General features: G+C 59.7%; 107 protein-coding genes and 3 pseudogenes (2 of these 110 only partly in view). 56 read left to right on the forward strand and 54 right to left on the reverse strand.

Going from position 1 to position 115,343, the window contains the following annotated elements; all coding sequences use genetic code 11:
- The 6 genes in view from pepN to J3D54_RS24930 are tightly spaced (at most 31 nt apart) and all read right to left on the reverse strand, a layout consistent with a single transcriptional unit that may run on beyond the window.
- On the reverse strand, positions 1-914 hold the 5' portion of the coding sequence (pepN, locus tag J3D54_RS24905) for an aminopeptidase N (protein WP_253424007.1). Its footprint begins 1,744 nt before the window's first position; the window shows 914 of its 2,658 coding nt (coding positions 1-914); it begins with the start codon at positions 912-914; the stop codon falls past the left edge of the window.
- Between the two features lie 10 nt (positions 915-924).
- Entirely contained in the window at positions 925-1,755 is an 831-nt protein-coding gene (locus J3D54_RS24910) for a DUF2797 domain-containing protein (RefSeq protein WP_253424010.1), read from the reverse strand.
- The gene (locus J3D54_RS24915; RefSeq protein ID WP_253424013.1) at positions 1,752-2,012 is read right to left on the reverse strand and encodes a YeaC family protein; all 261 of its coding nucleotides are present in this window, start codon (positions 2,010-2,012) and stop codon (positions 1,752-1,754) included. The genes J3D54_RS24910 and J3D54_RS24915 overlap by 4 nt, the downstream gene beginning before the upstream one ends.
- 31 nt (positions 2,013-2,043) lie before the next feature.
- Complete coding sequence (locus J3D54_RS24920) at positions 2,044-2,913, reverse strand: rhomboid family intramembrane serine protease (RefSeq protein WP_253424014.1); 870 nt, start codon at positions 2,911-2,913, stop codon at positions 2,044-2,046.
- The gene (locus tag J3D54_RS24925; protein ID WP_253426753.1) at positions 2,910-3,884 is read right to left on the reverse strand and encodes a metallophosphoesterase; all 975 of its coding nucleotides are present in this window, start codon (positions 3,882-3,884) and stop codon (positions 2,910-2,912) included. The genes J3D54_RS24920 and J3D54_RS24925 overlap by 4 nt, the downstream gene beginning before the upstream one ends.
- Entirely contained in the window at positions 3,881-4,771 is an 891-nt protein-coding gene (locus tag J3D54_RS24930) for an NAD(+) kinase (protein ID WP_007988608.1), read from the reverse strand. The genes J3D54_RS24925 and J3D54_RS24930 overlap by 4 nt, the downstream gene beginning before the upstream one ends.
- Positions 4,772-4,872: 101 nt before the next feature.
- Here J3D54_RS24930 and J3D54_RS24935 point away from each other — a divergent pair, with 101 nt between their 5' ends.
- Positions 4,873-5,823, forward strand: coding sequence for a DUF1853 family protein (locus J3D54_RS24935; protein WP_253424017.1), 951 nt, complete (start codon positions 4,873-4,875; stop codon positions 5,821-5,823).
- Between the two features lie 103 nt (positions 5,824-5,926).
- Here J3D54_RS24935 and J3D54_RS24940 read toward each other — a convergent pair whose 3' ends face one another.
- Together J3D54_RS24940 and J3D54_RS24945 are read right to left on the reverse strand one after the other, a co-directional pair.
- Positions 5,927-7,210: an arsenic transporter gene (locus J3D54_RS24940; protein ID WP_253424019.1), complete on the reverse strand. Its 1,284-nt coding sequence runs from the start codon at positions 7,208-7,210 to the stop codon at positions 5,927-5,929.
- A gap of 249 nt (positions 7,211-7,459) precedes the next feature.
- Positions 7,460-8,020 carry an NADPH-dependent FMN reductase gene (locus J3D54_RS24945; RefSeq protein WP_253424022.1) on the reverse strand — a complete coding sequence of 187 codons (561 nt, stop codon included), beginning with the start codon at positions 8,018-8,020 and terminating at the stop codon, positions 7,460-7,462.
- A gap of 184 nt (positions 8,021-8,204) precedes the next feature.
- On the opposite strand from J3D54_RS24945, the gene J3D54_RS24950 reads away from it, so the two are divergent.
- Together J3D54_RS24950 and J3D54_RS24955 are read left to right on the forward strand one after the other, a co-directional pair.
- Positions 8,205-8,441 carry a hypothetical protein gene (locus J3D54_RS24950; RefSeq protein WP_018929617.1) on the forward strand — a complete coding sequence of 79 codons (237 nt, stop codon included), beginning with the start codon at positions 8,205-8,207 and terminating at the stop codon, positions 8,439-8,441.
- Positions 8,442-8,529: 88 nt separating this feature from the next.
- Positions 8,530-9,423, forward strand: a complete 894-nt coding sequence (locus tag J3D54_RS24955) for a LysR substrate-binding domain-containing protein (protein ID WP_253424025.1) — start codon at positions 8,530-8,532, stop codon at positions 9,421-9,423.
- Here the strand turns inward: J3D54_RS24955 and J3D54_RS24960 are convergent.
- From J3D54_RS24960 to J3D54_RS24980, 5 genes are all read right to left on the reverse strand, one after another.
- Complete coding sequence (locus tag J3D54_RS24960) at positions 9,389-10,003, reverse strand: GNAT family N-acetyltransferase (protein WP_253424027.1); 615 nt, start codon at positions 10,001-10,003, stop codon at positions 9,389-9,391. The genes J3D54_RS24955 and J3D54_RS24960 overlap by 35 nt on opposite strands.
- A gap of 14 nt (positions 10,004-10,017) precedes the next feature.
- Positions 10,018-12,273, reverse strand: coding sequence for an Orn/Lys/Arg decarboxylase N-terminal domain-containing protein (locus tag J3D54_RS24965; protein ID WP_253424030.1), 2,256 nt, complete (start codon positions 12,271-12,273; stop codon positions 10,018-10,020).
- A gap of 338 nt (positions 12,274-12,611) precedes the next feature.
- A complete protein-coding gene (gene dnaQ / locus J3D54_RS24970; protein WP_253424033.1) occupies positions 12,612-13,370 on the reverse strand; it encodes a DNA polymerase III subunit epsilon in 759 nt (252 codons plus the stop codon).
- A 209-nt stretch (positions 13,371-13,579) separates the two neighbouring features.
- Complete coding sequence (gene rnhA, locus J3D54_RS24975; RefSeq protein ID WP_003180633.1) at positions 13,580-14,032, reverse strand: ribonuclease HI; 453 nt, start codon at positions 14,030-14,032, stop codon at positions 13,580-13,582.
- A gap of 76 nt (positions 14,033-14,108) precedes the next feature.
- Positions 14,109-14,867 carry a methyltransferase domain-containing protein gene (locus J3D54_RS24980; protein ID WP_253424036.1) on the reverse strand — a complete coding sequence of 253 codons (759 nt, stop codon included), beginning with the start codon at positions 14,865-14,867 and terminating at the stop codon, positions 14,109-14,111.
- A gap of 65 nt (positions 14,868-14,932) precedes the next feature.
- On the opposite strand from J3D54_RS24980, the gene gloB reads away from it, so the two are divergent.
- From gloB to fabI, 8 genes are all read left to right on the forward strand, one after another.
- On the forward strand, positions 14,933-15,700 hold the full coding sequence (gloB, locus tag J3D54_RS24985; RefSeq protein ID WP_253424039.1) for a hydroxyacylglutathione hydrolase: 768 nt from the start codon (positions 14,933-14,935) through the stop codon (positions 15,698-15,700).
- Between the two features lie 99 nt (positions 15,701-15,799).
- Positions 15,800-17,254 (forward strand): transglycosylase SLT domain-containing protein, encoded by a 1,455-nt coding sequence (locus tag J3D54_RS24990; RefSeq protein ID WP_253424042.1) that lies wholly within the window; start codon positions 15,800-15,802, stop codon positions 17,252-17,254.
- A 320-nt stretch (positions 17,255-17,574) separates the two neighbouring features.
- Positions 17,575-19,407 carry an extracellular solute-binding protein gene (locus J3D54_RS24995; protein WP_253424045.1) on the forward strand — a complete coding sequence of 611 codons (1,833 nt, stop codon included), beginning with the start codon at positions 17,575-17,577 and terminating at the stop codon, positions 19,405-19,407.
- The gene (locus J3D54_RS25000; protein WP_253424048.1) at positions 19,404-21,245 is read left to right on the forward strand and encodes an extracellular solute-binding protein; all 1,842 of its coding nucleotides are present in this window, start codon (positions 19,404-19,406) and stop codon (positions 21,243-21,245) included. Before J3D54_RS24995 ends, J3D54_RS25000 begins: the two co-directional genes overlap by 4 nt.
- A gap of 4 nt (positions 21,246-21,249) precedes the next feature.
- The gene (locus J3D54_RS25005; protein WP_253424050.1) at positions 21,250-22,323 is read left to right on the forward strand and encodes a microcin C ABC transporter permease YejB; all 1,074 of its coding nucleotides are present in this window, start codon (positions 21,250-21,252) and stop codon (positions 22,321-22,323) included.
- 1 nt (position 22,324) lies between these two features.
- Complete coding sequence (locus J3D54_RS25010; RefSeq protein ID WP_007906755.1) at positions 22,325-23,344, forward strand: ABC transporter permease; 1,020 nt, start codon at positions 22,325-22,327, stop codon at positions 23,342-23,344.
- A 1-nt stretch (position 23,345) separates the two neighbouring features.
- Positions 23,346-24,956 (forward strand): ABC transporter ATP-binding protein, encoded by a 1,611-nt coding sequence (locus J3D54_RS25015; RefSeq protein WP_253424053.1) that lies wholly within the window; start codon positions 23,346-23,348, stop codon positions 24,954-24,956.
- Positions 24,957-24,978: 22 nt separating this feature from the next.
- The gene (gene fabI / locus J3D54_RS25020) at positions 24,979-25,773 is read left to right on the forward strand and encodes an enoyl-ACP reductase FabI (protein ID WP_253424056.1); all 795 of its coding nucleotides are present in this window, start codon (positions 24,979-24,981) and stop codon (positions 25,771-25,773) included.
- 180 nt (positions 25,774-25,953) lie between these two features.
- Here the strand turns inward: fabI and J3D54_RS25025 are convergent, their stop codons facing one another.
- Complete coding sequence (locus J3D54_RS25025; protein ID WP_253424059.1) at positions 25,954-26,820, reverse strand: LysR family transcriptional regulator; 867 nt, start codon at positions 26,818-26,820, stop codon at positions 25,954-25,956.
- A 113-nt stretch (positions 26,821-26,933) separates the two neighbouring features.
- On the opposite strand from J3D54_RS25025, the gene J3D54_RS25030 reads away from it, so the two are divergent.
- On the forward strand, positions 26,934-27,359 hold the full coding sequence (locus J3D54_RS25030; protein WP_253424062.1) for a VOC family protein: 426 nt from the start codon (positions 26,934-26,936) through the stop codon (positions 27,357-27,359).
- 17 nt (positions 27,360-27,376) lie between these two features.
- On the opposite strand, the gene J3D54_RS25035 is transcribed toward J3D54_RS25030, so the two are convergent.
- The 4 genes from J3D54_RS25035 to J3D54_RS25050 all read right to left on the reverse strand — a co-directional run bounded on the left by J3D54_RS25035 (position 27,377) and on the right by J3D54_RS25050 (position 31,289).
- On the reverse strand, positions 27,377-27,985 hold the full coding sequence (locus J3D54_RS25035; protein ID WP_253424065.1) for a GGDEF domain-containing protein: 609 nt from the start codon (positions 27,983-27,985) through the stop codon (positions 27,377-27,379).
- 74 nt (positions 27,986-28,059) lie between these two features.
- Positions 28,060-28,638, reverse strand: coding sequence for a hypothetical protein (locus tag J3D54_RS25040; protein ID WP_253424068.1), 579 nt, complete (start codon positions 28,636-28,638; stop codon positions 28,060-28,062).
- 1 nt (position 28,639) lies between these two features.
- A complete protein-coding gene (locus tag J3D54_RS25045) occupies positions 28,640-30,808 on the reverse strand; it encodes a xanthine dehydrogenase family protein molybdopterin-binding subunit (protein ID WP_253424071.1) in 2,169 nt (722 codons plus the stop codon).
- 25 nt (positions 30,809-30,833) lie between these two features.
- Positions 30,834-31,289 carry a (2Fe-2S)-binding protein gene (locus tag J3D54_RS25050; RefSeq protein ID WP_007937751.1) on the reverse strand — a complete coding sequence of 152 codons (456 nt, stop codon included), beginning with the start codon at positions 31,287-31,289 and terminating at the stop codon, positions 30,834-30,836.
- 331 nt (positions 31,290-31,620) lie between these two features.
- On the opposite strand from J3D54_RS25050, the gene J3D54_RS25055 reads away from it, so the two are divergent.
- The 3 genes from J3D54_RS25055 (at position 31,621) to J3D54_RS25065 (ending at position 36,866) form a co-directional block, all read left to right on the forward strand.
- Entirely contained in the window at positions 31,621-32,124 is a 504-nt protein-coding gene (locus J3D54_RS25055) for a VOC family protein (protein WP_253424075.1), read from the forward strand.
- A 34-nt stretch (positions 32,125-32,158) separates the two neighbouring features.
- Positions 32,159-32,992, forward strand: a complete 834-nt coding sequence (locus tag J3D54_RS25060; protein WP_253424077.1) for an AraC family transcriptional regulator — start codon at positions 32,159-32,161, stop codon at positions 32,990-32,992.
- A gap of 190 nt (positions 32,993-33,182) precedes the next feature.
- Entirely contained in the window at positions 33,183-36,866 is a 3,684-nt protein-coding gene (locus tag J3D54_RS25065; protein WP_253424080.1) for a hypothetical protein, read from the forward strand.
- A gap of 46 nt (positions 36,867-36,912) precedes the next feature.
- Here J3D54_RS25065 and J3D54_RS25070 read toward each other — a convergent pair whose 3' ends face one another.
- Positions 36,913-37,500 (reverse strand): LysE family translocator, encoded by a 588-nt coding sequence (locus J3D54_RS25070; protein ID WP_253424083.1) that lies wholly within the window; start codon positions 37,498-37,500, stop codon positions 36,913-36,915.
- A 259-nt stretch (positions 37,501-37,759) separates the two neighbouring features.
- On the opposite strand from J3D54_RS25070, the gene J3D54_RS25075 reads away from it, so the two are divergent.
- Positions 37,760-37,972, forward strand: coding sequence for a DUF1059 domain-containing protein (locus J3D54_RS25075; RefSeq protein WP_253424086.1), 213 nt, complete (start codon positions 37,760-37,762; stop codon positions 37,970-37,972).
- Between the two features lie 211 nt (positions 37,973-38,183).
- Positions 38,184-38,474, forward strand: a complete 291-nt coding sequence (locus tag J3D54_RS25080; protein ID WP_253424089.1) for a hypothetical protein — start codon at positions 38,184-38,186, stop codon at positions 38,472-38,474.
- A gap of 229 nt (positions 38,475-38,703) precedes the next feature.
- Here the strand turns inward: J3D54_RS25080 and J3D54_RS25085 are convergent, their stop codons facing one another.
- Entirely contained in the window at positions 38,704-39,102 is a 399-nt protein-coding gene (locus tag J3D54_RS25085; RefSeq protein WP_253426756.1) for a type VI secretion system amidase immunity protein Tai4, read from the reverse strand.
- A gap of 29 nt (positions 39,103-39,131) precedes the next feature.
- Entirely contained in the window at positions 39,132-39,632 is a 501-nt protein-coding gene (locus J3D54_RS25090) for a type VI secretion system amidase effector protein Tae4 (RefSeq protein WP_253424092.1), read from the reverse strand.
- A gap of 486 nt (positions 39,633-40,118) precedes the next feature.
- Between J3D54_RS25090 and J3D54_RS25095 the strand changes: the two genes are divergently transcribed.
- From J3D54_RS25095 to J3D54_RS25115, 5 genes are all read left to right on the forward strand, one after another.
- Complete coding sequence (locus J3D54_RS25095) at positions 40,119-41,201, forward strand: bifunctional transcriptional activator/DNA repair enzyme AdaA (protein WP_253424095.1); 1,083 nt, start codon at positions 40,119-40,121, stop codon at positions 41,199-41,201.
- A gap of 60 nt (positions 41,202-41,261) precedes the next feature.
- On the forward strand, positions 41,262-42,074 hold the full coding sequence (locus J3D54_RS25100; RefSeq protein ID WP_253424097.1) for an isocitrate lyase/phosphoenolpyruvate mutase family protein: 813 nt from the start codon (positions 41,262-41,264) through the stop codon (positions 42,072-42,074).
- 74 nt (positions 42,075-42,148) lie between these two features.
- The gene (locus J3D54_RS25105) at positions 42,149-42,766 is read left to right on the forward strand and encodes a DNA-3-methyladenine glycosylase (protein WP_253424100.1); all 618 of its coding nucleotides are present in this window, start codon (positions 42,149-42,151) and stop codon (positions 42,764-42,766) included.
- Between the two features lie 211 nt (positions 42,767-42,977).
- Entirely contained in the window at positions 42,978-43,466 is a 489-nt protein-coding gene (locus tag J3D54_RS25110) for a GFA family protein (RefSeq protein WP_253424104.1), read from the forward strand.
- 101 nt (positions 43,467-43,567) lie between these two features.
- Complete coding sequence (locus J3D54_RS25115; RefSeq protein WP_253424107.1) at positions 43,568-44,356, forward strand: MipA/OmpV family protein; 789 nt, start codon at positions 43,568-43,570, stop codon at positions 44,354-44,356.
- Positions 44,357-44,479: 123 nt separating this feature from the next.
- Here the strand turns inward: J3D54_RS25115 and J3D54_RS25120 are convergent, their stop codons facing one another.
- The 3 genes from J3D54_RS25120 to J3D54_RS25130 form a co-directional block, all read right to left on the reverse strand.
- Entirely contained in the window at positions 44,480-45,766 is a 1,287-nt protein-coding gene (locus J3D54_RS25120; protein ID WP_253424110.1) for an ATP-binding protein, read from the reverse strand.
- Entirely contained in the window at positions 45,767-46,474 is a 708-nt protein-coding gene (locus tag J3D54_RS25125; RefSeq protein WP_253426760.1) for a winged helix-turn-helix domain-containing protein, read from the reverse strand.
- A 234-nt stretch (positions 46,475-46,708) separates the two neighbouring features.
- Positions 46,709-47,317 (reverse strand): tRNA-(ms[2]io[6]A)-hydroxylase, encoded by a 609-nt coding sequence (locus J3D54_RS25130; protein ID WP_105345386.1) that lies wholly within the window; start codon positions 47,315-47,317, stop codon positions 46,709-46,711.
- 159 nt (positions 47,318-47,476) lie between these two features.
- On the opposite strand from J3D54_RS25130, the gene J3D54_RS25135 reads away from it, so the two are divergent.
- Positions 47,477-48,340, forward strand: a complete 864-nt coding sequence (locus J3D54_RS25135) for a universal stress protein (protein ID WP_253424113.1) — start codon at positions 47,477-47,479, stop codon at positions 48,338-48,340.
- A 104-nt stretch (positions 48,341-48,444) separates the two neighbouring features.
- Here the strand turns inward: J3D54_RS25135 and J3D54_RS25140 are convergent, their stop codons facing one another.
- A complete protein-coding gene (locus J3D54_RS25140; RefSeq protein WP_253424116.1) occupies positions 48,445-48,915 on the reverse strand; it encodes a DUF1289 domain-containing protein in 471 nt (156 codons plus the stop codon).
- 409 nt (positions 48,916-49,324) lie between these two features.
- Between J3D54_RS25140 and acnB the strand changes: the two genes are divergently transcribed.
- Both acnB and J3D54_RS25150 read left to right on the forward strand, forming a co-directional pair.
- Complete coding sequence (acnB, locus tag J3D54_RS25145) at positions 49,325-51,925, forward strand: bifunctional aconitate hydratase 2/2-methylisocitrate dehydratase (protein WP_253426763.1); 2,601 nt, start codon at positions 49,325-49,327, stop codon at positions 51,923-51,925.
- A gap of 148 nt (positions 51,926-52,073) precedes the next feature.
- Positions 52,074-52,754, forward strand: coding sequence for a glycosyltransferase (locus tag J3D54_RS25150; protein ID WP_253424120.1), 681 nt, complete (start codon positions 52,074-52,076; stop codon positions 52,752-52,754).
- Positions 52,755-52,766: 12 nt separating this feature from the next.
- Here J3D54_RS25150 and J3D54_RS25155 read toward each other — a convergent pair whose 3' ends face one another.
- Positions 52,767-54,047 carry a serine/threonine transporter gene (locus tag J3D54_RS25155; protein ID WP_253424123.1) on the reverse strand — a complete coding sequence of 427 codons (1,281 nt, stop codon included), beginning with the start codon at positions 54,045-54,047 and terminating at the stop codon, positions 52,767-52,769.
- 364 nt (positions 54,048-54,411) lie between these two features.
- Between J3D54_RS25155 and J3D54_RS25160 the strand changes: the two genes are divergently transcribed.
- The gene (locus J3D54_RS25160) at positions 54,412-55,383 is read left to right on the forward strand and encodes a 2-hydroxyacid dehydrogenase (RefSeq protein WP_253424125.1); all 972 of its coding nucleotides are present in this window, start codon (positions 54,412-54,414) and stop codon (positions 55,381-55,383) included.
- On the opposite strand, the gene tssA is transcribed toward J3D54_RS25160, so the two are convergent.
- The 5 genes from tssA to J3D54_RS25185 all read right to left on the reverse strand — a co-directional run bounded on the left by tssA (position 55,380) and on the right by J3D54_RS25185 (position 63,063).
- The gene (gene tssA / locus J3D54_RS25165) at positions 55,380-56,471 is read right to left on the reverse strand and encodes a type VI secretion system protein TssA (protein ID WP_253424128.1); all 1,092 of its coding nucleotides are present in this window, start codon (positions 56,469-56,471) and stop codon (positions 55,380-55,382) included. The genes J3D54_RS25160 and tssA overlap by 4 nt on opposite strands.
- On the reverse strand, positions 56,468-60,286 hold the full coding sequence (locus J3D54_RS25170; RefSeq protein ID WP_253424131.1) for a type VI secretion protein IcmF/TssM N-terminal domain-containing protein: 3,819 nt from the start codon (positions 60,284-60,286) through the stop codon (positions 56,468-56,470). Before J3D54_RS25170 ends, tssA begins: the two co-directional genes overlap by 4 nt.
- A complete protein-coding gene (locus J3D54_RS25175; RefSeq protein ID WP_253424134.1) occupies positions 60,283-61,050 on the reverse strand; it encodes a DotU family type IV/VI secretion system protein in 768 nt (255 codons plus the stop codon). The genes J3D54_RS25170 and J3D54_RS25175 overlap by 4 nt, the downstream gene beginning before the upstream one ends.
- An 18-nt stretch (positions 61,051-61,068) precedes the next feature.
- Complete coding sequence (gene tssK / locus J3D54_RS25180) at positions 61,069-62,400, reverse strand: type VI secretion system baseplate subunit TssK (RefSeq protein WP_253424137.1); 1,332 nt, start codon at positions 62,398-62,400, stop codon at positions 61,069-61,071.
- Between the two features lie 213 nt (positions 62,401-62,613).
- The gene (locus J3D54_RS25185; RefSeq protein WP_253424139.1) at positions 62,614-63,063 is read right to left on the reverse strand and encodes a type VI secretion protein; all 450 of its coding nucleotides are present in this window, start codon (positions 63,061-63,063) and stop codon (positions 62,614-62,616) included.
- Positions 63,064-63,291: 228 nt separating this feature from the next.
- On the opposite strand from J3D54_RS25185, the gene tssB reads away from it, so the two are divergent.
- From tssB to J3D54_RS25245, 12 genes are all read left to right on the forward strand, one after another.
- On the forward strand, positions 63,292-63,840 hold the full coding sequence (tssB, locus tag J3D54_RS25190) for a type VI secretion system contractile sheath small subunit (RefSeq protein ID WP_007937708.1): 549 nt from the start codon (positions 63,292-63,294) through the stop codon (positions 63,838-63,840).
- 28 nt (positions 63,841-63,868) lie between these two features.
- Positions 63,869-65,356, forward strand: coding sequence for a type VI secretion system contractile sheath large subunit (gene tssC / locus J3D54_RS25195; protein ID WP_253424142.1), 1,488 nt, complete (start codon positions 63,869-63,871; stop codon positions 65,354-65,356).
- 156 nt (positions 65,357-65,512) lie between these two features.
- Positions 65,513-66,016, forward strand: a complete 504-nt coding sequence (locus J3D54_RS25200; protein WP_253424145.1) for an Hcp family type VI secretion system effector — start codon at positions 65,513-65,515, stop codon at positions 66,014-66,016.
- A gap of 15 nt (positions 66,017-66,031) precedes the next feature.
- Entirely contained in the window at positions 66,032-66,475 is a 444-nt protein-coding gene (gene tssE, locus J3D54_RS25205) for a type VI secretion system baseplate subunit TssE (protein WP_253424148.1), read from the forward strand.
- Positions 66,459-68,252: a type VI secretion system baseplate subunit TssF gene (tssF, locus tag J3D54_RS25210; RefSeq protein WP_253424151.1), complete on the forward strand. Its 1,794-nt coding sequence runs from the start codon at positions 66,459-66,461 to the stop codon at positions 68,250-68,252. The genes tssE and tssF overlap by 17 nt, the downstream gene beginning before the upstream one ends.
- The gene (gene tssG, locus J3D54_RS25215; protein WP_253424155.1) at positions 68,216-69,241 is read left to right on the forward strand and encodes a type VI secretion system baseplate subunit TssG; all 1,026 of its coding nucleotides are present in this window, start codon (positions 68,216-68,218) and stop codon (positions 69,239-69,241) included. Before tssF ends, tssG begins: the two co-directional genes overlap by 37 nt.
- A 2-nt stretch (positions 69,242-69,243) precedes the next feature.
- Positions 69,244-71,787 carry a type VI secretion system ATPase TssH gene (gene tssH / locus J3D54_RS25220; protein ID WP_253424157.1) on the forward strand — a complete coding sequence of 848 codons (2,544 nt, stop codon included), beginning with the start codon at positions 69,244-69,246 and terminating at the stop codon, positions 71,785-71,787.
- 150 nt (positions 71,788-71,937) lie between these two features.
- Positions 71,938-72,687, forward strand: coding sequence for a hypothetical protein (locus J3D54_RS25225; RefSeq protein ID WP_253424161.1), 750 nt, complete (start codon positions 71,938-71,940; stop codon positions 72,685-72,687).
- Between the two features lie 62 nt (positions 72,688-72,749).
- Positions 72,750-73,775, forward strand: coding sequence for a hypothetical protein (locus J3D54_RS25230; RefSeq protein ID WP_253424164.1), 1,026 nt, complete (start codon positions 72,750-72,752; stop codon positions 73,773-73,775).
- A gap of 73 nt (positions 73,776-73,848) precedes the next feature.
- Positions 73,849-74,517, forward strand: a complete 669-nt coding sequence (locus J3D54_RS25235) for an endonuclease/exonuclease/phosphatase family protein (RefSeq protein ID WP_253424167.1) — start codon at positions 73,849-73,851, stop codon at positions 74,515-74,517.
- Between the two features lie 43 nt (positions 74,518-74,560).
- Complete coding sequence (tssI, locus tag J3D54_RS25240) at positions 74,561-76,570, forward strand: type VI secretion system tip protein VgrG (protein ID WP_253424170.1); 2,010 nt, start codon at positions 74,561-74,563, stop codon at positions 76,568-76,570.
- A 12-nt stretch (positions 76,571-76,582) separates the two neighbouring features.
- Positions 76,583-77,125 (forward strand): toxin-antitoxin system YwqK family antitoxin, encoded by a 543-nt coding sequence (locus J3D54_RS25245; RefSeq protein ID WP_253424174.1) that lies wholly within the window; start codon positions 76,583-76,585, stop codon positions 77,123-77,125.
- Positions 77,126-77,325: 200 nt separating this feature from the next.
- Here the strand turns inward: J3D54_RS25245 and J3D54_RS25250 are convergent, their stop codons facing one another.
- Positions 77,326-77,721: a DUF4280 domain-containing protein gene (locus J3D54_RS25250; RefSeq protein WP_253424178.1), complete on the reverse strand. Its 396-nt coding sequence runs from the start codon at positions 77,719-77,721 to the stop codon at positions 77,326-77,328.
- A 188-nt stretch (positions 77,722-77,909) separates the two neighbouring features.
- Here J3D54_RS25250 and J3D54_RS25255 point away from each other — a divergent pair, with 188 nt between their 5' ends.
- Both J3D54_RS25255 and J3D54_RS25260 read left to right on the forward strand, forming a co-directional pair.
- Positions 77,910-78,977 carry a phosphotransferase family protein gene (locus J3D54_RS25255; RefSeq protein WP_253424181.1) on the forward strand — a complete coding sequence of 356 codons (1,068 nt, stop codon included), beginning with the start codon at positions 77,910-77,912 and terminating at the stop codon, positions 78,975-78,977.
- A 25-nt stretch (positions 78,978-79,002) separates the two neighbouring features.
- Positions 79,003-79,770 (forward strand): SDR family oxidoreductase, encoded by a 768-nt coding sequence (locus tag J3D54_RS25260; RefSeq protein WP_253424183.1) that lies wholly within the window; start codon positions 79,003-79,005, stop codon positions 79,768-79,770.
- Between the two features lie 195 nt (positions 79,771-79,965).
- Here the strand turns inward: J3D54_RS25260 and J3D54_RS25265 are convergent, their stop codons facing one another.
- From J3D54_RS25265 to J3D54_RS25280, 4 genes are all read right to left on the reverse strand, one after another.
- Complete coding sequence (locus J3D54_RS25265) at positions 79,966-80,373, reverse strand: DUF3224 domain-containing protein (RefSeq protein ID WP_253424187.1); 408 nt, start codon at positions 80,371-80,373, stop codon at positions 79,966-79,968.
- Between the two features lie 113 nt (positions 80,374-80,486).
- Positions 80,487-81,143, reverse strand: a complete 657-nt coding sequence (locus J3D54_RS25270) for a VOC family protein (RefSeq protein ID WP_253424190.1) — start codon at positions 81,141-81,143, stop codon at positions 80,487-80,489.
- 146 nt (positions 81,144-81,289) lie between these two features.
- Positions 81,290-81,505 (reverse strand): DUF6434 domain-containing protein, encoded by a 216-nt coding sequence (locus J3D54_RS25275; RefSeq protein WP_253424193.1) that lies wholly within the window; start codon positions 81,503-81,505, stop codon positions 81,290-81,292.
- A gap of 30 nt (positions 81,506-81,535) precedes the next feature.
- Positions 81,536-82,393 (reverse strand): AraC family transcriptional regulator, encoded by an 858-nt coding sequence (locus tag J3D54_RS25280; RefSeq protein WP_253424196.1) that lies wholly within the window; start codon positions 82,391-82,393, stop codon positions 81,536-81,538.
- 297 nt (positions 82,394-82,690) lie between these two features.
- Between J3D54_RS25280 and J3D54_RS25285 the strand changes: the two are divergent.
- Together J3D54_RS25285 and J3D54_RS25290 are read left to right on the forward strand one after the other, a co-directional pair.
- A pseudogene (locus J3D54_RS25285) lies at positions 82,691-82,905 on the forward strand (transposase domain-containing protein); the annotation flags it as partial.
- 57 nt (positions 82,906-82,962) lie between these two features.
- Positions 82,963-83,400 (forward strand): GNAT family N-acetyltransferase, encoded by a 438-nt coding sequence (locus tag J3D54_RS25290; RefSeq protein WP_253424199.1) that lies wholly within the window; start codon positions 82,963-82,965, stop codon positions 83,398-83,400.
- 803 nt (positions 83,401-84,203) lie between these two features.
- Here the strand turns inward: J3D54_RS25290 and J3D54_RS25295 are convergent.
- Positions 84,204-84,977, reverse strand: coding sequence for an alpha/beta fold hydrolase (locus tag J3D54_RS25295; RefSeq protein ID WP_253424201.1), 774 nt, complete (start codon positions 84,975-84,977; stop codon positions 84,204-84,206).
- A 174-nt stretch (positions 84,978-85,151) separates the two neighbouring features.
- Between J3D54_RS25295 and J3D54_RS25300 the strand changes: the two are divergent.
- A pseudogene (locus J3D54_RS25300) lies at positions 85,152-85,337 on the forward strand (transposase domain-containing protein); the annotation flags it as partial.
- Here J3D54_RS25300 and J3D54_RS25305 read toward each other — a convergent pair.
- Positions 85,292-85,789, reverse strand: a complete 498-nt coding sequence (locus tag J3D54_RS25305; RefSeq protein ID WP_253424205.1) for a GNAT family N-acetyltransferase — start codon at positions 85,787-85,789, stop codon at positions 85,292-85,294. The pseudogene J3D54_RS25300 and the gene J3D54_RS25305 sit on opposite strands and share 46 nt — an antisense overlap.
- Before the next feature lie 155 nt (positions 85,790-85,944).
- Here J3D54_RS25305 and tnpB point away from each other — a divergent pair, with 155 nt between their 5' ends.
- From tnpB to J3D54_RS25325, 4 genes are all read left to right on the forward strand, one after another.
- Positions 85,945-86,256, forward strand: coding sequence for an IS66 family insertion sequence element accessory protein TnpB (gene tnpB / locus J3D54_RS25310; protein WP_253424208.1), 312 nt, complete (start codon positions 85,945-85,947; stop codon positions 86,254-86,256).
- Between the two features lie 95 nt (positions 86,257-86,351).
- Positions 86,352-86,606, forward strand: coding sequence for a helix-hairpin-helix domain-containing protein (locus J3D54_RS25315; RefSeq protein WP_253424213.1), 255 nt, complete (start codon positions 86,352-86,354; stop codon positions 86,604-86,606).
- Positions 86,599-87,312 carry a YafY family protein gene (locus J3D54_RS25320; RefSeq protein ID WP_253424216.1) on the forward strand — a complete coding sequence of 238 codons (714 nt, stop codon included), beginning with the start codon at positions 86,599-86,601 and terminating at the stop codon, positions 87,310-87,312. Before J3D54_RS25315 ends, J3D54_RS25320 begins: the two co-directional genes overlap by 8 nt.
- A 44-nt stretch (positions 87,313-87,356) precedes the next feature.
- A complete protein-coding gene (locus tag J3D54_RS25325; protein WP_019579374.1) occupies positions 87,357-87,665 on the forward strand; it encodes a hypothetical protein in 309 nt (102 codons plus the stop codon).
- 282 nt (positions 87,666-87,947) lie between these two features.
- Here J3D54_RS25325 and J3D54_RS25330 read toward each other — a convergent pair whose 3' ends face one another.
- The gene (locus J3D54_RS25330) at positions 87,948-88,709 is read right to left on the reverse strand and encodes an SDR family NAD(P)-dependent oxidoreductase (RefSeq protein WP_253424219.1); all 762 of its coding nucleotides are present in this window, start codon (positions 88,707-88,709) and stop codon (positions 87,948-87,950) included.
- Between the two features lie 272 nt (positions 88,710-88,981).
- Between J3D54_RS25330 and J3D54_RS25335 the strand changes: the two genes are divergently transcribed.
- Positions 88,982-90,097, forward strand: coding sequence for a Gfo/Idh/MocA family protein (locus tag J3D54_RS25335; protein ID WP_253424222.1), 1,116 nt, complete (start codon positions 88,982-88,984; stop codon positions 90,095-90,097).
- Between the two features lie 124 nt (positions 90,098-90,221).
- On the opposite strand, the gene J3D54_RS25340 is transcribed toward J3D54_RS25335, so the two are convergent.
- The 3 genes from J3D54_RS25340 to J3D54_RS25350 all read right to left on the reverse strand — a co-directional run bounded on the left by J3D54_RS25340 (position 90,222) and on the right by J3D54_RS25350 (position 92,571).
- Positions 90,222-90,587, reverse strand: a complete 366-nt coding sequence (locus J3D54_RS25340) for a hypothetical protein (RefSeq protein ID WP_253424225.1) — start codon at positions 90,585-90,587, stop codon at positions 90,222-90,224.
- 45 nt (positions 90,588-90,632) lie between these two features.
- Positions 90,633-90,881 (reverse strand): DUF1652 domain-containing protein, encoded by a 249-nt coding sequence (locus J3D54_RS25345; RefSeq protein ID WP_253424228.1) that lies wholly within the window; start codon positions 90,879-90,881, stop codon positions 90,633-90,635.
- Between the two features lie 193 nt (positions 90,882-91,074).
- Positions 91,075-92,571, reverse strand: coding sequence for a helix-turn-helix transcriptional regulator (locus J3D54_RS25350; protein WP_253424231.1), 1,497 nt, complete (start codon positions 92,569-92,571; stop codon positions 91,075-91,077).
- A gap of 169 nt (positions 92,572-92,740) precedes the next feature.
- Between J3D54_RS25350 and J3D54_RS25355 the strand changes: the two genes are divergently transcribed.
- Both J3D54_RS25355 and J3D54_RS25360 read left to right on the forward strand, forming a co-directional pair.
- Positions 92,741-93,175 carry a YeeE/YedE family protein gene (locus J3D54_RS25355; RefSeq protein WP_253424235.1) on the forward strand — a complete coding sequence of 145 codons (435 nt, stop codon included), beginning with the start codon at positions 92,741-92,743 and terminating at the stop codon, positions 93,173-93,175.
- A gap of 2 nt (positions 93,176-93,177) precedes the next feature.
- Positions 93,178-93,591 carry a DUF6691 family protein gene (locus J3D54_RS25360; protein ID WP_253424238.1) on the forward strand — a complete coding sequence of 138 codons (414 nt, stop codon included), beginning with the start codon at positions 93,178-93,180 and terminating at the stop codon, positions 93,589-93,591.
- Positions 93,592-93,638: 47 nt separating this feature from the next.
- On the opposite strand, the gene J3D54_RS25365 is transcribed toward J3D54_RS25360, so the two are convergent.
- Together J3D54_RS25365 and J3D54_RS25370 are read right to left on the reverse strand one after the other, a co-directional pair.
- Positions 93,639-94,922, reverse strand: a complete 1,284-nt coding sequence (locus tag J3D54_RS25365) for a Zn-dependent hydrolase (RefSeq protein ID WP_253424242.1) — start codon at positions 94,920-94,922, stop codon at positions 93,639-93,641.
- A 150-nt stretch (positions 94,923-95,072) separates the two neighbouring features.
- Positions 95,073-96,557, reverse strand: coding sequence for an NCS1 family nucleobase:cation symporter-1 (locus J3D54_RS25370; RefSeq protein WP_253424245.1), 1,485 nt, complete (start codon positions 96,555-96,557; stop codon positions 95,073-95,075).
- Positions 96,558-97,178: 621 nt separating this feature from the next.
- Between J3D54_RS25370 and hydA the strand changes: the two genes are divergently transcribed.
- The 3 genes from hydA to preA all read left to right on the forward strand — a co-directional run bounded on the left by hydA (position 97,179) and on the right by preA (position 101,438).
- On the forward strand, positions 97,179-98,618 hold the full coding sequence (gene hydA / locus J3D54_RS25375) for a dihydropyrimidinase (RefSeq protein WP_253424248.1): 1,440 nt from the start codon (positions 97,179-97,181) through the stop codon (positions 98,616-98,618).
- Positions 98,619-98,795: 177 nt separating this feature from the next.
- On the forward strand, positions 98,796-100,163 hold the full coding sequence (locus tag J3D54_RS25380) for an NAD(P)-dependent oxidoreductase (protein WP_253424252.1): 1,368 nt from the start codon (positions 98,796-98,798) through the stop codon (positions 100,161-100,163).
- Positions 100,164-101,438, forward strand: a complete 1,275-nt coding sequence (gene preA / locus J3D54_RS25385; RefSeq protein WP_253424255.1) for an NAD-dependent dihydropyrimidine dehydrogenase subunit PreA — start codon at positions 100,164-100,166, stop codon at positions 101,436-101,438. It begins immediately after the preceding gene.
- A 121-nt stretch (positions 101,439-101,559) separates the two neighbouring features.
- Here preA and J3D54_RS25390 read toward each other — a convergent pair whose 3' ends face one another.
- Positions 101,560-102,180 carry a TetR/AcrR family transcriptional regulator gene (locus tag J3D54_RS25390; protein WP_007937670.1) on the reverse strand — a complete coding sequence of 207 codons (621 nt, stop codon included), beginning with the start codon at positions 102,178-102,180 and terminating at the stop codon, positions 101,560-101,562.
- A gap of 139 nt (positions 102,181-102,319) precedes the next feature.
- Here J3D54_RS25390 and copC point away from each other — a divergent pair, with 139 nt between their 5' ends.
- Entirely contained in the window at positions 102,320-102,685 is a 366-nt protein-coding gene (gene copC, locus J3D54_RS25395; protein ID WP_253424258.1) for a copper homeostasis periplasmic binding protein CopC, read from the forward strand.
- A gap of 3 nt (positions 102,686-102,688) precedes the next feature.
- The gene (gene copD, locus J3D54_RS25400; RefSeq protein ID WP_253424261.1) at positions 102,689-103,549 is read left to right on the forward strand and encodes a copper homeostasis membrane protein CopD; all 861 of its coding nucleotides are present in this window, start codon (positions 102,689-102,691) and stop codon (positions 103,547-103,549) included.
- 130 nt (positions 103,550-103,679) lie between these two features.
- Here copD and J3D54_RS25405 read toward each other — a convergent pair whose 3' ends face one another.
- Together J3D54_RS25405 and J3D54_RS25410 are read right to left on the reverse strand one after the other, a co-directional pair.
- Positions 103,680-104,810, reverse strand: coding sequence for an HlyD family secretion protein (locus J3D54_RS25405; protein WP_253424264.1), 1,131 nt, complete (start codon positions 104,808-104,810; stop codon positions 103,680-103,682).
- On the reverse strand, positions 104,807-106,471 hold the full coding sequence (locus tag J3D54_RS25410; RefSeq protein ID WP_253424267.1) for an MFS transporter: 1,665 nt from the start codon (positions 106,469-106,471) through the stop codon (positions 104,807-104,809). Before J3D54_RS25410 ends, J3D54_RS25405 begins: the two co-directional genes overlap by 4 nt.
- A gap of 334 nt (positions 106,472-106,805) precedes the next feature.
- On the opposite strand from J3D54_RS25410, the pseudogene J3D54_RS25415 reads away from it, so the two are divergent.
- Positions 106,806-107,757 (forward strand): annotated as a pseudogene (locus J3D54_RS25415) (polysaccharide deacetylase family protein).
- 61 nt (positions 107,758-107,818) lie between these two features.
- Here J3D54_RS25415 and J3D54_RS25420 read toward each other — a convergent pair.
- From J3D54_RS25420 to J3D54_RS25450, 7 genes are all read right to left on the reverse strand, one after another.
- Positions 107,819-109,546, reverse strand: a complete 1,728-nt coding sequence (locus J3D54_RS25420) for a NahK/ErcS family hybrid sensor histidine kinase/response regulator (RefSeq protein WP_253424273.1) — start codon at positions 109,544-109,546, stop codon at positions 107,819-107,821.
- Positions 109,530-110,693 carry an alcohol dehydrogenase-like regulatory protein ErcA gene (gene ercA / locus J3D54_RS25425; RefSeq protein WP_253424277.1) on the reverse strand — a complete coding sequence of 388 codons (1,164 nt, stop codon included), beginning with the start codon at positions 110,691-110,693 and terminating at the stop codon, positions 109,530-109,532. The genes J3D54_RS25420 and ercA overlap by 17 nt, the downstream gene beginning before the upstream one ends.
- A 274-nt stretch (positions 110,694-110,967) precedes the next feature.
- Positions 110,968-112,101, reverse strand: coding sequence for a pyrroloquinoline quinone biosynthesis protein PqqE (gene pqqE / locus J3D54_RS25430; protein WP_253424280.1), 1,134 nt, complete (start codon positions 112,099-112,101; stop codon positions 110,968-110,970).
- Positions 112,098-112,850 carry a pyrroloquinoline-quinone synthase PqqC gene (gene pqqC / locus J3D54_RS25435; RefSeq protein ID WP_253424283.1) on the reverse strand — a complete coding sequence of 251 codons (753 nt, stop codon included), beginning with the start codon at positions 112,848-112,850 and terminating at the stop codon, positions 112,098-112,100. The genes pqqE and pqqC overlap by 4 nt, the downstream gene beginning before the upstream one ends.
- A 113-nt stretch (positions 112,851-112,963) precedes the next feature.
- Positions 112,964-113,878: a pyrroloquinoline quinone biosynthesis protein PqqB gene (gene pqqB / locus J3D54_RS25440; protein WP_253424286.1), complete on the reverse strand. Its 915-nt coding sequence runs from the start codon at positions 113,876-113,878 to the stop codon at positions 112,964-112,966.
- A gap of 54 nt (positions 113,879-113,932) precedes the next feature.
- Positions 113,933-114,004, reverse strand: a complete 72-nt coding sequence (pqqA, locus tag J3D54_RS25445) for a pyrroloquinoline quinone precursor peptide PqqA (protein WP_081499480.1) — start codon at positions 114,002-114,004, stop codon at positions 113,933-113,935.
- A gap of 321 nt (positions 114,005-114,325) precedes the next feature.
- Positions 114,326-115,343: the 3' portion of an aldehyde dehydrogenase family protein gene (locus J3D54_RS25450; RefSeq protein ID WP_019579394.1), read on the reverse strand. The gene runs 503 nt beyond the window's last position; only the last 1,018 of its 1,521 coding nucleotides appear in the window; its start codon lies beyond the right edge, outside the window; its stop codon occupies positions 114,326-114,328.

Consider the following 115,343-nt stretch of genomic DNA (forward strand, 5'->3'; position numbering starts at 1 on the left):
TATTCGTGAGCAACGATCGCCTCGACCCGCTGGTGCGCGGCGTCGGTAGCGGTTTCGGCGCGGGCCAGTACGGCGCTGGAGTTGAAGATGTTGAGGCCCTTGTTCTCCATGGCGCCCATGTTGAAGTCGTTGACCGCGACGATCATGAAGATGTCCAGGTCGTACTCGCGACCGTAGACCTCTTCGTCCCAGCGCATCGACTTCTTCAGGCTGTTCATGGCGTGCTGGCACTTGTCGATGTTTTCCGGCTCGACGTAAATGCGCAGCGCCACAGAGCGCTCGGTCATGGTGGTGAACGTGTCTTCGACACACCACAGGTCACCGGCCACCAGCGCGAACAGGTAAGCCGGTTTCTTGAATGGGTCTTCCCAGGTCGCCCAGTGGCGGCCGTCTTCGCCGGGACCGGAGGCAAGCGGGTTGCCGTTGGACAGCAGCACCGGATAACTGTGCTGCTCGGCGACCACCGTGGTGGTGAACGTGCTCATCACGTCCGGGCGGTCGAGGTAATAGGTGATCTTGCGGAAACCTTCGGCCTCGCACTGGGTGCAGAACATGGTGCCGGATTTGTATAGGCCTTCCAGGGCGGTGTTGGTTTCCGGGTGGATCCGGACGCTGGTGTCGACCGTAAAGCTCGTTTCGGTCGGGTGCAGGGTCAGATGATTCTCGGTCAGCTGGTAGTCGGCAGCGCTCAGCTCGCGGTCGGCCAGTGTCACCGACAGCAGCTCGAGTTGCTGGCCGTCAAGCACCAGCGGCGGCAGGCCCGGGCCACGTTCAGGGTTGCGGCGCATCACCAGTTGCGCATGGACCAGGCTGTGGTCCTCGAACAACTCGAAGGTCAGGTGCGTCTCGTCGATCAGGTACTCGGGCGCCTGATAGTCCTTCAGGTAGATCATCTTCGGTTGTTCGGTGCGCATGCTGGAGTCCTTACTGATGCACGGCGAGCTGGTAGGCCGTGTATTTACGAATATTGATCACGCCGGTGTCGAAAATCAGGTACTGGCCCTTGATCCCCAACAGCGTGCCTTCGGCAATCGGGTTCTTGTCCAGGTTGAAGCTGACGATTTTGGCCGGATATTGCTCGACCGGATAGCGGATCTCGAGCGGTTCGACGTCGGTAATCGTCTGGATTGCTTGTAGGCCGAATCGTTCCTGCAAACTTTGCAAACCTTCGGCGCAGCTTTCAAACAGCTGATCGCGAACCTGCGCCAAGTCCACCGACGCCGCATCGCCCTTGAGTAAAGCACGCCAGTTGGTCTTGTCGGCAACCTGGCTGCGGAACAGGTCTTCAACGAAGCCCGACTGCTGGCGGGTCGAGACGCGCACGATCGGCAAGGCCTGGCTGGCGCCCTGATCGAGCCAGCGGGTCGGCAGCTGGGTGGCGCGGGTAATACCGACCTTGATCCCCGATGAATTGGCCAGGTAAACCACGTGGTCAGTCATGCAGAACTTCTCGCCCCACTCAGGCTCCCGGCAGGTGCCGGCGTCGTAGTGGCAGCGTTCCGGGCTCATGATGCAGATGTCGCACTGCGCCAGTTTGGTCATGCACGGGTAGCAGTAACCCTGGCTGAAACTGGTTTTGGTCTTGCGTCCGCAATGGGTGCAGTGGATCGCCCCCAGGTATTCCAGACGCACCGTGGTGCCGATCAATGGATTGACCGGTACCTCGGCGTCGCCCAGACGAAAAGCGTACTGCACGTTCGGCCCGTCAAGGCGCGCCGACATTTTGCTGATTGCACCGCGGCCAATCTCGATCAATGGATGGCATCCGATTTGAACAGAATATTCGGCACTTCGATCGACTTCGACGCACACTCCTGCGGGCCCATGTAACCGGTACGCTGTTCCTCGGGCAGGTTCTGGGTTTCCCAGGCGATCATCGCTTGCAGGGACAGTTCGCGCTGCTCGGCGGTGAGTTTGCCACCGTCGGACCATTTACCGATTTCCACCGCCAGTTTCAGGCTCTGGTAGATATCCGGGGTGATGTTTTTGATCATTTCGTTAAAAGAGGACATCAAGGGCTCCGCGCTCTTCATTCATAACTGTTTAGACGGCCAGTTTACGGCGGTTGTACAAACCGCCCAACAAACCGGTGAAGCATCCGATGAGTAACCCGCCAACGTGGGCCGCGTTGGCAATCTCGCCGAAGCCGATCATCGAGACCAGCCCCGACAGGCACAACAGCAGCCACACCAGCATCATCACCAACACCCCACGAGGCAGGCGATAAGCCGGGTTCGGCGACAACAGCTGGAAGATCCAGCAATGCCCGAGCAGGCCGTACAGCACCCCGGACAACCCGCCAAACAGGGTCGGGCCGCTGAAAAGAAACTGGGCGTAGTTGGACACCAGGCTGAACAGCAACGTCAGGCCGATCAGGTTGATGCTGCCCTGTCGCGATTCGATGCGCCGCCCCAGCTCCCAGTACCACATGCCGTTCATGGCCAGGTGCAGGATGCCGAAGTGGATCAGCATCGGCGTCACCAGACGCCACCACTGCCCCGCCGCCAAGCTGTCGGCCAATGGCGTGAAATGGATGTAGTCGCCAACCACACGGAAATCGAGGAAGGTCAGCCAGCGCATGGTCTCGAGGTTTTCACCCAGCAGCGTCACCACGCCAACGATCAGGCTCAACAACAGCACGAACGCCGTCGCCTTGCTGTGGCGCAACTGCTCGACAAACCCCGGACGTTGCACAGTCGGCGCCACCGGGATATCCAGTTGATGATCGGGGTCGCCGGCCGGAAAGCGTTCGTACAACGAGCGCACGTCTTCGCTGATGCTGGCAGGCACCCACAGCACCTGCTCGCCCGCCTCTTCGCTGACCCGATGGGGCACTTGCATGCGCTGCAGCAGTTTGACGAACCCGCTCAAATCCACCGCCAACGGCAGACGCAATACCGCCACCGCCGTCATTGCAACACCTCCGGCCGCTCGACATCGACCCAGACAAATTTATGCGGATCGAGACGGGTTTCCTGATCCAGACGATAAGCGACCAGTTTGCCGTAGAGCACCGCGCTGTAATCCAGGCACGCGAGGTTCGGGCGGATCGGCGCCGGTTTGCCGCTGCGCCAGTAGTGGCCGACGAACAGCATCGGCTCATCGATGCCGTAGCGCAGCAGGTTATCTTTTTCAATGGACGACAATGGCGTGCGGGCCACCGGCTCAGGCAAGGCGTCGGGCTGGAACACGATGTCTCCATAGGTTTGCGGGTCGTCTTCCCAGAATTTGGTGCGGAAGAAGGAACGGGTCAGGCCGTCGCCGCTGGTCATGGTCAAGCCGTGGGGCAAACGCATGTCGGTGCCGCGCAACAGGCGATCGAACACGGTGCAGGCGAAACTGCCCGGCACCGCGGAGGCCTGTAGGAAGTGTTCGTCGATGCAACCGTCGGGAAACAACCCGCGCAACGGTTCGATCAGGCCGGCGTCCCAGCAGGCATGCACCACGCGGAAGCGCCCGGCATCGACGAATAATGGCAGTTCATAGAACCATTGCAGGAAGTCATGCCAATCCTGGGAGTGATCTTCGAACTGGGTCAGGGTTTCCTGAAGCAGGCGGGCGTGGCGCGGCGTGTGTTCGCGCACGAACTGCTGGCCGCTGCCCGGCAGCGCCGGCGTGCTCCAGCCGAGGGCGTTGAACTCATGGTTACCCATGATGCACAGCGCCTGGCCGGCCTCGACCATGTCGTGGACGATGTGCAGCGCCTCGCGAATCCGTGGGCCGCGGTCGATGATGTCGCCGAGGAACACCGCCATGCGCGACGGATGCCGCCAGACACCACTGTGTTTTTGATAACCGAGCCGGTCGAGCAAGTGCTCAAGGGTCAGAGCGCAACCGTGCACGTCACCGATCAGGTCGTAGCTACGCGCGGGATCGAGCATCAGTCGCCTCCACCACCCAACTTGCTGCCCCAGCCGAGCTTGGTCCGGCAAACTTCATAATAGTTGTGGTCGAGCGGGTGAATCAGCCGCAGCTTCTGCGCTTTCTTGCTGACGGTGATGGTGTCACCGGGCGCACAGGTGAAGTGGTTCTGCCCGTCACAGGAGACCTGCGGGTAAATCTGCATATCTTTGGACACGACGATTTTCAGCTCACTGTTGCCATCGACCACAATCGGCCTACCCGACAAGGTATGGGGGTACATCGGCACAATCACAATAGCGTCGAGCTTGGGATGCATGATCGGGCCACCCGCCGACAGCGCGTAGGCGGTCGAACCGGTCGGTGTGGCGACGATCAGGCCGTCGGCCTTCTGGCTGCAGACGAACTGGCCGTCGATGTACAGCTCGAACTCGATCATTCGCGTCGATTTACCGGGGTGCAGCACCACGTCGTTCAGCGCATCGCCCTGACCGATGGCCTCGGCGTGGCGCCGGACTTCGGCTTGCAGCAGGAAGCGGTTTTCCACCAGATAGTGGCCGTCGAGCACTTCGGCGACTTTGACTTCCAGCTCATCGGGGCGAATATCGGTGAGGAATCCCAGGCTGCCACGATTGATACCGAGCACCGGAATGTTGTGCCGGGCCAGTGCCCTGGCGGCGCCCAGCAGGCTGCCGTCACCACCGACCACAATCACCATGTCACACACTTCACCGAGCATCTTGCGCGACGAGGTTTGCAGGCCATGGCCCGGCAGGACTTCGGCGATGGTGTCTTCGAGGATCACGTGCAGGTGACGATCGAGCAGAAACCGTTTCAGTCGGCGGACGGTATCCAGCACCTGAGAACTGCCCAGGCGACCGATGATGCCGATATTACGAAATTGCTCCATGAGGCCCCTAACGCGTGTGGCGGCGAAAAACACGATTATGGGCGAAAGCGCGGCGTAGACAAAACCCTTTCAGCCACGAGTTATGAGGCTATGCTCGCAAGATGATCCTATTTCCAGACTTACTCCAGTTACCTCACCAGTTGCGCCACCCTGAAGTGCGCGACCTGGCCTGGGTCATCCTCGCGCCGCCGATGCTTGACGTCACGCCGTGGCCACAGCGTCATCCACTGGCCGGCAGCGATTGGGTGCAGGCGCCGGAACGCCTGGAACACTGGCTCAGGCAGCTGGATCGTGACAGTTACGATTTGCTGCACTGGCTGGCCCAGGCCAGGACCCGGCGCCTGGGTTTGTACTACGAAAGGCTGTGGCAATACGCCGTGCGGCACGCGCCGGGGATCGAGCTGATTGCCGCCAACATGCCGATCCGTCGTGAGGGCCACACCCTGGGCGAGCTGGACATGCTGCTGCGCGATCGCGAGGGTGTGCATCATCTGGAACTGGCGATCAAGCTCTACCTCGGCCCGCAGAGCGGTGACGGCCATGACACCGCGCAGTGGCTCGGACCGGGTTGTCATGATCGGCTGGACCGCAAACTGGAACACCTGAGCCGGCATCAATTGCCGATTTCCGCGCGGGCAGAGAGCCGTGAAGTGCTGGCGTCGCTGGATATCCAGCAGTTCAGTGCGCACCTGTGGCTGGGCGGTTATCTGCTCTATCCGTGGCCGGGGCAGGCCGAACCACCGAGCGGCGCGCACCCTCAGCATTTACGCGGCAGCTGGCTGCACCAGAAGGACTGGGTGAATTTTATCGTGCAGCGTCCATTCGGTCGCTGGCAACCCCTGCCCCGCCATGCCTGGCTGGCACCGGCGCACTATCCCAAGGAACAGACCTGGGGCGCTGAAGAGCTGGGTACGTGGCTGAGCGATCTGGATCCGCTGGCACCGGCGCAATTGATGGTGCGGCTGACAGAGAATGCCATAGGGGATTGGGAAGAGGCCGAGCGGCTGTTTCTGGTGTCCGATCTTTGGCCGAATGTGCCGGGCAGTGGTTGAGTATTGTGGTGAATCGACCGGCCCTATCGCGGGCAAGCCCGCTCCCACAGGGTTTAGTGTGATCCTGTGGGAGCGGGCTTGCCCGCGATAGGGCCAACACGGTCTAAATGGATAACCGCAACGCCAAGGCCGCCAACGTCACCAATAACACCGGCACTGTCAGCACAACCCCGACCTTGAAGTAATACCCCCAGCCAATCCGGATATTCTTGCGCTGCAACACATGCAGCCACAGCAAAGTCGCCAAACTGCCAATCGGGGTGATTTTTGGCCCCAGGTCGCTGCCGATGACGTTGGCGTAAATCATCGCCTCTTTCGCCACGCCGGTCGCCTGACTGGCATCGATCGAGAGCAAGCCGATCAGCACGGTCGGCAGATTGTTCATCACCGACGACAGCAACGCCGTCAGCACCCCGGTGCCCATGGCTGCACCCCATACGCCGTAACCGGCGAAGCCATCCAGCCAACCGGCCAGATACCCGGTGAGCCCGGCGTTGCGCAGGCCATACACCACCAGGTACATACCCAGGGAAAAGATCACGATCTGCCACGGCGCTTCTTTCATCACCTTGCGCGTGGAAATCTTGTGACCACGGGCGGCAATGGCCAGCAGCAGCGCGGCGCACACCGCGGAAATCGCGCTGATCGGAATGCCCAGCGGCTCAAGGGCAAAGCAGCCGAGCAGCAGAATCACCAGCACTACCCAACCGGCATAAAACGTCGCGGTGTCGTGGATTGCGCTGGCAGGGTCTGCCAGTTGCTCGGGATCGTAATCACGGGGGATGTCGCGACGGAAGAACACCATCAACATCGCCAGGGTCGCGGCCACGCTCACCAGATTGACCGGGATCATCACCGCGGCGTAGCGGTTGAAACTGATCTTGAAGAAGTCTGCGGAAACAATGTTCACCAGGTTCGACACCACCAGCGGCAGGCTTGCGGTGTCGGCGATGAAACCGGCGCCCATCACGAACGCCAGGGTCGCCGCCGGGGAAAAACGCAGCGCCAGCAGCATGGAAATCACGATCGGCGTGAGAATCAGCGCCGCCCCGTCATTGGCGAACAACGCCGACACCAGCGCGCCGAGCAGCACCATATAAGCGAAGAGCTTGCGCCCGCTGCCCCGCCCCCAACGGGCTACATGCAACGCGGCCCAGGCAAAGAACCCCGCCTCATCCAGCAGCAGACTGATGATAATCAGCGCAACAAAGGTGCCGGTGGCATTCCAGATAATCTGCCACACCAGCGGAATATCGCTCAGGTGCACCACCCCGGACAATAGCGCCAGCACCGCGCCGAATACCGCACTCCAGCCGACGCCCAGGCCTTTGGGTTGCCAGATCACCAGAGTGATGGTCAACAAGAAAATCAGTGATGCAATAAGCATATAGACGCGGATCCAGCCCGACAAAAAACGAAGCGCGGAATATAGGGAGGTTTGATTAGACCGTAAAGTGAAGGTTCTATGGTGGGTTCAAGACGCAGAACCTGTGGCAGCGTGCGGTGCGGCGATCCGACTTGCCCGCGAAGAACGATGACGCGCAGTACCTGAAAAACCGCGGTGCATTCTTCGCGGGCAAGCCCGCTCCCACAGGGATTGTGGTTTGCCACAGGGGTTAGTCAAAACCTCACAGGATCATGGTTTTTTATGCTGCTCGACCCACTGCGCATACGCATCGATGAATTTCTGCAGGAACGGTTTGAGCGATTCCGACAATTTGCCCGCCTCATCGAACGCTGAGCCGGCTCCGCCCAGGTAGGCTTCCGGCTGCTGCATGCACGGCACATTGAGAAACACCATGGACTGGCGCACATTGTGGTTGGCGCCAAATCCGCCGACGGCGCCCGGCGAAGCACTGATCACCGCACCCGGCTTGCCGTCCCAGACACTCTGGCCATAAGGACGCGAACCGACGTCAATCGCATTTTTCAACGGCGCCGGTACCGAGCGGTTGTATTCCGGGGTCACAAACAGCACCGCGTCGGATGAACGCACCTGTTGTCGGAAAGTGCTGTAGGCTGCCGGCGGTGAATCGCCATCGATGTCTTCGTTGTACAGGGGCAAATCGCCGATTTCGACGATTGTCAGCTTCAGATTGGCAGGTGCCAGCTCGGCCAGCGCCAGCGCGACCTTGCGGTTGATCGATGCTTTTCTCAGGCTGCCGACCAGAACGGCGATCTCATAGACGTTGCTCATGGAAGATACTCGACTGTTCGATGGAAAGAGCTTCTAGTTATAGATGATCAAATGACGATTCAACCAGCGGGCGACGGAAAATCGCCGCCCCTGACTATTTTTTTCCTGTAGGAAAACTTACTTCGCCCAACCACGGTCTACAGAACCGCAAATTGAGTGATTTATCTCCAGAGGTTCTAAGCAGATGGCAGCAGTACTCGTCGGTCAGTTCCATGCAAGAGACGCGGAAGGCCGTGTTTATTCCGTGCATGAGTTCCAGGAATCCACCCTGTCGCACGACGGCCTCGCCGGCTCTGCGCCTGTCACCACCTATAAACTGGCCATTGGCGACCGGGTCAACAAACTCGACGATAACGCGTTTGTGCTGGTGCAAACCGGCGTCACCCTTATTCGCGAACCAGAAACGAACGTCGCTTCATAACCCGCTGTTATGAGCAGAAGTCATATGCGCGCACTTGAGTTAGGATTCAGTCACTGACTCCCTCACCTGCTGAACATGGACTTCACGCATGCGTTTACGTCATATCGAAGTAATCCAGGCGCTCCTGCAGACCGGTCACCTGGGCACCGCCGCCGAATGGTTGCAGTTGCCCGTGACCGAGGTTGAGCGCACGCTGCGCGATGCCGAGGATCAGTTGGGTTTCATGCTGTTTGCCAGCGTGCGTGGCCGTCTGCAAGCCACGCGCGAGGCGCGGGAATTGCAGGTCGAGATCGCCCGCGTCTACGAAGCCCTTGAGCCGGTCCAGCGATTGGCCAGCAGCCTCAAGCAATATCTGGCCCCGCCCCTGCGAATCATCTGCACCCCGCCATTGGCGCAACAGCTGTTGCCGCACAGCATCGCGGCTCTGCGCCGACGCCTCCCTGATGCACCTTGCACCCTCCTGAGCCAACCGACCCGCGAGATTGTCAGAAGCCTGCTGCTGCGCGAAAGCGATCTGGGCCTGAGCCTGCACGACCCGGACCACGCCGATATCGATTGCCAGGTCATCGCCCAGGGCAAGCTCCAGCTATTGGCACCCCATGGCTGGCTGCAACCGAAACAAAAGTACATCTCGCTGCAAGACCTGGCCGGCCAGTCGATGGTCGGCCTGGAAGGTCACGACCCGCTCAGCCCGGCGCTGGACAACAAGCTGCATGCGCTGCGCCCAGCCCCAGTCATCCAGACCCGGGTGCAGACACACCAAATGATGCGCAGCATGGTCGAGGCCGGTGAAGGCCTGGCGATTGTCGACCCGTTTACCGCCCTCGGCGCCAAATCGGCTGGGCTTGATGCCTGCCCGCTGGCGCCTGCGGTACCGATCAGCGTCTATGCCTTGCGCCTGAAAAACGCCGAACCCTGTTCGGCGATTCAGACGCTGCTGGACATCATCACGGAACAAGCTTTGGCGATGCTGGCGAGCTGATCGGATTTTCCAGCGGGTTATCGAACAATCGATACCAGAACAATGCGACTTCGGCAGTGTTCGGGTCGATCCCGCGATAACGCAGATGATCGATCCCGCCAACCACGTAGCCACAACGTTCATACAGCCGGCAGGCCCCCAGATTATTGTTCTGGGTTTCCAGCATGATGCCCGGCAGCTTTTTCTTGCGACTCCAGAACTGTGCTACATCCAGCAACGCCTTGGCCACGCCATGGCGACGCGCCGGCGCGTGCACCGCCAACTCATCGATATGGGCGAAGCCGTTCCAGTTGGTGCTGACCACCAGGTGGCCCACCGGCTCGTCGTCCAGATAAGCCATGAAAATCTCACTGTCGGCGGCGTTGCGAAAACTGCTGAATTCCTCGGGATCGATACCGTAGCACTTGCGATACGGGGTGATTGGCGTCACCGGCCACTGTGCCACCGGCTTACCGATTTGCGCGGCACCATAGGCGGCAACTTCAAAGCTGAAATCACTGCCCCAGATATAAGCCGCAAACCCCTCATCGGCGACACGCACCGCGAGGCCTGGGTATTTGGGATTCATGACGGGTTGCATACTCGCAAAGGTCCTCATTCCTTGATGCAATCGACGGTGTAGTGCCGTCCATTGCCCTCGTCTTCATGTTGCAAGCCATGCACATCGGCGACAAACCCGGGGAAGCTGCTGTCGAACGCCCGGGCGAACTTCAGGTAATCGATGATCGAGCGGGTCGATTCGGTGAAACGTTCGCCGGGCATGATCAACGGGATCCCCGGCGGGTATGGCACCAGCATCACGGCCGCGATCCGCCCGTCCAGAGCATCGATCGAAACAGCCTCCACTTCCCCGCGCACCAAATGATCATAGGCGTCGGCCGGCTTCATCGCGACTTCCGGCAGCACGGTGTACATGCGTTTGAGGTGTTTGGCCGTGGCGTTGCTGCGATAACAGGCGTGCAATTGATCGCACAGATCGCGCAACCCCATGCCTTGATAACGGGCAATGTTCTGTTGCGCCACGCACGGCAGGCAGCTGGCCAGGCTGACGTTGGCATCGTAACTGCGTTTGAACTCCAGCAACTCGGTCAGCAGCGTGCTCCATTTGCCCTTGGTAATGCCCATTGAGAACAGCACCAGGAACGAATACAGTCCGGTCTTTTCCACGACCAGTCCGCGCTCCCAGAGGAACTTGCTCACCACCGCCGCCGGAATCCCCCGTGCACTCAGCGCGCCGCCCGCCGTCAGCCCCGGCATCACCAGCGTGACCTTGATCGGATCGAGCAGCACGTAGTCGTCGGTCACGCCGCCAAAGCCGTGCCAATCGGCGTCGGGTTGCAGCAACCAGTCTTCGCTGACCACCTGCTCGATCGCTTCCGCCAAGGGCGGCTGCCAGATGGAAAACCACCAGTCATCGGCGGCGATATGCTGGCGCAGATTGGCCAGCGCCCGGCGAAAGCTCAGGGCCTCGTCGAACATTTCCTGTAACAGCGAACGACCGGTCGGCCCTTCCATCATTGCCGAGGCCACGTCCAGCGAGGCGATGATGCTGTACTGCGGCGACGTCGAGATGTGCATCATGAACGCTTCGTTGAAACGGTCGCGATCCAGCTGCCGCGCACCGCCGTCCTGCACATGAATCATCGACGCCTGGCTGAACGCCGCCAGCAGTTTGTGCGTGGAGTGGGTAGTGAACACCAAGGGGCTGTCTTCGCTGCGGGACGTGCCCATGCCATAACGGCCGGCGAAGAACTCGTGGAATGCCGCGTAAGCGAACCAGGCCTCGTCGAAATGCAGCACCTCGACGCTGTTACCCAGGCTCTGTTTGATCAGTTCGGCGTTGTAACAGAGGCCGTCGTAAGTCGAGTTGGTCACCACCGCCAACTTGACCTTGGGTTCGCGGCCCTGGGTCAGCGGGCTCGCGTCGATCTTGGCCTGGATCGATTCGCGGCTGAACTCACTCAACGGAATCGGGCCGATGATCCCCAGCTCATTACGCTCCGGGCACAAGTACAGCGGGATCGCGCCAGTCATGATGATCGCGTGCAACACCGACTTGTGGCAGTTGCGATCCACCAACACCAGATCATCGCGGGCCACCATGGAATGCCAGACAATCTTGTTGGCGGTCGAGGTGCCATTGATCACGAAAAAGGTGTGATCGGCGCCGAAGTTGCGTGCCGCTCGCGCTTCCGCCTCGGCCAAGGGCCCCGTGTGATCGAGCAGCGAACCGAGCTCCGGCACCGACACCGACAAATCCGAACGCAGGGTGTTTTCCCCGAAAAACTGATGAAACGCCTGCCCCACCGGGCTTTTGTGATACGCCACGCCGCCGCCATGCCCGGGCGTGTGCCAGGAATAATTGGAGTCGGCGGTGTGCTGCACCAGCGCCTTGAAGAACGGTGGCAACAGGCCGTCCAGGTACTTGCGCGCCGCACGGGCAACCTGACGGGCAAGGAATGGCACGGTGTCTTCGAACAAATAGAGAATGCCGCGCAGCTGATTGAGCTCGGCCATGGCGTCGGCCGGGGCGTTTTCCAGGGTGACTTGCTCGCCCAGGGCGAAGATCGGCAGGTCCGGCGCCCGAACCCGTGCCAGGCGAATCAGCTCGGCCATGTTATGTAGAAGATGCGCGTGGGCGCTGGCGTCTTCGGCGGCAATCAACATGCAGGCAAGACCGTGATGGGTCGAGGCGACCAGACGCCCTTCGGTGTAATCGACTGCCGAAACGATACTGAAGCCTTCCTGCTCCAGTTCCCGGGCAATGCCACGCACACGATCACCGGCAACGGTGTCGGCCTTGATGTCGCGGTGGACGATCAGGACCGGGAATTTCAAATCTTTATACATGAGGCTCGGCGTCCTGAGGCGGCAGACCGTAGCCTGCCAATAACCTCAGGGTAGAGGGTTGGAGCGCATGTGGCGAGGGGGATGCCCCGTGGCGGGTCGGCTGACGCACCAATATGTGGCCTGACAGCCTAGATGAGGAATGGGCTACGGGTAGAGGGAATTTCTGTGATTGAGATTTTTACAGGCAGTTGTGGCGAGGGGGCTTGTCGGAACGCCGCATCGCCCCGTTCGGCTGCGCAGCAGTCGTAAATCCTGTAGATGCGGTGTTCTGAAAAACTGCCAGGGCCGCTTCGCGACCCAACGGGGGCAAGCCCCCTCGCCACAAAAGCCCATCAAGATCAGGCCTGAGCCTTGGCCTCGGCCAGTTGCTGCCACAGCGACGGCGCGCCGGCGGATTTGGCGATGGCTTCAAGGCGCGCAACGTGCTGGGCCAGATCCTCTTCACTGGCGCGGATGATCCGGGTCGGCTGACGATCGGCCGGCAGACGCCGGATTTCCGTGGCGGAATTATCCGCGCCTTCGCCCGAACCGTTGCCATCGGACGCGTTACCGGCCAGCGACAGGCTGGTCTGGCCGCCGGTCATGGTCAGGTAAACGTCGGCGAGAATCTCGGAGTCGAGCAAGGCGCCGTGCAGTTCACGGCCGGAGTTGTCGACGCCATAGCGTTTGCACAAGGCGTCGAGGCTGTTGCGCTGCCCCGGGTGACGTTCCCGGGCCATGATCAGCGTGTCGAGGATCGTGCAGTGTTGCGTGATGTCCGCGCGATCGTGCTGACCCATCAGGGCAAATTCGTTGTTGATGAAGCCAACGTCGAACGCCGCGTTATGGATGATCAGCTGCGCGCCCTTGATGAAGTCGAAAAATTCATCGGCCACTTCAGTGAAACGCGGCTTGCCCACCAGGAATTCATTAGTGATGCCGTGGACGCCGATGGCGCCTTCATCACTCTCGCGATCCGGTTGCAGGTAAACGTGGAAATGCCGGCCGGTCAGGCGTCGACCGAGCAACTCGACACAACCGATTTCGATAATCCGGTGGCCGTCGGTCACCGGCATGCCGGTGGTTTCGGTATCGAGTACAACGGATCTGGTGGCCATCAGTGCTCAGCTCTCAACGGGTCAATCGTGCAAAAGCGGCGATGTTAACACGCTCGCGGGGCTCTTTCAGATACACCGTGCGGTGCCAATCGCGAGCAGGCTCACTCCCACATGGAATCGGGAAGCGCACACTGAGTTTGTGTTCAATGGAGATCAAACGTGGGAGCGAGCCTGCTCGCGATTAGCCGCGTCACGGCGCCATGCCGGAATCAGGCCTGTTTGTACCCGCGCACTTCATCCACGCCACGGTTGGCCAGTTGGTCGGCACGCTCGTTGCCATGATGGCCGATGTGCCCGCGCACCCATTTCCAGGTGACGTTGTGGCGGTTGACCTGCTCGTCGAGCAGTTTCCACAGGTCGGCGTTTTTCACCGGCTCTTTCGCTGCGGTTTTCCAGCCGCGTTTCTTCCAGTTGGCCATCCACTCGTTGATGCCTTTCATCACGTACTGGGAGTCGGTCACCAGCAATACGTCGCAGGAACGCTTGAGTTCTTCCAGGCCGCGGATTGCGCCCATCAATTCCATACGGTTGTTGGTGGTGTTGGCTTCGCCGCCCCAGAGTTCTTTTTCAACGCCCTTGCATACCAGCAACGCGCCCCAGCCGCCTGGGCCAGGATTGCCCTTGCAGGCGCCATCGGTGAAGAGTTCTACGCTATCGCTCATGCCAATCTATCCAGAAAATGCGCTGGCTCGCCGATCGGTGACCGACGATACCCGGCCGGGAATATAAAAAAGTGTATTACGGTTCGATGTGACGACGGTTGACCTTGGCCATCGGCAACGGAATCAGCTTGCCCATCGGTTCGCGCCGTACTTGACGCACTGGCCGCAGCCCCACCACGATCTTGCGCGCGACCAATAAATAGAAGCCGCCACCCGACAATTGCCAGTCACCGGCCTTGCGCTCCCAACCGGCCAGACGGGCCTGCCAGGCAGGTGACGCAAGCGGCGGACGATAGCACCCGAAGCGGCGTTTCTCCAGCGCAAAGCCCAGCAGGTTCAGCCAGTCGCTGACCCGCGACGGCGAAATGCAGCGCGCCCTGCGCAAGGCGTCATGGGCGAACACATGACGCAGGCCCCAACTGCTCCAGGGGTTAATCCCGATAATCAGCAGATGCCCGCCGGGGCGCACGCTGCTCGCGGCTTCGCGCAGCAGGCCGTGGGGCGACAAGCAGAAATCCAGCCCATGCTGCAACACCACCACATCGGCAGCATGCTCGCTCAAGGGCCAGGCCTGCTCTTCACAGACGATCTCGACCCCCGGCAACGGCGCACCGAGTCGCACATTTCGCTGCACCTGCGGCGCCGACGGTGGCGTCTGCGCCGAAGGGCCGTAATGCACCAGATAGCCACCGAAGAAGCGCCCCAACTCGTCTTCGAGCATGCGTCGTTCTTCGTCCAGCAAAAATTGCCCGATGGGGCCGGACAGCCAATCACGGGCCGCGCTGATCAATGCCAGCCAGTCAGGATCAGCCTGAGCGAACGCTTTATCGGTCATTGCATTCTCCAACGCGCCAGGAAGCTCTAAGATGCGCCAATGTTTTCCGCTTGGCGAATCCGACGATGATACAGATCAGTGCCCTGCCCGCCTTCACCGACAACTACATCTGGTTGTTACAAGATCACAGCACCCGGCGCTGCGCCGTGGTCGATCCGGGCGATGCCGCGCCAGTACAGGCATGGCTCGCGGCGCACCCGGGTTGGGTGTTAAGCGATATTCTGATCACTCATCACCATCATGACCATGTCGGCGGCGTCGAGCGGCTGAAAAAAGCGACAGACGCGACCGTCTACGGCCCGGCCAGCGAGACCATCCCGGCACGGGACGTGGCCCTCAAGGACAACGACCGTATCAACGTGCTGGGCTGGGACTTCGATGTCATCAAAGTACCGGGCCATACCCTCGGGCACATTGCCTACTATCACCACGGTCATTTATTTTGCGGCGACACCCTGTTCGCCGCCGGTTGCGGACGCTTGTTCGAAGGTACACCCGAGCAAATGCATCACTCGCTGAGCCGCCTCGCGGCGCTTCCCGAAGACACGCTGGTCTACTGCACCCACGAATACACCCTGAGCAATCTGAAGTTTGCCGTGGCGGTCGAACCGGGCAACCCCGACACCCTTGAACGTCTGGCCAAAGTGACCCGTCAACGGGAAGCCGGAATCATGACGCTACCTTCGACCCTGGCGCTGGAAAAACTCACCAATCCGTTTTTGCGTACCGGCGAAACATCCGTTAAAGAAAAAGTGGACGAACGGAATGGAACCGAAAACCGGGCGCCGAGTGCGGTCTTTGCTGCATTGCGAGCTTGGAAAGATACGTTCTAAGCAGCCTGCGCGGTGGTACAAAAATTCTGAATGGTTGACCGCAGAGGGTGTGCTTTCTAGAATCGCCCGACATTTTCGCCCGGAACTTACTTCCAGCCAATGTCGTCACCTATTCGTAAAGCCATCAATTCAGACGCATTGACCCGCTTGGCTCAAGCCATCGCGGTGGCTGTGTCCGCGACTTTGGCGGGCTGTTCAAGCCATGTGCCACAGACTGACGCGACACACACACCGAATATCGCCGCGCGAGCCAAGCAAAAACCGATCTGGCTCAGCGAAAAACCAACACCGCAAGTTCCCCAGGACGTCTGGGAGCGCATGCGCCAGGGCTTCCAGTTGCAGGACAACCTGGGTGTCAACCCGCGCATCGAGCAACAACGCCTGTGGTTCGCCAGTAACCCGTCCTTCCTCGAAAACGCCGGCGAACGCGGCAGCCTCTATATTCACTACATCGTCGAACGCCTTGAAGAGCGCAACATGCCGCTGGAACTGGCGCTGTTGCCGGTGATTGAAAGCGCCTACAACCCGATGGCCTATTCCCGGGCCGATGCGGTGGGTCTTTGGCAATTCATTCCTTCCACCGGGCGTTACTTCAACCTGCGTCAAACCCGTTTCTATGATGGCCGTCGCGATATCACCGCCTCAACCACCGCGGCCATGGATTACCTGACCCGCCTGCACGACATGTTCAACGGTGACTGGCTGCTGGCCCTGGCGGCCTACAACGCCGGCGAAGGCACAGTCAGCCGGGCGATCGAGCGCAATGAGAAGCTCGGTCTTCCAACCGACTACTGGAACCTGCCGCTGCCAGCGGAAACCCAGGCCTACGTGCCGAAGCTGCTGGCCTTGTCGCAAGTGGTTCTGGCGCCTGAAGCCTATGGCGTGAACCTCAAGACGATCGCCAACGAACCGTACTTCCAGGTCGTCGAAATCAACCAGCGCATGGACCTGTCCAAGGTTGCCGCGGTGGCCAATATCGACGAAGACGAGCTGTTCCAGCTCAACCCGGCCTTCAAGCAACGCACCACCATCGACGGCCCCCAGCATCTGCTGGTGCCGACGTCCAAGGCGCAACTGCTGACCGCCAGCCTGTCGACCATGCGTCCTGAGGAGCTGATCAGCCAGCGGCCACTCAAGCCCGTGTTCGAAGGTGCCGACGACAGCGAAATCGCCAGCATCAAGCGCGCTTACCGGGTCAAACGCGGCGAAAATCTCGCCTCCATTGCCAAGGCCAACAAGGTCGACGTCAAGGACCTGCAACGCTGGAACAAGCTGAACGGCAAGAACCTCAAGGTCGGCCAGACCCTGGTGATGCAAGTCGCCACCAAGCGCAGTTCCGGGCGCGTCAACACCGTGGTGGCGGCGAACAGCAAAACCGGCAGCAAGGCAGACAAACATAAGCCGCAAACCCAGTACAAGGTCCAGCAAGGCGACTCGTTGTACATGGTTGCCAAGCGCTTCAATGTCGAAATGCAACACCTCAAGCGCTGGAACCCTCGGGTTGGCCAGGCGCTGAAGCCGGGGCAGATGCTGACGGTTGCTTCGCCACATTAAACAGCACGCCCCGTCGAGGGGCTTTTGTGGGGAGGGAGCTTGCTGTGGCGAGGGGCTTGCTGTGGCGAGGGGGCTTGCCCCCGTTGGGGCGCGAAGCGGCCCCGGCATTTTCTACCGCATCGGCAGGATTTACGACTGCTACGCAGCCGAACGGGGGGCAAGCCCCCTCGCCACAGCAAGCTCCCTCTCCACAGATTCTGCGATCCGCCAGACCATCACCTCACAATTAACAACGCATTAAGCCCCCGTCTTTTTCCTGTCGATACAAGCTGTTACTGTACGGCCCACAAAGCCCAAGCCGCCTGGATCGGATCTCTGACTTGAAGCGTCCCCTCCTCCTGCTCCTGATCAGCCTGGCCTTGAGCTCCCCAGCAAGCGCGACGATCAGCGAAAGCCACGGTTATGCGCAGTTCGGCACGCTCAAGTACCCGGCCAGATTTACCCACTTTGACTGGGTCAACCCGCAAGCGCCCAAGGGCGGTACGTTGCGGGTGATGGCGTTTGGCACCTTCGATACGCTCAATCCTTACACCCTCAAAGGTTCGAGTCCGGTTTCCACGGCGAATTTCCTGCAATACGGCATCAACGAACTCAACGAACCGCTGATGGTCGGCACCGGCCAATACGCGCCGTCCGGCGATGAGCCGACGTCCAGTTATGGCCTGATCGCCCAATCGGTGGAATACAGCGAGGACCGCAGCTGGGTGGTGTTCAACCTGCGCCCCGAAGCGCGTTTCCACGATGGCACGCCAATCACCGCCTACGATGTCGCGTTTTCTTATCGTCTGCTGCTCAAGGAAGGTCATCCGCAATACCGCACCAACCTTCAGGAGGTGTCGCGGGTCGACATCCTCAACCCGCAGCGCATTCGTTTCGTCTTCAAACGCTCCGGTAATCCGTTGCTGATCCTGCGCCTGGGCGAGTTGCCGGTGTTGCCCCAGCATTACTGGAAAGATCGCGACTTCAAGGCCACCACCTTCGAGCCGCCATTGGGCAGCGGGCCGTATCGCATCACCTCGGTAACCCCCGGGCGGCAGATCGTCTTCGAACGGGTCAAGGATTACTGGGGCAAGGATTTGCCGGTCAATCGCGGCAAGTACAACGTCGATCGTATGGAAGTCGAGTTCTACCGTGACAGCGACGTGGCCTTCGAAGCGTTCAAGGCCGGCGAGTTCGACATCTACATCGAGCATCAGGCGAAGAACTGGGACAATGGCTACGACTTCCCGGCCGTGCGCCGTGGCGAGGTGATCAAGGCGCAGATCCCGCACCAGATCCCGACCCAGAGTCAGGGCCTGTTCATGAACACTCGGCGGCCGACCTTCGCCGAGATCAAGGTCCGTGAAGCGCTGGGGCTGATGTTCGATTTCGAGTGGACCAACCGCGCGCTGTTCAGCGGCGCCTACACACGCGCCATGAGTTATTACCCCAACAGCGAGTTCTCTGCCACCGGACTGCCGGTCGGTCGCGAGTGGCTGTTGCTCAAGCCCTATCGCGATCAGTTGCCCGCCAAGCTGCTCACCGAGCCGTTCAGCCTGCCGCAGACCGAAGGCCGCGGCATTCCCCGGGAAACCCTGCGCAAGGCCTTGAGCCTGCTCGCCGAAGCCGGCTGGAAGCTCAATGGCCAGCGGCTACAGAACAGCATCGGCCAACCGTTACGCTTCGAGATCCTGCTGGTCAACCCGAACCTGGAACGGATCCTTCAGCCTTACGTCGAGAACCTCGCCAGCATCGGCATCGACGCACGGCTGCGCACGGTCGATCGCGCCCAGTACAAACAGCGCCTCGATCAATTCGATTTCGACATGATCCTGATGACCCTCAACCAGACCCTCAGTCCGGGCCTGGAGCAATGGCAGTACTTCCACTCCAGCCAGGTCGGGATCAAGGGCAGCAAAAACTACGCAGGCATCGCCGACCCCGTGGTCGACCATTTGCTCGAACAACTGCTCGGCGCCAAGACCCGGGATGAACAAGTCGCCGCTGGCAGGGCGCTGGACCGGGTGCTGCTATGGCAGCACTACATCATTCCCAACTGGTACCTCAATTATCACCGTTTGGCCTACCGCAACCGGTTCGCCTTCGTCACCACGCCGCCCTACACCCTGGGCCTGAGCGCGTGGTGGCTGAAATCTTCGGAGAAAGATCAATGAACCTCGTACGCGCCCTGCTCTTGCAGGCCAGCGGTCTGTTGTTCGCCGGGCTGGCCTGCGCCGCCCCACAACATGCCCTGACCCTGTACAACGAGCCGCCGAAATACCCGGCCGACTTCAAACACTTCGATTACGTAAACCCCGACGCGCCCAAGGGCGGGATCTTTCGTCAGGCCGGGTTCGGTGGCTTCGACAGCCTTAATCCATTCATCAGCAAAGGCGTGCCGGCCGACGACATCGGCATGATCTACGACACCCTGACCAAACAGGGTCTCGATGAGCCGTTCACTCAATATGGCTTGATCGCCGGCAAAATCGAAAAAGCCCCGGACAACACCTGGGTGCGTTTCTACCTGCGCCCCGAAGCACGCTTCCACGATGGCCACCCCGTGCGTGCCGAAGACGTGGTGTTCAGCTTCCAGACCCTGATCAAGGACGGTGCCCCGCTCTACCGCGGCTATTACAGCGACGTGGAAGAAGCGATCGCCGAAAACCCGCTCACCGTGCTGTTCAAGTTCAAGCACAACAATAACCGCGAACTGCCGCTGATTCTCGGCCAGCTGCCGGTACTGCCCAAGCATTGGTGGGCCAGCCGCGACTTCAACAAGGGCAACCTCGAGCTGCCGCTGGGCAGCGGCCCGTACAAAGTCACCGAAGTGAAGGCCGGGCGCTCCGTGCGATATGAACGGGTCAAGGACTATTGGGGCAAGGACCTGCCGGTCAATCGCGGGTTCTACAACTTCGACGTGATGACCACTGACTATTACCGCGACAACACCGTCGCACTGGAGGCGCTCAAGGCCGGTCAGTTCGACTACTGGCTGGAAATGGCCGCGAAAAACTGGGCCAAGGCCTATAACATCCCGGCGGTGACCGAAGGTCGACTGATCAAGGAAGAGATCCCCAACGGCAACCCCACCGGCATGCAAGGCTTCGTGTTCAACCTGCGCCGTCCGGTGTTCCAGGATGTGCGCGTGCGGCAGGCGCTGACCCTGTTGCTGGACTTCGAATGGACCAACAAGCAACTGTTCAACGGCGCCTACGTGCGCACCCGCAGTTACTTCGAAAACTCGGAAATGGCCGCCACCGGTTTGCCGGACGCCGATCAACTGGCGATCCTCGACCCGTTCCGCGGCAAGATTCCCGAGCAAGTATTCAGCGAGGCGTTCCAGAACCCGCTGACCGACGCCAGTGGCATGATCCGCACCCAGCAACGCAAAGCCTATCAACTGCTGCAAGAGGCCGGCTGGCGGATCGTCGACGACAAAATGGTCGACGCCAACGGCAAACCGGTGACCCTCGAATTCCTGCTGGCCCAGACCGAGTTCGAACGGGTACTGCTGCCGTTCAAGCGCAACCTCAGCGATCTGGGCATCGACCTGGTGATCCGTCGAGTCGACGTCTCGCAATACATCAACCGCGTACGCTCCCGGGACTTCGACATGATCGTCGGCAGCTTCCCGCAATCCAACTCGCCGGGTAACGAACAGCGTGAGTTCTGGATGACCGCCGCCGCCGACAAACCCGGCAGTCGCAACTCCATGGGCCTGAAAGACCCGGTGGTGGACCAACTGGTCGAGCAACTGATCAACGCCGATTCGCGCAAAAGCCTGGTGGCCCACGCCCGAGCGCTGGACCGGGTGCTGCAATGGGGCTATTACGTGATCCCCAACTGGCACATCAAGACCTGGCGCGTGGCGTACTGGAACCACATCGGTCACCCGAAGGTTTCGCCCAAGTATGACATCGGCATCAACACCTGGTGGGTCAAGCCCGACGCGACACCTGCGATAGAAGTCGAAACCAAACTGCAAGCTGACCCTGCGGGCACGGAGTAATCAGATGCTGGCGTATATTTTTCGGCGACTGCTGCTGATCATCCCGACCCTGCTCGGCATTCTGCTGATCAACTTTTTGATCATCCAGGCTGCCCCCGGTGGGCCAGTGGAACAGATGATCGCCAAGCTCGAAGGCTTCGAAGGCGCCACCAGCCGCATTGCCGGCGGCGGAGCCGAAGTGTCGGTGGCCGGCTCGGCCTATCGTGGGGCGCAAGGCCTGGACCCGGCGCTGGTCAAGGAAATCGAGCACATGTACGGCTTCGACAAATCGGCGCCGGAACGCTTGTGGATCATGATCAAGAACTACGCCACCCTGGATTTCGGCGACAGCTTCTTCCGCGACGCCAAGGTCATCGACCTGATCAAGGAAAAGATGCCGGTGTCGATCTCCCTCGGGCTGTGGAGCACGCTGATCATGTACCTGGTGTCGATCCCGCTGGGGATCGCCAAGGCGACGCGACACGGTAGCCACTTCGATGTGTGGACCAGTTCGGCGATCATTGTCGGCTACGCGATCCCGGCGTTCCTGTTCGCCATCCTGCTGATTGTGGTGTTCGCCGGCGGCAGCTATTTCGACTGGTTCCCGCTACGGGGCCTGACCTCGAACAACTTTGATGAGCTCAGCATCGGCGGCAAGATCCTCGATTATTTCTGGCACCTGGCACTGCCGGTCACCGCCCTGGTGATCGGCCACTTCGCGACCATGACGCTGCTGACCAAAAACAGCTTCCTCGACGAAATCAACAAGCAATACGTGGTCACCGCCAAAGCCAAGGGCCTGACCCGTCACCGTGTGCTCTACGGCCATGTGTTTCGCAACGCCATGCTGTTGGTGATCGCCGGTTTCCCTTCAGCGCTCATCGGCATCTTCTTCACCGGCTCGTTGCTGGTGGAAGTGATCTTCTCCCTCGACGGCCTCGGCCTGATGAGCTTCGAAGCGGCGATCAACCGTGATTACCCGATCGTCTTCGGCACGCTGTTCATCTTCACTCTGCTGGGGTTGGTGGTGAAGCTGATCGGCGACCTCACGTACACCCTTGTCGATCCGCGCATCGACTTCGAAAGCCGGGAGCATTGAGATGAACCTGTCCCCTCTCAATCGCCGACGTTTCGAACTGTTCAAGGCCAACAAACGTGGCTGGTGGTCGTTGTGGCTGTTTCTGATTCTGTTCGGCGCAAGCCTCGGTGCCGAACTGATCGCCAACGACAAACCGTTGGTGGTGCATTACGACAACGCCTGGTATTTCCCGGCGCTCAAGCGCTATCCGGAAACCGCGTTCGGCGGCGAATTCCCGCTGGAAGCGAACTACAAGAGCCCGTACATCCGCGAATTGCTCAAGGCCAAGGACGCCTGGGTCGTATGGGCGCCGATCCCCTACAGCTACCAGAGCATCAACTACGACCTGAAAGTCCCGGCTCCCGCACCACCGTCCGCCGACAACCTGCTGGGCACCGACGACCAGGGCCGTGATGTGCTGGCCCGGGTGATTTACGGTTTCCGGATTTCGGTGCTGTTCGCTCTGACGCTGACCATCCTCAGCTCGATCATCGGTGTGATCGCCGGCGCCTTGCAGGGTTTCTATGGCGGCTGGGTCGACCTGGCCGGGCAGCGTTTCCTGGAGATCTGGTCCGGGCTGCCGGTGCTGTATCTGTTGATCATCCTCGCCAGTTTCGTGCAGCCGAACTTCTGGTGGCTGCTGGGGATCATGTTGCTGTTCTCGTGGATGAGCCTGGTGGATGTGGTGCGCGCCGAGTTCCTGCGCGGGCGAAATCTGGAATACGTGCGCGCGGCCCGGGCGCTCGGCATGCAGAATGGTGCGATCATGTTCCGCCACATTTTGCCCAACGCCATGGTCTCGACCATGACCTTCATGCCGTTCATCCTGACCGGCGCCATCGGCACGTTGACCGCTCTCGACTTCCTGGGCTTCGGTTTGCCGCCAGGCGCGCCGTCCCTGGGTGAACTGGTGGCGCAGGGCAAATCCAACCTGCAAGCACCGTGGCTCGGCATGAGCGCGTTTGCGGTGCTGGCATTGATGTTGAGTTTGCTGGTGTTCATCGGCGAGTCCGCTCGCGATGCCTTCGACCCGAGGAAGTGAAATGAATCAGGACAATCTGATCGAAGTGCGCGACCTGGCCGTCGAATTTGTCGTTGGCGAGCACGTTCAACGGGTGGTCGAAGGCGTCAGCTTCGACATCAAGCGTGGCGAAACCCTGGCGCTGGTGGGTGAAAGCGGCTCCGGCAAATCGGTGACCGCCCACTCGATCCTGCGGCTGCTGCCCTACCCGCTGGCCCGGCATCCGTCCGGCACCATCACCTATTCCGACCGGAACCTGCTGGAGCTGAAAGAGAAAACCATTCGCCACATCCGCGGCAACCGGATTGCGATGATTTTTCAAGAGCCGATGACCTCGCTCAATCCGCTGCACTCGATCGAGAAGCAGATCAACGAGGTATTGGGCATCCACAAGGGCCTGATCGGCAAAGTCGCGACCAAGCGCACGCTGGAACTGCTGGAGATGGTCGGCATCCCGGAACCCGAGAAGCGCCTCAAGGCCCTGCCCCACGAATTGTCCGGTGGCCAGCGCCAGCGGGTGATGATCGCCATGGCCCTGGCCAACGAACCGGAACTGCTGATCGCCGACGAACCGACCACCGCGCTGGACGTGACCGTTCAGCTGAAAATCCTCGAATTGCTCAAGGAATTACAGGCCCGCCTGGGCATGGCGTTGTTACTGATCAGTCACGATTTGAACCTCGTTCGAAGAATTGCGCATCGCGTATGTGTCATGCAGCGCGGTTGCATCGTCGAACAGGCATCGTGCGAAGAATTGTTCCGCGCGCCGCAGCATCCGTATACCCGGGAACTGCTGGCAGCGGAGCCCAGCGGCAAGCCGGCGACCAATCGGATTGGCCCGCCATTGCTGCAGGTCGAGGACCTGAAAGTCTGGTTCCCGATCAAGAAAGGCTTTCTGAAAAAGACCGTCGACCACATCAAAGCGGTGGACGGCATCAATTTCAGCCTGCCCCAGGGTCAGACCCTGGGGATTGTAGGAGAAAGCGGTTCCGGCAAGTCGACGCTCGGTTTGGCGATTTTGCGGCTGATCGGCAGCAAAGGTACGATCCGTTTTGAAGGCAAGCAGCTAGACTGCCTGACGCAACAACAGGTTCGGCCGCTGCGGCGGGAAATGCAGGTGGTGTTTCAGGACCCCTTCGGCAGCCTGAGCCCACGGATGTGTGTGAGCCAGATCGTCGGCGAAGGCCTGCGGATCCACAAGATGGGCACCGAGGCCGAGCAGGAACAAGCGATTATTGCGGCACTCAAGGAGGTAGGTCTGGACCCGGAAACCCGGCACCGCTACCCCCATGAATTTTCCGGTGGGCAGCGGCAGAGAATCGCCATTGCCCGGGCTTTAGTGCTAAAACCGGCGTTGATTCTGCTGGACGAGCCGACTTCGGCCCTCGACCGCACCGTGCAACGCCAAGTGGTGGAGCTGCTACGTTCACTGCAAACCAAGTACAACCTGACGTATCTGTTTATCAGCCATGACCTGGCTGTCGTCAAAGCGCTCAGCCACCAGCTGATGGTGGTCAAGCATGGCCAAGTGGTCGAACAGGGAGACGCGCAAAGTATCTTTGCCGCCCCCCAACATCCGTATACACAGCAGTTGCTGGAAGCCGCTTTTCTGGCTCCAGCCACTGCGCAATAAACCTGAAAGAGAGGAGCAACACATGGGTTTTCTCGCCGGTAAGCGCGTACTGATCGTCGGTGTCGCCAGCAAGCTGTCCATCGCATCCGGCATCGCTGCCGCCATGCATCGCGAGGGCGCTGAGCTTGCCTTCACTTATCAGAACGACAAACTCAAGGGTCGTGTCGAAGAGTTCGCACAAGGCTGGGGTTCGAGCCCTGAGCTGTGCTTCCCGTGCGACGTGGCCAGCGATGCCGAAATCGCCAAGGTCTTCGAAGAGCTGAGCAAGAAGTGGGACGGCCTGGACTGCATCGTGCACTCCGTCGGCTTCGCTCCGGGCGACCAACTGGACGGCGACTTCACCGAAGCCACCACCCGTGAAGGTTTCCGCATCGCTCACGACATCAGCGCCTACAGCTTCGTAGCCCTGGCCAAGGCTGGTCGCGAAATGATGAAAGGCCGCAATGGCAGCCTGCTGACCCTGTCGTACCTGGGCGCCGAGCGCACCATGCCGAACTACAACGTAATGGGCATGGCCAAGGCTTCCCTGGAAGCTGGCGTACGTTACCTGGCCGGCTCCCTGGGCCCGGACGGTACTCGCGTCAACTGCGTATCGGCCGGCCCGATCCGCACCCTCGCCGCTTCCGGCATCAAGAACTTCCGTAAAATGCTGGCCGTCAACGAAGCGCAAACTCCACTGCGTCGTAACGTCACCATCGAGGAAGTCGGCAACGCCGGCGCCTTCCTGTGCTCGGACCTGGCGTCCGGCATCAGCGGTGAAATCATGTATGTCGACGGTGGTTTCAACACCACCGCCATGGGCAATATCGAAGAGTGATCTTCGGTTAGCCGTTAAAAAACCCGCCTCTTCAGGCGGGTTTTTTTATGCTCGGAATTCAAGGCCAGACCTAATCCCCTGTGGGAGCGGGCTTGCCCGCGATGACGGATTAACTTTCAAAATGGAGGTTGACTGATACACCGCTATCGCGGGCAAGCCCGCTCCCACAGGGGTTAGCGTTTAGCCGTCAATTTGTGTCAAACACCGGGCAAACAACTGCTGGATTGGCTGTGTACGCTGGCTATAACGCTGCAACAGTACGATCTCCCGGTAGAACGTCAACTCGCCCAACGGGATAATCCTGACCTTCGCCCCATGCTCCAGCCACAACCCTGCCTCGGGCAGCAGTGAAACGCCGAGTCCGCACTCAACCATCTTCACGATCGCTTCCAGTTCGTCGAGCTCCAGTGCTACTTGCACATCAATCTGCTGTTCACGCAAAAACCGCGTCACCAAGCGTCCACCAAACGAGTTGCGGTCGTAGCGCACATGCGGGTGGCTCGCGAGGATCTGCAACGGGTCATCGCCTTCAACGTCCATCGGCACGATCAACACAAACGGTTCCCGGCGAATAACCTGTGCCGATAGCTCCTTGGGCAGCTCGAACGGCGGCTTGATCAGGATCGCCAGGTCCACCTCTGCGGTATCGACCTGACTCAGCAGATTCAACGACACACCCGGCACCAGTTTCGGCTCCAGTAACGGCGCCTGCTGCCTCAACCGCAACAATGCCTGAGGCAGCAGCCCGGTCTGGACCGTGGCCACCGCGCCGATTTTCAATTCACCACGAAACTCGCTGATGTCATCACTGACGGCCATGCGGCTGAAGATCTCGAGCATTTCCTGAGCCATAGGCAACGCTCGCTGCCCCGCCACATTGAGGAGCGCCTGACGTCCAGTGCGATCGAACAGACGTATGCCCAACGCCTGCTCCAGATTGCGGATCTGCGCGCTGACCGCCGACTGAGTCAGGCCGATGTGCATGCCCGCCGCAGCGAACGTGCCATGGCGCGTCACGGCAATGAAAGTTTTCAATTCCCGCAGCATACAGCCTCCAATTGATCGAAATAATTTGAGCTCGCTGCAAAAATTATCGTCTTTCAATCAAAAAGCACAGGACTAAACTCAGCCTCAACGCTCAACCCGTCGAGGCACATCCGATGCAACTGTCCCCTTTTCATTTGGCCATCCCGGTTTACGATCTGCCCGCTAGCCGGCGTTTCTATGGCGAGGTGTTCGGCCTGGAAGAAGGTCGTTCCAGCGATCACTGGGTCGATTTCAACTTTTTCGGCCATCAACTGGTGATTCATCTGGCTCCAAAAAACGCTTCCCAGGAAGCCGCCCATACCAACGCCGTGGATGGCCACGACGTACCGGTGCCGCATTTCGGCGTGGTATTGGGGATGGAACAATGGGAGGCGCTGGCCGAACGCTTGAAAGGCCTGGGTACACGCTTCGTGATCGAGCCGGGTATCCGCTTTCAGGGATTGGTGGGCGAACAGGCCACGATGTTTCTCTTCGATCCCTGCGGCAATGCCTTGGAGTTCAAGGCGTTCAAAAATATCGATCAGCTGTTCGCCCGATGATCAGCCAACGGCGCCCTTCAAGAATGACGAGCCTCGAACTGTCGGGCGCGCAACGCCTTATCGGCCAGAGCCAGCAGGTCTTGCGCCGTTTGGGGTAGCTGAACATCAACCTCGATCTGCCCGACACTGAAGCGAATGTCATAGCCACGATGCACCGTGGCATTGCGCTCATCGAGTATTTCTTCGAGCCGCGCCCTGATCGCGGCAATCTCCACCGCGTTGGCGCCGGTCAACAAAGCGGCAAACTCATCGCTGCCCAACCGACCGATCACATCGCTTTCACGGAAAGCGATGCGCAGCACATCGGCGAAGGTTTTCAGGGCGTTGTCGCCCTCGGCACGCCCATACAACCGGTTGATGCGCTTGAAGTCATCAAGATCGAAAAACAGCAGGGTCGCAGGTTGGCCCAACTGCCGACAGGCCTCCAGCGCCAATTGGGCCAGAGCCTCGAAGCCATGACGATTGGACAGCAGCGTCAACTCATCCATGCTCGCCATCTGTACGCCCATCAGTGCTTGCTCGGCCTTGCGCGCCAGGTCACGCAGTACATCGCGATCCTGCACGGCGCTGTCGAGGACGTTCGGCGTGCCAGCGCCGGGTTTGGGCGGTTTGTCTGGGGTTAGCATTACTCACTCCCTTGATGGATATGAACGTTAGAGTCGTTCTTACCCGGTTTGACTCCCTATAAATGTGCCGCTGGTCAACTACCCGCCACCGGACACGGCCCTCCAGCGTCCGCCCAGAGTTTGAACTGGGTGACGAAGATATCGTGGGGCACCGGCACCGGCGCCCGCCCCTCACCCGGATGCCAGCCCCAAAGCACCAGTTTGTCCTCGCTGACATGTTTGATCAGTGCCGCAAAATCACGATCGCCATTGCTGGAACGGTCCTTGATCATCGCGCACAACCTGTCGGGCGGTAGACCGATCCAGGCCATTTTGTGCGCGGCCGGCGGCAGGCTCCAATGCGGCGCTCCGGGCGGTGCGTGAGGCCCATAACTGGCGGGCGGATTGCTTTCGGCATGGCAACTGGCACACGGCAGACCGGCCGCCCCTTTGCCGTCCATCCCGCGAACCACGCTCATCGCATGAGGAATGCCGGCATCGAACTGCAATGGCGAATCGCCGGGGATATGGCAGTTCTGACAACGAGGGCTCTGGAATACCTTCTGCACCGTGTCGAACGCCTTCAACGCCGCTTTATCGTCAGCGAACAGGTCCGAGGCATAGCCAGTCAGCCCGATCAGCACCACCGCGCCAAGAAACACATGTCGTCTCATCTCACACCCCCGACAGTTGCAGCGGCAGTTCCCGCAGGCGCTGCCCGGTCAACGCAAACACCGCGTTCGCCACGGCCGGTGCCACGGGCGGTACACCAACCTCGCCGATGCCGCCGGGTTTGTCGGTGCTGGGGACGATGTGCACTTCGACCACGGGCATTTCGTTCAGGCGCAGCACCTGATAGTCATGAAAATTGGATTGCTGCACCTGGCCGTTCTTGAACGTCAGTTTGCTGTGCAAGGTAAATCCGAGGCCGAAGGTGATGCCTGACTCCATCTGCGCGGCGATGCTCTGCGGGTTGACCGCAATGCCGCAATCCACCGCACACACCACCCGGTGTACGCGAATCGCCAGGTTGTCCTGCGACACCTCCGCCACATGGGCGACGTAGCTGCCGAAAGACTCATGCACCGCCACGCCCAATGCGTGGCCGTCCGGCAACGGGGCTTTCCAGTCGGCTTTCTCCACCGCCAGATTCAGCACCCCCAGATGCCGTGGATGCGCCTTGAGCAAGGTGCGTCGGTATTCCACCGGATCCTTGCCGGCCGCCTCTGCCAGTTCATCGATCAACGATTCCATGACGAATGCAGTGTGGGTATGCCCCACCGACCGCAGCCACAGTACGCTGATGCCGGTTTGCGGTGAATGCAGGTCGACCAGGTGATTGGCCAGTCCCTCGAGATAAGGACTGTCGGCCACACCTTCGACGGAGGTTTTGTCGACGCCATCCTTGACCATGGTCGCCTCGAACGAGGTGCCGGCCATGATCGACTGCCCGACCAGCACATGCTTCCAGGCGACCGGCATGCCGTCGGCGTCCAGCCCGATGCGCGCCTGATGCAGGAAAGCCGAGCGATAGTAACCGCCGCGAATGTCATCCTCTCGCGACCAGACGGTTTTCACCGGTTCGCCCGCCGCTTTGGCGACGTACACCGCCTCACTGACAAAATCCGAAGTCGGGTTGGCCCGACGCCCGAAGCCGCCACCGAGGAACTGGGTGTGGATCTCGACCTGTTCGGGTTTGAGCCCGGTGATCTTCCCCGCGATCATCTGATCCAGGGTCTGGAACTGCGTGCCGGTCCAGATTTCGCATTTTTCCTGGGTGATTTTCACCGTGCAATTGAGCGGTTCCATCGGCGCGTGGGCCAGGTACGGCACGCTGTATTCGGCCTCGATAGTCTTCGCCGCTCTGCCCAACATCACCGTCGCGTCCCCGGCCTGGCTGACCGAGGTGCCGGGGGTGGCGGCGAGTTTACGGAAGCTTTCCAGCAGTTGCTGGCTGTCGAGCCCGGCGTTCGGCCCCGGTTCCCATACGACCTTCAACGCATCGCGCCCCAGCTTCGCCGCCCAATAATGATCGGCAATCACCGCGACCCCCGTGGGCACCTGCACCACTTTGTGCACGCCAGGCACCGCCAGCGCTTCGGCGCCCTCGAAGGATTTGACGCTGCCACCGAACACTGGCGGCCGAGCGACCACCGCAGTCATGAGCCCGTCGAATTGCACGTCCATGCCGAACTTGGCCTGCCCGGTGATTTTCTCCGGGGTGTCGAGACGCTTGGTGGGTTTGCCGATAACCTTCCAGTCCTTGGCCTCCTTGAACTTGATCGAGGCCGGATCCGGCACCCGCAACTTGCCGGCGTCATCCGCCAACTCGCCGTAAGTAGCGCGCTTGTCGCCGGCAATGACCACGCCCGATTCGGTGCGAATCTGCGAAGGCGCCATGTCGAATCGCTTGGCCGCCGCCTCGATCAGCATCAAGCGCGCCACCGCTCCGGCCTGGCGATAGCGATCGAACTCCATCCAGGTCGAGGTCGAACCGCCGGTGATTTGCATCCCGCCAAACGCCGGCAGGCCATACTCGGCGGCCGAGGCTGGGGCGTGTTCGACGCGGATTTTTGACCAGTCGGCGTCGAGTTCTTCGGCGATCAGCATGGTCAGGCCGGTCCAGATGCCCTGGCCCATTTCCGAATGGCCGAGCAGCACAGTGACGCTGTTGTCGTTGCCGATGCGCAAAAAGGCATTGGGCGCGAAGACGTCTCCTTGATTCTCGGCACCGAAGGCAAAGCGATGGCCGCCAGGAATGACAAACGCCACCACCAGACCGCCACCCAACACCGCACCGCCCTTGAGAAAACCGCGCCGCGAGACAGGATTGATGCTGTTCATTGCTCAGACTCCCTTCAACGTGGCCTCACCCGATCTCGGCGGCGCGTTTGACCGCGGCGCGGATTCTTGGGTAGGTGCCGCAGCGGCAGATGTTGCCGGACAACGCCTGGTCGATGTCGCTGTCGGTAGGCTTGGGGATCTTCGCCAACAACGCGGCCGCCGACATGATCTGCCCGGATTGGCAATAACCGCACTGGACCACGTCGAGCTCGGCCCAGGCCTGTTGCACCGGGTGCGAGCCATCGCTGGACAGACCTTCGATGGTGAGAATTTTCTGCCCGTGGGCCACCGCCGTAGCGGGCGTGATGCAGGAGCGCAGCGGCGCGCCGTCGACGTGTACGGTGCAGGCGCCACACTGGGCCATGCCGCAACCGAATTTAGTGCCCGTCAGGTGCGCGACATCGCGCAGAACCCAGAGCAACGGCATGTCTGCGGGGACATCCAGTTCCTGGTCCTTGCCATTTATGTTCAGGGTCAGCATGGCGGATTTCCTCAGACTCACAGTGTTCTGAAGGGGCGTCGCTACCGCGACGCCATTATTTTTCTGTAGGAGCGAGCGGTGCGGCGATCCGACTTGCCCGCCAAAAACTATGACGCGGCGTGACAGAAATGACGCCTTCGCGAGCAAGCTTCGCTCCTACAAGGTCGGCGGCGTGACGCGCGCCTTGGGTTATCCCTACAGCTAAGCGCAATTTGACCCGCAAGCCATATTCATCGACCACCGGTCACCGCCGCCCCGTAACAGCTCGGCAGCTGCTACGGACTGGCTACGCTGATAATCCAGTGTGTTTAACCTGCCGAGGACAACCGCCATGCAACGCTTTCCAAAACTCACACCCTGCCTGTGGTTCGACGATCAGGCCGAAGCGGCGGCGAAGTTTTATTGCTCGATCTTCGATCACTCGAAAATCACCGCCATCACCCATTACGGCAGGGCCGGTCAGGAAATTCACGGCCGGCCGGAAGGCTCGGTGATGACGGTCAGCTTCGAGCTTGATGGCCAGTCCTTCACCGGCCTCAATGGCGGGCCAGTGTTCACCTTCAACGAAGCGGTGTCGTTCCAGGTCAATTGCCAGAACCAGGAGGAAGTCGACCACTTTTGGGGCAATTTGTCCGCCGGCGGGCCCGTGCAGGCGCAGCAATGCGGCTGGCTCAAGGATAAATTCGGTGTGTCATGGCAGATCGTACCGATAGCGCTGATGCACATGATGCAAGACCCCGATACGCACAAATCCCAGCGCGCGATGCAAGCAATGCTGCAAATGAAAAAGCTCGACATCGCCGAACTGGAACGAGCCTTTGCCGGCCAGAGCTAATACACTCAGACACTGGCCCGCCAAGGACATTGAGATGAAGCCCACCGTCGCCAAAGATGCAGACAAAGCCCCGCGCTTCTGGCGCGACGACGCCCTGCCCTTCATCGAAGCCCGCTCCATCGCCGACGGCCGCGAGGTCTGCTACGCCCGGCATTCCCACGAACACTTTTCCATCGGTGCAATCACCGCCGGGCGCAGCACCTACGTCTATGAGCAATCGGAGTTTCAGGTCAATGCCGGCACCGTAGTGTTGATGAACCCCGGCGATGTGCATGCCTGCAATCCGATCGATGACCAGCCCTGGTCGTACCTGATGCTGTACGTCGAGACGCCCTGGCTGACAGACTTGCAGCATCAACTCGGGTTCAGCCAGGACTTGGCGTTTCGCCGGTTTTCCATCACCCACCATCGCGACCTTGAGCTGTTCACCGGCCTGAAGAACTTGTACGAGGTATTGGTCGATCAGCAGCAAGACGTACTGCGCAAGCACAGTGCGGCGGTGGAGTTTTTCACTGATGTTCAACAGCGGCTCAACCCGGTTGATCAACCGCTGCGCGAACCCAACTTCAAGCTGGAACGGGCCGCCGACTACATCCGCGACAACTGCACACAGATGCTTAAGCTGGAGGACATTTGCGAGGCGGCCCAATTGTCGCCGTCGTACCTGATTCGCGCCTTCAAGCAGCATTACGGCATGACACCCCATGCGTTTCTGGTGAATCGCCGCATTCAGTTCGCCCGTGATCGCTTGCGCAACGGCCAATTAATCGCGGACGTGGCGTTGCAAGCCGGGTTTGCCGATCAGGCGCACTTTCAGCGGGCATTTAAACAGCATTTGGCGGCAACACCGGGGCAATATCGCGGCTGAACAGTCGACAATAAAAACATCAACTCTTTTATTTCCCCATTTAACCGCGCATCTAACGGACACATCAGGACAATAGATAACCATTGTAACTGAGCAATGGTGTTCGCTAACCTTTTCAACGCCACCAACACAGCGCCTGAACAAAGCGTTCACTTTATCAATATATTAGCCCGCAAAGGATTGCCCATTCATGAGTGACCAATCCGTCATTTATAATGCCGCCAACTTCGACGACACTATCTCCAACCCGGAAAACAGCGAAAAAAGCCAGACAATTAAAGCCCTGGACATCTCAACCAATCAGCTCGACTTTTTCAAGCAGGGCGGCCTTGATAACTTTTACATTCATATCGTCGAGGACTCGCAGTTTTTTAAAGCACTCAGGCCGGGCAAACTATTCCTGACCAGTCTTGTAAAACACCCCGCATTTGTTGATATCCGCGCAAAACTATCATTACCGGAAGACACTATTTTTCACGCCGACACTAACGGTCGAATCCAGGCATTAAACCAAGTTCACAAACACATCTGGGACTCTGCGCTGGGTGTCCGTCTGCGCACTGTTTTCGAACGACACGACATCACGAACGAGATCGACCAAGTTGAAGAGCTTGAAAAAGAGCTCCATACGCTGAAAACACAAGCACGAATAACCTGGGGAATCAGCTCGACTTCTCTGGTCAGCGTAGGGCAATGGCTGCGTTTTCACGAAGTCGACGTTCCGCAAACGGCTGATCAGGCCGCAAATCTGTTGGAGTTTTTCAACACCGAGAAAGCCATCGGACGCAGCAATTTTTGTGAGGTGCTCGCAAGCCCCGCACACTCCAGATATGAACTGACGGCCGAACATCGTTCAACCCTGTGGAAAGTAACCGATCAATTGCTTGATGGTAATGAACTGCTCATCAACCATTTGATGAACGAAATTCCCTGGATCGGCATCAAGCCTTCAACGATCGCAATCCAGCCAGGCACCTACGACGACTTGCTGTGGATGTTAAGTCAGCCGGAAGTCCGCGCCATCGCCCGACAATATACTGAGGCACTGGGCTGGCATGACGCCGAGGCGGACATCGTGAAGAGCATTGTATTGGACCGGCAGGTATTGCTGGCGGCCATCATGCTCAATCTCAGGATTCGCCTTGAAGACGAGTCCACTGAAATCAATATTGCAGGGTACAAGCTGTACTCCACCGCCAACGTTGAAAAGAACTGGCTGGAGGTGCGCACGGAGCTTGAAAGTCACTTCATAAATAAAGTAAGCAGCAACGGAAAACACATCGATCCCTTCGCTGTACCGATGATTGTATACGCCCTGTTGACTGAATTGGCCCCAGCGTTCCTGGTAGAAGATGCGCCTGCTTCTCTCCAGGTAGGTTCTACTGCATGGGTGATGTTGAATCGGGCTGTGATGCTGGCGGAGTTCAATGTGCCTGGTTCATCTCAATTGTTGACGTATGCGCAACTACTGAAGCGAGCGATGATCGCCCCCATCAGTCATCGGCAGAAGTTATTGCATAACGCATCCACTGTACGGCCTGTCTTGTATTGGGCACTGATCAACGAATCCATCCCGCGAGACTCCGACAGTCACTTCAAGCAGGAAAATATTAACGCCGCGACCACACAATACAATAACTACCTAAAAGAACTGAGTGATGCCGCGAACACGTTATCCACACCGTTTCCAAGTCGAAAAAAACTGGCACTTGAAACACTGAAATCCCACGTACCTGATTGCGATTTCCTGGAAACCAAAGTTCTAAGAAACCGTACCCCTTTCGGTGAACACGCTCTGACTTTATCCATCCTTGACGCCTACCTCTCCAATAATCTGTTGAACAAAGATTGGTGGAAGGAAGGCGAGGATATTTACACGTCATTCCCGAATTTGTTGACGCTGCCATCCATAAAGGACATTTTCCATGAAGCTGTCGACGCTCATCTTGTGCACCTGAAAGAGGCGACAAGCACAGTTATTCGCCACGCCCTTTCGGCCCTCCCCCAGGAAGATCGTGGCCGCTTGGGCGTTGGCGAGACAGGCGTATTTTCGCTGCGTCGATATATGCCGCGAGACCCTTTCGATAGCGCCCCCCTACAGCCCACGGACCGCGCCCGATTTGGAGTACTCATCACCGCAACACTGGGCAACGAACTCCATTGTTACGAACTTCACACGCTCACCGGCGAATGCAAAAAAAACCAATCCCTGGTTGAAGCGTTCAGACGCTCCGGGCTCGTTGACGACAACGACGATTTGATCCCCAAAGCGCTGGTTCCGGATGACCGTGGCAAGCTGATGATTGACGCAACCATCGATCTGGACGCTTATTTCAAGGGCAAGCCATCGGAGAAAGTGGGCCATGAGTTCTTCAATGTCGATTTGCTGTCTATCTTGCCCAGACGAACAGGGCGCGCCTCTGATTACCGGTCTCCGCTGCTGGCGTTCCGTTCTGTGGCGTTCAAGGAGATCGCTCGTTTCATCGCTTCCGAGGCGCTGTATGTGACGAAAGACTCACTGATAGCCGCAGGTTTCGACAAAACAGAGATTGAACAGCGTTTAGAAGCCGACGTGAAATGGGCAGGCTCCATTATTGACATCATCGTTCCGTTCAAAAGCTGCATTGAAGACCTTGCGTCCGGGGACAAGGACCGCAGGACCAGCGGAATCTGGGGATGCCTATTGGATGGTGCCGCCGTGTTACTGCCCTTTATCGGTTTTGCTGGCACCGCAGCCAACCTGCTCTTCAAGGCAGGTAGCCTGGGTTCGAAAATTTCGTCGGTTACTCGGCTGAGTCTGAAGTTTTCGCTGTCGCTGTTTAACCCCGTGGATGGCATTCCCACCTTGTTGGGTAAAGGCGCCGTGCGCATTGGTCGGTTGGGCAGCAGCGGGTTCGAACTGGCGACCAGTCAACTGCGCAAGTTGACTGGAGGCGCGGACGCTTACGATTTTGTCCGGGCCTCGCGACTCAACGCAGCGGCGGAAGCCCGTTTGGGGCTTTCCACACTGGAACACGGCAAATTTGTCTTCAAGGATCCTGATTTGCTCGATGCGCAGGATGTCCTGCAACGCTTGGCGAAAGGTAACGAGAGCACACTGGCGAACGAATTTTCCAATATTGAAATCCAGCATTTGCTGGAGAATTCGCTGAGCGACATTGTGCTGAGGTCCGAAGGCGGGGAAAAACTAAAAAGCCTTCTGTCGGCGGACGCTGCCGACACCCTCGTCAAACATGAGGCGCAGAAATGGAGCCTGTCCAGCCTTTATCCCTACAAAGACAATCCTTTGGAACTACCCAACAGGATAGAGGGCCTTTTGGAGCTGGAGGTCAAGAACATCAACTTCATGAACGCACATCAGGATGCCCTGCTGAAACTCGATCTCGGTAAGCCCCCTTACAATGGTGTGCTCGAAGAAAGCGCCTTCAACCCCCGCGGCCTCACCGATAATGTGGATCGTGCAGCGGCCTGGATCGCCAAATCTTCCAACTCGAAAAATGACGTGGAAGGCCTCAAGACCTTACTTGGTGAATATGCCGCCAGCAGGCAATCGCTCAGTGATCTTGCTGTAGTGAAGGAGATACACAAAAAAGTGCTCCCTACCCCTTCAGCAACTTATCGAGGCCCGGTTTTACATGCCCCTTATCCCGGAACCGTTTCCGGTACTCACCTGCTCGAAAAACACTTGGAAAAACTGGATCCGAGTTCCGAACACTTCAATAAGCAACTGTTTGCTGCTCTGGTGGGCTATCACAGCTTTGCCGATGGCAATGGAAGGACAGCCAGACTGGCCTACGCCATCTCAGAGCTGAGGAAGGGACGTTTCAATGCGCTCGCCAAAACAACGGAAGATGCATTAAGCGGCCTGTCCTGACGCTTTGTTGATCCATACCCCATTTGGCGGGGTATGGATCACTGACTCAGGGCCACATCAGGTACGCGGCACTTGCCGTCAACAGGCAGGCCATTGTCCGATTGAACAGGCGTATGCCTGCCGGGTTGCCCAGATAGCCACGCAAAAACGTTCCGGCATACGCCCAACAGCCGACAGACACATAGCAAATCACCAGATACACCGCCGCAAACTGCCAGACCAGCCGCGCCTCGCCGTCCGCAACGAACGCGCCCATGCCCGCGACACAGGCCAGCCAGGCTTTCGGGTTGAGCCATTGCATCACAGCACCGTACAACATCGACGGTGCCCGGCGCGACTCTTTTGCATCGATGCAACCATCGTCCGCCGCCAATTTCCAGGCCATGAACAACAGAAACGCTGCACCCGCCAGTCGCACCACCTGCGTCAGTGCCGGCCACAGCCGCAATACCTCATGCAACCCCAGCCCCATCAACACCAGCAATAAGACGAAACCCAGCGTTGCCCCGGCGACATGCCGCTGACTGGCACGAAAACCAAACTGCGCCCCTGAACTCAACGCCACAATATTCACCGGTCCCGGTGTAATGGAAGCGGCCAGGGCAAACGCCGCCATGGAAAGAATCAGACTCATTGCATACCTTCTTCAATTCAGTTGAACCAGGACTCAAGGTAAAGAGCCAGGGGAACGCTGTATTGAAGAAAACACCCCTTGCCTGTTCCGCGATATGTGGCTCTCCCTGTAGCCACGCTGTCACGCCCCCCTTATGGCGGGCCTATACTTCAAGAATCGGCACACTCGATGCGCCAGGCAATCATGCTGGATGTAGTGGCGCGTCGAGTGATCGTTCACGCAGGCCACGGCCTGCCTTCATCGTAGGGAGGAGAAGATCATGGCGCGTAAATACATCGACTGCCGCGAGTTCCCAAGCGATTCCAAATGCTCGGTCGCGCTGTCCGCAGACTCTGAAAACGAACTGCTCGAGGCCGCTGCACAGCATGCGGTCAGTGTTCACAAGCACACTGATTCACCGGAACTGCGTGCTCAACTGAAGACGATGTTTCATGACGGCACCCCGCCTGTTGAAGCACCGCGTCAGGCTTAGGGCTACCGAAGGCTGCGGTCTTTTGATTTTGTTCTTCAGCGGTATTGGTGAAGATCAAGATCAAAGGATCGCAGCCTTCGGTCGTTGCATTTCGCTTGTCGCCAGGCGTTTGGCTAAGCTGAATAAATCGGGGGTGAATTGAAACCTGAATGATAACGGCCATCAGCGGATCTGGCTTGTCATCAAGACGGTACTCCCAAAGGAGACGACTATGTATGCGGTGATAAGAACCTATCTGGGTGCCGGCGCAAAGCAGCTTTTCGATCTTCTGGAAGAACGCCATACCGACGTCGAAGCGGCGCTGCGGACAGTGCCTGGCCTCGTAAGCTACACACTGCTCAATACGGGTGATGGCGGTACATCGGTGACTGTTTGCACGGACAAGGCCGGCAGTGATGCAAGCATGAAAGTGGCACGCGACTGGATTCAGAAAAATGCTTCGCATATCCAAGCAAAACCGCCGATCGTGACGGAAGGTCCGGTCATTGTGCAGATCAAATAGCACGCCCTTGCGATTGACCTCATGACACTACCGCTGTTCGGCCCCTGTCCTTAATAACCAGAGGCCTGCTTTTGAATGTGGCGACATGAAGCCACCTGAATGACTTAAAGCGACTGCTCGTTGCCTCCCCCTCGCCGGATCGTCACGCCTGCATTACTGTATGTACAACCAGCATTTGTACAGCGAACCGTTTCCATGAGTTTCGACCAGGCTAAAGGGGATTAACGTTTCACTTGTCCTGCCTGTAAATCCGATTTGGGTGGATAACCAGACGCTTGACCTGTGCATCCAGCTCGTTGCTGTGATACAGGTCCAGGCATTTCAGCAAATCGAAACGCACGCCCTGGACTTCCGACTCGACCAGCGGGTTGTGATAGTCACGCGTCAAGTAACGATCCACCAGGGTCTTGATCGCGTCGGGGGCCTTTTCCAGGTCGTATTCGGTCCAGTCGCGCAATGCGCTGACGCTGCTTCCTGCGTCAATGGCTGCTGACTTGTCCTCCTTGTAGGCGTTCGCAATGCAGGTCGCGAGCACCATGTCTTTGTAATTCTGCCCGTAGGTACGTGCACCGGCCTCCGGGGACATCCCCCCCGTGTCTTTCGCATAACCAACGCAAGCCAGTAGCATGAGTGGCAGGATGCCCAATAGAGCCTTCTTCACAGCAAGCTCCAGAAGTTCGCACGGTCGGTGCGATAGTTCGTACCGGGTTCGTTGAAATAGCAGTGGTCGTAGCAAGTACTGCCGTTGAACAGCGTGGCGTGCCCCTGGGCATCCCACCAACCCTGCACTTCAAACAGGATCACCCCCTTCTTGCCTCTCAGGGTTCCGCCACCCGAGGGGGGATACTGCACGACTTCAGCCTTGCCCCAGCGTTGTTCCAGAAAGGCAATAAGGTTTTTGACGCGGAAGAAGTATTGGGACTTGTCGGCACCGGACACGGTTTGCCCGGGCATACTTGGAATTTTCAGGCCCGCCTGGTTCAGGATATAGCTCATCCGTACCGCGCAGGTGTTGCTCCAGCGCTGTGCCGGGTCAGGGTTGTTGATGTTCTTTTCAACAAATCCCCCAATGACTTCGGCGACCTTGGCTCCCGAGTTGGAGGGATCATAAATTTGCTGCGAAGCCGTCCAGGCAGCAATGAAGGGAATTCTTTTCATCGGTACGTCCTTGTTTTGAATATTCAGCAAATCGTCGTGAGGCCCTACCCATGATTGCTAAGGCCCTAGCAGTCCGACGCAGGGGCACGGATAAAGCCTAGGTCATCGTGCTGATGATGGAAGGAGCCAAATGACTGCCCTATTGACCCGCTTTCAGTCAGGAAAGTCCATTAAAAGGTGGATTTCTCTTCTTGTCGAGGTCACTTGACCACTGCCCAGCGCGTGCCTCAAGAGGCCACTCACTGGAGCCTTCGTTTGATGGTCAAGTACGCGCGGGGCAGCGCCTGGCAGGCTCAATGGGTAATCTCCGCGCTCTGCACCGTCACCCAGTCGGTCAGCCGCGATCATTCATTAGCTGCCAGGGTACGATCTGGCACGACACGCGCCTGAAACTTGCGCACGCGGTCGGCGCAAGTCGATTTGCAGTCAGAATTCTCTGTCGATTTTCCGGTGGAGGCGCCGGCTGACGCGGCTTATGCTCAGGCCATGAACCTACAAAACGCTGTGCTGCCACCCCGTGCCGAGATGGTTCGCGCCATGCTCGAACGCGACACCGCCTACGAGGGGGTGTTCTTTACCGCGGTCAAAACCACCGGGATCTTCTGCCGCCCCAGTTGCACGGCGCGCAAACCGAAGCCGGAAAACGTCGAGTTCTTCGCCCATGCCGATGAGGCAATGTCGGCGGGTTATCGGGCCTGTCTGCGGTGCAAACCGCTGGATGCCGCGGCCATTGCCCCGGACTGGGTGCAGCAACTGCTGAAATCCGTCGACGCCGACCCCGACCTGCGCTGGACCGATGCCCAATTGCTCGCCGAAGGCATCGAGCCGCTGAAACTGCGGCGTTGGTTCAAGCAGCATTTCGGCATGACCTTTCATGCCTGGCTGCGCAGCCGACGCCTGGGCATCGCCCTCGGTGGCATCAAACAGGGCGAATCCATCGACAACGCGGCGTTCGATTCCGGCTACGAATCCTTGAGCGGTTTTCGCGATGCGTTTCAAAAGTCGTTCCACATCACGCCCGGCCGCGCCGCTCACAGCGAGCCCCTGCTGTTCACCCGATTGACCACGCCGCTGGGGCCAATGATCGCCATGGCCGAACGGCGTGGGCTGGTGCTGCTGGAGTTTCTCGATCGACCGGCATTGACCAAGGAAATCGAAGAACTGCAGAACCGTTATGGCTATGCCGTGGCCCCCGGTCACAACGGCCATTTGCAGCAGACCGAAGAAGAGCTGGCGCAATATTTCGCTGGCAAACGGAGCGAATTCAACGTGCCGCTGCACCTGCCCGGCAGCGTTTTCGCCAGGCAGGTGTGGACTGAATTGACCAAGATCCCCTACGGCCAGACCAACACCTATGGCGCGATTGCCGCGCAACTGGGCAAGCCCGGCGCCAGTCGCGCCGTGGGCATGGCCAACGGGCAAAACCGTCTGGCGATTGTGCTGCCCTGCCATCGGGTGATCGGCGCAGACGGCTCGTTGACCGGCTATGGTGGTGGACAACCGCGAAAAGCGTTTCTGCTCAGGCTGGAAAGCGCCGCGGTGCAAATCACCCAACAACTGGCATTCTGATCACTCCACGGTTTTCCAATAAAATGTTTTCCAATAAAAAGTCATAAGAAAGGACATTCCATGGACACACTCGACACTCAATTCCACCAACTGCACCAGAGCGGGCTGCTGATTCTGACCAACGTCGCCGATGCCACCGGGGCGCGACTGGTGGAACAGTTGGGCAGTAAAGCCGTGGCCACCAGCAGCGCGGCGGTGGCCTGGGTGCATGGCTATCCGGATGGCAACACCTTGCCGCTGGAACGGCTGGTTTCCACGATCGAATCCATCGCCCGGGTCATCAGCGTGCCGTTGAGCGTGGACATTGAGGCGGGTTATTCCGATGACCTGGGGCGAGTTGCGCAAGTGGTCGACGCGGTGATCACCGCTGGCGCCGTGGGGATCAACATCGAGGACGGTGCTTCGCCCCCCGACCTGCTGGCCCGCAAGATCGAAATCGCGCGCCAGGTCGCCAATCGCCGGGATGTGAAGCTGTTCATCAATGCCCGCACCGACGTGTACCTCAGGAGCCTGGTGCCGGCCGAAGATCGCGTCGCCGAGACGCTCAAACGCGCCGCGTTGTATCAGGCGGCCGGTGCCGACGGGCTGTTCGCCGCTGGCGTCACGGCGGCGTACGAGATCGACGCCCTGTGCCACGGCACGACGCTGCCGCTGAACGTGCTCGGCTTCCCCGGCCTGCCTTCGCCTGAAGAACTGCAAGCCCTTGGCGTGCGCCGTTTGAGCGCAGGCTCAAGCATCGCCGAATTCCTTTATGGCGCCATGGCCGGCCTGGCCAAAAGCTTTCTGCAAACCGGCACGCTCGACAGCAGCCACCTCAAGGCCTTTACCTATGGCCAAGTGAACGCCCTGCTGGCCCCGACCGGGAAAGTTTGACCGCAAGCAATGGGGTGCGGCGCTGCGGGGGGACGACTAGTCTTCCCGCAATCGCCCGCCCCTCAGGATGCTCCATGCCCGACACCTATCAACTGGCCAGCGAATTTCTTGCGGCCCTCGATGCCGACTGGCAGCGTCACATCAGCGCCATCGGCCCTTGCCTGCATCAACCCCATGCGGCTCGCGATCCTTATGAGTCGCTGGTGCGGGCGATTGCCTATCAGCAACTGCACGCAAAGGCCGGGGACGCGATCGTCGGCCGGTTGTTGGCATTGTTTCCGGCGAGCACCTTCCCCAGCCCCGAACAGATCCTGGCGACCGACTTCGAGCAGATGCGCGCTTGCGGCTTTTCCGCCAGCAAGATCGCGACCATTCAGGGCATCGCTCAGGCGGCCCTGGACGGCGTGGTGCCGGACTACGACACGGCGCTGGCGATGGACGATGAAGCGTTGATCGAGCGCTTGATCACCTTGCGCGGAGTGGGCCGCTGGACCGTGGAAATGCTGCTGATCTACAGCCTGGAGCGGCCAGACGTTTTGCCGGTCGATGACTTCGGGGTGCGTGAGGGTTATCGGCGGCTGAAGGGGCTGGCCCAACAGCCGAGCCGCAAGCAGATGTTGGACATCGGGCTGGCGTGGAGCCCTTATCGGACGGTGGCGGCGTGGTACTTGTGGCGGGTGCCCAACCGGTAGACCTTGTAATCGTTCATCGCGAGCAGGCTCGCTCCCACAGGGGACTTTCTGTGAACACATTATTTGTGAACACTGCAGACCCAATGTGGGAGCGACGGTGCGACGATTCGACCTGCTCGCGATAACGCCGGTACATCCAGCATAAATTCAAGCCCGGAAACGCTGACGGTCTAGGCTGTCTTGAGTCATCCCAACCCCGTCGGAGGCTCCCATGCAGCTCGAAGGCTCCTGCCATTGCGGCGCGGTGTCGTTCAGCCTGACCAGCGCCCACCCCTACCCTTATCAACGTTGCTACTGCTCGATCTGTCGCAAGACCCAAGGCGGTGGCGGTTATGCGATCAACCTGGCGGGCGATGCCCAGAGCCTCAAGGTGCGCGGGCGCAAGCACATCTCGATTTACCATGCACGGCTCAAGGACGAAGGCGACAAGCGCGCCCGACGCAGCACCGCCGAACGGCATTTCTGTTCCCTGTGCGGCTCGGGACTATGGCTATTCAGCCCTGAATGGCCGGAGCTGGTTCACCCGTTTGCCTCGGCCATCGACACGCCCTTGCCGGTGCCGCGGGAACACACGCATCTGATGCTCGGCTCCAAGGCGCCATGGGTGGAAGTCGAGGCCCATCCGCGGGACCAGCAATTCGATGTCTACCCCGTAGAGTCCATTGCCCAGTGGCATGAGCGCCTGGGTTTGTGCCGCTAGGCCCGTTCACAGTCTTTGACAGTTTTCCGACAAAGCTGTCAAAGATTGCTCGTCGGCACCCACCTAGCATGGCCGCATCCAACCTCCCTTCGGGTGCTCCCATGTTCCGTTCGTTATCGCTGTCGTTGACTTCATGCTGCCTGCTCTTCCCCGCCGCCTCCTTGCACGCCGACGACTGGCGTTACAGCCTGCGGGCCGGCGCCGCCAGCGTGCCGCGTTACAGCGGCAGTGACGAACGCGCAGTGGCACCGCTGTTGGGGGCAAAAATCACCAGCCCTTATGGGTTGTTTCTCGACACCGACAAGCAGCTGGGCTGGGCGTTTGACGAAGACGACTTCGGTTTGAGCGTGTACATCGGCGCCAGTGATGTGCGCAAGGATCGCAAGACCGGTTTCAAAGGCTCGGATGAGCTCAATGGCATGGGCTCGATCAAGTCGCGGCCGGTACTGGGGCTGGACGGGACCTACCAGATGGGGCCGATCGTTCTCGGCGCCACTTTCGAACATGCACTGGAAAAGGATGATGACGATCACGACACCGGCTCGGCCTGGAACCGACTGAAGCTGAGCATCAGCGCACCGCTTTATGAGGGTGACTATGGCAAGCTCGTGGGCAGCCTCAACAGTCAGTTCGGCGACAGCAACTACGTGCGCACCTGGTATGGCGTCAGCGCAGCGCAGGCATCGCGCAGTCAGTTTCGGGCCTATGACACACACGGTGGGCTGGTGAGTCGCGGGGCGGATTTGACCTGGTCGCTGCCGATCAATAATCAATGGAGTGTTTCAACGGTGCTCGCCGTTCAGTACCTGGCCAATGATGCCGCGGACAGCCCGATTGTGGAGCGGCGGATGCAGACGTCGTTGGTTGGGCAGGTGGTGTACAGCTTTTGATGATGCGGTGTTGCTGATGGTCTCATCGCGAGCAGGCTCGCTCCCACAGGGGTTTTGTGAACGACACAGACCCAATGTGGGAGCGAGCCTGCTCGCGATGGCGTCAGTAAGAGCAACCCCGAGCTAATCCAGGTGCGCCCAGGTCATGCGAAACGACGCCCCGCCCCACGGCGAATCCGCCACTTGCACTTGCCCGCCATGGGATTGCGACACCCGGCGCACTAACGCCAGGCCGAGGCCAAAGCCACCGGTGCGGCGGTCGCGGCTGGCATCGAGGCGCGAGAACGGTTCGAAGATTTTCTCCCGCCCGTCCAGCGGCACGCCCGGCCCATCATCGTTGACCTGCACTTCGTAATGATCACCGGTACGCACCAACGACACTTCCACCCGCTCATTGGCATAACGAATGGCATTGCGCAGCAAATTGATCACCGCTCGGGCCATGAAGCGCGGTTCGATACGAACTTCATCAACCTGACATTCGACAATCAACAGCTGCACCCCTGCGGCTTCAGCCTCCAGCGACACGCTGCCCACCACACTGTCGAGCCAATGGCTGGCTTGAATGTTCTCTCGGGTAATCACCGTGGCACCGCGCTCAAGGCTGGCGTACGTCAGTAACTCGGAAACCATTTCTTCCAGCTCGCCGAGGTCGGCGTACATGTCGGCAATCAACTCGCGGTTCTGGGTTGGGTCGGGCTGTTGCTTGAGTTGATCGAGCTCGAACGACAGCCGTGCGATTGGCGTGCGCAGCTCATGGGACACAGCGTTGGTCAGCTCGCGCTGATTGGCGATCAGCCCCTCGATGCGCGCGGCCATCAGGTTAAAGTGCTCGGCCAGATCACGAATGTTCGAGCGTTTGGACAACTGGATGCGCGCCGAAAGATCATTGTCGCCAAAGCGTTCGGCGGCCAGGCGCAGTGTCTCCAGATCGCGCCAGTGCGGGCGCACCCAAAAAAACAACACGAAACCGATCATCACCGCGATCATCAGATAGGCCGCGGCAATGTAGAACGGCATCAGGCTCGGCTCGGCCGGCAGCTTGATACTGAGCAGCTGCGAACCGTCGTCAATGCGCGAGATGAACTGCGTGTACTTGTCGCGAATCACCAGCAGGCCCTGGGCCAACTCGGCTGCTTCCTGATCAGTCAGGGACAGTTGATCAGTCTCGACCAGGGCCAGGCCCAAGCCGTAGTGAGGACGTACGGCTTGCAGTTGTCGCTCCCGGGCCGGGCCGTCCAGACCGCGCAACTGCTCGACCAGCGACCAGGCCTGACCACGCACCGCCTCTTGGTTATAGCTCTGCATCTGACCGTCGAGAAGCGCGTCGAACGTGCGCTCGACGGTTTGCAGCGCCAATACCAGGCCCGCCGTCATCACCAGAAACAGCCCGAGAAATAACCGCAGCATTTACAGCTCCCACGCAAACGGATTGAACAGGTAACCCTTGCCCCACACAGTCTTGATGCACACCGGCTCGCGCGGGTTGTCCTTGAGCTTGCCGCGCAATTTACTGATGTACACGTCGACGCTGCGGTTGAGGCCGTCGAAGGCGATACCACGCATACGGTTGAGGATGTCGTCGCGGGACAAAATCTTGCCCGCGGCGCTGGCCAGCAACCACAGCAATTCGAATTCCATGGTGGTGAGGTCGATGCCCTCGCCCGCCAAGCGCACTTCGCGGCAACTGCGATCAATGCTCAGATGGCCGAATTCCAGTGAGCTGCACACGCTGTTGTCCGGCATCTGACGGCGTTGCAAGGCGCGCAGACGGGCGAGCAGCACGGGGGGCTTGATGGGTTTGATCACGTAGTCGTCGGCACCGGATTCCAGGCCCAGGATGTGATCGAGGTCGTCTTCCTTGGCGGTGAGGATGACGATGGGTGTGTCGGATACGCTGCGGATCTCGCGGCACACGTGCAGGCCGCTCTGCCCCGGCAGCATCAGATCGAGCACGACGACTTTCGGTTTGAACTCAAGGAAAGCGGCCATCGCAAGGTCGCCACGGTGCACCTCGCGGACCTCAAAGCCGTGTTGGGCCAGGAAGTGCGCAATCAGCCCGGCGAGTTTCTCGTCGTCTTCCACCAGCAATACTTTGCCAAAACCCAGGTTATCCATAACGACCGTCTGCCAACCCTTGAATGAAGTGGGCAGCATTATGGCGCCAATCGGTGACGGGACGCTTATCGCAGGCAGCAAAAACCGGCCACGGGGGCCGGTTTTTGAAGATGTTTCATTCTTTTAAGAGTTTTTAACAATTCAGACGCAGAAGATCGGCATTTGTAGGAGCGAGGCTTGCCCGCGAAGGCATCCTTGAAATCGCCTTCGCGGGCAAACCTCGCTCCTGCAGGGTTATGCGGCGGCTGGGACACCGCTGTGAAAGCGGAACTCCACGTCCGGCGATTCGATCAGTTCCTGCTCGGCAGCACGAACCCGGTCAATGACCTGCGCAATGTCCTTGGCATCCCCGTACTGGTAGGCCAGCTTCAGATAACCCTGGAAATGCCGCGCTTCGCTTTTCAGCAGGCCGAAATAGAACTTGCCCAGTTCCTCATCCAGATGCGGCACCAACGCCTCGAAACGCTCGCAACTGCGAGCTTCGATAAAGGCGCCGACCACCAGCGTATCCACCAGTTTCACCGGCTCGTGGCTGCGCACCACTTTGCGCAGCCCCGAGGCGTAACGCCCGGCGGACAACTGCCGCAGCTCGATCTTGCGTTTTTTCATCAAGCGCATGACCTGCTCGTGGTGCACCAGCTCTTCCCGGGCCAGACGCGACATCAGGTTGATCAGATCGACGTGCGAGTGATACTTGGCAATCAGGCTCAACGCCGTGCTGGCCGCCTTGAATTCGCAGTTTTTGTGGTCGATCAGCAGCGTTTCCTGATCGGCCAGCGCGGCCTGGACCCAACCGTCGGGCGTGCGGCAGCCGAGGAACTCGTGAATTTCGGGAAGGATCATGGGGCTCACGGATAAAAGGTTCAAAACGAAGGGCGCCGATTATACCGGCCTGCCGACAGACCACCAGTCGCCACCGTTGATATGCATCAAGTCGCGAATGCCCGACCACCAACTATAGTTGTCCAACGCAGTGTTTTTACCTTCCTGGAGAACCCGATCATGCAAGCCATTCGCAGCATTCTGGTGGTCATTGAACCCGAGCACTCGGAAAGCCTGGCGCTCAAACGGGCCAAATTGATCGCGGGTGTGACCCAGGCTCATCTGCACCTGCTGGTCTGCGATAAAAAGCATGATCACAGCGCGATGCTTGGCGTGCTCAAGGCGGCCCTGCTGGCGGACGGTTACAACGTCACCACCGAGCAAGCCTGGAACGAAAGCCTGCACGATACCATTATCGACGTGCAGCAGGCCGAAGGCTGCGGGCTAGTGGTCAAACAGCATTATCCCGACAGCCCGCTGAAAAAGGCCCTGCTGACCCCGGCGGACTGGAAACTGCTGCGCTACTGCCCGACGCCCGTGTTGCTGGTGAAAACCGCCAAACCCTGGGCCGGTGGCGTGATCCTGGCGGCCATTGATGTCGGCAACATGGATGGCGAACACCGCACCTTGCACGCCAGCATCATCGATCATGGCTACGACATTGCCAGCCTGGCCAAAGCCCATTTGCATGTCATCAGCGCCCATCCATCGCCGATGCTGTCGGCGGCCGATCCGACGATGCAGCTCAAGGAAACCATCGAGGCTCGTTACCGCGAGCAGTGCCAGGCGTTCCAGGCCGAGTTCGACATCGACGACGATCACCTGCACATCGAGGAAGGCCCGGCGGATGTGTTGATTCCGTTTATGGCCCATAAGCTGGCGGCCTCCGTGACGGTGATCGGCACGGTGGCGCGGACCGGGTTGTCCGGGGCGTTGATCGGGAATACGGCGGAAGTGGTGCTTGATGCGCTGGAGAGCGACGTGCTGGTGCTCAAGCCGGACGAGATCATGGATCATCTGGAAGAGATCGTGACCCAGCATTGAGATTTGTAGTGACTGGCCGGACGCCATCGCGAGCAGGCTCGCTCCCACATTGGATCTGTGTCGTTCACAAATCCCCTGTGGGAGCGAGCCTGCTCGCGATGCTCTTAACCGCCGAAGGCGTCTTTTAGAAATCCCGGCGCGATGTAGCGCTGGTAATGCGCCTCCGAGAGCAGGAAAAATTCCCGATCAATGGCATCGCGCAATTCCGGCAGGTTCCAGTCGCGAAACTCCGGCAGCAACACCATCCCGTAGGCTTCCAGGTTGTTGATGACCCGTGCGCCCCGGGCGATCAGCTGATAAGCCCAGCAATACTCCGACTGATGCGGCACAAAGCGGATCTTGCGCTGTTCCAGCTGCATTCTTAGAAGTGCAGGATCGAAAATTTCTACCTTGGCGGCCATCACCTGGGACAACAGCTGCTCAAGACGCAACCACACCGCGCGTTTTTCTTCCTCGTCGTAACCGTTCCAGTGGATCACTTCGTGGTGGAAACGCTTGCAGCCACGGCACACCAAATCACCGTAAACAGTGGAGCAGAGGCCGACGCAGGGGGTCTTGATGGTCTGATTGGGCATAGGTAGGCAAAACACGGGAAAGCAGAACAGGTCGGCATGTTAGCCCTTTGTCTAACATTCATCACCCCTCAAAATTCGGGGGCTAACTTACCTTTAAATTTTTTTTGCCGTAGAATCAGCCAGCCTTTTAAGGCGCCAATGTCCGTTAAGAAGCTGTTTTCAAAGCGTCACGAGCACAGTCGTTCCTTCAGAGCGGTGTTGGCGAAGGGTTTTTCCAGCGGGGAAAAGCCCAACGCCAACCCTCATCAGCTCCCCGTTCTGCAGGCGTAAAACTTTGAAAGCAGCTTCTGTAAGGAATTGCCGGTAATTCTGGCTAAGCGGCCCACAACGCCACACAGCGCATGAGTACGGCAATTTCGGGATGAGCGTCCCGGACACCCATTTGGGACCACTGATGAGGGTAATAACTGTGCTTGAAGCCTACCGCAAACATATCGAAGAGCGTGCAGCACTGGGTATCGTTCCCCAGCCACTTAACGCCGAACAAACTGCAGGCCTGGTCGAGCTGCTGAAGAATCCCCCGGCTGGCGAAGAAGCTTTCCTCGTTGACCTGATCACCAATCGCGTTCCGCCAGGAGTGGACGAAGCCGCCTATGTAAAGGCCGGTTTCCTGTCTGCCCTCGCCAAGGGCGAAGCCAAATCCCCTCTGATCGACAAGAAACGCGCTGTTGAACTGCTCGGCACCATGCAGGGCGGCTACAACATCGTGACCCTGGTAAACCTGCTGGACGACGCCGAACTGGCACCCGTAGCTGCCGAAGAACTCAAGCACACCCTGCTGATGTTCGACGCCTTCCACGACGTGGCTGAAAAAGCCAAGAACGGCAACGTTCACGCCAAAGGCGTTCTGCAATCCTGGGCCGACGGCGAGTGGTTCAAGAACCGCCCTGTGCTGGCCGACAAGATCAGTCTGCGCGTGTTCAAGGTGACTGGCGAAACCAACACCGACGACCTGTCCCCTGCCCCGGATGCCTGGTCCCGCCCGGATATCCCGCTGCACGCCCTGGCCATGCTGAAAATGGCTCGCGACGGCATCGTGCCGGACGTCCAAGGCTCCATCGGTCCGATGAAGCAGATCGAAGAAATGCGCAACGCCGGCTTCCCGATCGCCTACGTCGGCGACGTGGTCGGTACCGGTTCTTCGCGTAAATCGGCCACCAACTCGGTGCTGTGGTTCTTCGGCGACGACGTTCCTTACGTGCCGAACAAGCGTGCTGGCGGTTTCTGCTTCGGCAGCAAGATCGCTCCGATCTTCTACAACACCATGGAAGATGCCGGCGCACTGCCAATCGAATTCGATGTGACCAACATCAACATGGGCGACGTGATCGACCTGTACCCGCACGCAGGTAAAGTCTGCAAGCACGGTACCGACGAAGTCATCACCACCTTCGAAATGAAGACCCCAGTGCTGTTGGACGAAGTCCGTGCCGGCGGTCGTATTCCGCTGATCATCGGCCGTGGCCTGACCGAGAAGGCTCGCGCCGAACTGGGTCTGCCACCTTCGAACCTGTTCAAACTGCCGGAAGCCCCGGCTGAAAGCACCAAGGGTTACACCCTGGCGCAGAAAATGGTCGGCAAGGCATGCGGCGTGACTGGCGTTCGTCCAGGCACCTACTGCGAACCGAAAATGACCACCGTCGGCTCCCAGGACACCACTGGCCCGATGACCCGTGACGAACTCAAAGACCTGGCGTGCCTGGGCTTCTCGACCGATCTGGTGATGCAGTCCTTCTGCCACACCGCGGCCTATCCAAAGCCGATCGACGTGACCACCCACCACACCCTGCCTGACTTCATCATGACCCGCGGCGGCGTGTCCCTGCGTCCGGGCGACGGCATCATCCACAGCTGGCTGAACCGCATGCTGCTGCCGGACACCGTCGGTACCGGTGGTGACTCGCACACCCGTTTCCCGATCGGTATCTCGTTCCCGGCCGGTTCCGGTCTGGTCGCGTTCGCCGCAGCCACCGGCGTTATGCCGCTGGACATGCCGGAATCGATCCTGGTTCGCTTCAAGGGCAAACTGCAACCGGGCGTCACCCTGCGTGACCTGGTTCATGCCATCCCTTACTACGCGATCCAGAAAGGCCTGCTGACCGTCGAGAAGAAAGGCAAGAAGAACGCCTTCTCCGGCCGCATCCTGGAGATCGAAGGTCTGGAAACCCTGACCGTCGAGCAAGCCTTCGAACTGTCCGACGCCTCGGCCGAACGTTCGGCTGCCGGTTGCACCATCAAGCTGTCCAAAGAGTCGATCGCCGAGTACCTGCAATCGAACATCACCCTGCTGCGCTGGATGATCGGCGAAGGCTACGGCGATGCCCGTACTCTGGAACGTCGCGCTCAAGCGATGGAAGCCTGGTTGGCCAACCCTGAGCTGCTGGAAGCTGACAAAGACGCCGAATACGCCGAAATCATCGAGATCGACCTGGCCGACGTCAAAGAGCCTGTGCTCTGCGCGCCGAACGACCCGGACGACGCTCGTCTGCTCTCCAGCGTCGCTGGCGAGAAGATCGACGAAGTGTTCATCGGTTCTTGCATGACCAACATCGGTCACTTCCGCGCTGCCGGCAAGTTGCTGGAACAGGTCAAAGGTCAGCTGCCAACCCGTCTGTGGCTGTCGCCGCCGACCAAAATGGACGCTCACCAGCTGACCGAAGAAGGCTACTACGGCATCTACGGCAAGGCCGGCGCACGCATGGAAATGCCAGGCTGCTCGCTGTGCATGGGTAACCAGGCACGTGTAGAGCCGAACTCCACCGTGGTGTCGACGTCGACCCGTAACTTCCCGAACCGTCTGGGGGACGGCGCGAACGTCTACCTGGCTTCGGCCGAGCTGGCGTCCGTTGCGTCCATCCTGGGTCGCCTGCCGACCGTCGAGGAGTACATGGAATACGCTGGCAAGATCGACAGCATGGCGGCCGATGTTTACCGCTACCTGTCCTTCGACCAGATCGCCGAGTTCCGTGAAGCTGCTGCGAACGCCAACATCCCGGTCGTTCAAGCCTAACGTTACAACGCCATGAAAAACGCCGCCCATCGTGAGATGAGCGGCGTTTTTTTATGCCTGACGTCGATTGCCCAGCTACGCTTTGCCTGATGTCGGCACCAGGACAGCGTGCCACGAGGCCTGGCAGGCCTCAACTCACGGAGGAGTCATGCGAGTCATCTTGATCGCCATCGGTTCGGCCGATGACATTTTTCCCTTCATTGGCCTGGCCAATGCGCTGAACCTGCGCGGTCATCGCGCGACTCTGTGCAGCCTGCCGGCGTTCAAGGCCACCCTCGAGCAGTACGGGCTGGAATTCGAACCGTTATGCCAGGAAGGCACCGACGAGCCACCCCGCCTCCACGGCTCGAAAACCGCCTTGGCTATGCAGTGGAACGCCGCCTCACACCTGCTCGAACCGACCTATGACTACCTCGCGGCGCGGCGTCACGAGGACATCGTGGTGGTGGGTTCGTTTTGGGCGCTGGGCGCACGCGTGGCCCAGGAGAGGTTTTGCATTGCGTACCTTTCGGTACAAATTTCACCGTTCTTGCGCGAGACCCATCGGCTGATGCTGGACCGACTCTGTGCGCCACAACTCAACGCGTTTCGAGCCAGAAAGGGCTTGGGCGGGACGGTCCAGCACGTTGTCAGCCAATGGATGCATTCGCCGGACGGCGTGATCAGCCTCTGCCCCGAGTGGTTCGCACCGCAGCAAGCCGCTGCGCCGGCCACCCTGTGCAAGGCCTGCGAAAAAGCCGTTGCGGCCATCGAGCATTGTCACCAGCGAACCAAAGGTCGTCTGACCGGGCATTCGAAGGGGGCGATCAACCGGGACAGCCCGGATTGATCGCCCGCTGTTTCAGGCGCTGAGTGAGTAGATCAACGCCGAAATCGCCACCAGGCCCACCAGCGTCACGAAGACGTTGGAGGCTTGGCCACGGTAACGCGCCATGGCCGGCACCTTGCGGATCGCGTACATCGGCATCAGGAACAGGATCGCCGCGATGACCGGGCCACCGAGGGTTTCGATCATGCCGAGAATGCTCGGGTTCAGGGTCGCGACAATCCAGCAGACCACCAGCATGAATGCCGCGGTCATGCGGTCCAGGGTTTTCGGCGCCGGGCGTTTACCGCTCTTGACGATCAGGCCCTTCAAGCCTTCGCTGGCGCCGATGTAGTGGCCCAGGAACGACTTGGAAATGGCCACGAAGGCAATCAACGGCGCCGCGAAGGCGATGGTCGGGTTGCTGAAGTGGTTGGCCAGGTACGACAGGATCGACAGGTTCTGCGCCTTGGCTTCCGCCAGTTGCGCCGGCGACAGAGTCAGCACGCAACTGAAGACGAAGAACAGCACCATCACCACCATCAAGAGGTGGGCGCGGGACAGGATCTGCGAGCTGCGCTCTTGGGCATGAGTGCCGTAGCGACGTTTCTGGTCCACCGCGAACGCCGAAATGATCGGCGAGTGGTTGAACGAGAACACCATCACCGGAATCGCCAGCCACAGGGTGTGCAGCAGCGCCGACGACTCAGGCAGCGTGGACGCGGTGCTGAGGATGCCACCGCTCCAGTGAGGAATCAGGAACACCGCCAGGAACAGCAGCGCGACGATGAACGGATACACCATCAGGCTCATGGCCTTGACGATCACCTGTTCACCGCAACGCACCACCGCCAGCAGGCCGAGAATCAGCACGAACGACAGCACGGCGCGCGGTGGCGGCATGATATGCAGTTGATGTTCGAGGAAACTGCCCACGGTGTTGGTCAGGGCCACGCTGTAGATCAGCAGGATCGGGAAGATCGCGAAGAAATACAGCAAGGTGATCAACGCGCCGGCCTTGATGCCGAAATGTTCTTCCACCACTTCGGTGATGTCCGCGCCTTCGCGGCCGGACAACACAAAGCGGGTCAGGCCACGGTGCGCGTAAAACGTCATGGGGAACGCCAGCAACGCCAGGATCAGCAGCGGCCAAAAGCCGCCCAGCCCCGCGTTGATCGGCAAAAACAGGGTACCGGCCCCGATTGCCGTGCCAAACAGGCCCAGCATCCAGGTGGTGTCATGGCGATTCCAGCTTTCGAGGCTCGCTGGTGTCGCCGCTACATAGCGTTCGTCGACGCTATTGGCCTGATCATTCATCCGGTCGGATCTCCGCTTTCCGGTCACTTGCCACCCGACCAGGACGAGTCGGAAAAACCCGACAGGCAGCGCCCTGGCCGAAACAGGGGCGCGATTGTCCGGGATTCGTCAGCAGAAGCAAAGACTTAGCTGAGCAACGGTTATGCGTATCAGATTCTCTCGTAGGAGCGAGCGGACAAACTCCCACCACCTGCCGCGCTCTGATCTAGTGTTGTATCTAAGAAGCTCGCCGGTATCGCCAACGCCTGTACGGGTGCTTGCCAACCAATAGCCTATGATCGCAGACCATTGCCAATCTGCTCTGGAGTCAGCAATCTGACGCGACGTTCGAGCCCCGACACTCCGCTACCCACAGGAGCCCAGCATGACCGCAACCGTTCTGGTACTGGTTGAAACCATCAATGAATACCTGCCGATTCTCGAACATCAGGGGTTTCATTTGATCCTGGCCCCAACCCCGGCCGAGCGCGCCGCCGCCATTGCCCGACAGGGCAACCAGATCGATGCGGTGCTGACGCGTGGCCCATTGGGCCTGTATGCCAATGAAATCGCCGCCCTGCCCAACCTCAAGATCATCTGCGTGATCGGCGCCGGTTACGAACACGTCGACCTGCAGGCCGCCGTCAACCGGGGGATCACCGTGACCAACGGCGCCGGCGTCAATGCCTCCTCCGTTGCCGATCACGCCATGGCGTTGCTGCTGGCCCTGGTTCGTGACATCCCTCGGGCCGATGCTGCCGTCCGTCGGGGCGAGTGGCCGAAAATCATGCGTCCTTCGCTGTCTGGCAAACACATAGGCATCCTCGGCCTCGGTGCCGTTGGCCTCGCTATCGCCAAACGTGCCGCCAACGGCTTCGACATGAGGGTGAGTTACCACAACCGCCAACATCGCAGCGACGTGCCCTACAGCTATTGCTCGACGCCGACCGAGCTGGCACGCCATTCGGACTTTCTGATAGTTGCCACCCCAGGCGGGATCGGCACCCAGCACCTGATCAACCGGCAGGTGCTTGATGCCCTGGGGCCCAACGGCTTCCTCGTCAACATTGCCCGAGCCAGTGTGGTCGTCACGGCAGACCTGATCACCGCGCTCGAACAACGGCGAATCGCCGGTGCCGCACTGGATGTCTTCGACAACGAACCCCAGGTGCCGGACGCCCTCAAGGGGTTGGCCAATGTGATTCTGACCCCGCATGTCGCCGGCTTGTCGCCGGAGGCCACCCAAGGCACTGTCGAACTGGCCGGCAAAAACATGACGGCGTTTTTTTCCGGTCAACCGGTACTGACCCCTATTGCGTTACCGCCGCCGTCGGCAGCCACCCGGCTCAATCACTAAAGAACGCCCAACAGCGTCCAGAGTCGCCGGGATTCGGCATCGGCGCTGATCAGTTCGCCCAGCAGCTCGCTCAGGGGCTTGTTGCCCCACTCCACGCCCCGTTTGATCAGATAGGGCACCGGGCTGTGGGGTTCGGTGCGCGCCAGGTACTCGGCGATCAGCAGCAACTGCCGGTACGCCTCTTCACGATTCGCCGGTTCGCTGAACACCTGGGGCGTCGGGATAACCTCCGGCACAGCGACCGGGCTCGATGCTGCAACCACAGGCGTTTCGACGGGCGGTGCCGGGGTCGGTTTTCGTGGATGCATGGCGATGAACTCCTGAACCAGCGTCAACAACGCGTCGATTACGTCCTGCAACGCCTTGAAGCCTGGGGCCTGGTTTCCGAGAAAAGCGTCGCTCCACACCTCCAGGCGCTGCAAGTGCTGCTGGCTGAGCAACAGACTGCCCTGGCTGCGCAACCAGAATGACAACGGTGTGGCGCGAATCTGTTCAGTGAGTTTTTTCTGTTCGTTGCGCGCGTTCTCGGCCAACGTCTTGGCCGCTTTACTGTCGCTGCCCTGCACCTGTTGCACCTGCAACCGACGCCAGGCATCCAGGCAGAAGCCATCGAATTCGTGGTTGTGCGGTTCGAACAGCGGCACTCGGGTCAGCAACACTTCAGCGTAGCGTCGAGCCAGCCATTCCAGCGGTATCACCCGCCATGACTGGTCGCCGTCCTCAGCCTGTGGGTGCAGGTGTTCGGGATAGCGCTCGCATAACCCGGCCACCAGCGCCAGGCTCCCTGGCAATCCATCGAGCCCGTCCTGATGCAGCCAGGCCTCCCCCAGCCAGGCGCTGAGCATCAAATCCTTGCTGCGTTCGAGCAGCAGGCTTGTAGTCAGTTTCTCCAGTTCCGGCCACTGAGCGCGCTTGATCGACGACTGCCACACCCCCGTCGGCAAACTGGTGTCGTCCTCTCGGCGCAGTTCGCGCAACCGGTCGAACTCGGGTTCATAACGCAAATCCTGACCACAAGGGGCGTCATCGCTGATCGGCTCGAGCAGTTGCGCGATCAGTTCCGGCAACGGTGTTGAAGGTTGATTCACAGGCCCTCCTCCTCATGGGATTCAATGGCCGCGGTCGACCGCGTCACCATGAACGGTGAACGCGGGGCCCGGGTTGGCAAGGGCTGAATGGATAATGGCAATTTCGAGCCCTGGGTCATCAACGACAAGCGCACGAACATCAGGGTTTGCTCCGCAACGCTGGCCTGCGTGGTCACGGGCAGGCGCAAGGTCAACGGAAAATCCGTGTAGTCCATGTTCGGCTGGCGCTGCATCGACGCATGCGAACGCATCAAGCGCAACAGCGACCACGGACCGCTGTACTCCCAGCCCGCTTCCAGATCCCGCACCACCAGGCTCGGCTGTAACGGGTCGTTGGCCGGGCGCTGATAGCCATTTCTGGCCCAGCGCAAGGTCAGCCGGATCGGTTGGCCGACCATCCAGCGCAGGTTCTGCTGAGCCTCGCCGGGGTAGTTGATCTGTTGATTACCGGCGTTCAAGCCCCAGGCAATTACCTGATCGGCACCACGTTCTTCCTCCCGATCGGTGCGCCAGCGCACGTCCATCTCCACTCCCAGCACGCCGCTCTTGTCACGCACGAACATCGGCCCCAGCCAGGTGCTGGCTTGCTTCAGACGATTGAGAAAGTCTTCGGCGGCCAAGCGTTCCGGGGTCTGGCTCAGCACCAATCCGGCCTGCGCCACCGGCAAACGCTTGTCGATCAGTTCCAGCAAATGCTGGACCCGGGCCGGGTCGGCATCGCTGGCCTGCAGGCCATTGGCAAATGGAAAGCGCTCCGCCAGGTACTGGTTGAAATAGTTGGCCAGCTCATTCCACGCAGCCGCCGCCTGCTGCTGTTGCAGGAACTGGCAGCGTTGCATGGCGGTTTGTTGCAGATCCACGGCGCGCAATGCCAACGTTCCGCGCCCGCCGGACAGGTTGGCGGTTTGCAGGATCTGGCCACAGGACGCGACGTCCATTTCAATGAAGTCGCGGCTCACCAATTGCTCGATCTGCGCTGGCGAACTGGCGGGGTTCTGTTCTTTGTATTTGAGCAGTTCATCGTTGAGCGCACTGAACTGCGTCACACGCTCATAATCCAGCGCCGAGAGATTCTGTTGCTGGACTTTCAGCCACTCCAGTGCCGAGGTGCGGCGCTCGGTGATGCCGAGCATGGTGTTGAACTGCTGCTTGAGGCTCAGTTTCAGATCCTGCACGTCATTGGCGCCGTACAGTTGCAGGCCGAGGTTTTTCGAGCCGTCCCACTGACTGATTTCGGTGCGCCCGCTGAACAGTGGCTGGGCGACGATTTCATCGAGGCCGCCGACGATGTCCGCCAAGGCACGACGGTTCAAGGCGGTTTGCAAACGCGTGGCCAGATCGCTGCGGCGTACCTCGACAAAGGCTTTTTGCAAGGCAATCGCCTGCGAGGCCTGCACATTGAAGACACCGCTGTGGACCTGCGCACTTTGCTCGCGCAGGCTCGACAGCATGGCTTTGACCACCGCGCCTTCGGCCGCTTGCAGCAACGCGCCACGATATGCCGGGGGGATGCGCGGCAACTCTTCGGCGGCATAGCTCTTGTAGCTGGCGAAGTAGTTCAGCGCACTGTCGAGGTCGTCGCCATCAACACCGCGCCCCTGTCCATCCGGGACGTCGGACTGATCCGCCTGTAAGGCGATGGCGACAAAATCGCGCTTGAACAGCGCCTGTACCGCGTTGTTCAACTGCACCACATGCTCCTGCAAGACCAACTGCCCGCTGCCTTGCTGAATCAGCAAATTATCCCGGGCTCCGGCCTGGGTGATCCACTGGTCACGAAAGCTCTGTTGCAACTTCGACGCTTGCTGATCCAGCTGCTGTTCGACTTGTGGCCCCAGCAACGTGCTTTGGCGCACCTTGTCCATCATCGCCCGGTAACCGGGCACCAGATCCTGCCCCTTGCCCCGGCTCCACGCTGAGTTGGTCAGGCCGATCAGCGCTTGCAGGTCGTCGATCAGCGCTCGCAGGTCTTCCAGCTCGGTGAGGGAATTGCCACTGCCGACCTCCAGCCGCTCCAAGTGCAATCGCAGATAACCGGCCTGACGGACAAAGTTGTCAGCGAGAAAATACTGGTCCAGCCAGCGCTCCATGAGCCCGAGGAAATTTTCCTCGATCTGCGCGCGCTCAACAGTCAGGTCCAGCGCTTTCAACTCGCTGTTGTCGGCACCCAGCAGTGCCCGGTTGTAAAAACCGGCGCGGTGCAGAGTGCCGGCGTTGAGGTTCAGCGACAGGGCGTTGTTGCTCAGCAACACCAGGTCTTCGAGCGGCGCCTTGGTATTGTTCAGCGCCTGATTGAACCACTGGTTCTGCTGCTCCAGACTCACCGCACGCTCCACCAGCTCCGTGGCCTTGACGTAGTTTTGCCATTGGGCCGGATCTTCGCTTTCGACGTTGCCCCGTCGTTCGGTGTTGCGAATGGTCTTGAGTTGCGCCAGATCCGCGCTCAACAAATCGCGCAGCGGCAGCAACAAATGGCTGTGGGCGGTCAGGCGCAATTCGTTCTCCAACTGCGCATCCAGCGAGGAGAACCAGGAGGTCGGAAATACCACCGAGGTGAAGCGCCAGCGCGGCGCCTTCTCCAGCACCCGCCAGAAACTCTGGACGTTACGCCGGGTCGCCTCCAGCCGATGAGATTCATCCGTGACCGCCGCGTAATTTTTCTGTGCCCCTTGCATCAGGCGTGACAACTCGTGGGCATCCTTTTCCGAGTCCTGCCACACCCACAGCATGCCAGCGCCCCAGAGCAGCGCGACCACCAGCGCCACCCCACCGGTCACGCGCTGCCAGCGCTGACGCAGGCGTAACAGACGCGGCACCACCTGGGCCAGACCTCGCTCGGCGACCACCCGCCGCTGCCACAACTGCCGGGCGAAAGCGCTCTGCTGCAAGCCGGTGTCGTAGGCCGAAAACCCATCGGCGCTGTCGTCCGAGGGCTGGTTGGCGGTGAAATAAACCCCGCGAAAACGCGGCGCCTCGCCTTGCGCATTGCCCTGGAAAACCGGTTCCAGCAAGGATTGCAGATGACGCCGCAAGGCTTCGAAACGCTCCGGCAAGCCATACAGATCGACGCTCAACTGCCCGGACAAGGCGCCGATTTCGATGATCGATTCCGCCAGGGCCCGGTTGACCTGATCCAGCGCCTGATCGCTCCATTGCGCTTGCCAGACCGCATCGGGCCCGTGGGGCGAGGACCAGCCCAGTGAGCGTTCGCGAGCCTCGACCGGCAGCGCGCTGATCAACTCCTGGAAACCCGGCAACTCTTCCATGCCGGTAACGACCACGTACACCGGCAAGCTCAAACCAAAGCGTTGCAACAGATCGATGAAACGTCGACGCGCCGCCAGGCCGAGGGCCGCCGCCTGCTCGGCATTGCCCAGCCGACTGATCGGCACCGTCCAGATCACGCCGTCCAGCGGACGTTGACTGCGCAAACGCAGGATCAACCCCAGCAAGCGCCACCAGCCGCCCCGTTGCAGGTGCATGCCTTCATCCGGCAAAAACAGCGCCTGGGGCACCACCAAGACCGCCCCTTCGGGGTCCGACCACCAGCGACCGAACCAGCCCGGTTTGTCGGTGGGCTGCAAACGCCACTGGGTGCATAACTGGGTGCCCTGGGTTTCGTTGCCGAGCATCAGCAGCCATGGAATCTGGTAACGATCCTGGGTGCCCTGCTCCTGCTCCATCTGCCGCACCGCCAGGTAAAAACTGCGGATCGCCGCACCGCTTTGCGTGCGCAACCACCAGACCGCCACAGCGACAATCGCCAGCACCAACAGCACGGCGATGATGAGGCCGATAATCCCCAGCGTGCTCATGAGTCTTGCTCCGAGGTGGCCACCGAATCGGTCAATTGCAGGACCGGTTCGAGCTCCTGACGAATGTCACGCCAGAACAACTGCCCCAACCCGGTCAGCAGCAGGACCACAGCGAGAATCCCCAGGCCCAGGCGAAAACCGTCGGGCAACGAAAGCCGTACCGGCAATTGCAGCGGTGTCACCACCGAAGGCTGTTCGAGCCGGGCACTGACGTCGGCATAATCCGCCTCGTGCTGCCAGGCAAAGGTGAACAGCGCCAGGCGCCATTTTTCATGCTGAGCCTGATTCTGTTCGCCCCGCAAACGCCCCTGAAAGCCCAGCACCAGGCACTGCAAATAGACATTGGCCAGATCGCGCGTGGTGGGAATTTGCTCGTCCAGCAGTTCCTTGATCGCCAACGGTATCCGCTCACCAGCCTGACGGCTGGCGTACATCCGCGATTCCAGGGGTTTATCCTGCCAGGCCGACTGACCCGGCCATGACGTGAACAGCAAGGTTTCATCGACCAGCGCGACAAAGGCATAGACCAGCGCTTTGACGTGTTCGGTGGCGGCGTCACCGACTTTGGCAAAGGCCGTTCGCCAGAGTCGCTGGGAGATTTGCGTGGAGAGTTCGACCACCGCCTCCACCAGCGCTTCGTCTTCGCTGTCCTTGGGCAACTGGCTCCAGTCCTGGGACCATTGCTGCCAGGCCTGGCGAAAAGCACTGCTCAGCGGCGCTTCGTTCAGGCCTCGTGTACCTGTCCCGGTAGTTCCCTCAGACATATGACGTTCCTTCCTTGATCAAGCACTCTCACTCGCCTGGGCCACAAACAACACCACTTGCCATGGACTGCTGGCCAGCCTGGAAGCCGGTGCGGCAATCAACAACGGCAACTGCCCGTTGAACCATTGGCCCTCGGCCGTCACCACGAACAACCGCGTATCGTCGCCGACGCCGTAAGCCACTTGTTCATTGCGACTCATGGCCTCATGGGACAAACCGCTCATACGCTGACGGCTGAGCAACGGGATGTGCGGCTGCGATGCGATGATCGCCCCGCGTAGCCATTCGCTGGCGGCCTGCTCACTGGCACCGTTGGGCATGCGCAACCCGATGACCAGCCGTTGGCTGGGTTGGTCGTCGGGCAATTGAATCGAGAAGGACTGTTCGTTGCGTTCGAACGCCAGGCTGCGATAACCGGCGCGGATCAGTTCGAGGGTCTTTTCCAGCCAATCGAGCACCGTTTCATAGCCGCGCTGCAGCTCCAGAAAATCCAGCGGAGCGAACGCCGGAACCCCGGCCAACGGATCGAGCGCCGACCAGGCGCCGGCCAGCCCGAGCAGTAAGCCATACAGCGCCTGCGGCGTGGCCACGCGACTGTTCAGCAGGCCTTCGACTTCCGGCAGCCGCGCCCACAGCGCCGTCAACTGGCGCCGAATTTCCATCGCGTCGTCCTGATTGCCGGCCTGCTGCGCCTGGCGCAAACGACCGGCGAGGAACATGCATTTCTCCCGCGCCCTGGCGCACAGCCCCGCCACGCGCCGGCCCACCAACGATTCGGGCAACAGGCATGGCGTCGGCGGTGTGTAAGGCAACGCAAGAAAACCGCCGCCCTCCTTGCGAATTCTCAGCAGCGGCAGGCAGACGGAATCCGCCTTGTTCAGTTGCGTGCACAAACGCGGATTCGGACGCCAGACCGTGATCGACTCGGGGTACTCGCCGCTGGTGAGATCCGGCAATGCGTCGCCGACCACCGACTGCAATCGCCCCTTGAGCGGCAGCAACTGACCGGCGCGCCACAGCGGGCTGACCGCCAGGTACACGGTGACGGTGGCGTTGTCCGTGGCGTCGATCGCTTCACTGACGTCGAGCTCCAGCATCGGCCCGACACCGGCCTGCAGATTGACCGGCAAACCGTCCGGCAACGTCGCCTGCAAATTGAGCAGGCGCACCAGCCCGGCGCTCAGTGCCGAGGGATCGAATTCGACGCGGGTCACGCCCCAGAACCACGGATTACACGCCTGGGCGAAATGCGCCACCAACGCCTCGGCCCGCAGCCCTTGCAACTGAAAATGTTGGGGCAGCAACTGCATGCCCTCATGCCAGCAAACCGCGTCAGGTAGCAGACTCATACGATTCCCTTCGACCTCTTGTGGTGCCTGACTTGAACATCAGCCCTTGTGGGAGCAATCCTGTGGCGAGGGGGCTTGCCCCCGTTGGGTTGCGAAGCAGCCCCAAAATCGCTGATGCACCAACAATCTTGTGAGTGCTACGCACTCAAACGGGGCGGTGCGGCGTTCCGACAAGCCCCCTCGCCACAGAGCCCCCTCGCCACAATCCTGTGTTCAGTTCGGGTGATCGCTGACCAGCGTCATCTCGCGACTGTCGAACTTGAGCCAGGCGTTGCTTTGATCGTCCAGCCGCAACCGGTGTGCTCCGGGAGTGGTATAGCTGGCGAAGACTAAAAGTCCAGCCGCCCGCTTGCCCCCCAACGGAAAGGGTTGTTTGTCGATGAATTGACCGGGCACCAGCTCCAGTCCCCAGACCGTCATCAGCTGTCGGTAGTCGCGCTGATACTGCTCGCGTTCGGCGAACCACTGACGGGCGGTGATGCCCGACAACTGCTTGAGCAGGTCCGCGTCGTTCACCGCAATGAAGTCCACCGCAATCGGCGTGTCATCGTTGGCGCGGGGCGCGACGTCCAGCGTCAGGTTATCGAGATCGACGCGAGGCCCGAACAACGAACATCCGGCGAGTGACAGGAGCACAAGCAAAGAAAAAAGACGTGCGTACAAAATGAATTTTCCTTTTCTCGACACGGTCCAAAAACGTTTTTTGTTTGCTTTTTTATAGACCTGTTCTAGCGTCTTGGGTAGTTCGGTCGGCACGACGAATGTGGAAGGTTCGTCAAAGGAATGACAGGTCCTCTGCCCTCCCTTTCTAACCTACGGTCCAGTAAGGGAATGCGATGAAACGGGCCTCCCGATGCATTGCACCCGCCTCATGCATCGGAGTCAGCCACCATGGCAGAAAGTACTCAGCACAAGCTAGACAGGGTTCGCCCACCCCGGGTGCAAATCACCTACGACGTCGAAATCGGCAACGCGATCGAGAAGAAAGAACTGCCGCTGGTTGTCGGTATTCTTGCCGACCTCTCCGGCAAGCCTCTCGAACCACTCCCGAAATTGAATGAACGGCGTTTCACCGAAATCGACCGCGACAACTTCAATGAAGTCCTCGCCTCGATCGGCCCACGCGCCACCTTGCAGGTCAACAACACCCTCAGCGGCGACGGCAGCAAACTCAACATCGAACTCAACTTCAAACACATCGACGACTTCGATCCGGTCAAGGTGGTCGAGCAGGTCACTCCGCTGCGGCGCCTGTTCGAAGCGCGCCAGCGTCTGCGCGATCTGCTGACCAAGCTCGATGGCAACGATGATCTGGACAAGCTGCTGCGTGACGTCATTGCCAACACCGAGGGACTGCAAGAGATCAAGTCGGCTCGTCCGGACACCGCCGCCCCCGCTCCTGCTGGCGACAGCGAAGCACCGGCTGAACCGCAAGCCTGATCGCTCATCCACCCAGGGAGAATTTGCCATGCCCGCCTCATCCGCCGCCCAGACCCAAGCCAGTGACAGTACGACCGAGACCTTGTCCCTGCTCGACCAAATAATCGCCAAAGGCCGCATGGCCCATGACGACAGCCAGCAGGATTACGCCCGCGACATGCTCGCGGAATTCGCCACCCAGGTCCTCGACGAAGGCATGGCCATCGACAAGGACACCGTGGCGATGATCAACGACCGCATCAGCCAGATCGACGAGCTGATCAGCGCTCAACTGAACGAAGTGTTGCACCACCCGGATCTGCAGAAACTCGAAGCCTCCTGGCGCGGCCTGCACCTGCTGGTGAAGAACACCGAGACCAGCTCCCGGCTGAAGCTGCGCCTGCTCAACGTGGCTCAAAAAGAGCTGCAGAACGACCTGGAAAAAGCCGTCGAGTTCGACCAGAGCGCGCTGTTCAAGAAGATCTACGAAGAGGAATACGGCACCTTCGGCGGCCACCCCTTCAGCCTGCTGGTGGGTGACTACACCTTCGGCCGGCACCCGCAAGACATTGGCCTGCTGGAGAAACTGTCGAACGTCGCGGCGGCCGCTCATGCGCCGTTCATTGCCGCAGCCAGCCCACGGCTGTTCGACATGAACAGCTTCACCGAACTGGCGGTGCCACGGGATCTGTCGAAAGTGTTTGAGAGCCAGGAGCTGATCAAGTGGCGCTCGTTCCGTGAAAGTGAAGATTCGCGCTACGTATCGCTGGTGCTGCCGCACTTCTTGCTGCGCCTGCCCTACGGCCCTGACACATCGCCGGTGGAAGGCATCAACTACGTCGAAGACGTCAACGGCAGTGACCACGGCAAATACCTGTGGGGCAATGCCGCGTGGGCCTTGTCGCAACGGATCACCGAAGCCTTCGCCAAATACGGCTGGTGCGCGGCGATTCGCGGTGCCGAAGGCGGTGGTGCGGTGGAAGGCCTGCCGGCCCATACCTTCCGCACAACTTCCGGCGACCTGTCGCTCAAATGCCCGACCGAAGTGGCGATCACCGACCGTCGCGAGAAAGAACTCAACGACCTCGGCTTCATCGCCCTGTGCCACAAGAAAAACAGCGACGTGGCAGTGTTCTTCGGCGGCCAGACCACCAACAAGTCCAAGGTCTACAACACCAACGAGGCGAACGCCAACGCGCGGATTTCGGCGATGCTGCCGTACGTGCTCGCGGCCTCGCGTTTCGCGCATTACCTGAAGGTGATCATGCGCGACAAAGTCGGCAGCTTCATGACCCGCGACAACGTGCAGACCTACCTCAACAACTGGATCGCCGACTACGTGCTGATCAACGACAACGCGCCGCAAGAAATCAAGGCGCAGTACCCGTTGCGCGAAGCCCGGGTGGATGTGACCGAAGTCGCCGGCAAGCCGGGTGCCTACAAGGCCACGGTGTTCCTGCGGCCGCACTTTCAGCTTGAGGAGCTGACCGCGTCGATCCGCCTGGTCGCGACCCTGCCGCCACCGGCAGCCGCCTGACTCTGTGGCGAGGGGGCTTGCCCCCGTTGGACTGTGCAGCAGTCCCCTTCAAGGGCCGCTACGCGCCCCAACGGGGGCAAGCCCCCTCGCCACAGGTCCACTGTTCGACTCGATAGCCCATTTGCCTAATGTGAGTTTATTCAGGAGTTTCATGCGATGGATGCAATCATTCTCGACCTCGGCGGCGACATCAAAGGCGATAGCCTGCTTGAGGGTTACAAGGACAAGATCGAAATCATGTCCTACAGCCACAACGTGGCGATGCAGGTGACCAACGACGTCAGCAACTCGGAGCGCACCTCCGGCAAGCCGCACATCGGCGAGTTCACCCTGACCAAATTCGTCGACAGCTCGACGCCCTCCCTCAACGAATATTGCTGCGCCGGCAAACCGATCCCCGAAGCCAAGATCACCATCGGCCGTAACGCCGCCGAAGGCAGCGGTCAGCTGATGCCGTTCATCATCTACACCCTGACCAACGTGGTGCTGTCCAACGTCAGCGTCAGTGGTGGTACGGGTGGCAAACCGGTGGAAACCATTTCCCTGAACTTCACCAAGATCAAGTGGGAGCTCACCGCCCAGAAAGACGACGGCACCAAGGAAGGCACGGCCGCCTCGACCTGGGACATGGCCGCCAACAAACTCATCAAAGCCAAGTAAGCGGACGCGTCGGTCATGGCAGGCACCGGCATGCTCCCACCGTTATTCGAGCGCCTCGCCGCAAGCGAGGTCGACACCGTGCAGGTGTTCGATCGCCAGGGGCTGCTCGACTCGGTGCACACGGAGTTGCTGCGCCTGTTCAATACCCGACGCGGCTCACGTCCACTGACCTCCCCGCCGAGCATTCTCGACTACGGCATCGCTGACTGGACCGCCTTGCAACAGCAGCGCAGCGATGACCGTCGTCAGTTGGCGCGGGAAGTCCGCGAGGCGATCACCCATTTCGAACCGCGCCTGCAACTGGGCGAAGTTCAGGTCAATCCGGTCCCCGACCATCCGCAGCAACTGAGCATTCGGCTAGTGGGCGAGTTGCGCAGCGGCCAGCAGCACTGGCCCGTGGCATTTGTCATCGAGAAGGCCAGCCATGGTCTTGAGGTGCGTCATGAGCGACTCGATTGACCCGCAACTGCTCGACTACTACCAACGCGAACTGACCTGGCTACGGCACGCCGGGAGTATTTTTGCCGAGCGTTATCCCAAGGTCGCCAGACGCCTGGAACTGTCCCCCGGTGAATGCCCCGACCCGCATGTCGAACGCCTGCTCGAAGGTTTCGCCTTGCTCGCCGCGCGCTTGCAACGGCGGCTCGATGACGACTACGCCGAATTCAGCGACGCCTTGCTCGAACAGCTTTACCCGTTGGCCATGCGGCCGCTGCCGTCCTGCGCGATCGTGCAGTTCGAGCCGGACCCGAGCAAGGGCAACCTGAACGATGGTTATCCGTTGCCACGGGACACACCGCTCTTCGTCACCACTGCCAAAGGTGAAAGCATCCACTTTCGCACCAGCGCCGCGGTTCGATTGTGGCCGGTGGAAATCAACGAAGCGTTGCTGCTGGGTAGCGACGAAGCCCAGGCCCTGACCGGTGTGGCGCAAGCGCGCTCGGCCCTGCGCCTGAGCCTGCGTTGCCTGGGTGAAAGCCAGTGGTCGACGCTGGCCATCAAACAATTGCGCGTGCACCTGGCCGCCTCGCCGGTGATCAACGCCTGCCTGTATGACCTGCTCGGTGCCCACGCCGTGAAGGTGCTGGCCGGACCGGCCGGCAGTGTGCCGGTCGCGCTGACCGGGTTGCCGCAGATCGTCGGCTTTGCCAGCGACGAAGTGCTGTTGCCGGACGAGGACGGCGTGCATCCCGGGATGCGCCTGCTCGCCGAGTACTTTGCCTTCCCGGACAAATTCAACTTCTTCGACATTCCATTGGCCGGCGCCGCCAGCGACAGCCAGACGCTGTACCTGTACATCGTCTTCGACCGCGCCCCGGCCAGCCGCCTGCACCTTCAGGCCAGCGACATCGCCCTGGGCTGCGCGCCGGTGATCAACCTGTTTCCGCGAACCTCGGAGCCACTGCGCCCGGACGGCACCCGCAGCGAGTATCGTCTGGTCGCCGATAGCCACCGGGAAAACAGCGTCGAGATCCACAGTATCCGCGCCATGCGCGCCAGCTCAAGCCAAGGCGTGCAACGGGTGCCGGCGTATTACGGCAGCCAGCATGGCGGCACCGACAAACAGTGCTACTGGCATGCGCGTCGGGTCAACGGCATGACCCCGAATCGGCTGGGCACCGACCTGATGGTGAGCCTGGTCGATACCCGACTCGATCCGCTGACCGAGGCCAGCGAATACAGCCTCACCGCCGAACTGCTGTGCACCAACCGGCACCTCGCCCAGAGCCTGCCGGCCGGCACGCCACTGGGTTTCGAACGACCGGGGCCGGTGGCTTGGGCGCGTTTGCGTAACCCGCCCAGCCCGCAGAGTTTGCCGCGACTGGACGGCGAATCCCGCTGGCGGCTGGTGTCGCAACTGACCCTCAATCATTTGTCACTGGTCGAGGGGCCGCAAGCGCTGGATGCCCTCAAGGAAATCCTCCAGTTGCACAACCTGCGCGACGAGGCCAGCGCCTTGCGGCAGATCGACGGCTTGTTAAGCCTCGGCTGCGAACGGGTAATCGCCCATGTCGGTGAAGATGCGTGGCGCGGCTGGCGCAATGGGTTGGAAGTTCAGCTGCAACTCGATCCGCAGCATTTCGTCGGCAGCAGCGCGGTGTTGTTCTCAGCAGTGCTGGCGCAGTTCTTTTCACTCTATGCCACCGCCAATCGCTTCGTGCGCACGGCTCTGGTCCAGTCAGACAAGGAGGTCAAGACATGGCAACCCCAAGCCGGCATGCCGCTGTCCCTCTGAGCCTGAGCCAGAAGCTGCGACGCGATCCGCAGGCGTTCGAGTTGTTGCAGGCATTGCTGCTGCTGGAACGCGAACACCCGCAAGCCGAATCCCTGGGCAGCGGCACCGCGCCTCAAGCGGAAGCCTTGCGCCTGCGCGGGCCGTTGACGCCACTGTTTTCCGCCAGCGAAATCGAAAGCCTGACTCAGGACGCGGGCCAGCCACCGACACTCACAACGCCAGTGTTTGGCCTGGGCGGACCGGACGGTCCCCTGCCCTACGCCTATCAGGAATGGCTGCAACAACGCGCCCGCGCCAAGGATCATGCACCGGCCGAGTTCCTCGACCTGTTCCAGCATCGCTTGCTCAGCCTGCTGTACAAGGTGATGCGCAAACACCGGATTGCGGTCGGCTTCACCGTTCCCGGCGCGTCGCCGGTACAGGCGCAACTGCGGGCGCTGACCGGGTTATTGCCCAAAGCCTTGCAGGAACGGCAGGCCGTACCCGACTCCGCGGTACTGGCGTGCAGTGCGCTGTTTGCTGACGGTCGTCGTTCGCTGGCCGGCTTCGCCGCGATCGTGCGCGAGCACTTCGAACTGCCGGTAGAGCTCAGTGCCTATGAAGGTGCCTGGCGGGAGATTCCGCCGGCCAGCCGCAGTCGCCTGCAACCGGGTGGGCGCAATCTGCAACTGGGGCGCAGCGCCGTGGCCGGCACCCGGGTCTGGGATGAACACGCCGGCATCCGCCTGACCCTCGGCCCGCTGACCTCGGCGCAGGCGGCGCGGTTTCTGCCGGACGGTGAAGCCCATCCGGCGCTGGCCAGTCTCAGTGCGCTGTATTTCGGCCCCGACCTGGATTGCACACTGGTGCTGTTGGTGCGCGGTGCCAACCCGATGAAACTCGCTCGCCAGGCCCCGCCCTCGCTCAGTTGGAACGGCGGCCTGCAACGCCAGGCCAGCCTTGCCGTGCAACGGATTGAAACCCGCCTTCGCCAGCTGGAGATCACCTGAACATGGAACTGGCCAGCCTGATCGGACGCCTCAACCCGGACAACCGCCGCGCCCTCGAACGGGCCGCACAACGTTGCCTGCAACGGGGTCATCATTACGTCGAAATCGAGCACCTGCTGCTTGAACTGCTGGACATCGAGGGCGGTGACTTCGCCTGGCTGCTGCCGCGCTTCGGTCTGGAGCGCGATGCCCTGACGGCGGAAATCAACAAGGCCCTGGAACTGTTCAAGTCCGGCAGCACCCGCACCCCGGCGCTCTCGGCGCACACCATCGGCCTGCTCGAAGACGCAGTGGTTCAGGCCAGCGTGCTCGGCCTTGAAAGCATCCGCTCCGGCTTGCTGCTGCTGGCCTTGCTCGACCGCGACGAACGCCGCAGCCTGCTGCTCAATAGCGCCTCGTCGCTGTTGAAAATTCCACGGGAAGCCTTGCGCAGTCATTTGCTGGAGTGGACCGAAAGCTCACGCGAACACGTTGGCGGCACGCGGCCGGTCAGTGCCAGCCATCCGCAACCGAAACAGGATTCGGTGCTCGACCAGTTCACCCAGGACCTGACCGCCGACGCCCACGCCGGGCGTATCGACCCCATCGTCGGCCGCGACGGCGAGATTCGTCAGTGCATCGACATCCTGCTGCGCCGTCGGCAGAACAACCCGATCCTGGTCGGCGCGCCAGGGGTGGGCAAAACCGCGGTGGTCGAAGGCCTGGCGTTGCGCATTGCCGCCGGGGACGTGCCGCCGTCGTTGCAGGAAGTCAGCCTGCGGGTACTCGACCTCGGCCTGTTGCAGGCGGGCGCCGGGGTCAAGGGCGAGTTCGAGCAGCGGCTCAAAGGCGTAATCGACGCGGTGCGCAGCGCCGACAAACCGATCATTCTGTTTATCGACGAAGCCCACACGCTGATTGGCGCTGGCGGCGCGGAAGGCGGCAGCGACGCGGCCAATCTGCTCAAACCGGCGTTGGCCCGTGGTGAGTTGCGCACCCTGGCCGCGACCACCTGGCTTGAATACAAAAAATACTTCGAGAAAGACCCCGCTCTGGCCAGGCGCTTTCAACTGGTGCAAGTCGAGGAACCCGATGAAATCACCGCCGTGGAAATGCTCCGTGGCGTGGCTGCAAAACTGGAACAACATCATGGCGTTCAGGTACTCGACGCAGCGATTCACGAAGCGGTGAAACTGTCCCACCGCTACATCTCCGGGCGCCAGTTACCGGACAAAGCCATCAGCGTGCTCGACACCGCGTGTGCCCGGGTCGCCCTCGGCCAGCACGATGTGCCGCCACCGCTGGAAAGCCTGCGCCATCGCCAGCAGAGCCTCAAGGATGAAGTCGAACGCCTGCGTCGCGAACAGGCCACCGGGCTCGATCACCGTGAACGCATCACCCTGCTGGAAACTGAATCCGTGGGTAACGTGCAGGCCATTCGCGAACTGGAAACCCGCTGGAACGAAGAACGGATCGCCGTGCGCGAACTGCTGGAAACCCGTCGCGAATTACTCACCTTGAGCGAGCGCGCCGACAACGACAAACCGGACGAAGCCACCGACAGCCGCATCGATCATCTGGCCGCCGAACTGGTGCGACTCGAGGCAGGGCTGGATGCCATTCGCCAGGACGATCCGTTGGTGCCGGAACAGGTCGATGGCAAAACCGTGGCCGCGGTGATCGCCGGCTGGACCGGCATCCCTGTGGGCAAGATGCTCGCCGACGAAGCCCACGCCGTGCGCACCCTCGGCCAGCGCATGGGCCTGCGGGTGATGGGCCAAAGCACCGCGCTGAACACCATCGCCCAACGCCTGCAAGCCTACCGCGCCGGCCTCACCGACCCACAGAAACCGGTCGGCGTGTTCCTGCTGGTCGGCCCCACTGGCGTGGGAAAGACCGAAACCGCCTATGCGTTGGCCGACGCGCTGTACGGCGGCGAACGCAACCTGATCAGCATCAACCTTTCCGAATACCAGGAAGCCCACACCGTCAGCCAACTCAAAGGCGCTCCGCCCGGCTACGTCGGCTACGGCAGCGGCGGCGTGCTCACCGAAGCGGTGCGACGCAAACCCTATTCGGTGGTACTGCTCGACGAAATCGAAAAGGCCCACCCGGATGTACTCGAAGCTTTCTACAACGTCTTCGACAAAGGGGTCATGGAAGACGGCACCGGGCTGGTGGTGGATTTCAAAAACACCGTGATGCTGGCCACCAGCAACGTCGGGGCTGAGTTGCTGCTCGACACACCGACCGCGCAACTGGGCACCGATGCCTTCAACGAAGCGCTGCATAACGTGCTGCTGAAAGCGTTTCGGCCAGCGTTTCTGGCGCGCATGACGGTAGTGGCGTATCGGCCGCTGGATGAAGCGACGCTGGAGGGGATTGTGTTGGCGAAGCTGGAGAAATTGCGTGGGCGCTACAAGGCTGCGACCGGGAAGCAGTTTGAGTTCGATGCCGGGATTGTGCAGGCGGTGTTGGCCAAGTGCAGTGCTGCCGGGGCAAGGGATGTTGAGAATGTGTTGATGACGCAGGTGACGGGGAAGTTGGCGGAGTGGGTGTTGGAGTAAGGAATGAGAAACGTCCGGTTCATGATCATTTTCCAGACAGGTTTCTGTATGCCACATCTAATAACCACGACATAGGTCCGGGAGCCTGTTGGAACTTCATGCTGACGGGAACAGTGCTCGCCATGACCCACTCAGAGAAAGGAATAATCGATGGCCGCCGCCGATACGCTTCACGCACGGAGCATGCTCCACAACCTGTGTACTCAACCACTAGGAGTTCTGAATGCAAATGCAGTCTATGTAGTTGGGTTAGCGGGTGCAGATACGCAGAGCGTCCCTTTGTATTTCGGGGCCTATCAGGGTGAAATACGTATTTCACCGACTCAACATCATGTCTCGACGTTCCTCAATACCGGCCTGCCGGTAATCGTACCCGACGCCGTAGTCCGCTGCACTGGCCTGATCAGTCCGATGCGCGGCCATATTGCAACGACACCCACTCGCCTGAATCTGACCGCACAAGTACCGGCTGCAACGAACAAACTATGGGTAACAGAACAACAGACCGGTTGTTCCGTATTAATTTTGAAGTGGGCCGGGAATCTCTACTCGATGGTGCATTTGCAGCCCAATGCAGATAATGAGTTCAACCGACTGGGTAAACTCATCAATCGATCCGACATCGGGATGGCTTTGCAAAAAAATGCCTGGCTCAGACCCGAAGTCGCTGAGGTGGCGGAACAGTCCGGTAATGGGCAAACCCCCGACGCCTATATTCTCGTGCAGTCATTACATACAGCACGAAGGGGAAATGCATGCCAGGTCATCGGCATCAACATCAATGGAACCTTTAACTTTTACCTCCAAACCAGTATTCGAAACGGTTTGACAGAGACCTATAGCACGCAGTCTTTGCAATGGACACCCTGGATCGATTACGTGCCATTTTTCACTTATTAGAGAACTCAGGAGTCCCGATACCAGAGCCCGAGAGCCACTCTAAAACAGGAAGGCGATTGATCATGACTTACCGAGAGGCAATAGATCAGGCAATCAAGGCATGGGACTCGATCCGCTGGCACATCAACAAGAGTGAACAAAGCAAGTCTGCCGTTCATGTCCTTCGTTTGCTGCTAAAAACCCCGGGAGATGACAAGCTCCTCAGGCAAGCGATCGATACATTCCTCGGCACATGCCATGAAGCATTCAACTACGCGGGGGTCAATTATGTTCAGCTAAAGCCCACTTCGGCGCTTTACGCGAACCTCGATAAATACATAAAAGGGGCCAATCCACCCCTTATCTCTCTCCCAGTGGTAGCCAGTTCGTCTTCTCCACGCCCGGGGATTCCACCTGTTGCTATTACGTCTGCGCTCCCGTCCGTCGGCTTGAGCGTGGCAAGCTCTTCTTCCAGCAGCCCGGCCGTTTCCTCCAGCAGCCCCGCCAGTGCCTCCAGCCGAGACACATCAGCCCTGTTAGTTCAAATCAGCAGGCATCAGGCAGAATGGTCAAAAATTGCTATTACTGATCTGCCCACCGGCAAGCATGGCGTCTACAAATACACCGACGACAACAAATACGCTGATGTCCCGAGAGGCGCCGTTTCGGGTCTTTTAAAAAGAGAACCGAAAATCGACGAACAAGGGCTACGCGCTCCGGAGTTCTGGGCTCTGTTCGGTGCAATAGTCATGAGGGCCCCAAAAAAATTCGGTAGATGTCTGCACTGTTCTGCCGCGGTCGTGCATAGCTTGGTGTTCGACCCGTTTTTCGACAATTGTGAAATCGCCGTTATGGGTTCGACAGAATATGACCATTATTTTGTTTGCGTGGGCTCCAGCATGGGGAAAATCCGGACAGGACTGGGCATTGCGATTGATGTGTGGGATTCCAATAACCCCGCGAAACCATCGAGCACCTCGACCCACCCCCTCGCAAAAAACTTCACTTACTGGTCCGAGGCCGGACTCGAGATCCTGTGCCCCATACCGACTGAGTCACGGGCAGCACTTCGATTATTTGTGAAATCAAGATTTCCAGACAGGGCATGACGCCGATGGGCTTCTTATAAGAACAGTCAATGCCAACCTCACGCCACCGTCGTGGTTTAAACAGGGCTGACACATGAGAATCGCAAGCTTCAACATCGAAAAGAATGGCGGTTCTTCTACACTCGAAAAAAAAGCGCAGGTGGACTTTTTCATCAGCAAGTGCTGTTCGAACAAGGAGTGGAACGTCGACCTTTTGTTTTTGTGCGAAGTGCATTCAGCCCAGGTCAATAACTATGCATCCAACCTGGCGGAAATTTATCCAAGCTACAGGGTTGCCGCTTTTACGGGTGGATACTCGAACGCCTACATTGTCATGGTCAGTGAATTCGCGCAGATCGAGATTTGTAGTCAAGGCAAGCTATTTGGTTTGAACAGGGATCTGATTGCCATCGCCGCGACGGGAGTGAATGGTTACACCGGGTACGTTTTTCTCGCACACTTCAAATCCGGACAGAACGGTCTCACCAAAAGCCAGCTCAAATCCTGCACAGCGCTGGGTGGAAACTGGGTCGTGACGGGAGATATGAACCTGGACTATGCCAATGTCGGTCAAGTGGAAACCGCGGGGCTCGCATACGAATGCTGGGGCGGACAACAGACCCACGCCAAAGGAGGAATACTGGATTGGGTGCTCGCATCCGCAGACGTGAAAGTCACCACAATTGACATCACCGGGCTGGCCAATGAATTCGATATGAGCGGGCCGGATCATCGTCCTATTCTGTTTGACGTCTCGTCCTGAAGCAGGCGCCCCGCAATCGGTCACTTCCACTTGAGGCCACCCAATGCCCCGCACCACCGACAGCAATACCAGCCTGTCCCTCACCGCCACCTCGCTGTCGGCGCTTTATCCTGAGTCACTGTCCGGGGAAGAAGCGCTCAATTCGCTCGGATCACAAACCCTCAATGGCCTCAACGACGGCGCCTCCCTCACCCTGACCACCGCCGTCGCCACCCACGTCACCGCCACCCTGCACAACGACGCCCTGACCCGTCCAATGGACGCTCTGGTTGCCGAAATCCGCCAACTCCCCGCCGATGCCACCGCCGAGCGCTATCAGCTTGTGTTAAGGCCATGGCTCTGGTGGCTGACCCTGGCCAGCAACAACCGCGTGTTCCAGAACCTCAGCAGCTCGGACATCGTCACTACGATTTTCAAGGCCCACGCCTTCACCGACTTCAAGCTCTCACTCACCGGCACGTACACCCCACGCGAATACTGCGTGCAATATGGCGAAACCGATTTCGCGTTCGTTTCGCGGTTACTGGAAGAAGAAGGCATTTTCTGGTTTTTCACCCACGAGGACGGCAAGCACACGCTGGTGCTAGGTGACAGCAACGATGCGTTCGTGCAGATCCCCAACGGACCCAAGGTGAGCTATCTCGGTCAGCAGTTGGGTGAGCGTGAACTGCATGGCATTCGTTCCGGGCAGGTCTGTGTACAGGCGGTGGCCGGGGTATACCGGGCGACGGATTACGAGTTCACCACCCCGACCACTTCGCTGTACGGCCAGGCCGAAGCGGTGGCCGGGCCACGGTCGATGTACGAGCATCCGGGCGGCTACAACGCCAAGGCACGAGGTGATGCGTTGACCAAGCAACGGGTCGACGGCTTGCGCAGTCAGGAGAAACGCTTTGTTGGTGAGAGCGACTGCCGCTGGCTGGTGCCGGGGCACTGGTTCACCCTCGCTGGACATGACGATACGACGTTAAACATCGATTGGGTGGTGACGGCGGTCACCCACGAAGCCAGTCACGAAAACTATCGCAACCGCTTCGAGGCGATCCCCAAGGCCACGCCTTACCGCCCGGCACGGACAACGCCCAAACCACGGATGCACACCCAGACCGCCATTGTCGTCGGCAAGGCGGGAGAAGAAATCTGGACCGACGAATACGGTCGAATCAAGCTGCAGTTCCCCTGGGATCGCGACGGCAAGAACGACGAAGCCAGTTCCTGTTGGGTGCGGGTGGTGCTGCCCTGGAGCGGCAAGGGTTTCGGTATGCAATTCGTGCCGCGCATCGGCCAGGAAGTGATCGTGACGTTTATCGATGGCGACCCGGATCGGCCATTGGTGACCGGTTGCGTCTACAACGGCGACAACGCCCTGCCCTATGCGCTGCCGGCGAATCAGACCCAGTCGGGAATCAAGACCCAATCATCCAAGGGCGCAGGGGGTTTCAACGAGTTGCGCTTCGAGGACAAGAAGGATGCCGAAGAGGTGTTTTTGCAGGCGCAGAAAGACCTGAAGATCAACGTGCTCAACGACACCACCGCCATGGTCGGCCACGACGAAATCCTGACCGTGCAGAACGCTCGCACGCGCACGGTGAAAGAAGGCGACGAGACCGTGACCCTGGAGAAAGGCAAGCGCAGCGTCACCATTCAGACCGGCAGCGACACGCTCGATGTGAAGGACAGTCGCAAGGTGACTGTGGGCGCGGACCAGACTCACAGCACCGGTGGCAATTACACGCACAAGGTCACCGGTGATTACAGCCTGACGGTTGACGGCAACCTGACCATCAAAGTGACCGGCAGCCTGACCCTGCAAAGTGGCGGCAGTTTCACCATCAAGAGCGGCGCGGATCTGGCGGCCGAGGCCAGTACTTCGATCAGCCAGAAAGCCGGCACCTCCTTGAGCAATCAGGCGGGCACCTCATTGGAGAACAAGGCCGGCACGACCATGACCAACGATGCCGGGATCAGCCTGACCAACAAGGGCGCCGCTTCGCAGACCGTGGACGGTGGCGGCATGCTGACCATCAAGGGTGGTCTGGTGCAGGTCAACTGACGAGGAAACCCCATGGCCATCACGCCGCTGGATTTGCAGCAGAACGATAAACAGCTCAAAGGGCGCTTGCTCGATGGCCAGCTCGACGGCGCGCTGCACATCAAGGATGACGGGCGCGCGCAAGCTGATTTGCACTACAGCCAGGGCGAGCTGCAAGGCACCTCCCTGCTCTACCACCCCAATGGCAAGGTCTCGGCGCAGTTGCCGTTTGTCCATGACAAGCTGCAGGGGGTTGCCAGTTTCTATGCCCCCGAAGGCAGTCTGCAGCGCAAGGCGACTTACCGCCGAGGGCTGTTGCATGGCGAGGCGTTCAATTACTTTCCCGATGGTCAATTGGCCGAGGTTGAGTGCTACCGCGACGGCGTGCGTGACGGGCGCTATCAGCGTTTTCATCCCAATGGCAAACCCGCCGTCGAGGCCCGTTACCTCAACGGTCTATTGCTGGAACCGGAACAGGGTTTCGCCGCCGACGGGCGACCGCTGGATGCGGACGGCAAGCCGATCTCACGGGTACGCTGGTGGTTCAGGCGCTGGAGCGATCCTGCTCAAGCCTGAAGCCTTGTGTTGACCGGGATGGCCTCATCGCGGGCAAGCCCGCTCCCACAGGGGATGTTCTGTGAATGCAGTATTGGTGGACAACAGCGATCACTGTGGGAGCGGGCTTGCCCGCGATGAGGCCGGCACCTTCAACCTCGATATCGCCTGACACCCTGCCTTCGCGAGCAAGCCTGCTCTCACAGTTTGATCATGTGCGGTCAGGGAATCAGCATCTGCATCTGCCCCGGCATCACGATTTTGATCACGCCGGCCCAGTTGCACATCAAGGTGCTGTTGGCATCGAGGGCCGGCATGCCGCCCAGCAGCAGGGTCGGCGCACCGCCGGGGATCCACGGGGTGGCGGTGGCCGGGATGCACGGCATCGGCGTCAGAACGCCAAGCGCCGCGGCGGTGGCGGCCGCGACCATCGGGTTGGCCATGCTCATGCACGTGCCGAACGGCATGACGTTCACCAGCGGAATGTGATCCATGATGTTCGCCGCCGGCATGCCCCCGGTCATTGTGCGGTTCACCGGCAGCACGTTGAGTACCGCCGGTGCCGCACCGAAACTGCATTGCAGGGTCGCGGTGGCGCAAACTTGCGGACAGCCCATGTCGATTCTCCTTCCTGGAAGCGGTGCTCCCTGAACCATAGCCCGCCGAGCCTGTTCGCGCACATCAGGAACGCTGATTATCCGGCAACACGCTAACCTATAAGACCGTGCCGCGCTTGTGGCGACCCCGGCGCGCCATTAGATTAGCCAATGATGTGTGGCCTCCAAAATAAGCAGAAGGGATAAGCATGGCGCTTACTGACCAGTCCACCCGTATCCGCTCCGGCGAAGAACTCGATGCCAGCCTGATCGATCCGTACCTCAAGGCGCACATTCCGGGCCTGAGTGGCTTGCCTGTGATCAGCCAGTTTCCGGGCGGTGCGTCGAACCTGACTTACCTGCTGGAATACCCCGAACAGGAATTCGTCCTGCGCCGGCCGCCATTCGGCCACAAGGCCAAGTCCGCCCACGACATGGGCCGCGAATTTCGCATCCTCAATCAGCTGCGGGACGGTTTTCCCTATTGCCCCAAAGCCTATGTGCACTGCACCGACGAATCGGTGATCGGCGCCGAGTTCTATGTGATGGAACGGGTCAAGGGCATCATCCTGCGCGCCGAACTGCCACCGGAACTGGGCCTGGATTCGGCGAAGACCGAAACCCTGTGCAAGAGCTTCATCGACAAGTTCGTCGAACTGCACCGGGTCGACTACAAGGCCTATGGCCTGGGCGACCTCGGCAAACCCGAAGGTTATGTCGCGCGGCAAATCAAAGGCTGGAGCGAGCGCTACGAAAAAGCACTGACCCCGGATGCGCCGAAGTGGGAAACGGTGAAGGCCTGGCTGAACGACAAGATGCCGGCCGATCACCCGACGTCGAGCATCGTCCACAACGATTACCGCTTCGACAACGTGATCCTCGACCCGAACAACCCGATGCAGATCATCGGCGTGCTGGATTGGGAACTGACCACCCTCGGCGACCCGCTGATGGACCTGGGCAACACCCTCGCCTACTGGATCGAAGCCGACGACCCGGCACCGGTGCAACTGATGCGCCGCCAGCCAAGCCACGCCCCTGGCATGCTGACCCGCCGCGAATTCGTCGATTACTACGCCGAGCGCTCAGGCCTCCAGATCGACAATTTCGACTTCTACTACACCTATGGCCTGTTCCGTCTGGCCGGCATCGTCCAGCAGATCTACTACCGCTTCTTCCATGGTCAGACCCAGGACAAACGCTTCGCGCAGTTCATTCACATGAACAAACTCCTGGAGCAAATGAGCCTGCAAGTCATTCAGAAATCCAGGCTCTGATCGGGCCACATAACAAGGAAAAATCATGTCCAAGACTCAGTTGTTCGACCTCGACGGCAAGATCGCTTTCGTCTCAGGTGCCAGTCGCGGCATCGGTGAAGCCATCGCCAAACTGCTGGCGCAGCAAGGTGCCCACGTGATCGTTTCGAGCCGCAAGCTCGACGGCTGCCAACACGTCGCCGACGCGATCATCGCCGCCGGCGGCAAGGCCACCGCCATTGCCTGCCACATCGGTGAGATGGAACAGATCACCCAGGTCTTTGCCGCCATCCGCGAACAATTCGGGCGCCTGGACATCCTGGTCAACAACGCCGCGACCAACCCGCAGTTCTGCAACGTGCTGGACACCGACCTCAGCGCTTTCCAGAAAACCGTCGACGTGAACATTCGCGGCTACTTCTTCATGTCGGTGGAAGCCGGCAAGCTGATGCGCGAACACGGTGGCGGCAGCATCATCAACGTTGCCTCGATCAACGGCATCTCACCGGGGATCTTCCAGGGCATCTACTCGGTGACCAAGGCAGCGGTGATCAACATGACCAAGGTGTTCGCCAAGGAATGCGCGCAATTCGGTATCCGCTGCAACGCCCTGCTGCCGGGATTGACCGACACCAAGTTTGCTTCGGCGCTGGTGAAAAACGACGCGATTCTACAAACCGCGCTACAGCAGATTCCGCTCAAGCGCGTGGCGGATCCGCGTGAAATGGCGGGGGCGGTGTTGTATCTGGCGAGTGATGCGTCCAGCTATACGACCGGGGTTTCGCTGAATGTGGATGGCGGGTTCCTGTCCTGATTCGGCTCAGCGAATAAACCAAAGGCAGCCTCAGGGCTGCCTTTGGTGTTTGGGGACTGGACCCAGGAGCGACTCTATTCCCTCTGCACAAACTCAACCGGCTTCCCAGTCAAATCCACGGTGAAGACACCCACCCTGATGCAACATCTAGGGCAATGGCGTCCTCTGCGGCATTACCTCAAAACTATTTCTGACCTATTTGAGTTGGTAATTCAACCAAATATGGTGCGTGCCATCGGTATCTATTTTGATCCCGCCTGATCCCGATATCCCTCTCAAATCACCTGTACCACTGCCTCCGACTATGCAGAAAAATTCATCTGCCCGATCAGTGCCGGTTGTGGAGGCAGAGTGGATGAAATTGAAGGCGCCTTCTTTTCCATTCACCGCACCTTTGAAGCTCTCAATTGCGATGTAACTGCCCGTCCTGGTCGTCTGGTCGAACGCCGCAGTAAAAACTGTTGAGGAAACACCGTCGATAGCACCCGAGTAGCATTTCTCCATGGTGCTGATAGACACTGGTAAGGAGGTAGTAATCTCGGGGGTTGGGCTCAGGCCTGTTGGTTTGAAATTCTTAGTAGCAAAAGTGGCTAACGCTTCCATTCACATCCGTCTCTATCCAAATGAGTGAGGTTCTCATTCTACTCCACAGCACAGCACGCACGGAGCCAAAAACGATCAGAACGAGATGTCGGCTCAATAGTTAGGCCAATGCATCACCAGTTCATAATCATCGGCAACCCAGGACGGAAATCGTGTGTCTGGCCGCTTGCGCCATGATCGATTTCCAATACGACCAGATGCTCATCACCATGAACAATTTCAAATCCTTCCAGCTGATTTGCGCAGTTCGCAGGGGTAGAAAAAGCTTGGCTGTTGGGAGTGGTAACTCGCACAGATGTAATGTCGCGAAAGCCGTTGGGATGTTCAAACGGCTGCGCTCGCTCAATCGGAGCCTCATCTGGTCTCTTGGCAAACGAAAGAAAAAACCACATCGGTTCGGATACAGGCGCATGTCCCACGTCGACTTTCAGGGCAGCGGGTAAGTAAACAGGTCGATATTCCCAGACCGGAAATATTGGCTTCTCGCCTACGGTGGATGGTCTGAAGCAAATTCCAAAGGGCGCGGCAACTCCATCTGCGCACTTGAAGCGGTCAAAGAGTTGGGTTGGCGCTGTTAACTGACTTTGAGCTTCTGATTCATCGGTGAGATGTAGAAGCTCAATGAAAGAATTTCGGAAGAAGAATCTTCTATTGGCAGTGCCTTGGCCTGGGTGTACGTTTGGCGTCCCTTCAGCAAGCCCGAGGGCTTTCAGAGCATCAGCGCCTCGCCCGTCATCATTCACACAAATAAAAATGTGATCTATTTCCATCGTTAATTCCCTTTAATCCTGTGATTTGATTGCCCAATTATTTGGCAGAAGGTCAGCAACGGGCGAGTGAGATTACGCAGTTGCTGCCGCACAAGTGGGCATCCGTTTGAACACCTAGAGTGTTTGGCCTGATGTTTGTCGGTCGTTCAATTGGTATCGCGATTTCGGTGCAGCCACTCATCGACGACTTCTCCGAGAGTTTTAGGTACGTCATTACGTATCCAGGCCATAAAACCTCTGTCGAATTTAAAGTTCGCGCCGCAGTGCTCCACCATGAATCTGCGGACATTCTGTGTATTTCGGTAATTCTTGCAAACTGTCGTATTTCTTGTGAGCTGATCATTGTGCCAATTAAAACTCATGGGGGCAGGCTCCATACTTAGTGGTCTGATTTATAAATTCATAGCCTGGGATGCTTGGAGTCTTGCAATCGGTATCCACACGTCCACGTAACCCTTCCCTTGGGATGGCTCGAAATCAGAACTGTATTGCTCGAACTCAGGAGCTTGGGCAAGCTCACATTCAGATTCAGGCAACCAGTGGTTGAAAATGGTGAAGAACGTCTGATGGATCGTCGAGATATGGCCTTGGTGTCGAAACACGACATAGTTTTGCTGCGGCACTCTGAAATACCGAAAAGCCGGAGGAAGACCATCGACGCAGGACACCTCTGTACCGGCAATGTACTCAAAACTACCATCCAGTCCAGGATTACAGCACAGGCCATAGTTCCAGTTGTTTACCTGACCTGGTACCCGTCCTATGTAGGGGGAGAACGCTTGCCACAAACCGACGATGCCTTCGTTCTTATCGAAGGTAAAACGATCCCCCAGACCAGCGATGAAAAACTCTGCTCTAGTTTCAAAGCGGGGTTCAGGGAGTTTTATGAGCTTCGTTTCTTTCACACGTAACGGCTCCACCAGTGAGAGATGTTCATCCTCGTGCCCACGAACCTGCTTCGGTGTGAACCCAAACAGATCGCAGAAGGCGCGCGTAAAAGCTTCATGGGAGCCGTAGCCAGCATCCAGCGCTACTTGCAGGATATCCGGTGCACCTCGACGCAAGATCAGTGCCGCTTGGCTCAAACGCCGTGCACGGATGTAACGCATCACCGACCAGCCCGTCGACATCGCAAACAGGCGGGCCAAGGCAAAAGGAGACATGTTGCAATGGCGCGCGACACGTCCTAGATCGAGTTGGGATCCCAGCTCCAGCTCGATGTACCACAGGGCCCTCTCGATACTCAGCATGACGAATCTCCATGAACGCTAGAGCAACGTTATCAAATGAATGGGGAAAGCATTTGATCGTTCTTGCGGTTTCTGCTTTCCACCCAAAGCGTATGAAAGACCTCCGCGTCTCTTCGCTATGGCTTATGAGGGCTCATCGAGAGGATTGCCTGCACGCCTATTCAAGGTAACCCTTGGTCGAGGTGACTTCGCCAGACGGTTACTTTCCAGGTGTGTATCCGAATCCATTTGTGGACGAGATTTGCATTGAGGCTATGGCTGAGTGCGATGCTGGCAATCGAAGCGCCGGGCTGGGCACAGATTCGGCCATGGGCGCTTGGGCGCTCCAACTGGTTGTTTGCCGGGTTCTTCGCAGTGGCAAGCGGGCGGCGGGGGTCATGAGTCTGATCCAGTCGGCACGCATGAACGGGCATGATCCGTCTGCCTATCTGAAAGATGTGCTGACACGGCTGCCGACACAGCGGGCGAGTGAGATTACGGAGTTACTGCCGCACAAGCGGGGCCACCTTTGATTGCGCCAGATATGTAAGGATACTTTCCATCATTGATGGAATACAAAGGAGTACGTCATGGAAAAAACTATCAGACTCGCCAACCAAGCCGATATCAATGCCATTTTTGATATTCGAACCAGCGTTCAGGAAAACCACTTATCCCATGATCAGTTAGCAGACATGGGGATTACTCCCAAAACTATACGAAATGCAATTCTAGAGGCTCCATGCGCTTGGATCGCCGAGGTCGATGGTGTCCCTGTAGGTTTTTCCATGGCCGATGTCGAGGATGGATGTGTGTTTGCCGCTTTCGTTCTACCCGAATTCGAGGGGCATGGATTGGGGCGCAGCCTGATGGATAAAGCAGAGGCCTTCCTATTTCAACACCACCAGACGATCTGGCTGGAAACCGCTGAGGCAAGTCGCGCGAGTGGCTTTTATCGAAACCTCGGCTGGCAGCCCGTGGAGCACTTACCAGAAGGTGATATTCGCTTTGAAAAGTGCCAGAAATAATAATCCAAAAACTTACTGACCAGACGCTTACGCTTAGGTGGGCATCCGCATAATCACGCAAGATGTGTTCGGCGGACACTTGCTCAGCGATCACACCTTCTCAGCTTGCAACGGCTAGCATCGTTGGTCGATCCCGCTATCATGCATGGCGTAGATCACGAATGTAGATAACGCTATGCCAAGATTGTCATTCGCCGTCAGAATTTTGTTCGCATGCTGCCTTTTCATCGCAACCGCTAATCACATTCGTGCAGACGTTTCGCATGGATTGCTCTGGGACTACGGATACGGGCCTGGCGCTTACTTGGCTAGCCGTATTTTCTGGGGGGCGCTTACGTTTTTTGACCCGCTCGCAGCACTGCTACTGTTCATCAAGCCAAGAGCCGGAATCGTGCTTACGGTAGCCATTATTTTGGTAGACGTAACCCATAACACTTTTTATGTTGCATCGAAGCAGCAGTGGCTGGAGCCGTTCTACCTGTCCCAGATAGCTTTCCTTATCATAGTATTCTTACTCTCACCCATCGCTTGGAATCGCCCTGTTCGAGGCGTAGCGCTCACCAATCCAGTCCGAGTGTGATTGGCTCCACTTATGAGGTAGAAGCTCTTCGATCTCAATGCCACATTCCTCATCGTTATGCCAGCGATCCCCCGCGCAAGCTGTATTCCCCGGACGTTTACGGCTTTTTCACGTCCGACATCGGTAGATTCAACTAAGCACTGCCAGCGCCCCTATCAAAATCCGCATGTCGTTCCCTCTTTTGGTTTGGCGGACGCTTACCGCTAAAAGATGAACGTACCGATCAATCCGCCAGAAATGCCTCCAGAACAGGTGTCAGCCATTCTGGTCGATCTTCTTGGGGCGAGTGATTCGCGAATGGAATATTCAAGAGCCTAGCGTTTGGCACCCGATCAGCGAGTTCAACTGCATTCGTGCGCGAGACAAGCATGTCTTCGTCGCCCCTGACCACCAGCAAATCGGCGGTGATGTTGCGCACAGCTTCGTTCGGATAGCCATCCGCGCCTGAATTGAGCCAGAGAGCCCGCAGCGCCACTGCCAATCGCTCAAAATCTGGTGCGGGATTCATGACCTGATAACTATCGTAGCTGTGCGGGAACATCTCGCGCCAGCTCTCGGCTGTTACCTCTGTATACATGCCGCGCGTTGGGTCGTCTGCCTTCAATGCCCAGTGCGCGCCAATCGTTACCAGCTTGTCTATAGGGAGAGTGTTGGCGGCGGCAATCCGCAGTGCAGCTATGCCACCATCGCTATGGCCGATGATGCTGAAATGCTCAAGCCCCAGGTGCCTGACCACTGCTTCCACATCCTGCTGAATGCGCTTATAGGTCAGTCGTGATGGACCAAGTGTGGATTTTCCTTGGCCCCGGCTGTCGATGCCGATCAACCTGTAGTTCCGGCCCAAACGGGGCGTGATGGAATTAAAAGTCTCGATGTCACCAAAACCGCCGTGGAGGAATACCAAGACAGGGCCTTCCTTGTTCCCTTGCTGTTCAAAGTAGAGGCTCGCGTGGTCTATCTCAATATGCTGACCGTCCTGGTGATTGAACGTCGTCATGTGCTTTTCCCTTTGTTGGATCGCTGTGTCGCGTGCAGGCTTCAGTCTACTGCTCTACATGATCGCATTTGCTATGACAAATGGGTGTGACGGTTCACTAAGCGTTAGGATCAGAAAGGCGTATTGACCAGACGATGCTGGCAATCGAAGCGCCGGGCTGGGCACAGATTCGGCCGCATGAACGGGCATGATCCGTATGCTTACCTCAAGGACGTTTTGACTCGTCTGTCGACGCAGCGGGTGACGGAGGTTCATCAACTGTTACCGCATCAGTGGAGTCCGTCTAGCCTAACCAAGGCAGCTTCATCAGAAGCCTATACATCCAGCGTACGGACAAAGACATTCACGTCATTACCGTAGTACACGGAAGAGCCTTCATACTGAAACCGCAACTTAGATAAAACACGAGTAGATGCATTGTTATCGGGCCAGACGAGAGCAACACACTCTGAAAGACCTAGCACGTCACGCGCATAATCGAGAATTGCCGCACCAGCCTCTGTAGCGTATCCATTGCCCCAAAAGACTTTAGCGAAACGGTATGCCAGTTGAAATCGATCAGTGGATTCTAGGGGGGCGAGGCTTATCCAGCCAATTGGTTTCCCCTGTAACTCCACACGCCAATGCCCTGGCCCCTCATGCGGTGCAGAATTTACATAGGCGAGAACTTCTTTCCGCCGAGAAGGGGTTGGGGCAACCACTCCGGTCGTGTAGCGCATGACCTCTGGGTCGGCCTCCATCGTCATCACAAAACTGACATCATCCGACGACAGACGCGTTATCAAAAGTCTACGGGTCTTAAACGTCGCCATTGCGCAACTCCAATGCTGATTACTCACCGCAGGCAGTCTACTGACGCGGCGCCGATTCGGACAATAGCCGATGCCCTAACCCGTTCACGAGCGCGGATGGCTATTGAACGCGTGGTCCACATGTGTTTGCCAGCCGCTTACCGTGAGCTTGCTCAGTGATCCGCATCGATGCCATCTGGCTCGCCACCGAACCGATGGACATGCGCGCCGGTACCGAGACAGCGTTGGCCCGAGTGATTGCGGTATTCGGTGCGGCGAAGCCGCACTGCGCTTATCTCTTAGCCAATCGCCGAGCCAACCGGATGAAAGTCCTGGTGCACGATGACATCGGCATCTGGCTAGCAACGCGACGATTGAATCAAGGCAAGTTTTACTGGCCAGGCATTCGGCGCGGCTCGGAAGTCGAACTCGATAACGAGCAGCTTCAGGCGTTAGTGTGTAAGCGTCTGCCGAACCCACCTTCCTGATGCCTACGCTTAGGGAGATGGAGCCATCTATTGAGATGCCCTCTCCCGTCGGGCAAACTCCGGTTGCTTCATTGGCCGATAACAGGAGTTTACGGATGCCATTTCCACTGACGGAACATAATGCCTTGTTGGCCCTAAAGGGCGTGGGGCCGGCCGTTATCGTTCGCCTTGCGCAGATGGGCATTGACTCGCTAGCTGTGCTCAGCAAAGCGAATGTTTGTGACATCCTGGCTCAGGCATCGTCAGCAGTGGGATCGACTTGCTGGAAGAATAGCCCCCAAGCTCGGGGCGCCATTAACGCGGCCATTGAGCTTGCAAAGGACTCTCAGTTGAGCACACCTAGTGCGTAAAGCTGATCGCTTATTTCAATTGGTAAATCTGATTCGTGTCCATCAGCCAATCTCTGCTGAACGACTGGCTAGCCGAATTGGCGTTTCCGTTCGCTCAATCTATCGATACATCGACGACCTTTCCTTCAGTGGAATCCCAATCTATGGTACCGCTGGCGTGGGGTATGCCTTGGATGCCGATTTTGAGATGCCGCCTTTAACGTTGAACAGGCTCGAACTGGATGCATTGATGCTTGGGATGGAAATGCTTTCAGCTTCCGCCGATAACGATCTAAGTGCTGCTGCAAGGATGTTGTTGAGCAAAATCTCAGCGTCCATAGTCCATCACAAGGTTGACCCCAGCACGGCAAAAATCAGGGCACTTGGAACCACACCTTCCTCGACGCGTGGCCATTTGGCAACCCTTCGAAATGCCATCGAAAACACTCAGGCGCTGAAGATAACTTATACCAGCTTGGACGGCGCGGTTTCGCAACGCCTCATTTCCCCCCTTGGCCTTTTCTACTGGGGAGGAAAGTGGACAGTTGGAAGCTGGTGTAGTACCAGGGCGGCTTACCGCGATTTTAGGGTCGATCGCATAACCTCCATCACTTTTGCCCAACAACCATCACCCAACAATCCAGCCCTTGATCTCCAAGCGTATATGAAGCACCAGGCAAGCCAGTGGAAAGCGATCACCACTACTGACACTACGCTGTCAGTATGAGCCACTGATAATTGGGACTCCTTAACACACAGAAGGCCATCCCTATGCAGCACTCATCTCATGTACTCGAATTAGCCATTTTCAAGGTCAAACAGGAATGCGTTGCGCAAGTGCCTGTGCTCCGCGCAGGGCTTCGTGAAACGTTAAAGACCTTTCCTGGTTTGATTGAGTACCGTGCCTACTGCCCGATGAGCGACGACCGAATCTTCGCGGACTTAGCAATGTGGGACAGTCTTGAGAACGCACAAAAAGTGGCAAAGGCGTTCAACGATGGAGATCCGAGATTCTCTGAGTATATGTACGCTATTGAAAACCTGACGTTCATGAGTCACCTCGTTCCAGAGATGAGTTGACCCCCGACGGACTGCCAGAGCAGACAAGAGACACCGATGCCTTTGCTGTCAGGCATCGGTGTCGTCACTTCCAGTGTAAGTTTCTCAGATCACCTATTGCTAGGTTCCGGGCTGCAAACTGACGTTATATGATGAAACCGTTTCGAAAAAACGTATCGTCCGCCGTATCCGTCCGGCGGTGTCCTCTAGCCCGCCCTGAAAAGCGATGGTATCCGTCCTTTGGGCGAGTCGGCGAAACAGAGTGACTCGTCTTCTCACCGGCTACACCGGAGCACGCTAAACCTAGGTCAGATTCAACCCGCCGTCTGAGAGGAGTATCTCGCCGGTTAAGTAGTCCGACTCGACCAGCATTGCAACAGCTTTTGCGATGTCGTCTGGGCTAGCGGCCCTGCGCATAGGTGCGCGAGTTCGCCACAACTCTTGGGCACCTGTCCACTCTGCGGTCAGAGGCGTGTCGACCAAGCCAGGCGCCACAGCGTTTACGCGAATTTCTGGCCCCAGCGATACCGCGAGCAAGCGGGTCATGTGATTAAGCGCAGCTTTGCTTACCGCATAGGGAATCGATGCGCCCTTAGGACGGATACCGGCATGCGAACTGATGTTTACGACGCAACCTGCTCGACGGTAACGGGCGGCATCGCGCAATGCCGACTCGGCCAATGCGACTAGGTGGAACGGCGCCACGACATTAACCTCGTTAAGTTCATGCCACACCGTCGAGTTGGCCGAGGCAAGGTCGCCGTGCGGAATGACTCTGCTAATACCGGCGTTATTGACCAATACGTCGAGCTGCCCCCACGCGGCGATCGCCTCGTTAATAAGCCTGACCCTGTCAGCTTCGAAAGCAAGATCAGCTTGCACGTAAATAGCCTGCTTCATTTCGGCAACCATAGCGCGTCCCGTATCCGCAGAATTTCGCGAATGGAGCACCACCGCATAGCCTGCCCGGCTTAGTACACGTGCAATGGCTGCGCCGATACCGGAAGTGGATCCTGTAACCAACGCGACGCGTAATACGTTATCGATTGTCGGATTGGGTTTCATCTGGATATCTCGAATTGGTTGCTAGAAAGCCATCACCGTAGCACCAAGCGGGCAACGTCGGCGTCAGGCGGTCACTTAGGCAGGTATCCATTTTCAAATCAGGTTAGCGCTTATTCTGTGGCGCATCATGGTAATGACACAAGGCGGCGTAGCCATTCTCAGCGCTTCCTGACTCCACAAATAAAAGAATATTTATTCCACCAGATTGCGTTTTGAGAATTATTATTCCATAAATAGCCCTCCTGAAAATAAAAATCCAAAGGACCCCGGCTATGCGCGAACTCGGTATCGGACTCATCGGCACAGGTTTCATGGGCCGCGCCCACGCACTGGCCTTTCGCAATGTCAGCGCTGTTTTTGAATTGCCGCTGACGCTCAAACTCGCCGCCCTTGCCGACGCCGACCCACAGCGCGCGCGTCACTGCGCCGACGCCTGGGGCTTCGATGCGGCCCATAGCGACTGGCAACAGCTGATCGATGACCCCAAGGTCAACCTGATCGCCATCACCACCCCTAATCATCTGCACTACCCCATGGCCATGGCTGCCATCGCCGCCGGTAAACCGGTGTACTGCGAAAAGCCGCTGGCGGTGAGCCTCGAACAGGCCAGTGCCATGCGTCTTTCCGCCAAAGCCGCCGGGGTGGTGACGCGGGTCGGTTATAACTATCAGCACAACCCGATCATCGGCCTGGCTCGGGATTTGATTCAAAACGGAACGCTGGGGCAGATCATCAGTTTCCAGGGCGAGTTCAGCGAAGACTTCATGGCCGATCCCGTTTCACCCTGGTCCTGGCGCTGTGACACCGATTACGCCGGTGGGGCTCTGGCGGACCTGGGCAGTCACTTGCTGGCCATGGCCCGCCATCTGCTGGGCGACGTCGAGGCGGTGTGCGCAGATACCCAGACCGTACACCCGCAACGCCCCGTCACATTGGGTGGTCAGGAACGACGCGAGGTCGCAGTCGACGATCAGGTCCACGCGTTGCTGCGCTTCACCAATGGCGCGCGAGGGACGTTCAGCAGCAGCTGGCTCAAACACGGTTACAAGAATCACCTGAGATTTGAAATCAGCGGCACCCAAGGCACCCTGGCGTTCGATCAGGAACGTTTGAATGAACTGCGGCTGTATCGCGCGGGACAAGGCGGTTTCCAACGGCTGCTGGCGGGGCCAGACTTGCCGGGTTACGCCGCCTTCAGCCCGGCGCCGGGGCACCAGCTGGGTTACAACGAACTCAAGACCCTTGAAGTGCATGAGCTGGTGATGGCGCTGGCCGGCCTCGGCCAGGACGGGACCGATTTCGAGCAGGCATGGGAAGTCGAACGCCTGGCGACGGCGATTCGTCTGGCGGCACGGGAGTCACGGTGGGTCAGGATCGAGGAAATCTGAACCGCGACTCGGGCCATACCCGCCAGTCGCGCACAGCGCTGCTGGCGGTAAACAAGAACAGGCTTACTGAGTGACGCAACGGGTCAGGGTCGTGGTTCGGGTCACCTGCCCCTCAGCCCTCATATCACCCTGCACATCGGTACTTTCGGTGGTCGAACAGGTACGAACCGGTGTCGGTGGCGGCGCAGCCGGGGGTGGAGGCGGCGGACTGGCACAACCACCCAGAATCGCCATGCAGAGTGCGAGCGACAGTGGCGAAAAAGCACATTTCCCAAAACTGTTCATAGGCTGACCCGCAGTAAGTAATCGACATTTTCCATGACACGAAAACCACACCGCGCATCCGCGGTCCCGTCACAGAAAAGAAATACCTCGCATTCCTTATAGCCCAGCCACCCGCCAATGCCAGAAAGACAGCGATCATTGCCGCAGGAATGGACAGGTACACCGCCAAAATCCCGCTCGCCTGACAAATAGTCATCGCGAGCAAGCTCGCTCCCACAGCGGGCCGGGGTATGTCTGCGAGATAAGACGCCTACCGAGCGGAGGACCGATGCAAGCCACTGCTTTCAAGCTCATAGCGCAACTCTTCAGCCAAAGCGGCCACCGCCTCCGACGTCCTGAGCGTCGCCACACTCAACCCGCTGACCACCAGATCCACCTGCCCCGTCGCCGGGTGATAAAGCTTCACCGTCAACGAATTATCCCCCGTGAGCACACACTCACAGGCCAACGGCGAAAAGCTCCGCTCCAGTTGCGTACGCAATTGCGCCAGATAACTCATCCCGACTTACCTTGGCGACGACGCAAAATCGACTGCCCGTTTGTTTTGCTCGCACCCATGTGGCTGTTCCTATTGCTGCATTGAAAGGGACGCGACAGCGGGCCGAAGCCACGTATCGCACCCTGACAGCCTAGAAAAAGCCCCATCCGGGTAACACATGAAATTGCACCACCCGCACTGGTGCATTTGCACCTTAACACCGCCCCTTGGTCCGCCTCTCGCCGGAGAAAAGACCTCGTTCGCGGGCCCAGACAATCGCCTCGCTACGGCTATGCACGTCGAGCTTGGAGTACACCGTCGACACATGATTGCGCACCGTATTGGGTGCCAGTTTCAGACGCGCAGCAATCTCTTTGTCGGCCAGGCCTTCACAGATCAGGCCGAGCACATCGCGCTCCCGGGCGGTCAGGTCGGTGAACGACACACTGGGCAATTGCGGTGAATTGACGTTTTTCACGTTGGCGAGTTTTTCGATCAGCGTACGGCTGAACCAGGACGCATCTTTCATTACCTCTTCGATCGCCGACACCAACTCCAACTCGGTGCGTTTGCGCTCGGTGATGTCCATCAACACCAGCAGGTAGCAAGAGCCGTCCTGAATATTCACGGTGTCCGCCGAGACCGCACAATCAATCAACCCGGCGTCTTTCCTGCGCACCCGGACATCAATGCGATCCACGCTTCCGGTTTTCTCCAGCGCCGTAAACAGTCGCGTGCGAGCGCCCGCGTCATCGATGAAATCGAGTTGCGCCACGGTTTTGCCGAGCACCTCATCACTGGGGTACGCCAGGGACTCAAGGAAGGCTTCGTTGACATCCATCACCACTTGATCGTCAGCGCGACACACCATGATCGGTACCGGCGTCAGACGAAAAGCTTTGGCGAACCGTTCCTCGCTCTGGCGCAGGGCGATTTCGGCCTTGTGCCGAAGCTCCATGTCGACGAAGGAAAACAGCATGCAAGCTTCGTCGTTGAGCTCAAGCGGTTGCCCGGCAACAATCACCTGTCTGCTGCCTCCGTTCGGCAATTGCAGTTCGGCCTGCATCTGCGGAATGGTGGCGCCGTCACGCAGTCGCTGCTTGGCCAAATCCTTGTTTTCGGCACGTTCCAGCACATCCAGTTCATAGGTCGAAGCGCCGATCACCTGATCCCGGGCATAGCCGGTCATGTCCACGAAGCCCTGGTTGACTTTGATGTAGCGCAAATCGCTGAGGCGGCAGATCACCGCCGGGGCCGGGTTGGCGTTGAATGTTTTTTCGAAACGCTGCTCGGCGCTGGCCCAGTCGGTGACGTCGCTCATGATCAGCACCAACGATTCCGGCTCACCGACACGGTTCGCCAGCACCATGCTGCGCACGCTGAGAACCCAGGTGCGCTCGTCGTTTTCCACCGACGTCAACTCGACCAGCACATCGCTGAACATCTCGCCACGGGCCACGCGGCTGATTGGATAGTTCTCGGTCGCGACCGGGTGATTGTTGCGATAACGCAAGGCAAAACGCTTGGCGTACTCGCCGGCATTGGCCCCCAACTCGCCAATCTCGCTGACACCGTGCATGGCCAGCGCGGCATCATTGGCCCAGAGAATGGTCTGGTCGAGTTCCAGCAGAATCACCCCATCAGACAGGCCGGCGATGATCTGCTGCAACTGGCGGCGATTGGTCTCGGTGGTCAGGACGTCCTGGCTCATTGGATCTCCACAATTGCGGCAGCGCCTTTGCGCGCGGCCCAGTGAAGATTACGACCGCAGACGCTGGTGATAGTGCAAAGCCCGGCACCCGCGCTCCTCCCAAAGTAGCCCTATGCTCAATAGGGAAAGAGTGGTTTAGTGCCGCTCTTTGCGTATCTGGAGAGTTGCCATGGTGTTTGATTCTCTTCACTTCACTCCGTGGTCCGCCCTCGCGGGAGGGGCGCTGATCGGCCTGGCCGCCAGCGTAATGGTAGTGGCCAATGGGCGGGTTGCCGGGATCAGCGGGCTGTTGGGCAGCCTGCTTGAGCGTAATGATTCAGGACGAGGCGAAAAAGCCCTGTTCCTGCTTGGACTGCTGGCGGCACCGTTGGTGTGGGCGCTGTTTCATGTGTGGCCAACCATCGAATTCAAAACCGGTACGGTGGGGCTGATCATCGCCGGATTGTGTGTCGGCGTCGGCACTCGTTATGGCTCCGGCTGCACCAGTGGCCACGGTGTGTGCGGTATCTCGCGTCTGTCACCACGCTCCATCGCCGCGACATTGAGCTTCATGCTCACAGGCTTCGTGACGGTGTTCGTCCTGCGTCATCTGCTGGGGTATTGAGCATGCGCAAACTGACCGCTTTCCTCGCCGGCCTGCTGTTCGGCATCGGCCTGTTGCTGGCCGGCATGGCAAACCCGGCCAAAGTGCTGGGGTTTCTGGACATTGCCGGCGTTTGGGATCCGTCGCTGGCGCTGGTCATGATCGGGGCCATTGCCGTGGCCTGGGCGCCGTTTCATTGGGCCATGAAACAACCGAAGTCTTTGCTGGGGGCGCCGATGCAATTGCCGGTCAGCCGTGAGCTGGACCGACGTCTGATCGGTGGCAGCCTGCTTTTCGGCGTCGGTTGGGGCATTGCCGGTATCTGCCCCGGCCCGGCACTGGTGTTGCTGCCAACGGGGCACTGGCAGGCCTGGGTGTTCGCCATCGCCATGCTGGCGGGGATGCTGATGTTCAAAGCGCTGCAAACGCGCCGTTGAGCATCCCCGCAGCCTGTTGAACAACCAATGCCCCGCCAGGCCAGTGGTCAAGCCGCCTGCTTGCCACTGGCAATCGCCTGCGAAGCCGCCAGCATCGCCCGCAACAACACGGCGCACCCGGCGGCCAGGTCATCGGGCGCGGCGTTTTCGATTTCGTTATGGCTGATGCCGCCTTCACAAGGTACGAAAATCATCCCGGCCGGGCCGAGTTCAGCGAGGAAGATCGCGTCGTGCCCTGCCCCGCTGACGATGTCCATGTGCGACAGACCGAGCCCTTGCGCCGCCCCGCGTACTGCTTCGACGCAGCCTTTGTCGAAGTACAGCGGCGGAAAATCGGCGGTGGGGGTCAGTTCGAAGGTCAGGCCGTGTTCCTCGCAGGTGGTTTCGATGACCTCGCGGACTTCGGCGATCATTGAGCCGAGTCGTGCCGGCTCCAGATGGCGGAAGTCCAGGGTCATGCGCACTTCGCCGGGAATCACATTGCGTGAGCCGGGATAGGCTTGCAGACAGCCAACAGTGCCGCAGGCGTGGGGTTGATGGCCGAGGGCGGCGCGATTGACCGCGCCGACAATCACCGCGGCGCCGACCAGCGCGTCCTTGCGCAGGTGCATCGGTGTTGGGCCGGCGTGGGCTTCGACGCCGCGCAGTTTCAGGTCGAACCATTTCTGCCCCAGCGCGCCCATCACCACGCCGATGGTTTTGTGTTCGTCCTCAAGAATCGGGCCCTGCTCGATGTGCGCCTCGAAATACGCCCCCACGGCATGGCCGCTGACCTGGCGCGGTCCGGCATAGCCAATGGCGTTCAGCGCTTCGCCGACGGTCACGCCCTCGGCATCGACCTTGGCCAGGGTTTCCTCGAGGGTGAATTTTTCCGCGAACACGCCGGAGCCCATCATGCACGGGGCGAATCGCGAGCCTTCTTCGTTGGTCCAGACCACCACTTCCAGCGGCGCTTCGGTCTCCACACCGAGGTCATTGAGGGTACGCAAGACTTCGACCCCCGCCAGCACGCCGAAACAACCGTCGAACTTGCCGCCGGTGGGCTGGGTGTCGATGTGGCTGCCGGTCATCACGGGTGGCAGGTTCGGGTTGCGACCGGGGCGGCGGGCGAAGATGTTGCCGACAGCGTCGATGCTGACGGTGCAGCCGGCCACCTCGCACCACTTGACGAAGATATCCCGCGCCTGGCGGTCGAGGTCGGTCAGGGCCAGTCGGCAGACACCGCCCTTGACCGTCGCGCCGAGCTTGGCCAGGTCCATGAGCGACTGCCACAGACGGTCGCGGTTGATGTGCTGATGGGTGGATTGCAGAACGTCTATGGCTGCGTTCATGGTGATCTCCTCAGGCAGTTGTTATTGGGTTCTTCATGAAAATTTGTGGTGACTGTGAGGCCGTCATCGCGGGCAAGCCCGCTCCCACGGGGATTTTCAGTGTTCACAAAATCCCTGTGGGAGCGGGCTTGCCCGCGATGAGGCCAGTACTCACACCGCCGATTTCACGACAGTCGGGCTCGGCCGCATCGAACTCAACCCGTAGTAAATCAGCCCTCCCAGGACCGAGCCGGTGAACCAGCCGTAGCTGTAGAACCAGCTGAAGGCATCGCTGCCCAGCGATAGCAGTGTCAACACCACCGGCACGCCGAATGCGATGAAACCAAACCAGTTCCACGCCGGGTACACGTCGTCACGATAGAGGCCGGCCAGATCCAGTTGCTGTTTCTTGATCAGGAAATAGTCCACCACCATGATCCCGGCGATCGGCCCCAGCAGGCTCGAATAGCCAAGCAACCAGTTGGAATACACCGTCTCCAGGCTCAGATCCGAGACAATCAGCCCGAGCTTTTTCAGCAGTTCATGGGCCATCAGCGCCAACCCGACCAACCCCGTGAGCATCACCGCGGTGGTGCGGTTGATGTACTTGGGCGCGACGTTCTGGAAATCGTTGGTCGGCGACACGATGTTGGCCGCGGTGTTGGTGGACAGCGTGGCGATGATGATCAGCGCCATGGCCAGTGCCACCCAGACAGGGCTCTGGATATGGCCGATCAGGGTGACCGGGTCGGAGACGGTGACACCCACCAGTTTTACCGACGCGGCCGTCATCACCACGCCGAGGGAGGCGAACAGGAACATGGTCAGAGGCAAACCGATAATCTGCCCGATGATCTGATCCTTCTGGCTTTTCGCATAGCGGCTGAAGTCCGGAATATTCAGCGACAAGGTGGCCCAGAAGCCGACCATGGCGGTCAGCCCGGCGGCAAAATAACTGGCCACGCCGGCCCCTTCCGGACGCTTGGCCGGGATCGCCAGCAACTCGGTCATCGATACATTCGGCATGGCCCACACCAACAGCCCCACACCCACCAGCACCAACAACGGCGCCGAGAGGGTCTCCAGCCATTTGATCGAGTCCGCGCCGCGAATCACCACCCACAGGTTCAAGGCCCAGAACAGCATGAAGCCGATCACTTCACCGATACCGCCGAGGGCCTTCCAGCCATCGAACACCGAGCCGAGAAACAGGTGAATCGCCAGCCCGCCGAACATGGTCTGGATGCCGAACCAGCCACACGCCACCAGGGCGCGGATCAGGCATGGAATGTTGGAACCGAGAATGCCGAAGGACGAACGCAGCAACACCGGAAACGGAATGCCGTACTTGGTGCCGGGGAAGGCATTCAGGGTCAGCGGGATCAAGACAATGATGTTGGCGGACAGAATCGCCAGCAGCGCTTCGCCAACGGTCAGGCCGAAATAAGCGGTGAGTACGCCGCCGAGGGTGTAGGTCGGCACGCAGATCGCCATGCCAACCCACAATGCGGTGATGTGCCATTTGTTCCAGGTTCGTTCGCGCACCTTGGTCGGTGCCATGTCGTGGTTGTATCGGGGACTGTCGAGGACATCGCTGCCGGCTTCGAGCTCAAACAAGCCGTCGCGCTCGGTCACTTGCGATCTGATCTGTTGCATGGCCGCTCCACTGTTCTTTTGATTATTTTTGCTCATCAGGGCCGGCGCAATGCGCGCGAGCCGGACGATGGCCGGAGAAACTGACAACTATTACGGACCGGCCACGGTGTCAGCGGCGGCATCAATAAACGTGCCGGGTGCCCCGCTTGCGCCTCGGGCAGTGCCATAAAATTTCGCTAAATGACTGATGTCGTTCAGCTTTATTTATCCAACTATCGAGTCCCCGGTCAGTTGCCCTGTCACTCAGGCCGAATGCCAAGCAAGTTGTCCGAACAGTCAGGACTCAATCTGGTGCGTCGATCTTTTTTTGAAAGGTTGCGCCTCAACCATAGACCATCCTCAAGCGGCTGATTTCACATAGAAAATCTTGACCATATTTCCAACCTGTCAAGTGCGTCAAAATGGTGAACCGACTCACCATTTTGGTGATTTTCATTTTTTATCTTTATTTATCAATCAGTTAAAACAGTAATAAGCATATAAAAAATATTCTTGCTCAATCCATGAACTGCAGCTAGCGTCTATTCTTGACAGCGCTGACAGGAATACACCGATTAGCGTCTGCTGCATATAAAACATCTAGAACCGGCAATAGTCGGTCATGCCTGCGAGGAACTCGGAATGTCTCTGTTGATCCGTGGCGCCACTGTGATTACCCATGATGAAAGTTATCGCGCCGACGTCTATTGCGCCGACGGCGTGATCAAAGCCATCGGTGAAAACCTCGATGTTCCCGCCGATGCGCAAGTGCTCGACGGCAGCGGCCAATACCTGATGCCCGGTGGCATCGACCCCCACACGCACATGCAACTGCCCTTCATGGGCACGGTGGCCAGCGAAGACTTCTTCAGCGGCACCGCAGCGGGACTGGCCGGCGGCACCACCTCGATCATCGACTTCGTGATTCCCAACCCGCAGCAATCGTTGATGGAGGCGTTTCATCAATGGCGCGGCTGGGCGGAGAAGTCGGCATCTGACTACGGCTTTCACGTCGCCATCACCTGGTGGAGTGAGCAAGTTCGCGAGGAAATGGCCGAGCTGGTCAGCCAGCATGGGGTCAACAGCTTCAAGCATTTCATGGCCTACAAGAACGCGATCATGGCCGCCGACGACACCCTGGTGGCGAGTTTCGAACGTTGCCTGGAATTGGGCGCGGTGCCGACCGTGCACGCGGAAAACGGCGAATTGGTCTATCACCTGCAACGCAAGTTGATGGCCCAGGGCATCACCGGGCCGGAAGCGCATCCGCTGTCGCGGCCTTCGCAGGTGGAAGGTGAAGCCGCGAGCCGGGCGATCCGCATTGCCGAAACGTTGGGCACGCCGCTGTACCTGGTCCACGTCTCGACCAAGGAAGCCCTCGACGAAATCACCTACGCCCGCGCCAAGGGCCAACCGGTCTACGGCGAAGTGCTGGCCGGGCATCTGCTGCTGGACGACAGCGTCTACCAACACCCGGACTGGCAGACCGCCGCCGGTTACGTGATGAGCCCGCCGTTCCGTCCTCGCGGCCATCAAGAAGCCCTTTGGCATGGCCTGCAGGCGGGCAACCTGCACACCACCGCTACCGATCACTGCTGCTTCTGCGCCGAACAAAAAGCCGCCGGCCGTGACGACTTCAGCAAGATCCCCAACGGCACCGCCGGGATCGAAGACCGCATGGCGGTGCTCTGGGATGAAGGGGTGAACACCGGGCGCTTGTCGATGCAGCACTTCGTTGCCCTCACCTCCACCAACACCGCGAAAATCTTCAACCTCTACCCGCGCAAGGGCGCGATCCGTGTGGGGGCCGATGCCGATCTGGTGCTCTGGGACCCGGAAGGTACACGGACGATTTCGGCCAAGACTCACCACCAGCAGGTCGACTTCAACATCTTCGAAGGCAAGGCCGTGCGCGGTGTGCCGAGCCACACCATCAGCCAGGGCCGAGTGGTGTGGGCCGATGGTGATTTGCGCGCCGAGCGTGGTGCCGGGCGGTATATCGAACGGCCGGCGTATCCGGCGGTGTTTGATTTGCTGAGCAAGCGGGCTGAGCAACACAAGCCAGTTGCAGTGAAACGCTGAAAGCGGCCTTCGGCCTATCGCGGGCAAGCCCGGCTCCCACAGGGATCTTCAGCGTTCACAAAACCCTGTGGGAGCGGCGGTGCGGCGATCCGACTTGCCCGCGATGAGGCCCGGTCAGACAACACACAACCAATGCCCACCAGAGGCAGTACCTCAATTAACCGTGAGGCCAACACCGTGATCAAGACCCTGAACCACCTCCCGCATCCCCATGAGGACGCGGCCGCCCTCGCCGGCCATTTCACCGACCTGGCGCCGCCGCTCAACGACCGTCAGGCGCACCTGGAAGCTTCACGCTGCCTGTATTGCTACGACGCGCCGTGTGTGAACGCATGCCCGAGCGACATCGATATTCCGTCGTTCATCCGCAATATCCATCAAGAAAACGTGCAGGGCGCGGCGCAGAAAATCCTCTCGGCCAACATCCTCGGCGGCAGTTGCGCCCGGGTCTGCCCCACGGAAATCCTCTGCGAGCAAGCCTGCGTGCGCAACAACGCCGAAGAATGCGCGCCGGTGCTGATTGGCCTATTGCAACGCTACGCCGTGGACAACGCACACTTCAGCGAACACCCGTTCCAGCGCGCCGCCACAACCGGCAAGCGCATCGCCGTGGTCGGTGCCGGCCCGGCCGGTTTGTCCTGCGCGCACCGCAGCGCCATGCACGGCCATGACGTGGTGATTTTCGAGGCCCGGGAAAAGGCTGGCGGCCTCAACGAATACGGGATCGCCAAGTACAAACTGGTCGACGATTACGCGCAGAAGGAACTTGAATTCCTGATGGGGATTGGCGGGATCGAGATTCGTCACGGGCAGAAGCTGGGCGACAACCTGACCCTCAGCGAACTGCATCAGCAATTCGACGCGGTGTTCCTCGGTCTGGGTCTCAACGCCAGCAAACAATTGGGCCTGCCCAACGAAGAGGCCCCCGGCCTGCTCCCCGCCACCGACTACATCCGCGAACTGCGCCAGGCCGACGACCTGACGCAGCTGCCGCTGGCCGATCGCTGCATCGTCCTTGGCGCCGGCAACACCGCCATCGACATGGCCGTGCAAATGGCCCGCCTCGGTGCCCGGGACGTCAATCTGGTGTACCGCCGTGGCGTCGCGGACATGGGCGCCACCGGTCACGAACAGGACATCGCCAAGGCCAATCAGGTGCGCCTGCTGACCTGGGCGCAACCCGAAGAGGTATTGCTAGACGACCAGGGCAACGTGCGCGGCATGCGCTTCGCCCGCACCCGATTGGTGGAAGGTCGCCTGCAAACCACCGGCGAGACCTTTGAACTGGCCGCCGACGCGATCTTCAAAGCCATCGGCCAGGCCTTCGACGCCGGCGCCCTCGCCGATCCGCTGGCCCGTGAACTCAAGCGTCAGGGTGATCGCATCCTCGTCGATGAACAGCTGCGCACCAGCATTCCCGATGTGTATGCCGGTGGCGACTGCACCAGCCTCGATCAAGACCTCACCGTGCAAGCCGTGCAACACGGCAAGCTGGCCGCCGAGGCGATCAACGCTCAACTCATGCTCAACGTGGAGGCTGCGTAAATGGCCGATCTCTCGATTGTCTTCGCCGGCATCAAGGCCCCCAATCCGTTCTGGCTCGCTTCCGCGCCGCCGACCGACAAAGCCTACAACGTGGTCCGTGCGTTCGAGGCTGGATGGGGTGGCGTGGTCTGGAAAACCCTGGGGGAAGACCCGGCGGCGGTCAACGTGTCGTCACGCTACTCGGCGCACTTCGGGGCTAACCGTGAAGTGATGGGCTTCAACAACATCGAGCTGATCACCGACCGCTCGCTGGAGATCAACCTGCGGGAAATTACCCAGGTCAAAAAGGACTGGCCGGACCGTGCGCTGATCGTGTCGCTGATGGTGCCCTGCGTTGAAGAGTCGTGGAAAAACATCCTGCCGCTGGTGGAAGCCACCGGGGCCGATGGCATCGAGCTGAATTTCGGCTGCCCCCACGGCATGCCAGAACGGGGCATGGGCGCGGCGGTGGGCCAGGTGCCGGAGTACGTCGAACAGGTCACTCGCTGGTGCAAGACTTATTGCTCGTTGCCGGTGATCGTCAAGCTCACGCCGAACATCACCGACATCCGCCTCGCCGCCCGTGCCGCACACCGTGGCGGCGCCGATGCGGTGTCGTTGATCAACACCATCAACTCGATCACCAGTGTCAATCTGGAGCGCATGGTCGCCAATCCCGCCGTCGGCAGCCAAAGCACCCACGGCGGTTATTGCGGCTCGGCGGTGAAGCCGATTGCGCTGAACATGGTCGCCGAAATCGCCCGCGACCCGCAGACCCAGGGCTTGCCCATCAGCGGCATTGGCGGCATCGGCAGCTGGCGCGATGCGGCGGAATTCATTGCTCTGGGCAGCGGCTCGGTGCAGGTGTGCACGGCGGCGATGCTGCATGGCTTCCGGATTGTCGAGGAGATGAAAGACGGCTTGTCACGCTGGATGGACAGTCAGGGCTACGCCAGCGTGTCGGATTTTACTGGGCGGGCGGTGGGCAATACCACGGACTGGAAGTACCTGGACATCAACTATCAGGTGATTGCGAAAATCGATCAGGCGGCGTGCATCGGTTGCGGTCGCTGCCACATCGCTTGCGAAGACACCTCACACCAGGCGATTGCCAGCCTCAAACAGGCGGACGGTACGCATAAATATGAAGTGATCGATGACGAGTGCGTGGGCTGCAACCTGTGCCAGATCACCTGCCCGGTGCAGGATTGCATCGAGATGGTGGCGGTGGATACCGGCAAGCCGTTTCTGGATTGGAACCATGATCCGAGGAATCCGTATCACGTTACCGTTTGAGTAATGCATCGTCCGAACTGACGCCATCGCGGGCAAGCCCGCTCCCACAGGTTTTGTGAACGCCACGGACTCTGTGGGAGCGGGCTTGCCCGCGATGAGGCCGGCCGCAACAACGAAATCCTCAAGGCTCCAACCCGATCCCGCGCAAGATCACACTGGTCACCGTTTGCACCGCCCGCTCGAACTGCATGTCCGACAACGGCTGATGATCATTCAGGATATTCACCTGATGATCGAAGTCGGCGTAGTGCTGGGTCGAGGCCCAGATCATGTACAGCAGGCTGGAAGGCTCCACCGGCAGGATGCGTTTGTCTTCCACCCACTGACGAATTTTCGCTTCTTTCATCTTGGCCCAGTCGTACAGGCTCGCGTCCAGCTTCTCACCCAGGGTCGGCGCGCCGTGGATGATTTCGTTGGCCCAGACTTTCGAACCGTACGGGCGGCTGCGGGAATGGTTCATCTTGGCGCGGATGTAGCTGCTGAGCACCACGCGCGGGTCGTCAAACATTTCGAAGCACAGGGCGTCCTGCTTCCAGACCTCCAGCAACCCCAGGAGCACCGCGCTGTACAGCTCGCTCTTGGTGCTGAAGTAGTAATGCAGGTTGGAGCGCGGCAGTTGCACCTCGGCGGCGATGTCAGCCATGGCGGTGCTGCCGAAGCCTTTTTCGGCGAAGACCTTTTCGGCCGCCAGCAGGATTTTTTCGACGTTACTGCGACGAATCTCGATCTTGTGATTGCCCATGAGGGCTCCCTGACAACAGCGTTGGTCAAGACTAGCATCCGCTCTACGTCGCGGCGACAGGGGAAAACGAAACTTCGTACGACGGTCCTGCGGCAGGTAAACTGCCCGCCACTTTGAACCTGCCGCTGAGGTCTTCACGATGCTGCTCAAGAACGCCCTGACCACCGCCGCCCTGCTCGGCTCGCTGCTCACCGCCTCGTCGGTGTTTGCCCACGCCCACCTGAAAAGCCAGACCCCGGCGGCCGACAGTACCGTGCAAGCGCCTGCGCAACTGCGCCTGGTGTTTTCCGAAGGGGTTGAAGCATCGTTCACCAAAGTGACGATCAGCAAGGACGGTGCCGACGTGCCGGTGAAAAGCCTGGCCACCGAAGGCAGCGACAAGAAAACCCTGGTCGTCACCCCGGCAGCGCCGTTGGCCGCTGGCGATTACAAGGTCGAATGGCACGCCGTGTCGGTCGACACCCATAAAAGTGAAGGCGCCTATCGCTTCAAGGTGGGTCAGTAATTCATGACCGAGGCGCTGGTGCTGTGCCGCTTCCTGCATTTCACCGTGGTGCTGATGCTGTTCGGGGCCTGGGTGTTCAGGCCTTTGCTGTTGGGTCGTGAAACGAAGCGGCTGGATCCGGCCCTGGCACGCGTGACCCGCTGGCTCAGCGCCGTGGCGTTGCTCAGTGGCGTCGGCTGGTTGCTGCTGATTACCGCCAGCATGGCCGGCTCGCCGGAGGCGGCATTCGACCCGGCGATGCTGAGCCTGGTGCTGAGCAATACCTTTTTCGGCCAGGTCTGGCGCTGGCATCTGCTGCTCAATCTGTTGCTCGTGGCATTGCTGCTGACGCCCTGGCGCTCCAGCATGCCCCTGCGCGTCGGTCTTGCCAGCCTGCTGCTGGCGACCCTGGCTCCGGTCGGTCATGGCGCCATGCTCGATGGTCTGCAAGGCCGGCTGCTGATCCTCAATCAGATCATTCATCTGACCTGCGTCGGTGCCTGGCTCGGTGGGTTGATGTTGCTGGTGATGATCCTGCGCCAACCGGACGATCATCCCTTGAGTGCGATACTGCAACGGTTCAGCGGGATCGGTTACGTGTTGGTGGCGGGACTGGTGATGACCGGCCTGATCAACGTGCGGGTTTTGACTGGCGTGTTCTGGCCGACGCCGTTGCTGTCCGGGTTTGCGTTGATTCTGTTGATCAAGGTTGTGCTGGTGATCGCGATGCTGGGGGTGGCGCTGTTCAATCGGCTGCGGGTCAAGGATTGCCAACAGCGCCCGGGCCTGTTGCGTACCAGCGTCGTGCTGGAGTGGTTACTGGGAATAGGCGCGGTGGCGGCGGTTTCGCTGCTCGGCACCCTGCCCCCAATGATCGCCCCCTGAATCACATACCCCCCTGTAGAAGCGACCTGCGGCGAGGGGGCTTGCCCCCGTTTGAGTGCGTAGCACTCACAAGATTTTTGGTACAACTGACATTTTGGGGCTGCTTCGCAACCCAACGGGGGGGCCGGTGTCAGTCAGGGGTGATCGGCGCCGCGGTGTCAATACTCACCACCACCGACATCCCCGGCCGCAGCCGCTCGCTCTGTTCCTGATCGGCGTCGACGGTGATCCGCACCGGCACCCGCTGGGCAATCTTGACGAAGTTGCCAGTGGCGTTGTCAGCCTGCAACAGACTGAATTCGGAGCCTGTGGCCGGTGAAATCCGCTGTACCCGCCCGTGGAATTTCTGGTGGTTCAGCCCATCGACGGTGAAGCTCACCGGCTGGCCGACCCGCACGTTGTCCATCTGGGTTTCCTTCATGTTGGCGATCACCCACAACTGGTCCGGCACCAGTGCCATCAGCTGCGCACCGGAATTGACGTAGGCACCAAGGCGCACGCCGATCTGCCCGAGTTGACCATCGCGCGGCGCCACCACGCGGGTGTTCGACAAGTCGATCCGCGCCAGTTGCACCGCCGCTTCAGCGCTGGCCACCGCCGCTTCCAGTGAGCCGCGATTGACGATCACCGTTTGCAGATCCTGGCGGGCGATGTCCAGGTTGGCCTGGGCTTGCGCCACCGCGGCAACGGTCTGGGCATTGGCCGCCAGGGTCACGTCCAGCTCGCGTTTCGACACCGAGCCATCACCGACCAGCTCTTTGTTACGGCGCAAATCCGCTTCACTTTTGCGCAACTGCGCCTGGGCGTCGGCGACCGCGGCCTGACGCAACTTGATGGTCGCTTCGGCGCTGTTGCGCTGCTGCACCACGTTGGCCAGCGCGGCTTTCTCCACCGCCAGTTGCGCCAGGGACTGATCGAGACGCTGCTTATAGATGCGGTCGTCGAGGCGCACCAGCAAATCCCCGGCCTTCACGAATTGAAAATCCTGCACCGGCACTTCGTACACATAACCGCTGAGCTGCGGGCCGATGATCGTCACCTGGCCCCGCACCAGCGCGTTTTCCGTGGTTTCGACCGCGCTGCTGAACGGTGGCAGTTGCCAGGCATACAACACGATCAGCACGCCGACGATGGCGATTGCCGCAAAACCCAGGGACGAGAGGATCCGCACTCCCAGCGAACGCGGTTCGGTGCCCGGCGAGGATGGCGGCGTCACGCCTTCGGGGGTGGCGGCAATGGCGTTGGTGGTCGGTTCGGTCATGGAGAAGTGGCACCGCTGGGTTGTTTGGTTGGAGTGGCAGGCGCCGGGGCAACGGCTTGGGTCGTGCTCATCAGCCACAGGGCGCGAATGGAAATCCAGATCATGGTCAGCACCGCGATCACGGCAATCAGCATGAACACATCGTTATAGGCCAGAACATTGGCCTCGCGGGTGGCTGCGGCGGCCAGACTGCGAATGCCCTGCAGGTTGCGCAGGCTCGGGTCGGCAATTATCGAGCCGACCGCGTTGCCGCCGCTCTGCACCCGCGCCGCCACACGCGGGTCGAACAACGTCAGCTGCTCGACGATGTGGCTGGAGTGAAACTTCTCGCGCACGATCTGGAATGTCCCCAGCAATGCCGCGCCGATCAGGCCGCCGAGGTTCTGGCAGATACCGAACAACACCGAGAAACTCACCAGGTTGCGCGGGCTGGACAGCACGTTGCGCATGCCGAAGAGCATGGTCGGCCCGAGGAAGAACGTCCCGCCGAAGGCCAGCAGAAACTGGCTGAAATACAGGTTTTCCGGGCGGGTCAGGTTGTTCGAATAACTGTCCATCACCGAGCCGACCGCCATCAGCGCCAGGGAGATGTTCAGCGGCATGATCAGGTGCTTGGGGTCGATGGTCAGGGCGCTGGTGACCAGGCCGGCGATACTGCCGAGCAACATCACCACGTACAGGCTGTGCAGCTGTTGACTGCTCATGTTCAGCGTCTGCATGAACCCCACCGCGCCGGTGGACTGTTCCGACGTCACCATGCGAATCAGGATCACCGCCAGGGCCAGGCGAATCATCGCCCCGCTGCCGAGCCAGCGGGTCATCAGCATCGGGTTGCTGCGGTTGTGCTCGATGGCCAGCCCCGTGAGGATCAACACGATCGAAGCCGCCGAGGCCACGCCGATCCACTGCGCTTCGAGCCACCAGTCGATCCGCCCCAAAGACAACACCGCGCAGAGCAAGGCCACGCCGCTGGCAAGGATGGCGAAGGTCAGGAAGTCGAGTTTTTCAAAGGTTTTGAAGCGGTCACCCGGCGGCAGTTTCAACAGAAACACGCAGCCCAGGGACAACAGCGCCATGCCCAGTTCGAACAGGTACAGCCCACGCCATTCGGCGATCTGCAACAGGTCTTCGGAGAACAACCGCGCCATGGGCAACGCCAGTTGCGAGGTGCCGAGGCCCAACACCAGCGCCTTCATCCGCCATTTCGCCGGGAAGGCCTGGATCATGTAATACAGGCCCAAAGAACTCAGCGCCGCGCCGACCATGCCGTGGGCCGCGCGCACGGCAATCGCCGAACTCAGGTCATTGACGAACAAATGGCCGAAAGTCACCAGTGCATAGAGCATCAGGAACACTTCGGTGAACGCCCGCAGGCCGAACTGCTGACGAAACTTCACCAGCAGCAGGTTCATCGACACGTTAGTCATGACATAGGCCGCCGGCAACCAGGCCATCTCGGCCGTGGTCGCCCCCAGCGCGCCTTGCAGGTAAGGCAGGTTGGCGATCACCAGCGAGTTGCCGAGACCACCGGTCAATGCCACCAGCACCCCCACCAGCGCGTAGGCCAGCCGCTTGGGGTTGGAGTGCAACGGCGTCGAGGGCGATCCGGGCAGGCTGGGCCGTTCGTGGGGCTGCCAGTCGCGCGGGGTGTAGTGATCCATTCGATGGCCTTGGTTCAAGGAGTGTGGTCAGTTTGCCACAGCTGAAACACAAATCCCTTGTGGCAGTACCTGTGACGAGGGGGCTTGTCGGAACGCCGCACCGCCCCGTTTGAGTGCGTAGCACTCAAAAAACTTTTGTCTACATCAGAGATTTTGGGGCTGCTTCGCGGCCCAACGGGGGCAAGCCCCCTCGCCACAGGCTTACTCCCACACTGGATGGTGTGTTCTGCGGGATTCGTAAATTCTGTTTAAAAGTCTTCTCGCCCGCGGCGGATTTTTCCGGGGCGAGCCAAATGACACCCTCACGGCACTGTTCAACTCAAAGGTGCCCCCTATGACCACTGCCCGTTGGCAACGCTCCCCCCCGCCTGCTGAAAAATCTGCTGGCCGCCGCCCTGCTGCTGCCGTCCCTCGCGTTCGCCCAGGAACGCCCGTGGCCGGATGGCTCGCAACTGGTGATTTCGTTTTCCATGCAATTCGAAACCGGCGGCCAGCCCGACGGTGCCGAAAGTCCGTTCTCCGGCACGCCGCTGCCCAAGGGCTACCCGGACTTGCCGGCACAGACCTGGTTCGACTACGGCTACAAGGAAGGCCTGTGGCGGATGCTCGACCTGTGGGACCGCAACGGCATCAAGGTCACGTCCCATGTGGTGGGCGAAGCGGCGTTGAAACACCCCGAACTGGTGCGGGCGATCGCCGATCGCGGCCATGAAGTCGCCGCCCATGGCATGCGCTGGGCCGACTCCTACAACATGAGCTACGAACAAGAGAAAGCCTTCATCGGCGACGGCGTCGAGGCGGTGCAGAAACTCACCGGCCAGCGCTCCGTGGGCTACAACGCCAATTGGCTGCGGCGCAGCCCCAATACCCTGAAAGTGCTGCAGGATCTGAACTTCACCTACCACATCGACGACGTCAGCCGTGATGAGCCGTTTGTGACGCTGGTCCGCGGCAAGAAATTCGCCGTGGTGCCATACACCCTGCGCAACAACGACATCGTGCTGATCGAAGGCCGGCACTTCTCGGCGCAACAGTTCTACCGGCAATTGGTGCTGGAATTCGACCGCCTGTACGCCGAAGGCGCCAACCGGCGGCGGATGATGTCGGTGAGCCTGCATGACCGCATTGGCGGCACCCCGGCGATGGTCGAGGCGGTAGAGCGCTTTATCCGTTACGCCAAGTCCCATCCGAAGGTCAGCTTCATGCGCAAGGATCAGATCGCCCAGATCGTGCTGACCGAAAAGAACCCGCTGATCGATAACACCGAGGCGGCGTATAACCACTGAGCCAAATCATCGCCAAAACCAGAATCAAAAGATCGCAGCCTGCGATCTTTTTAACGGTTCGCTACGCCAACAACTGACTCAACACCGCACGCAACTTGCCGGGCTTCACCGGTTTGTTCAGCAATGGCGCGTCAAGTCGCTGCAACGAACGCCGACACTGGTCGGTGCGGTCGGCGGTGATGATCACCGCCGGTATCGCCCGGCTGAAATGCTCGCGTAAATGCCGGACCACTTCACAGCCCACCACCCCGTGATCCAGGTGGTAGTCCGCCAGAATCAGTTCCGGCGCCTGCCCCTGCAAAGCCACCAGCGCGGTGGCCTCGTCGGTGGCGGTGACCACTTCGCAACCCCACTGTCCGAGCAGCGCGCTCATGCTTTCAAGGATGCTGACTTCGTTGTCCAGCACCAGCAGGCGCCGCCCCGGCAGTGGGTTGCCGGTACTCGGTTGTGGTGCGACCTGACTGATCGGCGGTGGAATCTCACGGGAAATCGGCACCTCGATGCTGAACATCGAACCGCGCCCCGGCAGTGAATGCACCTGAATTCTGTAATCGAGGATCTTGGCGATGCGTTCGACAATCGCCAGTCCCAGGCCTACGCCCTTGCGGTCGGCGGCGCGGCCGACATCCAGTTGGTTGAATTCGAGGAAGATCGAATCGAGACGATCCGCCGGAATCCCACGCCCGGTGTCCCAAACCTCAATACGCAGCACATCGCCCCGGCGTCTTGCCCCCAGCAGAATGCAGCCCTCGTCGGTGTAGCGGCAGGCATTGCTGAGGAAGTTGCGCAGAATCCGCGTCATCAGCCGCAAGTCGGTATGAATCGCGTAATCACCCATGTGCACCCGCAGGTTCAACCCGGCCGCCGCGGCCACCGACTGAAATTCCGAGACCAGCGGCGCGAACAGTTCGTCGAGGCGGTACAGGGCGATGTCCGGCTTCACCGCGGCCTGATCGAGGCGGGAAATATCCAGCAGATCGGTGAGCAAGTCCTCGGCCCCTTCCAGCGCCTGATGCGTGCGCTCCACCAACACCTGCTCGACGTCGGGCAGCTTGCGCTCGCGCAACGTCGAGATCAGCAAACGCGCGGCGTTGAGCGGTTGCAGCAGGTCGTGACTGGCGGCGGCGAGGTATTTGTCCTTGCTGCGATTGGCCGCCTCGGCGGCATCACGGGCGTCACGCAAGGCTTCGGCGATCTGTTTACGCTCGGTGATCTGTTGTTGCAGATTGCGGTTGGCATCCAGTAACTCATTGGTGCGCGCCGTGACCCGTTGCTCCAGTTGATCATTGAGCTGTTGCAAACGCTCCTGAGCCTGTTTTCGCTCGGTGATGTCGGCGACGAACCCCTCCACCAGGCCTTGCTGATCAGGCTTGAGCAGCAGGTTCATCAACACGTCGAGGACACTGCCGTCCTTGCGCCGCAGCTGGGTTTCATAGCCCAACAGGCTGCGCTCGCGCTGGAGGACTTCACCGATGCTTTCCAGCTCTTGCGCGCCGCCGACGAACAGCGTGCCCGCCAGGTCCGTCAGGGAAAACAGCACCTCTTGCGGGTCTTGATAGCCAAGCATCCGCGCCAGCGCCGGGTTGGCGGCGCGCATGCCCTCCTGCAAGCTGGCCTGGAAGATTCCGTGCACCGCGTTTTCGAACAGCCATTTGTAGCGATTGCGCTCGGCCTCCAGTTCATCCAGGCGCGCGGCCAGTTCCGGGTAATGACTCTTGCGCGCCGAGTGATTGCCTAAACCCAATAACCCGGTCAGCGCCCGTTGCTGTTCGTCAGAGGGCTTCGCCATAGACAACCTCGACGTCGCGCTGACTGGACTCGCGCGGGTTGGTAAGGATGCACGGGTCATCCATGGCATGTTGTGACAGGAACGGAATGTCCGACGTACTCACCCCGTGCAGGCCCAGGGTTTCGTGGAAGCCGATGGCGTGTTTGAGGGCGATCAAGTGGTCGACCAGACGCCCGCAGATCTGCCGGTGGTTCAGGCCGCGACAATCGATGCCGAAGGTCTCGGCGATCACCTTGAAGCGCTCCGGCGCCGAGCTGTAATTGAACGCCACCACGTGTTCGACTAGCACCGCGTTGCACAAGCCATGCGGCAGATCGAGGAATCCACCGAGGCTGTGGGACATGGCATGCACCGCACCGAGGATCGCGTTAGAGAACGCCAGCCCGGCCTGCATGCTGCCGAGCATGATTTTTTCCCGCAGGGCGATGTCGCCGGGGTTGGCGATCATTTGCACCAGATTGCCGTTGATCAGCCGCATCGCCTCCAGCGCATGCGGGTCGGTGAGCGGCCCGTGACCGGTGGAAACGAAGGCCTCGATGGCGTGGACCAACGCGTCGATGCCGGTACAGGCCGACAGGAACGGGTCCATGCTCAGGGTGGTTTCCGGGTCGATCAGCGACACGTCCGGAACCGCAGCCTTGCTGACGATGGAGAATTTCATGCGTTCTTGCTGATTGGAGATGATCACGAACTGCGACACATCGGCCGACGTGCCGGCGGTAGTCGGGATCAGGATCAGCGGCGGGCTGGGCATGCGCAGGGTGTCCACGCCCTCGAATTCAAGGATGTTGCGCCCGTGGGCGACGACAATGCCGATGCCCTTGCCGCAGTCCATCGGACTGCCGCCGCCAATCGCGACGATCACATCGCAATGGTTTTCCCGGTACAACTCGGCACCGAGCATGACTTCTTCGATCCGCGGGTTGGGCGAAACGTCGCTGTACACGAAGTAATCGATGCCCTGGGCTTGCAGACTGGCTTCGACATCGGCAACCCAACCGGCGGCAATCACCCCGGGGTCGCTGACCACCAGCACCTTGCGGGCGCCGAAGGTCTTGGCGTAGTTGCCGACGTTGTGCCGACAGCCGGCACCGAAGATGATTTCAGGCGAAACGAATTTACGCAGCTGGCTGAGGTTCTGGCTCATTGGAAAGCCTGTTTTTATTGTTTTGAAAGGTAAAGCCAACACTAAAGCATCCGGCTGCGAATGCAATCAGACCAATGGGTAGCACGTTGGGGCGTACTCAGGCGTTGTATCCACCGAAGATCCCCTGTGGGAGATTCTATGTGGCGAGGGGGCTTGCCCCCGTTGGGTCGCGGAGCGGCCCCAAAACCAGACGGGACTGCTACGCAGTCCAACGGGGGCAAGCCCCCTCGCCACATAAGCCCGCTCCCACAGGGAATTTGTGTGAGTTCTCGATTTATCCGCGAAAAATCAGCCGCGAAGCCTTTTCATTGCGCAAGGTCAGGTGCTCCATGCCCTGCCCCGGCGCGTCGGCTTCGTCCCGTGCCTTGAGGATGACGCTGTGGTGCGGCGACTTGCTGCACACCGGGTCGGCATTGCTCGCATCCCCCGTGAGCATGAACGCCTGGCAGCGGCAGCCGCCGAGGTCCTTGTGCTTTTCATCGCAGGAACGGCATGGCTCTTTCATCCAGTCATCGCCGCGAAAACGATTGAAGCCGAAGGAGTCGTTCCAGATGTGTTCGATGCTGTGCTCGCGCACATTGGGGAACTGCACCGGCAACTGGCGAGCGCTGTTGCAAGGCAACGCCGTGCCGTCCGGGGTGATGTCAAGAAACAGGTTGGCCCAGCCATTCATGCAGGTCTTGGGGCGCTCTTCGTAGTAGTCCGGGGTGACGAAGATCAGTTTGCACGGGTGGCCTTCGGCCTCGAGCCGCTGGCGATACTCGTTGGTGATGCGCTCGGCGCGCTGCAATTGTTCGCGGGTCGGCAACAGGCCGACCCGGTTGAGTTCCGCCCAACCGTAGAACTGGCAGGTCGCCAACTCGACGAAATCCGCTTCCAGCTCCAGGCACAGCTCGATGATCTGCGCGATCTGGTCGATGTTGTGCCGATGGGTAACGAAGTTCAGCACCATCGGGTAGCCCTGGGCTTTCACTGCCCGGGCCATGGCCAGTTTCTGGGCGAAGGCCTTGCGTGAACCAGCGAGCATATTGTTGACCGCTTCGTCGGCGGCCTGAAAGCTGATCTGGATATGGTCCAGCCCGGCGACCTTGAAGTCGCGGACCTTCTGCTCGGTCAGGCCGATACCCGAGGTGATCAGGTTGGTGTAGTAACCCATGTCCCGCGCGGCCTTGATCAGCTCGGCCAGGTCCTGGCGCACCAGCGGCTCGCCACCGGAAAACCCCAGTTGCGCGGCGCCCATCTCCCTAGCCTCGCGAAACACCCGAATCCACTCTTCTGTGCTCAACTCCTCACCTTGTTGGGCGAAATCCAAGGGGTTGGAGCAATACGGGCATTGCAACGGGCAGCGATAGGTCAGCTCCGCCAACAGCCACAGCGGTGGGCCGGGTTGCTGTTCGAGCGTGCTCACAGCGCAATCCCCCGATGCCAGACGCGCTCGGTGGTGACGCTGTGATACGGCGGGCGGTCCAGCTCATAGGCCATGCTCATGGCGTCGAGCATGCTCCACAGCACATCGAGCTTGAACTGCAGAATCTCCAACATGCGCTGCTGGCCCTCGACCGTGACGTAATGCGCCAGGGTGATGCGCAAACCATGCTCGACATCGCGCCGGGCCTGACTCAGACGCGTACGGAAATAGTCGTAACCGGCCGCATTGATCCACGGGTAATGGGTGGGCCAGGCGTCGAGCCGCGATTGGTGGATCTGCGGCGCGAACAGTTCTGTCAGCGAGCTGCTGGCCGCTTCCTGCCAGCAAGCACGGCGGGCGAAATTGACGTAGGCGTCCACGGCAAATCGCACACCCGGCAGCACCAACTCTTGCGAGAGAATTTGCTCACGATCCAGCCCCACTGCTTCGCCCAGACGCAACCAGGCTTCGATGCCGCCTTCGCTGCCGGGGGCGCCGTCATGGTCGAGAATCCGTTGCAGCCATTCCCGGCGCACGTCGCGGTCCGGGCAGTTGGCGAGGATGGCCGCGTCCTTCAGCGGGATATTCACCTGATAGTAGAAGCGATTGGCGACCCAGCCCTGGATCTGCTCGCGGGTGGCGCGCCCGGCGTACATCGCTTGGTGGAATGGATGGTGGATGTGGTAATAGGCGCCTTTGGCGCGCAATGCCTGTTCGAATTCGGCGGGGGTCAGGGGGGTGTCAGTCATTGCGGTTCTCCGGATTTCGCGGTGTCTGGTCTGGCGCCTTCGCGGGCAAGCCCGCTCCCACAGGAGTTAGGTGATCCCTGTGGGAGCGGGCTTGCCCGCGATAGGGCCATCCGCTACAGCTCAATACTCATGCCGTCATAAGCCACTTCAATCCCCCGCCGCTCCAGCAACGCCCGTTCGGTCGAGTCTTCATCGAGGATCGGGTTGGTGTTGTTGATGTGGATCAGCACCTTGCGCTGACGACTGAAGCCCTCCAGCACTTCGAGCAGGCCGCCAGGGCCGCTTTGCGGCAGGTGGCCCATTTCGCGGCCCAGGCTCTGGCCGACTTCGCACACACGCATTTCATCGTCGCGCCACAATGTGCCATCCAGCAGCAGACAGTCGGCGCGCTGCATCCAGCTCAGCACCTCGGCGTCGACCTGCCCCAGCCCCGGCGCATAGAACACCGATGCGCCGCTGCGCAGGTCTTCGATGAACAGGCCGATGGTGTCCCCCGGCTGCGGATTGCCACGGTTGGGCGAATACGGCGGCGCGTTGCTGACCAACGGAATCGCGCGAAATTGCAGGTGTGGGCAGGCCGCGATGCTGAACGGCTCGCGGTCCAGCCCGATGGGTTGCCACTGCAAGCCACCGTTCCAGTGTTTGAGCATGCTGAACAAGGGAAAGCCGCTGCTCAGGTCTTCATGTACCCGCTCGGTGCACCAGACCGAATGCGGGCAGCCTTCACGCAGGCTCAGCAGCCCGGTGCAATGGTCGATCTGACTGTCCAGCAGGACCACGCCGGCAATCGCCGTGTCACGCAAGCGTCGAGCCGGTTGCAACGCCGGGAAGCTTTCGAGTTGGGCGCGGATGTCCGGTGAAGCATTACAGAGCACCCACTCCACACCGCCGTCGCTCAGGGCAATGGACGACTGCGTGCGGCGTTGCGCGCGCAGGGTGCCGTGGCGCATGGCGGCGCATTGACGGCAGTTGCAGTTCCATTGCGGAAAACCACCGCCGGCGGCGGAACCGAGAACGCGGATGTGCATGGGATGGCTCCAGAAGGCAGGCCCGGCCAACGCGACGGCTGACCGGGCGATCAATCAACGGTTGGCGAAATACATCGTCACTTCGAAGCCAATGCGCAGATCGGTAAACGCGGGTTTATGCCACATGGGTCATTCCTCTTCTTGTGCCGGACGATTCCGGTAGAGCCATTAATGCACGGGGCGCCAAGTGCCCGAATGCTACTTTCGAAGGAGGTGGCGGCGTGCGTTGGTAGGGGGTGTCGCGCAGATCCTGGAACCATACAAAACCAATGTGGGAACGGGCTAATGTGGCGAGGGGGCTTGCCCCCGTTGGGTCGCGAAGCGGCCCCAAAACCAGAAGTTCCGGGGACTGCTACGCAGTCCAACGGGGGCAAGCCCCCTCGCCACAGGCTAGCCCCCTCGCCACACAAGCCTGCTCCCACAAGGGAGTTGTGGTGTTTTTGCGGGTTAGAAGAACCCCAACGGATTGATGTCGTAGCTCACCAGCAGGTTTTTGGTTTGCTGGTAATGGTCGAGCATCATCTTGTGGTTCTCACGGCCGACACCGGATTTCTTGTAGCCACCGAACGCGGCATGGGCCGGGTACAGGTGGTAGCAGTTGGTCCAGACGCGCCCGGCCTTGATCGCCCGGCCCATGCGGTAGGCGCGGTTGATGTCACGGGTCCACAGGCCGGCGCCGAGGCCGAACTCGCTGTCGTTGGCAATCGCCAGGGCCTCGGCTTCGTCCTTGAAGGTGGTGACACCCACCACCGGGCCGAAGATTTCTTCCTGGAACACGCGCATTTTGTTGTGGCCCTTGAGCAGGGTCGGCTGGATGTAATAGCCGCTCGACAAGTCGCCTTCCAGACGCTCGGCCGCACCGCCAGTGAGCAGCTCGGCGCCCTCCTCCTGGGCGATTTTCAGGTACGAGAGGATCTTGTCGTATTGCTGCTCGGACGCCTGGGCGCCGACCATGGTCTCGGTGTCCAGCGGGTTGCCGCGTTTGATCTTGACGATCTTCTTCATCACCTCGGCCATGAACGGCTCATAGATCGATTCCTGCACCAACGCCCGCGACGGACAGGTGCAGACTTCGCCCTGGTTGAAGAACGCCAGCACCAGGCCTTCAGCGGCTTTTTCGATGAACTGTGGCTCAGCGTTCATGATGTCTTCGAAGAAGATGTTCGGCGACTTGCCGCCCAGCTCGACGGTGCTTGGAATGATGTTCTCGGCCGCGCAATGCATGATGTGCGCGCCCACCGGGGTGGACCCGGTGAAGGCGATCTTGGCGATGCGCTTGCTGGTGGCCAGCGCCTCACCGGCTTCGCGACCGAAGCCCTGGACGATGTTCAGCACGCCGGCCGGCAGCAAGTCGGCGATCAGTTCGGCGAACACCATGATCGACAGCGGCGTTTGTTCCGCCGGTTTGAGCACGATGCAGTTGCCGGCGGCCAGGGCCGGAGCGAGCTTCCACGCAGCCATCAGC

It is taken from the genome of Pseudomonas sp. GGS8 (assembly GCF_024168645.1).
Taxonomy (GTDB): domain Bacteria; phylum Pseudomonadota; class Gammaproteobacteria; order Pseudomonadales; family Pseudomonadaceae; genus Aquipseudomonas.

Coding starts and splice junctions, on each gene's coding strand:
- J3D54_RS24915 (WP_253424013.1), bottom strand. CDS start 2,012: ATGTCCTCTTTTAACGAAATGATCAAAAACATCACCCCGGATATCTAC.
- J3D54_RS24920 (WP_253424014.1), bottom strand. CDS start 2,913: ATGACGGCGGTGGCGGTATTGCGTCTGCCGTTGGCGGTGGATTTGAGC.
- J3D54_RS24930 (WP_007988608.1), bottom strand. CDS start 4,771: ATGGAGCAATTTCGTAATATCGGCATCATCGGTCGCCTGGGCAGTTCT.
- J3D54_RS24935 (WP_253424017.1), top strand. CDS start 4,873: ATGATCCTATTTCCAGACTTACTCCAGTTACCTCACCAGTTGCGCCAC.
- J3D54_RS24940 (WP_253424019.1), bottom strand. CDS start 7,210: ATGCTTATTGCATCACTGATTTTCTTGTTGACCATCACTCTGGTGATC.
- J3D54_RS24945 (WP_253424022.1), bottom strand. CDS start 8,020: ATGAGCAACGTCTATGAGATCGCCGTTCTGGTCGGCAGCCTGAGAAAA.
- J3D54_RS24950 (WP_018929617.1), top strand. CDS start 8,205: ATGGCAGCAGTACTCGTCGGTCAGTTCCATGCAAGAGACGCGGAAGGC.
- J3D54_RS24955 (WP_253424025.1), top strand. CDS start 8,530: ATGCGTTTACGTCATATCGAAGTAATCCAGGCGCTCCTGCAGACCGGT.
- J3D54_RS24960 (WP_253424027.1), bottom strand. CDS start 10,003: ATGCAACCCGTCATGAATCCCAAATACCCAGGCCTCGCGGTGCGTGTC.
- J3D54_RS24965 (WP_253424030.1), bottom strand. CDS start 12,273: ATGTATAAAGATTTGAAATTCCCGGTCCTGATCGTCCACCGCGACATC.
- dnaQ (WP_253424033.1), bottom strand. CDS start 13,370: ATGGCCACCAGATCCGTTGTACTCGATACCGAAACCACCGGCATGCCG.
- rnhA (WP_003180633.1), bottom strand. CDS start 14,032: ATGAGCGATAGCGTAGAACTCTTCACCGATGGCGCCTGCAAGGGCAAT.
- J3D54_RS24980 (WP_253424036.1), bottom strand. CDS start 14,867: ATGACCGATAAAGCGTTCGCTCAGGCTGATCCTGACTGGCTGGCATTG.
- gloB (WP_253424039.1), top strand. CDS start 14,933: ATGATACAGATCAGTGCCCTGCCCGCCTTCACCGACAACTACATCTGG.
- J3D54_RS24990 (WP_253424042.1), top strand. CDS start 15,800: ATGTCGTCACCTATTCGTAAAGCCATCAATTCAGACGCATTGACCCGC.
- J3D54_RS25000 (WP_253424048.1), top strand. CDS start 19,404: ATGAACCTCGTACGCGCCCTGCTCTTGCAGGCCAGCGGTCTGTTGTTC.
- J3D54_RS25005 (WP_253424050.1), top strand. CDS start 21,250: ATGCTGGCGTATATTTTTCGGCGACTGCTGCTGATCATCCCGACCCTG.
- J3D54_RS25010 (WP_007906755.1), top strand. CDS start 22,325: ATGAACCTGTCCCCTCTCAATCGCCGACGTTTCGAACTGTTCAAGGCC.
- J3D54_RS25015 (WP_253424053.1), top strand. CDS start 23,346: ATGAATCAGGACAATCTGATCGAAGTGCGCGACCTGGCCGTCGAATTT.
- fabI (WP_253424056.1), top strand. CDS start 24,979: ATGGGTTTTCTCGCCGGTAAGCGCGTACTGATCGTCGGTGTCGCCAGC.
- J3D54_RS25025 (WP_253424059.1), bottom strand. CDS start 26,820: ATGCTGCGGGAATTGAAAACTTTCATTGCCGTGACGCGCCATGGCACG.
- J3D54_RS25030 (WP_253424062.1), top strand. CDS start 26,934: ATGCAACTGTCCCCTTTTCATTTGGCCATCCCGGTTTACGATCTGCCC.
- J3D54_RS25035 (WP_253424065.1), bottom strand. CDS start 27,985: ATGCTAACCCCAGACAAACCGCCCAAACCCGGCGCTGGCACGCCGAAC.
- J3D54_RS25040 (WP_253424068.1), bottom strand. CDS start 28,638: ATGAGACGACATGTGTTTCTTGGCGCGGTGGTGCTGATCGGGCTGACT.
- J3D54_RS25045 (WP_253424071.1), bottom strand. CDS start 30,808: ATGAACAGCATCAATCCTGTCTCGCGGCGCGGTTTTCTCAAGGGCGGT.
- J3D54_RS25050 (WP_007937751.1), bottom strand. CDS start 31,289: ATGCTGACCCTGAACATAAATGGCAAGGACCAGGAACTGGATGTCCCC.
- J3D54_RS25055 (WP_253424075.1), top strand. CDS start 31,621: ATGCAACGCTTTCCAAAACTCACACCCTGCCTGTGGTTCGACGATCAG.
- J3D54_RS25060 (WP_253424077.1), top strand. CDS start 32,159: ATGAAGCCCACCGTCGCCAAAGATGCAGACAAAGCCCCGCGCTTCTGG.
- J3D54_RS25065 (WP_253424080.1), top strand. CDS start 33,183: ATGAGTGACCAATCCGTCATTTATAATGCCGCCAACTTCGACGACACT.
- J3D54_RS25070 (WP_253424083.1), bottom strand. CDS start 37,500: ATGAGTCTGATTCTTTCCATGGCGGCGTTTGCCCTGGCCGCTTCCATT.
- J3D54_RS25075 (WP_253424086.1), top strand. CDS start 37,760: ATGGCGCGTAAATACATCGACTGCCGCGAGTTCCCAAGCGATTCCAAA.
- J3D54_RS25080 (WP_253424089.1), top strand. CDS start 38,184: ATGTATGCGGTGATAAGAACCTATCTGGGTGCCGGCGCAAAGCAGCTT.
- J3D54_RS25085 (WP_253426756.1), bottom strand. CDS start 39,102: ATGCTACTGGCTTGCGTTGGTTATGCGAAAGACACGGGGGGGATGTCC.
- J3D54_RS25090 (WP_253424092.1), bottom strand. CDS start 39,632: ATGAAAAGAATTCCCTTCATTGCTGCCTGGACGGCTTCGCAGCAAATT.
- J3D54_RS25095 (WP_253424095.1), top strand. CDS start 40,119: ATGAACCTACAAAACGCTGTGCTGCCACCCCGTGCCGAGATGGTTCGC.
- J3D54_RS25100 (WP_253424097.1), top strand. CDS start 41,262: ATGGACACACTCGACACTCAATTCCACCAACTGCACCAGAGCGGGCTG.
- J3D54_RS25105 (WP_253424100.1), top strand. CDS start 42,149: ATGCCCGACACCTATCAACTGGCCAGCGAATTTCTTGCGGCCCTCGAT.
- J3D54_RS25110 (WP_253424104.1), top strand. CDS start 42,978: ATGCAGCTCGAAGGCTCCTGCCATTGCGGCGCGGTGTCGTTCAGCCTG.
- J3D54_RS25115 (WP_253424107.1), top strand. CDS start 43,568: ATGTTCCGTTCGTTATCGCTGTCGTTGACTTCATGCTGCCTGCTCTTC.
- J3D54_RS25120 (WP_253424110.1), bottom strand. CDS start 45,766: ATGCTGCGGTTATTTCTCGGGCTGTTTCTGGTGATGACGGCGGGCCTG.
- J3D54_RS25125 (WP_253426760.1), bottom strand. CDS start 46,474: ATGGATAACCTGGGTTTTGGCAAAGTATTGCTGGTGGAAGACGACGAG.
- J3D54_RS25130 (WP_105345386.1), bottom strand. CDS start 47,317: ATGATCCTTCCCGAAATTCACGAGTTCCTCGGCTGCCGCACGCCCGAC.
- J3D54_RS25135 (WP_253424113.1), top strand. CDS start 47,477: ATGCAAGCCATTCGCAGCATTCTGGTGGTCATTGAACCCGAGCACTCG.
- J3D54_RS25140 (WP_253424116.1), bottom strand. CDS start 48,915: ATGCCCAATCAGACCATCAAGACCCCCTGCGTCGGCCTCTGCTCCACT.
- J3D54_RS25150 (WP_253424120.1), top strand. CDS start 52,074: ATGCGAGTCATCTTGATCGCCATCGGTTCGGCCGATGACATTTTTCCC.
- J3D54_RS25155 (WP_253424123.1), bottom strand. CDS start 54,047: ATGAATGATCAGGCCAATAGCGTCGACGAACGCTATGTAGCGGCGACA.
- J3D54_RS25160 (WP_253424125.1), top strand. CDS start 54,412: ATGACCGCAACCGTTCTGGTACTGGTTGAAACCATCAATGAATACCTG.
- J3D54_RS25170 (WP_253424131.1), bottom strand. CDS start 60,286: ATGAGCACGCTGGGGATTATCGGCCTCATCATCGCCGTGCTGTTGGTG.
- J3D54_RS25175 (WP_253424134.1), bottom strand. CDS start 61,050: ATGTCTGAGGGAACTACCGGGACAGGTACACGAGGCCTGAACGAAGCG.
- tssK (WP_253424137.1), bottom strand. CDS start 62,400: ATGAGTCTGCTACCTGACGCGGTTTGCTGGCATGAGGGCATGCAGTTG.
- tssB (WP_007937708.1), top strand. CDS start 63,292: ATGGCAGAAAGTACTCAGCACAAGCTAGACAGGGTTCGCCCACCCCGG.
- tssC (WP_253424142.1), top strand. CDS start 63,869: ATGCCCGCCTCATCCGCCGCCCAGACCCAAGCCAGTGACAGTACGACC.
- J3D54_RS25200 (WP_253424145.1), top strand. CDS start 65,513: ATGGATGCAATCATTCTCGACCTCGGCGGCGACATCAAAGGCGATAGC.
- tssE (WP_253424148.1), top strand. CDS start 66,032: ATGGCAGGCACCGGCATGCTCCCACCGTTATTCGAGCGCCTCGCCGCA.
- tssF (WP_253424151.1), top strand. CDS start 66,459: ATGAGCGACTCGATTGACCCGCAACTGCTCGACTACTACCAACGCGAA.
- tssG (WP_253424155.1), top strand. CDS start 68,216: ATGGCAACCCCAAGCCGGCATGCCGCTGTCCCTCTGAGCCTGAGCCAG.
- tssH (WP_253424157.1), top strand. CDS start 69,244: ATGGAACTGGCCAGCCTGATCGGACGCCTCAACCCGGACAACCGCCGC.
- J3D54_RS25225 (WP_253424161.1), top strand. CDS start 71,938: ATGGCCGCCGCCGATACGCTTCACGCACGGAGCATGCTCCACAACCTG.
- J3D54_RS25230 (WP_253424164.1), top strand. CDS start 72,750: ATGACTTACCGAGAGGCAATAGATCAGGCAATCAAGGCATGGGACTCG.
- J3D54_RS25235 (WP_253424167.1), top strand. CDS start 73,849: ATGAGAATCGCAAGCTTCAACATCGAAAAGAATGGCGGTTCTTCTACA.
- tssI (WP_253424170.1), top strand. CDS start 74,561: ATGCCCCGCACCACCGACAGCAATACCAGCCTGTCCCTCACCGCCACC.
- J3D54_RS25245 (WP_253424174.1), top strand. CDS start 76,583: ATGGCCATCACGCCGCTGGATTTGCAGCAGAACGATAAACAGCTCAAA.
- J3D54_RS25250 (WP_253424178.1), bottom strand. CDS start 77,721: ATGGGCTGTCCGCAAGTTTGCGCCACCGCGACCCTGCAATGCAGTTTC.
- J3D54_RS25255 (WP_253424181.1), top strand. CDS start 77,910: ATGGCGCTTACTGACCAGTCCACCCGTATCCGCTCCGGCGAAGAACTC.
- J3D54_RS25260 (WP_253424183.1), top strand. CDS start 79,003: ATGTCCAAGACTCAGTTGTTCGACCTCGACGGCAAGATCGCTTTCGTC.
- J3D54_RS25265 (WP_253424187.1), bottom strand. CDS start 80,373: ATGGAAGCGTTAGCCACTTTTGCTACTAAGAATTTCAAACCAACAGGC.
- J3D54_RS25270 (WP_253424190.1), bottom strand. CDS start 81,143: ATGGAAATAGATCACATTTTTATTTGTGTGAATGATGACGGGCGAGGC.
- J3D54_RS25275 (WP_253424193.1), bottom strand. CDS start 81,505: ATGAGTTTTAATTGGCACAATGATCAGCTCACAAGAAATACGACAGTT.
- J3D54_RS25280 (WP_253424196.1), bottom strand. CDS start 82,393: ATGCTGAGTATCGAGAGGGCCCTGTGGTACATCGAGCTGGAGCTGGGA.
- J3D54_RS25290 (WP_253424199.1), top strand. CDS start 82,963: ATGGAAAAAACTATCAGACTCGCCAACCAAGCCGATATCAATGCCATT.
- J3D54_RS25295 (WP_253424201.1), bottom strand. CDS start 84,977: ATGACGACGTTCAATCACCAGGACGGTCAGCATATTGAGATAGACCAC.
- J3D54_RS25305 (WP_253424205.1), bottom strand. CDS start 85,789: ATGGCGACGTTTAAGACCCGTAGACTTTTGATAACGCGTCTGTCGTCG.
- J3D54_RS25315 (WP_253424213.1), top strand. CDS start 86,352: ATGCCATTTCCACTGACGGAACATAATGCCTTGTTGGCCCTAAAGGGC.
- J3D54_RS25325 (WP_019579374.1), top strand. CDS start 87,357: ATGCAGCACTCATCTCATGTACTCGAATTAGCCATTTTCAAGGTCAAA.
- J3D54_RS25330 (WP_253424219.1), bottom strand. CDS start 88,709: ATGAAACCCAATCCGACAATCGATAACGTATTACGCGTCGCGTTGGTT.
- J3D54_RS25335 (WP_253424222.1), top strand. CDS start 88,982: ATGCGCGAACTCGGTATCGGACTCATCGGCACAGGTTTCATGGGCCGC.
- J3D54_RS25345 (WP_253424228.1), bottom strand. CDS start 90,881: ATGAGTTATCTGGCGCAATTGCGTACGCAACTGGAGCGGAGCTTTTCG.
- J3D54_RS25350 (WP_253424231.1), bottom strand. CDS start 92,571: ATGAGCCAGGACGTCCTGACCACCGAGACCAATCGCCGCCAGTTGCAG.
- J3D54_RS25355 (WP_253424235.1), top strand. CDS start 92,741: ATGGTGTTTGATTCTCTTCACTTCACTCCGTGGTCCGCCCTCGCGGGA.
- J3D54_RS25360 (WP_253424238.1), top strand. CDS start 93,178: ATGCGCAAACTGACCGCTTTCCTCGCCGGCCTGCTGTTCGGCATCGGC.
- J3D54_RS25365 (WP_253424242.1), bottom strand. CDS start 94,922: ATGAACGCAGCCATAGACGTTCTGCAATCCACCCATCAGCACATCAAC.
- J3D54_RS25370 (WP_253424245.1), bottom strand. CDS start 96,557: ATGCAACAGATCAGATCGCAAGTGACCGAGCGCGACGGCTTGTTTGAG.
- hydA (WP_253424248.1), top strand. CDS start 97,179: ATGTCTCTGTTGATCCGTGGCGCCACTGTGATTACCCATGATGAAAGT.
- preA (WP_253424255.1), top strand. CDS start 100,164: ATGGCCGATCTCTCGATTGTCTTCGCCGGCATCAAGGCCCCCAATCCG.
- J3D54_RS25390 (WP_007937670.1), bottom strand. CDS start 102,180: ATGGGCAATCACAAGATCGAGATTCGTCGCAGTAACGTCGAAAAAATC.
- copC (WP_253424258.1), top strand. CDS start 102,320: ATGCTGCTCAAGAACGCCCTGACCACCGCCGCCCTGCTCGGCTCGCTG.
- copD (WP_253424261.1), top strand. CDS start 102,689: ATGACCGAGGCGCTGGTGCTGTGCCGCTTCCTGCATTTCACCGTGGTG.
- J3D54_RS25405 (WP_253424264.1), bottom strand. CDS start 104,810: ATGACCGAACCGACCACCAACGCCATTGCCGCCACCCCCGAAGGCGTG.
- J3D54_RS25410 (WP_253424267.1), bottom strand. CDS start 106,471: ATGGATCACTACACCCCGCGCGACTGGCAGCCCCACGAACGGCCCAGC.
- J3D54_RS25420 (WP_253424273.1), bottom strand. CDS start 109,546: ATGGCGAAGCCCTCTGACGAACAGCAACGGGCGCTGACCGGGTTATTG.
- ercA (WP_253424277.1), bottom strand. CDS start 110,693: ATGAGCCAGAACCTCAGCCAGCTGCGTAAATTCGTTTCGCCTGAAATC.
- pqqC (WP_253424283.1), bottom strand. CDS start 112,850: ATGACTGACACCCCCCTGACCCCCGCCGAATTCGAACAGGCATTGCGC.
- pqqB (WP_253424286.1), bottom strand. CDS start 113,878: ATGCACATCCGCGTTCTCGGTTCCGCCGCCGGCGGTGGTTTTCCGCAA.